Below are 112792 nucleotides of genomic sequence, written 5' to 3'. Positions count from 1 at the left end.
GGCGCGGGTGTACGACTGGTGGCTGGGCGGCAAGGACAACTATCCGGTGGACGAGCAGCTGGCCCGGCGGATCCTCGCCGTGGACGGCACCGTGCTGCGCGGGGCGCGCGCCAACCGCCGGTTCATGCAGCGGGCCGTGCGGACGGTCGCGGAGGCCGGCACCCGGCAGTTCCTGGACATCGGCACGGGCATCCCGACCGAGCCGAACCTGCACCAGGTGGCGCAGGGTGTGGCGCCGGAGTCCAGGGTGGTGTACGCGGACAACGACCCGATCGTGCTGCGCCACGCGGAGGCGCTGCTGCGGGGCACGGACGAGGGCAGCACCGCGTACGTGCACGCCGACGTCCGTGACGTCGACACCCTGCTGGCCCGGGCCGCCGAGACCCTGGACTTCGAGGAGCCCGTCTCGCTGTCGCTGGTGGCGCTGACCCACTACCTCGACGACGACCCGGACGGCGACGACGTGTACGGCCTGCTGCGCGGGTACGTCGACGCGCTGGCGCCGGGCAGCCACCTGATCCTCTCCCAGGTCACCCCGGATCTCAGCCCGGAGGCGATCGCGCGGGCGGCGGAGAACTTCCGGCGCGGCGGGACGCCGTTCCACCCGCGTGCGCTGCCCGAGTTCTCCCGCTTCTTCGACGGCCTCGAGCTGCTCGGACCGGGGGTGATCCCGGTCTCCGGCTGGCGTCCGGAGCCGGTGGACGTGGCCATACAGGCGGAGGGCATCGTGCCGGTGTACGGCGGTGTCGCCCGCAAGGTCTGACCCGTCCGGGCGCCCTGGACAGGTGCGTTCCCGGGCTCGCCCCTAGCGTCGAAGTGACGGGTGAGCCAAGGAGCTGACGTGACGGACACGCGGACACCGCCGAAGGAGCCGGGTGCGGCGCTGCCGAGCGCCGGCCGCTGCTTCCGGCGCTTCCGGTCCTTCCGGTCCGGCGGGCCCGAGCCAGGCCCGCGCAGTGCGGCCCTGGCCGGCGGCCGGGCCCCGGCACGGAGCCGGGTGCGGCGATCTCCTCTGCCGTCGGCGCACGCGGCCGGAGCAGGCCGAGGCCGGGCACCGGCCCCGGCCCCGGCCGCCGGCGGTCGCCGAGTACCAGGACCGGTACCTGCGGCCTCCCCGTCGACGGCGGCCCCGGCGTGGTCGGCGACGGTCCCTTCGGCCAGAACTCGGCGCGGACGCCGCTCCCCGTGGTGCCGGTGGAGAACCTCCACGGTCCGTGCAGACGGCCCACGGCGGACCGCCGGCACTCCCGACGATGCGAAGGAGGACTGATGCCCTCGGACGCGGTGTTCTACCAGGCGGCGGCACTCTGTCTGACCTACCCGGACGACGACTTCATAGCCCGGCTGCCGCTGCTGCGGGAAGCCGCCCCGCAACTGCGGGAGTTCACCGACCACGCGACGGTGACCCCGCCCCCGGAGCTGGCCGCGCACTACGTGCAGGTCTTCGACTCCAAGAACCGGCACAGCCTCCACCTCAGCCGGTGGCGGGACGACGACACCCGGCGCCGCGGCATGTCGCTGGTCCGGCTCCAGGACGTCTACAAGGCGTACGGCATGGAGTTCACGGGCGAGGAGCTGCCGGACTTCCTCCCCGCCGTCCTGGAGTTCACGGCCCGCACCGGCAACACCGGCCTGCTCACCGAGCACCGCGACTGCCTGGCACGGCTCCGGTGCCGGCTCACCGACTTCGGCACCCCGTACGCGTCCGTCCTGGACGCGGTCTGCGCCGCCCTGCCCACGGGGCCCGGCGCCACCGCCACGCCGGATACGCCTGGACCAGCCGCGCCTCCCGGGGCCACGGGTCCCGGCTCCTGAACCGCGGCCGATCTCCTTCCCGGCGCGACGGCGATCAGCCACGACGGCGGAATCCGGCGGTGCCTCACCCGCCCGTGCCCTTCTCGTCGTCCACGATCTCGGCGTCCACCACTCCCTCCTCCTCAGGTGCGGATGCCCGCTCTTCCCCGGCCGGACCGCCGGAGGCCGACGCGTACATCGCCTGCCCCATCTGCTGGCTCACGCTCGCCAGCTTCTCCACGCCCCGCCGCAGCTCGGCGGTGTCGGCGTCCCGTTCCAGCAGCGCCCTGAGCTCGGCGATCGCCGCCTCCACCTCGGTCTTCGTGCCGCCCGGCACCCGCTCCTCGTTCTCCTGGACGAACTTCTCCGTCTGGTAGACGAGCTGCTCGGCCTGGTTCCGGGTCTCCGCCGCCTCGCGGCGCTTGCGGTCCTCCTCGGCGTACTGCTCGGCCTCCCGCATCATGCGGTCGATGTCGTCCTTGGGAAGGGCGGAACCGCCGGTCACGGTCATCTTCTGCTCGCGGCCGGTCGCCAGGTCCTTCGCCGAGACGTGCATGATCCCGTTCGCGTCGATGTCGAAGGCCACCTCGATCTGGGGCACCCCGCGCGGTGCGGGCGGCAGACCGGTGAGGTCGAAGACGCCCAGCTTCTTGTTGTACGCGGCGATCTCCCGCTCGCCCTGGTAGACCTGGATCCCCACCGAGGGCTGGTTGTCGGCGGCGGTCGTGAAGATCTCCGAACGCCGGGTCGGAATCGTGGTGTTGCGCTCGATGAGCTTGGTCATGATGCCGCCCTTGGTCTCGATCCCCAGGGACAGCGGGGTGACGTCGAGCAGCAGCACGTCCTTCACGTCACCGCGGATGACACCCGCCTGGAGGGCGGCGCCCACCGCGACCACCTCGTCGGGGTTGACGCCCTTGTGCGGGTCCTTGCCGGTGAGTTCCCGGACCAGGTCGGTGACGGCGGGCATCCGGGTCGAGCCGCCGACCAGGATGACGTGGTCGATCGCCGCCAGCTTCACGCCCGCGTCCTTGACGGCCTGGTGGAAGGGGTTCTTGCAGCGGTCCAGCAAGTCCGCGGTGAGCTCCTGGAACTGAGCTCGCGTCAGCTTCTCCTCCAGATGCAGCGGACCCTCGGCGGAGGCGGTGATGTACGGCAGGTTGATCGACGTCTCCGTCGACGACGACAGCTCGATCTTCGCCTTCTCGGCGCCCTCGCGCAGCCGCTGCACGGCCATCTTGTCGTTGCCCAGGTCGACGCCGTACTGCCCCTTGAACCGCCGCACGAGATGCTCGACGATCCGCTGGTCCCAGTCGTCGCCGCCCAGGTGCGTGTCGCCGTTGGTGGCCTTGACCTCGATCACGCCGTCGCCGATCTCGAGGAGCGACACGTCGAAGGTTCCGCCCCCGAGGTCGAAGACGAGGACCGTCTGCTCCTCGCCCCGGTCCAGGCCGTAGGCCAGCGCCGCGGCGGTCGGCTCGTTGATGATCCGCAGCACCTTCAGGCCGGCGATCTCCCCGGCCTCCTTGGTCGCCTGCCGCTGCGAGTCGTCGAAGTACGCGGGTACGGTGATCACCGCGTCGGTGACCTCCTCGCCGAGGTAGGCCTCGGTGTCCCGCTTCAGCTTCTGCAGCACCCGTGCCGACAGCTCCTGGGCCCGGAACCGGGTGCCGTCGACGCTCCCGGTCTCCGGGAACCGCCAGGCCGCGTCGCCCATGTGCCGCTTCACCGAGCGTGCGGTGCGCTCCACGTTGGTGACCGCCTGCCGCTTGGCCACCTCGCCGACCAGCACATCGCCGTTCTTCGCGAAGGCCACGACCGACGGGGTGGTGCGCGCCCCCTCGGCGTTGGCGACGACGGTGGGCTCACCGCCCTCCAGCAGGGCCACGACCGAGTTCGTCGTACCGAGGTCGATACCGACCGCGCGTGCCATGTCCGTCCCCTTCCGCCCAGGGCGCTTCCCCGATTTCCAGCACAAAACTCGAGCGAGCCGTTGTCAATGCCGGGTACCCCGGAACGACGATGCCGCGCCCCCGGACAGGGGGCGCGGCATCGCGGCTGGTACGGCGCTCAGGCGAGCTTCGCGTCCAGGGTGATGGTGGTGCCGGCCAGGGCCTGGCTGACCGGGCAGTTCTTCTTGGCGTCCTCGGCGGCGGCGGCGAAGCCCTCGGCGTCCAGGCCGGGGACCGTTCCCTCGACGGTCAGGTGGATGCCGGTGATGCCGGTGCCCGGCTGGAAGGTGACGTCGGCGTTCGTGACCAGCTTGGTGGGCGGGGTGCCGGCACCGGTCAGGGCGTGCGACAGGGCCATGGAGAAGCAGCTGGAGTGGGCGGCGGCGATCAGCTCCTCGGGGCTGGTCCTGCCGTTCGCCTCCTGGGAGCGTGAGGCCCACGTGACGGGCTGCTCGCCGATGCCGGAGGAGTCGAAGGTGATGACACCGTTGCCCTCGGTCAGGCTGCCTTCCCAGACGGTGTGTGCGGTGCGCGTGGTAGCCACGGTTGTTCCTTTCGGCGATGAAGGCGAACGAACCGGTTCGCTGGCCCCCATCCGATCACATCCGCGCTCAGCGCACCCGGAAGACCGGCCCGCCGGGAGTGAACGGCAGGCGCCGGCCGTCCGGGATCAGATACGCGTGCTCACGGCGGACCCGCAGCACGTCGCACCAGCCGTCGGTGATCACCAGCACCGGCGCGGCGGGCGGGAAGTCGTCCGCGCGCTGGAGCAGGTCGATGCCGGGCTGCAGGACCGTACCGCCGCGGCCGTGCACCCGGACCCGGCCGGCGATCTCGGTGGCCGGCAGATAGCCGGCGTCGTACGGGGCCGCGTCGCAGAAGACGACGCGCGCGGCCGGGACGTCACGGGCCTCGGCGTAGGAGGCGATCGCGCCGAGAGCCTTGCCGAGCAGGGTGCGGTCCATGGAGCCGGAGGTGTCCAGGACCACGCCGAAGGTGCAGCGGGCGACCTCCTCGGGCGGGAAGTACCGGCCCGCGCGCGGAATGTCCGGGGTGGACGACTGCCGGCGCGGGGGGCGGGCATAGGACCGTACGGCCTCCGGGCGTGGCACGAACTCGTCGAACCAGCGGGCCAGTCGGGCGTCCCAGGGCAGCGGTGGATGGCTGAGCGCGCGGATCTCCTCGACCAGGCCGCCGGGCAGCAGGCCCCGGTCCTGCGTCTGGTGCAGGTCGAGGCCCTGGCACAGCCCCCGGCGGTAGAACTCGTCGAGGTCGACGTACGCGCCGGGCGGCCCGAGCGGTGCGCCCAGCACGTCACCGCGGCCCTTGCCGCGCAGCGTGGCGAGCCGCCGCATCCGTCTCAGGTCGACGGTGATCCGGTCGTAGACCTCCTCGGCCGAGAGCCCCTTCAACCCGGCGTCGTACAGCAGCCCTTCGGGCATCGTGCCGACGCGCATCTCGACCAGCCAGCCGTTGATGACGTAGTCGCAGGCGATGTTGAAGAGGTAGGCGTCGCGGCTGCCGAGGCGGTCGCCGTGGCGCAGGGCGGCGTGCAGCATCTCGTGGGCGAGGACGAACCGCCACTCCTCGTCGTCCATCGTCCGCAGCGGGTTGACGTAGATCTCGCCGGCCTCGGGGTTGACCGCGGCCACGGCGATGTCGTGGGCGCGGGCCAGTTCGGCGTCGGCGACGAGTCTGATGCCGGCCGCGATGCCGCCGAGCAGCGGGTAGGAGGAGACGAACCAGCTCAGTGCCTGCTCCCAGGGGCGCAGCGGGGTGGGCGGCCCGGTCATGGCGGCGCGGCGGCCGCCGGCCAGGTCCATCGCCCGGGACATGGTGCGGGTCAGCGCGTGCGCGAACCCCACCTGCCAGTCGGGTACCTGTCCGGCCCACCGGTTCCAGGAGAGCAGAAGCTGGTCGGGCTCACCGCCGCTGGTCCCGCCGTGCTCGTAGGGGGCCGGGACGCCGCCGGTCCGGCGCCAGCCGGCGGCGAGCCGCTCCTCGTCGCCCTCCGGGTAGGAGGCGGGCAGGTGGTCGGGGGCCTCGCCGACGGGGAAGGTCTGCAGGAAACGGTTGACGACGGTGCAGCGGGCGGCGAGATCGTAGCGGTCGGGCTGGGTGCGCGGCCCGGTGGCGGCGGGCAGGTGACCGAAGCCGAGGTGGATGGTGCAGTGCGCCAGCGCCCAGGCCCACTCGGCCGGTTCGGCCCGGCGGGTGGCGTGGGCGTGCAGCACTCCGTCCGAGTCGGCGCGCACCAGCCCCTCCTGGGGCCCGAGTTCGCACTTCTCGTGCCGGCAGATGGTGAACTCGACGGCGCGCAGGGCGGGGTTGGCCCGCAGCAGTTCGACGCCGGCCGCGAAGTTCTCGGCGGCCAGGTCGGGCTTCTTGCGGGCGGCGGCCCGGCTCACCGCCGGGCCTCCACCAGCCGGGGCATGTCCCGGGCCGCCTCGATCAGGAACCAGGCGGGCAGGACCGGGTTGCCGTCCGGGTCGGAGGCGATGACGGTCTGGGCGACCTCGACGGAGATCTCGGCCAGCTGCACCAGCAGCGACTTGGCGCGGTACGCGGTCTGCCGGCCGTTCGCCGACATGTGCTCCTTGTCGGCGGGCAGTTCCTTGACCAGCCGCCCCCGGAACGACTCCGCGAGGTAGTACAGCAGGTCGCGGTCCTCGATGCGGGGCGGCCATCCCGCGTCCCCCTTCAGGATCGCCTCGATCCCGAACCGGCTGCGCACGATCTTGACGTATCCGCAGAAGGCGGTGGCGTGCGCGGGCGTCAGCGTGCCGTGCGCCAGGACCTTCAGCGTCGCCTCGTCGAGATCGCGTCCGAAGGAGTGCAGGGCGTCGGAGAGCATGTGCCAGGAGCGCGGGGTGGAGAACGGCTCCTCGGTCTTCGGCGGCCTGGACCACAGGTGGTCGGGCCGGTCGGTGAGGTGGTCCAGGATCCACGGGTGGATGCCGCTCGCCGCGGCCCAGGCGAGCCAGTCGTGCGCGGAGGCCTCCAGGTGGACGTGGGCCAGCCGGTTGACGAGCGCGGAGGCGATGGGCCGGGCGAGGGCGTTGTCGGTGGCCCGGTTGCCGGCCCCGATCACGATCGACCCCTTGGGCAGCTCGTAGTTCCCGATCCGCCGGTCCAGGATCAACGAGTAGAACGCCTTCTGCACATCAGGGGTGGCCGCGTTCAGCTCGTCCAGGAACAGGCAGTACGGCTCGTCCCGGGCGATCGCCTCGGGGGGACAGAAGACGGACCGTCCGTCCCGGATCTGCGGGACGCCGATCAGGTCCTCGGGCGCGAGCTGGGTACCCAGCAGGCTCACGCACTCCAGCCCGAGCGATTCGGCGAACTCCCGCACCAGGGAGGACTTCCCGATGCCGGGCGCGCCCCAGATGAACACCGGCCGGACGGTGGCGAGTCCGAGCAGGAGCTCGGGGATACGGGAGGGAGTGACGGTGACGGCTGCCTGCAAGGCGACGGCTCCTGGGGAGTGTTCGGGAAGGGTCGGTTTCGACCGACTCGAACAGTGTGTGCCGGGAGCCAGGCGAACGCAGCCGATTTTCCTGCCGCCGGGGATGCGGCCCCGTCAAGGGCGTGTGCCGCGAGCCACGCGGACAACTCGGCGAGCAGCCCCGCCGCGCGCGGCGACCCGGGACACGCCGCGACGGCCGCGGCCGATGCCCGGGAACCCGTTGCGGTTTCTGGCGACGGTCGGCGGGGCCGGCACTCGAGCCGAGGTGCGGCTCCGCCGCGTGGGCACGACCGGCCCCCGCCGGCCCGCGGCGGACGGACTACGCGGCCCGCTCCCCCTCCGCGGACAGGGGAACCTGTGGCCCGTCCGCTTCCCGAAGCCACCGCCGCAGCACCTCGTGCACCGCCTCGGCCCCCACGAGTTCCTCCCCCTCCCCCACCGGTTCGGACACACAGACCGGCGACAACAGGAACGGCCGCCCCTGCGCACCCCCCAGCCCCCCGTGCGACCCGATCTGCTCCTCGAACGCCAGCACTTCGCCGGCCTCCGGGTCGTACCACGAGTTCACCATGATGTCGGCGGTGTGCGGAAAGGCGTGTGTGCGCCGTACGGCATCCGCGGCCCCCGGCCCGAACAGGCCGAGCGGCCCCGCGTGGCTGTCGAGCCGGTCGAGGGGTATCTCCGCGCCGTACGCGCCGAGCACCACCCCGCCGTGTTCCTCGCTGCGCACCAGCAGGAACCCGATGCCGGGATGGTTGGCGAGGGTGGTGAGCAGAGCCGGATGGCGGGCGTCCAGCTCCTCCTTGGTCATGCGGTGCGGCACGTCCGGGAAGGAGACCAGGCCGAGGTTGCCGGAGGCGAGCACGATCGGCTCCGAGCGCCGGGTCGGCCGGTACTTCTCGCCGCCCTCCTCGACCGGCCTGCGCAGCGCCGCGCGGACGGCTGCCCGCGCCTCCGTGCCGCTGTGGGTGCTCTCCGCCCGGCGCGGTACGGGCAGTCCGCAGCCGGCCCGGACCAGGTCGCCGAGGGTGAGCCCGTAGCGGGAGTGGAAGGTCTCGCCGGGGCTCTGGCCGTGGTCGGAGAGGACGACGATCCGGTACGGCCGGGGGGCGTGTTCGGCGGCCTTCTCGATGAGGGCGAGGGCACGGTCCAGGCGTCGCAGCACCTTCTCGGCGTCGCGGCTGTGCGGGCCGGAGTGGTGGGCGACCTCGTCGTAGGCGACCAGGTCGGCGTAGACGGCGGTGCGGCCGACGAGCAGGTCGCCCATGACCGCGGCGACGACGACGTCCCGTTCGACGATGGTCGCGAAGGCGCGGACGAAGGGGTAGAGGCCGCCGCGGCTGACCCGCGGGCGCTGCCGGCGGAGCCGGGCCGCGCCGGACTGGCCGATCTCGCGGGCGACCTCGGCGCAGAAGGAGAGCGCGGTGCGGACGGCGTTGGCGGGGTCGGCGAAGTACGCGAAGTAACCGGCGCGGGAACGGTTCTCCCGGCCGCGGCGGCGGGCGGCTATCGACAGGACGAGGGCCTGTTCGTCGGCGCCGCCGCTGAAGAGGTTGCCGCGGCTGGCGCCGTCCAGGGAGAGCAGCCCCGCGTCGGCGGTGCGCTCGACCGCCCGGCGCTGGAGTTCGGCGGCGCTGGTCGGCCGGTTGCAGACCATCACCTCCCGGTGCTCCTTCTCGTACCAGCGGAAGGCGGGGATGTCGAAGGTGGAGCCGTGCAGGATGCCGAGCTGGCTGGCGCCGGTCTGGCTGGACCAGTCGGTGCGCCAGGGGGTGAGCCGGTGGCTGGCGGCGAGCCATTCCGCCACGGTCGGCATCAGGCCCTTGGCGACCGCGGTGGCGAGGACGTCGTGACCGACGCCGTCGAGCTGGAGGAAGACGGTGCCGGGGGTGGCCGGGCAGGGCGGGTGGGATCTGCGGCGGCGGGTGGCGAGGCGGGAGAGCCGGTGGCGGTAGGCGTCGTCGTCGCGGACGGTGAGGGCACCGCCGGTGGCGGAGGCGACCGCGGACATCACGGCGGCCACGATCACGGCGGTCTCCGGCGCGGCCTCGCTCTGCCCGGAGGGGTTGATGCGCAGCGCGACGAGGAGGAGGGAGCCGTTGAGGAAGAAGACCAGCAGGCCGAGGACGAACGCGGGCACGAGCAGCAGGAGCCGTACGAGCAGGGGCCAGACGACGGCCGAGAGCACACCGAAGGCTCCGGCGCCGAGGGCCGCGGTCATGGCGATGCGGGTGGCACTGTCACCGTCGGGGGACTGGAGCTGGAAGTCGGGCAGGATGCCGGCGAGGACCAGCATGGTGACGGTGGAGACCACCCACACCGTGACGCTCCGCCCGACCTGACTGACCACCCGCCGCCACCGCACGCCCCACCGACCTCACGTCCACGCCCCGCGCCGGCCGCGGGTCTGCTCGCGCCAACACTGTCACACGCGGGCGGGCCGGAACGGGGCGGTCACGGTCGGGGTCGACACCGCCGCCCCCGCCGGACACCGCGGCGGGAGTTGTGCGCCGTGGCGGCGGACCGAGGGTGGCCGACGCGCTCAAGGGGCCTGTCCCGGGCCGCTCGACGGCCCCGGCCCTACCGGCCGTCGTACCCCGCCGTCGGCATGGACAGCCTGCGGTGCACCATGGCCTTCATCCGGGCGTCGTAGCGGGGCTCCGCACGTCCCACCGTCTCCACCCGCACCCCGCGTCGCGCGCACTCCGCCATGAAGTCCTCGACCGACGACAGCGCGCTCTCCAGGACCCGTCTGCTCGGGGCGACGAAGACGTCGAGGCCGGACCGGACGCCCGTCCACAGGGCGCTGTGGTCGTGGCGCACCCCGCGGACCAGCAGCTCGCGGGCGATGACGTATCCGTGTTCCACGGCCCAGCGCGCGCACATCGCGTGCTGACTGCGGGAGTCGACCAGGAAGGGGTCGATCTCCAGCTCCTCCAGGGGCGTCAGACTCGCGATCGCGGTCACCCGCACCGGCGCGATCCCGCCGGAGGCACCCCGCACCTGTCCCATGGTGTCCCCCTCACCTCCGGGTTTCGCCGCCGACCCTACTCCTGCACGTAGGCTTCGGGGAGTCGCGCGAAGGAGGCAAAGAGGTGCCGGTGGAGATCACCTGGTGGGGTCACGCCACCTGCACGATCGAGGATTCGGGCATACGCCTGCTCACCGATCCCCTGTTCGCGCGCCGGCTCGCGCACCTGCGGCGGCGGCGCGGCGCCCCGCCGCCGCCCGAGGCCCGCCGCGCGGACCTGGCGCTCGTCTCCCACCTGCACGCGGACCATCTGCACGTGCCCTCGCTGGCGGGGCTCGCGCCGGGCACGCGCCTGCTCGTGCCCCGGGGCGCGCTGCGGGCGCTCCCCGCGCTCCGCCGCCTCCGCCTGCTGCGGATCACGGAGATGGGCGTCGGCGACGAGATATCCGCCGGCCCCCTCGTGGTACGCGCCGTGCCCGCGCTGCACGACGGCCGCCGGCTGCCGGTCGGACCGCACCGCGCTCCCGCCCTCGGATACGTCGTCGAGGGCGCGGCGCGGACGTACTTCGCCGGGGACACCGGGCTGTTCGACGAGATGGCCGAGGCGGTCGGGCCGGTGGACGTCGCCCTGCTGCCGGTCGGCGGGTGGGGGCCGTACCTCGGGGAGGGCCACCTGGACGCCGGGCGGGCGGCGCGGGCGCTGGCCCGGCTGGCGGCGCGCAGCGCGGTGCCGGTGCACTACGGGACGTACTGGCCGATCGGCATGGACGGGGTGCGCCCGCACGAATTCCACGCGCCCGGTGACGAGTTCGTGCGCCTCGCAGCCGAGTACGCGCCGCAGGTGTCGGTGCACAAGCTCGGCCACGGGGAGAGCGTGCGGCTGGAGGTCGCCCGGTGAGGCTGCTGGTGGTCCTGGCCGCCGCCGGCTCCACGGCGGCGACCTCCTCGACGGCGACCGAGTCCACGCAGCAGGCGATCGGGTATCCGACGCTGTTCCTGCTGGTGCTGATCGGGGCGTTGGTGCCGGTGGTGCCGACGGGGGCGCTGGTGAGTTCGGCGGCGGTGGTGGCGTACCACCAGACGGCGCCGTTCGCGCTGGCGCTGGTGTTCGTGACGGCGTCGCTGGCGGCCTTCCTGGGGGACGCGGCGCTGTACTGGCTGGGACGGCGTGGGCTGCGGTCGAAGAACGGGTCGCGGTGGCTGGCGGCGATACGGGCGCGGGCGCCGGAGCAGCGGCTGTCGCAGGCGCAGTCGAAGCTGGCCGGGCACGGGGTCGCCGTGCTGGTGCTGTCCCGGCTGGTGCCGGCCGGCCGGATTCCCGTGATGCTGGCGTGTCTGCTGGCGGAGTGGCCGCTGCGGCGGTTCGCGCGGGGGAACGTGGCGGCGTGTCTGGCCTGGGCGGTGACGTATCAGGTGATCGGGATTCTGGGCGGGTCGCTGTTTCCGGAACCGTGGGAAGGAGTGGTGGCGGCGGTCGGGTTGACGGTGGCCATCAGTGTGGCGCCGAGTGTCTGGCGGCGGGTTCGGTCCGCGGCGTGAGGGTGCGTCGCGAGGGGCGGGGCGTCGCGGTGTGAAGGTGTGTCGGGGCGTGAAGGTATGTCGGGGCGAGGGTGCGTCCTGGTGTGAGGGTGCGTCGCGGCGAGGGTGGATCGCAGGACGCAGGTGCGTCGCGGGGCGCGGGTGTGCCGCGGGGCGCGGGTGTGCCGCGGGGCGCGGGTGTGCCGCGGGGCGCGGGTGCGTCGGGGCTGGTCGCGCCGGCGCGGCGGCAGCCGCATGTCGGGCGGGGGCCCGCGCCCCTGAGCGGCGCTCTAACTGACGGCGCTCTCGGACGAAGCCCGCTCCAGGATCCTCGAACCCCCCACCGGCAGATCCCAGAGGTCCTCGCGGGCCAGCTCCGCCCGCTCCCAGGCCGCCCGCACCCGCGTCAGCGGTTCGAGTACCGGCTCTGCCGAGAGGATGAACGTGCCCCAGTGCATGGGGGCCATCCGCCTCGCCCCCAGGTCCTGCGTCGCACGGACCGCCTCCTCCGGGTCGAGGTGGACGTCGCTGAGCCACCAGCGGGGATCGTAGGCGCCGATGGGCATCAGGGCCAGGTCGATACCGGGATAGCGGCGGCCGATGCGGGAGAACCAGTCGCCGTAGCCCGTGTCGCCGGCGAAGTAGACGCGGCCGCCGTCGGCCGCGGTGAGGACCCAGCCGCCCCAGAGGCTGTGGCAGGTGTCGATGAGGGTGCGCTTGGACCAGTGGTGGGCGGGGACGAAGTCGAAGCGGACCCCGGACAGTTCGGCCGCCTCCCACCAGTCCAGCTCGGTGACGGTGGTGAAACGGCGGCGCCTGAACCAGCGGCCGAGCCCGGCCGGCACGAACACCGGCGCGTCGCGCGGGAGGCGGCGCAGGGTGGGGGCGTCCAGGTGGTCGTAGTGGTTGTGGCTGACGACGACCGCGTCGACGCGCGGCAGGGTCTCCCAGGGGACACCGACCGGGGTGACGCGGGCGGGGGTGCCGAGGATGCGGCGGGACCAGACCGGGTCGGTGAGGACGGTCAGGCCGCCGATCCGGACGATCCAACTGGCGTGTCCCGCCCAGGTGACGGAGACGGTGTCGGCGGCCACGCGGGGCAACGGGCCGGGTTCGTAAGGCAGGCGGGGGACGTCGGCGAGGCCCTCGCGGCCGGGGCGGACCGAGCCCTCGCGGGCGAAGCGGGCCATGGCCTTGAGGCCGGGCAGGGGGGCGGTCAGGCGGTCGTGGAAAGTCCGTGGCCAGACGCGGAGTTCACCCAGCGGGCGGGGGTCGGCGAGCGGCGGGGACGCGGGCGGCCAGGGACCGGCTTCCCTGATCGTCGTGACGGTCGTCGTGGCGGTGGTGGTCGTGGCGGTCGCAGTGGCGGCGGTCTTCGGAGGGGCAGGCGTCGTGGGGGCAGTCGTCGTGGACCCTGGCTCATGCGTCTGCTGCGTCATCGAGGAGGCTCCCATCGCTGAGCGTCGTCGCGGAGATCGCCGAGTACCGACCTCAGGGACATCAACGCGCGTTGCACGTGTGGCAGTTCCAACGGCGCGGGTGACGTGAGGCATTCCAGGCGTTCCGATTCGACGCCGCCCAGCAGTGGCCCGGTGGCCAGCCGGACGCGCAGCGCGCCGAGGTCGTCGCCGAAGCGGTGGCCGCCGGCCGCCGGCATGCCCAGCCGGGCGGTGAGGAAGTCCTCCAACTCCTGTGCGTCGCCGACCCCTTGGGTGTCGAGCGCGGCGCGCAGCGGCTCCAGGTCGGCGTACAGGTGACGGCCGGCCTGCGGGGGCCGGGCCAGGGCACCGCAGGCGACGACCGCGGTGTGCGCGGCGGCGGCCACGCGCGCGTGCAACCGTACGACGGCTTCCCGGCGGGCGGTGACGGGCTCGGGCTCGCCGAGCGCGTAGCCCGCGGCGACCGCGACCGGTCCGGCGAGGCGGGCGCCCAGCGCCGTGAGGATGTCGAGCACGCGCGCGTGCAGGGCCGTACCGGTGGCGCCCGCCGGGAACCGGGCGACGGCGGCGGGCCAGCCGGCCGGCAGCAGGGCACCGGCAAGGTCGGTGACCACGGTGACCCGGTCCGGAAGCATCTCGGCGGGGCTGAGCAGCACGGTGGCGTCCGGGGCGTGCAGGGTGTCACGCCAGGTCTCGTCGCTGACCAGGTGGAGCCCCGCGCCGGTCGCGGCCTCCACGGTCTCGTGCAGCAGTTCGGGCGGGGCGACGGTGGCGGTGGGGTCGTCGGCGACGGAGAGCACCAGCAGCCGGGGGTCACCGCCCTCGTCCCGGACCCGGCGCACGGTCTCCAGCAGCGCGTAGGGGTCGGGCGCGCCTCCGGACTCGGCCGGGGTGGCCACGTGGAAGACAGGCCTGCCGAGGACTCTGGCGTACGGCGCCCACCAGGCGGCGCAGGGGCGCGGCACCAGGACGTCGCCGCCGAGCGCGGCGGTGAGCGCCAGCAGCAGGGCGGGGGCGCCGGGTCCGGCGGCGACCCGGCCGGGCGGGGCGGGCAGTCCGCGGTGTTCCCAGTAGCCGCGGGCCGCGTCCAGCAACGCCGGTCCGCCGCCGACGGGCTCTTCCGCGCCCCGGTTCGCGGCGGCGGCCAGTACGGCGGTGAGCTCGGGCAGGACGGGCAGCCCGTCGTCGGGCAGGGGCGGGCCGTAGCGGACCGGACCGTGGCCTTCGGGCGGCGCCGGCGCGCTCTCCCCCGGGGAGCTGCCGTCCGCCGGTCCGTGGGCCCCGGGATCCGTCCGCCGCATGTCCGCCTCCGCGCAGTCGGTGGTGCCGTGTGCTGTCCGGTCCTGGTCGTGCGTACGGTGCCGGAGAGGTCGCTCCGGGGTACCCGGTGACGGCCCGGTCACCCGTCCGCGCCGGACCTCCCGCCCCACAGCCGCCCGCCCCACAGCCGGTAGGCGGCACCGCAGCAGGCGGCCGCGATCAGCGTCCCGCCCGCGGCCAGCGCGGGGACGGACGTCTCGTAGGCGCCGCCGTCCCCGGCCGCCACCCCGTGCTGCAGGCCCGCGGCGGCGCAGGAGCCGTCGTCACCGCCGTGCGCCCCTTGGCACTCCCGCCCGTCGCCGCCCCCGCACGGCTGCTGGGCCCCGGCACAGGGCCGCTCGCCGGTCCCCCGTCCGGGGTCGGCGCCGTCCTCGCCCCGAGGATCCGCGGCGTCCCCGCCACCGTGAGTCCCGTGAGAGGCCGCACCGTCGCCGGGAGAGACCAAGGCGCCGTCACCGCCGCCGGCGGTGCCTTGCCCGGGGCGAGGCACCGTGCTCCCGTCAGCGCGAGGAGCCGTACCCCCGTCCGCGCCAGGAGCCGTCCGCCCGCCAGCGCCAGGAGACGTACCCCCGTCACCGCCAGGAGCCGTGCCCCCGTCCGCGCCAGGAGCCGTGCGCCCGTCCGCGCCAGGAGGCGTGCCCCCGTCACCGCCAGGAGGCGTGCCCCCGTCACCGCGGCTGAGCATGCCGTCGTCTCCGCCCAAGGCCGTTCCGGCGTCACCGCCGACGACCGCCGGCCCGTCGTCCCCGTGCGGGACCGCATCCGCGCTCCCCGGGGGCAGCTCACCTCCGTTCCCCGGGGGCAACGCGCCGCCGCCGACCTGCGGCAGCGCGCCACCGCCTACCTGCGGCAGCACGCCACCGTCTACCTGTGGCGGCGCGCCGCCGTCACCCTGGAGAACCATGCCGCCGTCCGGCCCGGAACCGGTGCCCGCGCCGTCGCTCCGCGCCAGGGCCAGGCGCGCGCTCCACGGCCGCCCCTGCTGTCCGCCCGCCCCCGGGCACGTCCCGTCGACCGTCCGGGTGCCGGCCGGCCCGGCACCTGCCGTGTCCTCTTCCGTGCCCCTTTCCGTGTCCCCCTCCGTATAAGTCCCCGTGGTGCTCCCGGAGACGACCCGCGCGGTGCCCCGATAGGTCAGGCCGCCGCCCTGTTCGACCCTGGCCAGCCGCACGGTGTGCCCGGCGAACGCCGACGACGTGGCGTCGATGGCCGCGGGCGCCTGCCCGGCGGCCTTCTCGCAGGTCACGGAGACGACGACGGTGGCGCCCGGACGGGCGTTGCCGGGGCTGACCTCGGCGGCGGGATCGGCGGCCGCGATGGCGGCCGTACCGGCGGCGCCGCACGCGGCACCCGCCAGGACGGCGACGGACAGGGCGCGAACGGTGCGGCGCATGGGTGCGGCTCCTTGCACGGATTGCACGGACGACTGCGGAGGCACGGGGTCCGTACCCCCGCAGCCATCACAGCCCGCCGTTCGCGCCGCCGCGCGCGGCCGGACCCCATTCGCGGGACACGCGCCCTCTTTCGGGTGACACCACGACCTGGTTCCGGCGGGGCTGGAACGGCCGGGTGGATCCCCGTGTCGGCCTCCTTTCCCCGGGTACGCGGTCCGCACCCCTGAAGCACTTGGAGGGAGAACATGCAGCGAGGCAGTGCCCGGCTGAACGTGTACCGGGACGACGAGATGAAGCACGAGCTCCAGGGCCTGCTCAGGTCCGGGCATCCGACGCGCACGGAGGACTGGAACGACCCCGAGCCGCCGGCCGAGGACGATCCGGAGGTGTACCGCGGTCCCAGGGTGCCGGGAAAGAGTGAGCGGCAGTCGCCGGAGAGCGTCCGGCTGGAGCTGGCCCGCTCCCTGAACCGGCACGACTTCCCGGCGACGGCGCGGGAGCTGGCCGACGCGCTGCGGCGCGGGAACGCCCACGACGATCTGGTCGAGCGGGTGTCCCGGCTGCCGCGCTCGGCGCGCTACGGCAACCTCCTGGCGCTGGCCGAGGCGGTGACCGGCGGGGAGTGAGCCGGGGGCAGGAGTACGAAACCGCGCGCCGGCGGGCCGCGCCGCCCGTCGGCGTGCCTCGGAAGGGAGTGAACGTCATGCGTATCGCGTTTCTGGCCGCGCCCGAGGGCGTCGAGCAGGTGGAGCTGACCGAGCCGTGGAAGGCGGCCTCCGACGCCGGGCACAAGCCGGTGCTGGTGTCGACGAAGCCGGGGAAGATCCAGGCTTTCGATCACCTCGACAAGGCGGACACGTTTCCGGTGGACGAAGTGGTCGGCGAGACGTCGGTGGAGTCGTTCGGGGCGCTCGTGCTGCCGGGCGGGGTCGCCAATCCGGACTTTCTGCGGATGGACGACAAGGCCGTCGCGTTCGTGAAGGGCTTCTTCGACAGCGGGCGGCCGGTCGCGGCGATCTGCCACGCGCCCTGGACGCTGGTGGAGGCCGACGTCCTGCACGGCCGGACGCTGACGTCCTGGCCGAGCCTGCGGACCGACATCCGCAACGCGGGCGGCACCTGGGTCGACGAGCAGGTCAAGGTGTGCGACGGCGGCCCGGGCAAGCTGGTCACCAGCCGCAAGCCGGATGACCTCAAGGCGTTCTGCGAGGCCTTCCTCGACGTGTTCGCCGAGTAGGCCGGGGCGGCGAGCCGGGACGGGGGCGCCGCGGCCTCAGCCGGCCGAGGCGCCCGGTGTCGCCGTCTCGGCGCAGTTCCGCTCCCGGGCGCCCTCCCGGGTACGGCCGGCGGTGACGAGACGCCGCGGATTGCGCCGCAGGTACTCGCCCTCCAGCTGGGCCATGCGCTCGTTGTGGGCTCGCAGCGCGTCGTTCGAGCCGTACAGAAGGGTGTCGTGGCGGGTCCGGTGGATGGTCTCCAGCTCCTTCATGAGCTGCTGGTCGTCCAGCCGGCTGGGGTCGACTCCGGTCATGGTGGTACCCCGCTCGTCGTGTGGGTCCCGGCGGTCCGGATTCCTGCCTCCACTGTACGAACATCCGGGCGCGCGGGCCTCCCTGCGGAGCTACCGCACCCGCTCCACCCGGCGCTCGTCCCACACCGGCTCCGGGGTCTCGCGGACCCGGCCGTCGCTGCCGAAGACCAGGTAGCGGTCGAAGGAGCGGGCGAACCAGCGGTCGTGGGTGACGGCGAGCACCGTGCCGTCGAAGGACTCAAGACCCTCCTGGAGGGCCTCGGCGGACTCCAGGTCGAGGTTGTCGGTCGGCTCGTCGAGGAGCAGGGCCGTCACTCCCTGCAGCTCCAGCAACAGGATCTGGAAGCGGGCCTGCTGGCCGCCCGACAGCCGTTCGAAGTTCTGTTCCGACTGCTGGGTGAGTTCGTAGCGGCGCAGCCGGGACATCGCCGCGCCGCGGTCCTGGGAGTGTTCCTTCCACAGGATGTCCAGCAGGGTGCGGCCCTCCAGTTCGGGGTGGGCGTGGGTCTGCGCGAAGTGCCCGGGCACCACCCGCGCGCCCAGCTTCCACTGCCCCGTGTGCGTCACGTCCTCGCCGGCCAGCAGCCGCAGGAAGTGCGACTTGCCGGAGCCGTTGGAGCCGAGGACGGCGACCCGTTCGCCGTAGAAGACCTCCAGGTCGAAGGGTTTCATCAGGCCGGTGAGTTCGAGCCCCGCGCAGGTGACGGCCCGTACTCCGGTACGGCCGCCCTTGAGGCGCATCCTGATGTCCTGCTCGCGCGGCGGCTCGGGCGGCGGGCCGGCCTCCTCGAACTTGCGCAGCCGGGTCTGGGCGGCCGCGTACCGGGAGGCCAGCTCGTGGGAGACGGAGGCGGCTTGACGGAGGTTCAGCACCAGCTTCTTCAGCTGCGCGTGCTTCTCGTCCCAGCGGCGGCGCAACTCCTCGAAGCGGGCGAAGCGTTCGCGCCGGGCGTCGTGGTAGGTGGCGAAGCCGCCGCCGTGCACCCAGGCGTCGGCGCCGGCCGGCGAGGGCTCCACGGAGACGATCTTCTCGGCGGCGCGGGCGAGGAGCTCACGGTCGTGGGAGACGAACAGGACCGTCTTACGGGTCTCCTTCAGCTGCTGTTCCAGCCAGCGTTTGCCGGGCACGTCGAGGTAGTTGTCCGGCTCGTCGAGCAGCAGCACCTCGTCGGTGCCGCGGAACAGCGCCTCCAGCACCAGCCGCTTCTGCTCTCCGCCGGAGAGGGTGCGCACCTGCCGCCACTGGGCCTTCTCGTAGGGCACCCCGAGCGCCGCCGTGGTGCACATGTCCCACAGCGTCTCGTGCTCGTAGCCGCGCACCTCGGCCCAGTCGGCGAGGGCCTGCGCGTACCGCAGCTGGGCCGCCTCGTCGTCGACGGTCATGAGGGCGTGCTCGGCCTTGTCGACGGTCTGCGCGGCCTGCCGGATCCGGGGCGGGGCGACGGACACCAGCAGGTCGCGCACGGTCGTCTCGTCCCGTACGGAGCCCACGAACTGGCGCATCACGCCGAGACCGCCGCCCACGGTCACGGTGCCGCCGTGCGGCTTCAGCTCGCCGGAGATCAGCCGCAGGAGCGTGGTCTTGCCGGCGCCGTTGGGTCCGACGAGGGCGACGGCGGCGCCCTCGCCGACCCGGAAGGAGACGTCGCCGAGCAGCGCCCTCCCGTCGGGGAGGTAGTACTCGAGGTGCGCGGCTTCCAGATGTCCCATGGTGAAGGATTCTGCGGGGCACCCGTGGCCGGGGGCAAACCGTTATCGGCCGGGGGCGGGCCGGCGGGGGGCTGGTCGCGCAGTTCACCACGCCCCTTGAGGGGCGCGGGGCTGTATCGATGTGCGGCTCCGCCGCGTGGGCGCGAGAAACCACAACGCACCCTCGGCCGAAAACGCCGGCGTCCCCCTACTCCAGCGGATCCCCCGTCGGCCCGCTCACCCCCGTCGGCTCCACGACCGCGCCCTCCCAGCTCAGGGCCTTCCAGCCGTCCGCCGGGGAGCCCTCCAGGACCACCACGCCCGTGTTCGCCAGGGGACGGGACGCGGCGAAGGGCACGTCCACGTTGTCGGCGCGGGCCGCCGTCCACAGGCGGATCGCGGCGCCGTGGCTGATCATCGCGACCGTTCCGGCGCGGCTCACGGCGGCCTCCGCGATCACCGCGTCGTAGCGGCCCAGGGCCTCGTCCCCCCTCTCCCCGCCGGGCATGCGCAGCGCGGTGTCCCCGGCCGCCCAGGCGAACACGGTGCGCATGTACCTCTCGCCGTGCTCGGAGTGGCCGGGCAGCAGCTCCAGGTCGCCGGCGGACACCTCCCGGATGCCGTCGCGGACGACCGGGTCGAGACCGCGGGCGGCGGCCAGCGGGGCGGCGGTGAGCTGGGTGCGGGTGAGGGTGGAGATGTAGAGGAGCTCGATGTCCTCGCCGGCGAGGGCTCCGGGGAGGGCCGCCGCCTGCCGCTCGCCGAGGGCGGTCAGACCGGGGCCCGGTACGGCGGTGTCGAGGAGGTATTCGACGTTGGTCGGGGTCTGCCCATGACGTATGAGGAGCAGGCGCATCCAGGGTTCCTCTCACTCGACCGCACCGTGTGCCGGCAGGAAAGTGCCGCTTCAGGGTAACCGCACCGGCATGAGCCCAGACGTCGACCTGACCCTCCCGAAGCCCGGCCGGCACGCGCTGCGCGACCGGCTGCTCGCCCTCGACAGCCGGCTGTTCGAGATCGCCGCCGAGCGGAACTGGCCGTTCGCCGAGCCGGTGCTGCCCCGGCTGAGCCGGGGCGCCAACCACGGGGTGCTGTGGTTCGCGACCGCGGCCGCGGTGGCCGCGACCCGCACGCCCCGGGCCCGCCGGGCCGCCGCCCGCGGCCTGGCCTCGCTCGCCCTGGCCTCCCTGACCATCAACACCCTCGGCAAGCGCTCGGTGCGGCGCCCCCGGCCGCGCCTGGACCCGGTGCCCGCGGTACGGCACCTGCGGCGCCAGCCGGTCACCACCTCGTTCCCCTCCGGGCACGCCGCGTCGGCGGCCGCCTTCGCGGCCGGGGTCGCCCTGGAGTCCCCGTCGTGGGGCGCGGTGGTGGCACCGGTGGCGTTCTCCGTCGCGATGTCCCGGGTCTACACGGGCGTGCACTTCCCGAGCGACGTGCTCGCGGGCGCCGCGCTGGGCGTCGGCGCCGCGTTCGTCGTACGGGGCCTGGTGCCGACCCGGGCGCAGACCGGCCCGCCGCCCCAGCCGCGCGCCGAGGCCCCGGCGCTGCCGGACGGGGACGGTCTGGTGGTCGTCGCCAATCGTGCCTCCGGCAGTTCCGACCGGGTCCGGGCGCTGCGCGACGAGCTGCCGAAGGCGGAGCTGGTGGAGTGCGCACCGGGCGAGGTGAAGGAAGAGCTGGCGAAGGCGGCGCTGCGGGCGCGGGCGCTCGGGGTGTGCGGCGGCGACGGCACCGTGAACGCGGCGGCCCACATCGCCCTGCGCCACGGGCTGCCGCTCGCGGTGCTGCCCGGCGGCACCCTCAACCACTTCGCCTACGACCTGAGCGTGGAGGGCGGCCGGGGCCTCGGCCGGGCGGTGCGCGAGGGCGAGGCGGTCCGGGTGGACCTCGGCCGCTTCGTCTGCGGTGACCGCACGGGGATCTTCCTCAACACGCTGAGCCTCGGTGTCTATCCGGAGCTGGTGCGGGACCGGGAGCGCTGGGCGCCCCGCATCGGCGGCTGGCCCGCCCAGGTGCTGGCCGCGCTGCGCGTGCTGCGTACGGACCGGCATCCGCTGCAGGTCGAACTGCGTGGCCGGACCCACCCGTTGTGGCTGCTGTTCGTCGGCAACTGCGTCTACCACCGGATGGGCCTGGCGCCGGGCCGCCGCACCGACCTGGCGGACGGGCAGCTCGACGTACGCGTGGTGCACGGCGGCCGGCACCCGGCGCTCAGCCTGCTCTCCGCCGCCCTCGCGGGCCCGCTGCCCCTCCCCCACTCCCGGCTTCCCGCAAGCGGGAGGTACCCCCACCCGGCCCGCGCCGAGACACGGGTGAGCCGGCTGCGGCTGACCGGGATCGCGCCCGGCACACCGCTCGCTTACGACGGTGAAGTCATCGATGTGGCAGGTGAGATGACCGTGGAGAAGCTGCCGCAGGCGCTGACCGTGTACCGGCCGCTGCCCTGACGCTCACTCCTTGCGGTGACGACCCGTCAGTCCATATCGCGAAACGCGGGTCTCATCATTCGGCATGCGAGCGTAGCGTTGCGCATACCGCGGGACGGGGCCGTCCGGCCCCGTCCGCCGGTGTGACGCGAAGGGGTCGAGCCATGTCGAAGCCGCAGGAGACCGCTGTCTACACGCACGGTCACCACGAGTCGGTGCTGCGTTCCCACACCTCGCGGACGGTCGCCAACTCGGCCGCCTACCTGCGGGGTTCCCTCAAGCCCCACATGAAGATCCTGGACATCGGCTGCGGCCCGGGGACCATCACCGCGGACCTGGCGGCCCTGGTCCCGGACGGCCATGTCACCGGCGTCGACAACGCGCCGGGCATCCTGGACCAGGCCCGCGCGACCGCCGCCGGGCGCGGGCTGACCAACGTGGACTTCGCGGTCGGCGACATCCACGCGCTGGACTACCCGGACGACACCTTCTGCGTGGTCCACGCCCACCAGGTGCTCCAGCACGTGGGCGACCCGGTGCGGGCGCTGCGCGAGATGCGCCGGGTCACCAAGCCGGGCGGGTTCGTCGCCGTACGCGACGCGGACTACGCGGCGATGACCTGGTACCCGGAGGTGCCCGGCCTGGACGACTGGCTGGAGCTGTACCGGCGGGTGGCCCGGGCGAACGGCGGTGAACCCGACGCCGGGCGCCGGCTGCGGTCCTGGGCGCTGGCGGCGGGCCTGACCGACATCACGGCCACCTCCGGCACCTGGACCTACAGCACGGCCGAGGAACGGGCCTGGTGGGGCGGACTGTGGGCGGACCGTACGGTCGCCTCCTCCTACGCCGAGCGGGCCGTACGGGGCGGGCACGCGACCAAGGAGCAGCTCGCGGAGATCGCGGCGGCCTGGCGGGAGTGGGCGGGGCAGGAGGACGGCTGGTTCGCCGTACTGCACGGAGAAGTTCTGTGCCGTAAGTGAGCCTGATCCGCGAATTTCGGGAAACCCGCTTTTGCAGGAGGTTCACATGGTTCCCATCCTGCTGGTACTGCTTCTGGTCCTGATTCTTTTCGGGGCCGGATTCGCGGTGAAACTGCTCTGGTGGATCGCGCTCGCCGTACTCGTGATATGGCTTCTCGGATTCCTGGTGCGCGGCACGACCGGCGCCGGCGGCAGGGGCCGCTGGTACAGGTGGTGATTCCGCCACCGACCGGTGGCGGAATCACTCGCGCGGCAGCAACGGTCCCAGCGGCCCGAGGTCCAGGTTCAGGTCCTCGGGCCGCAGTCCGTAGCGGTCCCGCAGCTCGGCCATGCGGTCCTCCAGCAGCATCAGGGTGAGCCCGATGCGCTCCTCCTGCTGTTCGGTGAGGTCACCGGTGTCGAAGCGGCGCACCGCCTGCCGTTCCATCAGCTGGCGCAGCAGCTCCACGACGGTCAGCACGAGTTTCACCAGGTCGCGCTCGACCGTGTCCGGTTCGAGGTCCAGCCGGTTGCGGTGTTCGCTCACGTCGGCTCCCCCCACGGTGCGGGCACTTGCGCGTTGACCGAGCTGATCAGCGCGTTGAGGTCGATGCGGACGAGGTCGACGTCCGCGATCCGCAGGGTGATGTCACCGGTGATGACCACCCCGCCGGCCAGCAGCCGGTCGAGCAGGTCGACCAGGGCCACCTCACGGCGTTCCACGACGGTCACCGCTGCTCCCCCGCTTCCGCCGGCTGTGCCGGCTCGGTGGCCGGAGCCGGCATCGGCTCCACGGCCGGCTCGGTGAAGGAATAGGCCGCCCAGGGCCCGGTGAGTTCCACCCGCATGTGCGGGGCCTCGTCCTTCGTACGGTCGACCAGTTCCACGAATTCCTCGGAATCCGCGCGCGGCACGAGATAAGCGGCGTTGAGCAGGTTCTGTCCGGAGACTCCGGAAAGCATCGCGTTCTGCGGAGGGTGCAGCCGGGAATCCTCGGCACGCTCGGAAAGCCGCTGATGCAGAATGCGGGCGAATTCCTCGGCGGCCCGCCATTGCTCCTCCTGCGCGTGCGTGCGCATCCGCCGCTGCCGCAGATAGTCCCGCCCGCTGGCGGGCCGGCCGGCCGGCGCGGACGCCTGCTCGGGCGGGTCGACGTAGAGCTTCACGCCCCACTCCACCCGCCCGTCCAGCCGGTCGAGGGCGCGCAGGAAGTCGGCCTCGCGGGCCTCCATCATGGTCCGCACGCCGCTGTCGTCCCGGAAGACCGTGGCCAGCCGGAGCGGCAGCGGCGTGGTGACCGTGGTGAGCGCGTCGATCACCCCCTGATGGGCACGGGCGGTCGCGGCCAGCCAGTCCAGGTCCTCCAGATGACCCCGCAGCGGCTCCGCGGCGAAGTCGCCCTCCGGGACCGTACTGACGACGGCGACCAGGCCGCGGTGCCTGAGCAGCCCCGGCGGGGCGCCGGCCACACCGGTGAGCTGGGCCTGCAGGGCCGCCGCGAACGGACGGCAGACGGCGTACACGTACCGGAGTCCGCCCTGTGCGGTCATCTGTCCTCCTCCTGGCGCTTCTCGCGCTCCCGGAGCTGTCCCCGGCCGCCCTCCAGGGCCTCCAGGGCGGCCAGCCGCTCCCGCAGCTCGCGGTTCTCCCGGGTGAGCTGATTGCTCCGGGCGCGGGTGGAGAGTTCGGGGTCGTGCTCCCACCAGTCGATGCCCATCTCCTTCGCCCGGTCGACGGAGGCGACGACCAGGCGGAGTTTTATGGTGAGCAGTTCGATGTCGAGCAGGTTGATCCTGATGTCACCGGCGATGACGATGCCCTTGTCCAGGACGCGCTCCAGGATGTCGGCGAGGTTGGCGCCCCCGCCGTCCCGTCCGTAGGGCTCGGGCATCCGGCCGGCCATCGTCATCGACGGCTCCGGGAACCGGCGTACTCTTCCTCGTACTCCGGCTCTTCCTCGTCCTCGGTCTCCTCTGTCTCCTCGGAGTCCTCGTACTCGTCCTCGGGCTCCTCCTCGCCCTCGGCCTCGGCCTCGTACTCCTCATCCTCCCCCTGCTCGGCGTCCTCCGCCTCGTCGTAGGGCTCCTCGCCCTCGTACGACTCCTCGTCCGACGCCTCGTTCTCGGCCCCGTTCTCCTCCTCGGCCGCGTTCTCCTCCTCCTCGGCCAGCGCGTCCTCGTGGCTGCGGACGACCTCGCCGTCGCGGATCTCACCGCGCCAGCCGTCGTCCACCTCTCCCTTGAGGGTGATGTGGCGGGCGTAGTGCTTGAGGTCGAGACGGACCCGGCGGCCCGAGGCGCGCCAGACGTTCGCGGTCTTCTCGAAGAAGCCGCTGGGGTAGTACTCGATCACCAGCAGCACCCGGGTGAGGTTGTCGTCGAGCCGGTGGAAGGTGACGACTCCCTTGTGGGTGCCCTTGGCACCCGACGTCGACCACTGGATGCGGTAGTCCGGGACCTGCTCGACGGTGCTGCCCTTCCAGCTGCGACTGGACCACCAGATCTTGCCCTGCCAGTCCGACGAGGTGTCGTCGGAGCGGCTGGCGCTCTTGACGCCCTTGGCGAAGGTGCTGAAGTCCTGGTAGCGGGTCCACTGGTCGTAGGCGGTGCGCACCGGCACGCCGACATCGACCGACTCGATGATGACGGTCGGCTTCTGCCCGCTGCCCTTGCCCTTGCCTTTGCCCTTGCCGCCGCCCAGGTTCTTCACCTTGTCCATCACGGTGTCCTTGGCGTGGGTCAGGCCGAGCTCCAGGGCGGAGCGCACCGGGCCCTTGCCCTCGGCGACCTTGCGGCCCGCGTCGAGGGCGAGCTTGGCGAAGCCCGGGCTGTTGCCCTCGGCGATGTCGTTCAGTTTGCCGGTGGCCTCACCGAGCTTGCGCCCGGCGCCCACCATCATGCGCTCGGTCTGGGCGGAGAGGTATTCCTGCAGCTCCGCCTTCAGGCGATCGGCGGCCTCGGAATGGGCCGCGTCCATGAACGGTCCGCTGTTCATCGGTCACCGCCTCCCTTCGGCCGGGCCCGGCCGGCCGTCTTCTTGGCGGCCGCCCGGCCCTGCGCGGCCTTCTTCGCCGGCGCCTTCCTGACGGGCGGCTTGGCGGACGATTTCTTCGCCGGTGGCTTCTCGGCCGCCTTCTTCGAGGGGGCCTTGCGGGCCGGCGCCTTCCGGTCCGGCCGCTCCTCGCGGTCGCGCCCGGCCCTGTCGCGCCCGGCCCTGTCACTCCCGGCCCGGTGGCTGCCGGCCTTCTCCTCCGGTGCCTCGTTCTCCTCCGGTGCCTCGTCCTCCTCGTATTCCTGGTCCTCGTATTCCTCGTCCTCGTCCCGGCCGCCGCCGAGACCGCCGGTGTCGGGCACGACACCCGCGAGCTGGTCGCGTACCTCTGCGGTACGGCCGTGCAGCCGGTCGGCGAAGGCGTCGAGCCGCCGTTCGACCATGGCACCGGAGGCGGCCTTGCCGACCCCGCGCAGATCGTGGCGCAGTTGCTCCCCGATCTCCTTGAACTGCGGGTTGTCGCGCAGTTGCTGGTTGGCCAGGTCGAGCACCGCCTTCGGGGTCAGGTTCAGCCGTTTGCCGGCCACCAACGACCCGACCGCGACGGCCATTTTGAGCTTCTTGGTCCGGCCCAGCAGGTATCCGGCCCCGATCGCGAGGCCCAGTCCCATGCGGTTCATGTATGCGTCCCATTGCCGGGCCCCACGCCTTTGCGCAGGGCGATCTCCAGCCGGTCGAGAAGCTCGTCCTCGGCCCGGTCGAACTCCTCCTCGTCGATCTCGCCGACTTCCAGCCGCTCTTCCAGCCGGGCCAGTTCGGCCCGGACCGCGGCGGGGTCGTAGTAGATCCGCTCCGCCTCCTGCACCACCTGCGCGATGGCCCAAGCGCTGCCGCGCACGGGCGCGAAGGGCAGTAGCAGCAGCTCCTTGACCAGTCCCATGGGTGCCTGCTCCTTCGGTTTGCTACTTCTCGGCCGCTCCGGCCGCGCTGGCCGCCGGTTCGGCCGGCCCCGGTTCGACGAAGCTGTACGGCGGGAGCGGCCCGTTGACGCTCAGGTCCAGGTGCGGATGGCTCTTGCGCAGCCGCTCGACGCCGGCCAGGAATGTCTCGGCGGAATGCCGGTCCAGGAGGAACGACAGGTTGACGAGCCAGCCGGTGGATTCCGGACCCACGCTGACGGCGGACGCCTCGGGCTCCAGTGCCTGCCGCACCTCGGCCGCGTCCTCGGCCTCCCGGGCCTTGACGGCGCCCGCCACCATCTCACCGAGCTCCAGCCGGCTCTCGTACGACCCGCCGCCCGCCTTCCGGTTGGCCTCGGCCAGGGCGCGCAACTGCGAGTTCTCGGACATCACGCGGTGCAGCACGGCCTCTTCGACATGGCTGGCCTTGACGTTGTACTCGACCTTGCCGTCGAGGGCGCGCAGCCGTTCCAGGTAGTGGTCGGCGCGTTCGGCGAGGACCCCGGTGACGGTGTCGTCGTCCGGGGAGACGCTGCCGAACCGCATGGGCAGCACGCAGCCGCCCGCCCCGGCCTCGGCCAGCACGTTCTGGTGGGCGAGCAGGTCGCGGCGCTTGGGCCGGAGTCCTTCGGGGGCGTCGCTGACGACGGCGGCCAGTTCACCCTCGGTGAGCACCCGCACCGGGCGTGGCGGGTCCCCGACCCCGTCCATACCGTCGGGCAGAGCGGGATGCGCGGCGGCCGTGATGCCGTAGACGTACGTACTCACTCCTGTTCCTCCCTCTCCTTGCGACGCGCCGGGGCGGTCCTACGGGGGCGCCTGGACTCGGGGTCGGAGTGCTCCTCGCGGGCCTGCTTGAAGGCGTCCGAGATCGTCTCGGCGGCTCCGGAGAGCGCGCCCTTCGACTTGCCCCGGGCACCGGACTCGGTGATCTCCCCGACGAGGTCGGGCAGGCCGGGGCTCTTGTGCGGCCCCGCCTCCAGGTCGAGCCGGTTGCAGGCCTCCGCGAAGCGCAGGTAGGTGTCGACGCTGGCGACGACGACCCGTATGTCGATCTTCAGGATCTCGATGCCGACCAGGGAGACACGTACGAACGCGTCAATGACGAGCCCCCGGTCGAGGACGAGTTCGAGCACGTCGTAGAGGCCGCTGCTGCCGCCTCCGCCGGTCTGCTGTGCCGGTACAACGGTCATGCCTGTCCAACCTCCTCCATGTCATGGGCCCGGTCCGTGATCAGTGGTCACGGTCGGGCGGCCTAGCGGCCGCCGGGCCGGCGCGCGTCGGCGCGTCCGCGTTCGTAGCGGCTCACCCGCCGGTAGCCGGTGAGCTCCCCTTGCGGATCGAGTTCGACCTGGTAGCTCGCCATCAGGCTCATGGTGTCGGGCACCCTGGGCAGCTCCAGGACTTCGACCACCAACTCCCAGCCGTCCTCGGTCTGTTCGAAGGACGACACGGACTCGGCGGACATCCCGGTGAGCTCCGCGAGCTGGGCGCGGGCCTGGCGCAGAACCTCCATGGGGCTCGGCCGGTCCGGTGCCGTGTCGGGTCCGTCGTCGCGTTTGCGTTCTTTGCGTGAATCCTGCGTCCGAGACGTGTCGTTTGTGTTCGTCATGGCCACCTCTTGGTTCGAGTGGCCGGAGGTCCCGGAGTCAAACCTTCACAACCGGCCTGTGACGGGGTGCGGTCAGCCGGATCCGGTGCGCAACGCGTCCAGCCGCCGCCGGGCGGGTCCGAGCGCCCGGCCCCGGGCGGGGATGCCGGCCCAGGGCCTGGTACGGGCCTGGTCGACGGCGTCGGCGATGGTCCAGCGGCGGGCGTCCAGGGCCGGATCGGCGAGCTGGTCCCAGCTGATCGGTACGGCGACGGGCGCCCCGGGCCTGGCCCGCACGGTGTAGGGGGCCACCGCGGTCTGGGCGTAGGCGTTGCGGCCCGTGTCCAGGAAGAGCCGGTCGCCGCGGTCGGCCTTGCGGACGGCCGTGGTGAGCCGGTCGGGGTGCTCGGCGGCGAGCAGGTCGGTCAGGTCCCGGGCGAAGGCGCGGACCTCGTCGACCTCGCTGTGGCCGTTCAGCGGTACGACGAGGTGCAGTCCCCGGGATCCGGTGGTCATCGGGGCCGACGGGAGCCCGAGCCGGCCGAGCAGGTCCCCGGCCCAGCCGGCGGCCTCCCGCACCAGGGCGAAGTCCTCGCCGGGCGGGTCCAGGTCGAGGACGAGCCGGTCGGGACGGTCGGGGGCGGTGGTGCGGGAGAGCCAGCGGTGCAGGGTGAGACAGGCCTGGTCGGCGAGGAGGACGAGGGTGGCGGTGTCGCCGCAGACCACATGGGTCACGGTCCCGCCTTCCTTGGCGACCTCGGCCCGCTCGATCCAGTCCGGATAGTGGTCCGGGGTGTTCTTCTGCATGAACCGGGGGCCGTCCAGGCCGTCCGGGTACCGCTCCAGCATCAGCGGGCGTCCGCGCAGGTGCGGCAGCAGGTACGGCGCGACGGACTTGTGGTATTCGACGAGGTCGGCCTTGGTGTACTCCTTCGCGGCGCCGCCCCCGCCCCCGTCCCCGTCGCCGGGGAAGAGCACCTTGCCCGGCCGGTGGATCTCCACCGTCCGGCGGCCGGCCCGCACCGGCCGCACCTCGTCCCGGCTCATCGCACGACCGCCTCCTCGACCATCAGCCGCCCGGCCGCCGCGATCGCGTCGGCGTCGATCCCGGCGGCGTGCAGCTGCTGGTCGGGTGCGGCCGAACCCGGCATGGTCCGCACGGCGAGCCGGACCAGCCGCGGCACGGGCCGGCCGTCGGTGAACGCCTCCGCGACCGCGTCGCCGATCCCGCCCTCCTCGTGGTGGTCCTCGACGGTGAGCAGACAGCCGGTCTCCTCGGCGGCGACGCGCAGCGTCCGCCGGTCCACGGGCTTCACGGAGTACAGGTCGACGACCCGGATCAGGATGCCGTCCTCGGCGAGCGCGTCGGCGGCCTTCAGCGCCTCGTGCACGGTGACCCCGGCGGCGACCACGGTCAGCCGGTCCTCCTCGGAGGACCGCAGCACCTTGCTGCCGCCGACCGGGAACTCCTCGTCCGGGCCGTAGATCACCGGGCCGGCCCCGCGCGAGGTGCGCAGATAGCGGATGCCGTCGAGTCCGGCCATGGTGGCGACGAGCCGGGCGGTCTGGTTGGCGTCGCACGGGTAGAGCACGGTCGAGCCGTACACCGCGCGGAACATCGCCAGGTCCTCCAGGCCCATCTGGGAGGGCCCGTCCTGCCCGATGGCCACGCCCGCGTGCGAGCCGACCAGGTTGATCCCGCTGCCGCTGACGGAGGCCATGCGCACGAAGTCGTAGGCCCGGCTGAGGAAGGCGGCGAAGGTGGCGGCGTACGGCACCCAGCCGCGCACCGCCATGCCGACGGCGCCTGCCACGAGTTGCTGTTCGGCGATGTAGAACTCGAAGTAGCGGTCGGGGTGTTCCTTGCCGAAGAGCTCGGTACGGGTGGAGTCGCCGACCTCGCCGTCCAGTGCGACCACGTCGGCGCGGGCGTGGCCGAGCGCGACGAGCGCCTTGCCGAAGGCGTCCCGGGTGGAGACCTCTTCTCCCCGGTCGTAGCGCGGGAGTTCGAGGGCGCCGGTGGGCACGGAGTGCAGGGCGCGGGCCGCCGGCGGCTCCTGCACGTGGACGCGCAGGTCGCGTACTCCGCCGAGTTCGGCGACCGCCTCCTCGGCGTCGGGCAGCGGCTTGCCGTGCATGCCCTCACGGTCCTCGACGGCGGCGACGCCCCGGCCCTTGCGGGTGCGCGCGAGGATCACCGTGGGCTGTCCGGCGGTGGAGGCGGCCTCGCCGCAGGCGCGGTCGACGGCGTCCACGTCGTGGCCGTCGATCTCCACCGTGTGCCAGCCGAAGGCCTGGAAGCGGCGGGCGTAGGCGTCGAGGTCGTGGCCGTGCCGGGTGGGGCCGCGCTGCCCGAGCCGGTTGACGTCCACGATCGCGGTGAGGTTGTCGAGGTGCTCGTACCCGGCGTGCTCGGCAGCCTCCCACACGGAGCCCTCCGCCAGCTCGCTGTCCCCGCACAGCACCCAGACCCGGTAGCGGCCGTGTTCCAGCCGCTTCCCGGACAGCGCGATCCCGACCCCGACCGGCAGGCCCTGGCCGAGGGAGCCGGTGGCGGTCTCCACCCACGGCAGCCGGCGCGGGGTCGGGTGCCCCTCCAGATGGCTGCCGAGCTTGCGGAAGGTGAGCAGTTCGGCGTCGTCGATGGCGCCGGCCGCCTTGTAGGCGGCGTACAGCAGCGGCGAGGCATGGCCCTTGGAGAGGATGAAGCGGTCGTTGCCGGGGTGCTCGGGCCGCTCGAAGTCGTAGCGCAGATGGTGGGCGAGCAGGACCGCCATCAGATCGGCGGCGGACATCGACGAGGTCGGATGCCCGGACTCGGCGGCGGCTGCCGCCCGCACGCTGTCCACGCGCAACTGCTGAGCGAGCTCGACGAGTTCGGCGGTGTTCATGTGGCTCCTTCCGGGGGATGGTCGGTGACGGATGCGGGGGCCTTCGGCAGCTCGGGCGAGGCCGTGTCCAGGGGCACCGACCAGGACCGGACGAGGCCCAGCTGGACGCCCTGGCGCGGCAGTACGGCGTCCAGCAGCCAGTCGGCGGCGACCCGGACCCGCCCCGCGGGCATCGCCGCGAGGTGGTAGCCGCGGGTCACCAGCCCGGCGGGCGGCCCGGACAGAGGCACCCCCAGCGGGTCGGCGGCGGCCTGCACACCGCCGAGGTCGACGACGAACCCCAGGTCGCGGTGGCGATAGGGGCGCCGCCGGTGTCCGGCGCCGAGCGAGGCGGCCACGTTCTCGGCGGCCACCCGGCCCTGCCGCCAGGCGTGCTGCGCGGTCATCGGCGTGAACCCGCCGGGATTGACGAGGTCGGGCACCGCGGCCGCGTCCCCGCAGGCGAACACGTCGGCGCAGCCGGGCACTTGAAGGTACGGGTCGACGATCAGCCGTCCCTTCTCCAGCGGCTGGCCGGTGGCCTCCACGAGCGGGTCGGGCCGTACGCCCACGCACCACACGAGGGTCCGTGACGCGACGAACTCCCCGTCGGAGAGCAGCACCCCGTCCCGGGTGGCCTCTTTCACGGAGGTTCCCATCCGCACCTCGACCCCCCGTCGGCGCAGCACCCGGTCGGCCGTTCGGGACAGCTTCTCGTCCATCCCGGGCAGCACCCGGGGCGCCACGTCCAGCAGCAGCCAGCGCGGCCGCACCCCCTCCGGGAGGCGGTGGCGGCGGGCCAGCTCGGCGGTGAGCATCCGCATGTGGGCGGCGACCTCGGTCCCGGTGTACCCGGCACCGACGACGACGAAGGTGCACCGGGCCGCGGCCTGCGCGGGGTCGTCGGCCACGGCTGCCAGTTCGATCTGCCGGATCACGTGGTCCCGCAGATAGAGCGCCTCGGGCAGCCCGCGAAAGCCGTGCGCGTGCTCGGCCACACCCGGGACGGGCAGCAGTTTGTTGACACTGCCGACGGACAGCACCAGCCGCTCGTAGCCGAGGCTTCCGCCGCCGCCCTCGGGGTCGGTGTAGTGCACACGGTGCCCGTCGAGATCGACATGATCCGCCTCCCCGAGCACCGTCCGCACCCCGCGAAGGGCACCGGGCAGTGGGAGGGCGATGCGCCGGGGATCGAGGATCCCCGCGGCGACCTGGGGCAGCAGGGGCAGATACAGAAAGTAGTCGGTAGGGTTGAGCAGGGTGATCTCGGCACGGTTCCGAGCCAGCCGCGCGAGCGTACGGGCCGCGCGGTACCCGGCGAACCCGGCGCCGACAATCACGATCCGGGGTCGACGACTCACGGTGCGCCTCCGGCGGTACGAGGTCCAGGGCCTCCCACGTAACCGTAGGCTCGGCCTCGAAACGCCGCGCGTCGGAACACCGCCACCCGCAGCGCGCCCCGAACGGGCGCGGGGCTGTCATGCATGTGCGGCTGCCGCCGCGTGGGCGCGAGCGGGCACCCGCCCCTCGCGGCCGGCCGGCCGCGCCCACTGCAGCGGCGCTCTGCGTCAACCCCGGTGATGGGGCGACTCCGGGTCGGTACCCGGCTCCACCGGCGGAGCCTGCGGCATGGGCGGATAGGGCAGCCCCAGCCCACTGGGCGGCCCGCCGGGCGCCGTCCCCCCGATCACCCGCTGCGGAGCATGCGGCCTCTTCGGCCGCCCCGCCTCCCGCAGCCCGTAGGCGACCGCCCCCAGGATCACCGCGGTGACCAGCGCCGCGGCCCACGCCGGCAGCAGGATCGCCCATGCCAGCCCCATGGCCAGCGCCACCGCGGCCCCCGCGTACAGGGCCACCGCCCCGGAGGCGCCGTAGAGCATGGCGGCCCGCCGCCGCTTGCGGCCCTGCTCGCGCAGTTCCTCGCGCACGGTTTCGCGCGCGACCTGTGCCAGCTCGTCGACAAGGTCCTTGTCCAGATGTTCGAGATGATCCAGGTGTTCCATGCCCCGCGGGTACCCGGACCGGTCGTGCCGTAACAGGAGATCACCGGAGGGGGCGTCCTGGCGGCCCACGGCAACTAGGCTCGTACGTATGGAGATTCTGGGCGCCTCCCTGCGCATCTGCGTCGACGACCTCGATACCGCGATCCCGTTCTACGAACGCCTCTCCGGCGGCAGAGCCGCGCGTTTCGAACGCGGCGGCGTGCAGGTCGCCGCGGTCGGCTCGTTCCTTCTGATGAGCGGTCCGGAGGCGGAACTGGAGGTGCTGCGCAAGGTGACCGCGACCATCGCGGTGAAGGACGTCGAAGCGGCCCACCGGCTCCTCGACGGCCTCGGCGCGCGCATCCTCGCCGGGCCGGTGCCCACCCCCGCCGGCCGCAATCTGCTCGCCATGCACCCGGACGGCTCGGTCTTCGAGTACGTGGACCAGCACCAGGACTGACACAGGCCCTGCGGCCGCATCCGGACGCCGTACCGCGCGGGCAGCGCTCGTCACCGAGCCGCTGCCCGCAGCCGGCCGCCGGTCCCTCCCGCGGACCGACGGCCCCGGACCCGGCGCCGAACGCGGCCACCGTTCGCCGCCCCTGCGCGAGCAGCGGCTCCGGCCGTACCCGGGGGCGGTCAGGATCGCGCGGAGGTCAGCCGGTCGTGCGCATCTCCGCCGTGATCGCCCAGCGTTCGTGGTCCCGCCAGGCCCCGTCGATGTAGATCATGTTCGGTGAGAAGCCCTCCAGCCGGAACCCGGCGCCGCGGGCGAGCGCGATGGACGCGGCGTTGCCGGGCTGCACGTTGATCTCCAGCCGGTGCAGCCGCATCGGCCCGAAGGCGTGGTCCACGACGAGACCCATCGCCTCCCGCATCAGCCCCCGCCCGGCCGCGTGCGCGAACACGCCGTAGCCGAGCGCGCCGCACTGGAAGCCGCCCTCGACGATGTTGTTGATGTTGATGAACCCGGCGATCTCGTCGCCGCGCTCCCCGCCCTCCTTCTCGCACACCAGGAACCCGGCCTTGCTGCGGTCCTCGATCAGCCGTCCCGCGTAGCCGGCGTAGGCCGCGTCCGTGGTGGGCGGGAAGAGCCAGGGCTGGTGGAGGGCCTTGCTCTCCCGGGCACGGGCGATGAACTCGGCGCCGTCCTCGTAGGTGTAGTGGCGGATGCCCACGCGGGGGCCCTCGGCGAGATAACGGGAAGCGGTGTGCGGCATCCCGTCACCCTACGCGGAGCCGGCTCAGGCGTTCCGCGGAATACGCTCCGCGGGTCCCGGGGGCCGTCAGCGCAGCGCCGGCTCCAGGACGGTCAGTGTGCCCGCGTCCGCGTCCAGTTCCGCAGCCACCCCGAGCGGGACGGTCAGGGCCGCCTCGCAGTGCCCGAACCCGAACTCCTCCAGCACCGGCACCCCCAGCCCGCCGAGCCGGTCGAGGAGCATCGGCCGTACCTCCTGGTAGGGCCCGCACCGGTCCCAGGAGCCGAGCAGGATCCCGGCGACGCCGTCGAGCCAGCCGGACCGCAGCAGCTGGGTGATGCTGCGGTCGAGGCTGTACGGCCGCTCGCCGACGTCCTCCAGGACGAGCAGTCCGCCGCGGGCGCCGGTGTGGGTGTGCGGGGTGCCGAGGCCGGCCGCGAGCAGCCGCAGGCAGCCGCCGACGGTGACGCCCCTGGCCCGGCCGCCCACCAGCGCGGCGCCCCGGGCGGGGATGGTGCGGACCGTCTCCGGAGCGAAGAGGGTGGCCCGCAGGTGGTCCTGTGCCTCGGCGCTCTTGACGAAGTCGGCGCCGGCGGCCACCGGCCCGTACAGGGTGGCGAGCCCGAGCCGGGTCGCGAACGCCTCGTGCAGCACGGTCGCGTCGCTGAAGCCGACGAACGCCTTCGGACCGGCCGCCCGCATCGCCTCCCAGTCGAGCAGGTCGACCATGCGCTGTGCGCCGTAGCCGCCGCGCGCGCAGAGCACGGCGGACACGGACGGGTCGCACCACGCCTGCTGGAGGTCGGCCGCGCGGTCCGCGTCCGAGCCCGCGAGGTACCGCAACTCACCGTCCGTGGCGAGCACATGGGGTGCCACGACCGGGTCGAGGTCCCAGCCGCGCAGGATGTCGAGGCCGGCCTGGAGCCGCTCCTCCAGCACCGGCCCGCTCGGCGCCACGACCGCGACCCGCGCCCCGGCGAAGAGCCTCGGCGGCCTCGCCAGTGCGGCCACCGAGGCCACTCCGGTCGCACCGGTCACGCCGGCCGCTCCGGGCGCTCCGGGCGCTCCGTCGGGTCCGGTCGGACCGGTCGCTGCCGTCATCGCGGTCACTTCGCTCACTTCACCAGCTCCAGCTCGGGAATGCCGGGCACGTCCAGCCCGAAAACCTGAGCGTAAAGGGCGAGCTCGGCCTCCAGGGCACGGACCAGGGTGTCGGCACGCCGGAAGCCGTGCCCCTCGCCCTCGAAGGTGAGGTAGGCGTGCGGTACCGGGCGGCCGTCGAGCCCGGCGAGGAAGCGTTCGCACTGGGCGGGCGGGCAGATCACGTCGTCCAGTCCCTGGAGCAGCAGGAACGGCGCGGTGAGCCGGTCGGCCTGCCGGCTGGGCGACCGCTCGACGTACCGCTCGGGCACCTCGGCCAGCGGGCCGATCAGGGATTCCAGGTACTGGGACTCGAAGTCGTGGGTCTCCCCCGTACCCCAGCTGGTGAGGTCGAGGACGGGGTAGGAGATGGCGCCGCAGGCGTAGACGTCGGTGCCGGTCAGGGAGGCGGCGGCGGTCCAGCCGCCGGCGCTGCCGCCGCGGATCGCGAGCCGGGCGCGGTCGGCGGTGCCCTCCTCGGCGAGGGCGAGCGCGACGGCCGCGCAGTCCTCGACGTCGACCACGCCCCACTGCTCGCGCAGCCGCTCCCGGTACTCGCGCCCGAATCCGGTGGAGCCGCCGTAGTTGACCTCGGCGACGCCGATGCCCCGGGTGGTGAAGTAGGCGATGGCGAGGTCGAGGACGAGCGGTGTCCTGCTGGTGGGGCCGCCGTGCGCCCAGACGACGTACGGCGGCAGCTCGCCCTCGGGGGCGGTGTGGCCGGGGTGGTGGGGCGGGTAGATGTGGGCGTGCACCTCGCGGCCGCCGGGCCCGGCGAAGGTGCGGACCTGCGGCTCGGGGTAGTAGGCGGGATCGACCGGGTCCTGGTGCGGGGTGCCGACGACCCGGGTGCGGCCGGAGGCGGTGTCGAGTTCGACGACCTCGTGGGCGGTGCGCGGGCCGGCGCCGACCGCGAGGACGCGGTGGCCGTGCACGGCGAGAGTGGCGGAGAACTCGGTCCACGGTCCGGCGGCGTCGGCGATCTCACCCGTTTCCGGATCGAGTATCCCGAGGGCCATCGCCCCGCGGCCGTGCAGGACGGCGATCAGCCCGTTGCCGAGCGGCGCGAACCAGTTCTGGCCGAGCCGCCACAGCGGGCCCGCGAACTCCTCCTCGCGCGGGCACAGGGGTTCGTCGTCGCGGTACAGGTTCCACCAGCCGCCGCGGTCACTCGTGTACAGCAGCCGGTCGTCCGCGGACCACTCCACCTGCGCGACGGCCTCCGCCGGACCGCCGGCCACGGTGCGGACCTCGTGCAGGACGCCGTCCGCGCCGACCTCGCCGACCAGCAGTTCCGTGCCGTCCCACGGCATCCGCGGATGGTCCCAGGCGAGCCAGGCGGCCCGGCGCCCGTCGTGGGTCAGGCGCGGCCCGGTGACGAACCGGTGCCGGCCGTCGGTGAGTTCGCGAACGGCGGCCCGGTCGTCGGCGGCCGAGCCGTCCAGCGGTACGGCGGCGAGCACCCGCCGTACGTCGGTGGGCGTGTCGCCGGTGAACTCCTCAAGCACGCACCAGACTTCGCCCCGGTCGAGCAGCAACTGCGGGTCCACCCAGCGGGGTCCGGGCGGGGTCAGCGGCCGGGGTGCTTCGCCGGGCTGGTACCGGTACAGCCGCTGGTCGTCGAAGTGGACGAAGACCAGCAGCGGCTGACCGCCGTCGTCGGGGACGGCGCCGGCCCACGGCCGTCCCCCGTACTCGATGACCCGGCTGCGGACGTTCCACGGCGCGGGCAGCACGGACTCGCCGGTGCCGCCGCGTACCAGGGTTCTGCGGCCGCCCTCCGCGGGCCGGGGTTCGGTCCACCAGGGCTCGTCGCCGACGAACCCCACCCACTCGGCGAAGCCGTCGTGGGCCGCGGCCAGGGCCGCGTCGACGGGTGAGGGCCACGAGCCGTACGCCTTCGTCTCCACGTTCTCTCCCAGTTGTCCTAGGGCCTGCAGACGGCACTTTCGCAACAGGCCCTGGTTCTCTGCTGCTCGCCCATGCCGTGCTATGCCGTGCGCAGGAAGCGGTCCAGGACCTGGACGCCGAAGTGCAGGGCCTCGACGGGGACGCGTTCGTCGACGCCGTGGAACAGGGCCTGGTAGTCCAGGTCCTCGGGGAGCTTGAGCGGGGCGAAGCCGTAGCCGGTGATGCCGAGCCGGGAGAACTGCTTGGCGTCGGTGCCGCCCGACATGCAGTACGGCACCACGTGCCCGTCGGGGGCGAACTCCTCGACGGCGGCGCGCATCCGGGCGTACGTCGGTGTGTCCAGCGGTGCCTGGAGGGCGACCTCGCGGTGGTGGAACTCCCAGTCGACGTCGGGGCCGGTCAGGCGGTCGAGGGTGGCGCGGAACTCGTCCTCGGTGCCGAACAGATAGCGTCCGTCGACGAAGGCGACGGCCTCGCCGGGGATGACGTTGACCTTGTAACCGGCGTTCAGCATGGTCGGGTTGGCGCTGTTGCGGACGGTGGCCTCGACCAGTCGGGCGGCCGGGCCGAGCTTGTCGAGGAGCACGTCGACGTCGGTGAGTTCGGGTTCGATGCCGTAGAGGGCGGCGAGTTCGGTGAGGGCGGCGCTGACCGTGGGGGTGAGGCGGAGCGGCCACTGGTGGTCGCCGATGCGGGTGACGGCGGCGGCGAGGCGGGTGACCGCGTTCTCCTTGTTGACCTTGGAGCCGTGTCCGGCCCGGCCGCGCGCGGTGAGTTTGAGCCAGGCCGTGCCGCGCTCGCCGGCGGCGACCGGATAGAGGTGCCGTCCGGTGCCGTCGTGGAAGGTGAAGGCGCCCGACTCGCCGACGCCCTCGGTGCAGCCCTCGAACAGCTCCGGGTGGTGGTCGGCGAGGAACCCGGAGCCGTCCTCGGCGCTGGCCTCCTCGTCGGCGGTGAAGGCGACGACGATGTCCCGGCGCGGCCGCACGCCCTCCCGGGCCCAGCCCCGGACCACCGCCAGGATCATCGCGTCCATGTTCTTCATGTCGACGGCGCCCCGCCCCCACACGACCCCGTCGCGGATCTCCCCGGAGAACGGGTCGACGCTCCAGTCGTCGGCCTGGGCGGGTACGACGTCGAGGTGGCCGTGGACGAGCAGTGCGTCGGCGGCGGGGTCCGTGCCCTCGACGCGGGCGACGACGTTGGTGCGCCCCGCGGTCCGCTCGAGGAGGATCGGCTCCAGGCCCGCTCCCGCGAGCCGCTCGGCCGCGTACTCGGCGGCGGGCCGCTCCCGGCAGTCGCCGCCGCCGAAGTTGCTGGTGTCGATCCGGATCAGCTCGGCGGTGAACCGGACGACCTCGTCCAGTGCCTGCTGGTCAGCCATACTGCTCCTCCACCGCGGCCGAGACGATCGTGGTGACCGCCTTGAAGGTACGGATGCCGTCGTACATGGTGCCCTCGGTGTACGCCACCTTCCGCTCGCCGACCCGGTCCACGCCGGGAACGACGGTGGCGGCCTGGGCGAGGTGCTCGGCGTCGAACTCCAGGGCGATGGTGAACGGCCCGCCGGTCACGGGCTCGTGCCGCACCGCGAGCCGGGCCGCTTCCTTGGCGGCGGCGCGGATGTCGCCGGCGGTCCTGGCGGGCGTCCGGCAGACGGCCGCGTATCTCGACACGTGGTCCTTGACGGCGACCTTGAGCGCCTCGGGCGCGTAGCCGAGGGCGTCCTCGCAGGCCAGGTCGTCCCCGGTGACGAGGACGACGGGGACGCCGTACTCGGCGACGACGTGCGCGTTGAGCAGGCCCTCACTGGCGCGGACGTCGTTCAGCCAGACGCCGGTGATGGAGTTGGCGAGGTAGGTGTGGGCGAGGACGCCCTCCATGCCGGCGCCGGTGTGGTAGCCGACGAAGGCGATGCCGTCGACGTCGCCGTGCTGGACGCCCTCGACCATGGACAGCGACTTGTGGCGGCCGGTCAGCATCTCGGCGCGCTCGTCGAGCTGCTCCAGGAGCAGGTTGCGCATGCTCCAGTGGGCCTCGTTGATGAGGACCTCGTCGGCGCCGCCGTCGTAGAAGCCGAGAACGGCGGCGTTGACGTCGGAGGTGAACATCGGCCGGCACCGCTCCCACTGCGGCGTGCCCGGCAGCACGTCGCCGGGCCAGGTCACCCCGGTGGCGCCCTCCATGTCGGCGCTGATGAGGATCTTCATGCACACCCTTCTGCTCGCGGGTCACAGGCTCGTCATCCGGTTGGTGACAGCAGTCTGCGACACCGTGCACCGATGACCGGGATCTTCACGCTGCCTCACGTTACGCGTCGCCGGGGGAACTTCCTACGGGGCGCCCCACCCGCCGCCGGGCACGGCCGGAGCCCAGGCCGGACGGGCAACTCGGCCGCGCTCCAGGCATCGTGGGCGGATCCTTCGCGCAGCACCGGCCCCGCTCTCCGAGCCCGGGTGGCTCCCCGCTCTCCGGCGGCCTCGCCGCTGCTGCGCCGTACGGGTGCCGTTCACGCACCCACGGCGGGAGGCGGCCCTCGTGCCCGGGCCGCCTTGGGTGACGTGGCCGGGAGCTCTCCGGCTGCGCCGACCGGCGACGCGGGAGAAGATGGCCGCTGGGGGGAGTGACCACGCGGTCGCGGTCCGCAGACCCGGCCCTCGACGCTGTTGAGTGAAGTGGTGTGAACATGACCCAGACATCACAGAACAACCCTGCCTGGCGGCGGATACCCGAGGACGTGGCCGACGCGGCAGTCACGGTGGCACGGGCCGCCGGGCGGGCGGTCCTCCACCCGAAGTCCACGGTGGAGCGCGCCCGCCATCTGCCGGACATCGTGCCCATGCTGGGTCAGGCGGTGAAGCCGCTCCTGACCGGGCGCGTGGACGACTGGCGCGGCGAGTACGCCTACACGCTGGGTCAGCAGGCGTTCGTCTACGGGTTCCCGTACATCTACAACGCCAGACTGAGGCACGACTGGGTGACACAGCCACGGAACCCCTCGACGGTTCCGTACGCGCCCGTCAACCATTTCTGGCACGCCGAGCGGTTGCTGGACGCGACCTACCGCGACGGCGGCTGCCCCAACAACGACACCCTGTACTCGGCGGCCTGGGTGAACCTCGGCAGCGAGCCGGTCGTCCTCTCCCATCCCGACATGGGTGACCGGTACTTCACCTTCGAACTGGTGGGGATCACCTCCGACAACTTCGACTACGTCGGTCAGCGCACCACCGGCTCGGGCGCGGGCAGCTTCGCCCTGGTCGGTCCGGAATGGCAGGGAGAGCTGCCCGCCGAGGTGCGGCGCCTGAAGAAGGCCCTGAGCCCCTGGGTCCTCATCCTCGGCCGCACCCTCGTCAGCGGCCCCGGCGACGTGCCACGCGTCCGGGAACTCCAGAAGCAGTACCGGCTCACCCCGCTCAGCCTGTTCGGCAGACCGGACGCGAAGGTCCCCGAAAGCCGTGACGTCCTGACGCCGGTCCTGGCGGAGGAGGATCCCCTGGGGCCGTGGAAGACGCTGAACGCGATGCTGGCCGAGAACCCCCCGCCCTCCCATCACCACGTGCTTCTCCAGCAGTTCGCCCAGATCGGCGTGGGCCCCGGCCTCGACGTCGAGGCGCAGCCCGACGCGGTGAAACGAAGCCTGATCCGGGCCGCTGCCCTCGGCGTGCCCCTGCTCAGGCAGCAGATCCTGAGCGGCGACTGGGCCCACCTCGTCAACGGCTGGCGCTACCCTCCCCCGCAGATGGGACGCTTCGGCGACGACTTCCTCAAACGCGCGGCCGACCAGTCGCTGATCGGTGTCGCCGCCAACGACCCCGCCGAGGCGGTCTACCTCTTCAACTTCGATGACGCGGAAGGCAACAAGCTGGCCCCCGAGGGCCGGTACGAACTGCGCTTCCCCGCCGGCTCCCTGCCCCCGGTCGACGCGTTCTGGTCGCTGACCGCCTACGGGGAGGACATGAACCTCATCCCCAACCCGGCCGACCGCTACTCGGTCGGTGACCGCAGCACCGGTCTGCGGTGGGACGAGGACGGCGGACTGACCATCCACCTGCAGAGCGAGGCGCCCGACGAGGAAAGGGAGGCCAACTGGCTGCCCACCGCGAAGAAGGGCGCCTGGTTCGTGGCCCTGCGCATGTACCGGCCCCGCCCGGAGGTGATCGACGCGACCTGGGAGTGCCCTGCGCTGACCCGCGTCGCCTGACGTCCCGGCACAGCGGCAGGGCCGGGCTGGCGACCCCGCCGGGAAACCACAGGCCAGAGTGGTAGCGCAGGGTGCCGCGGCGGGATCCGGACCCGCCGCGGCGGCCTCGGGGATGCGCGGGGCCGTTCCCCCGGTGCGGAAGAGGCCGGCCGGACGGATGATCGGAGGAGGCCCGGAGAAAGGAGGGGCCGCATGCGAGGCGAGACCATCCGGAAGACCACCCCGCCTCGGGTAGCCCCGAATCTGCGTGACTACGCCGAGGAATGCGCGGGCTTCTCCTGGTCGCGGGCGCGGGAGGCGTTGCGGGGACTGCCCGGCTCACGAGGACTGAACATCGCGTACGAGGCCGTGGACCGGCACGCGGCGTCGGCTCGCGCGGCGGCGGTCGCCCTGCGCTGCGTCGGGCGGGACGACTCCGTGACCTGCGTGACCTACGGGGATCTGGCGGCGTCCACCGCGCGGTTCGCGAACGTGCTCGGCAGGCTCGGCGTCGGCCGGGGCGAGCGGGTGGTCACGCTGCTGGGACGGTGCCCCGAGCTGTACACCGTGGTCCTGGGGACGCTGAAGAACACCAGCGTCCTGTGCCCGCTGTTCTCCGCCTTCGGCCCCGACCCGGTGGCCCAGCGGCTGCGGCTGAGCGACGCCCGGGTGCTGGTCACCACGGCGGAGCTGTACCGCAGGAAGGTCGCCGGACAGCGCGACGGGCTGCCCGGTCTGCGGCATGTGCTGATCGTCGGCGGCGGCGCGGACGCTGCGCCGGCGGGCACGCTCTCCTTCGACGCGCTCATGGCCGACGCGGACGACACGTTCACCATTGCGCCCACCGCGCCGGACGACATGGCCCTGCTCCACTTCACCAGCGGGACGACGGGCACCCCCAAGGGAGCGGTGCACGTGCACGAGGCCGCCGTGGCCCACTACGTGACCGCGTGGTACGCCCTCGACCTGCACCCGGACGACGTGTACTGGTGCACCGCCGATCCCGGCTGGGTGACGGGCATGTCCTACGGGATCGTCGCCCCGCTCATGCACGGGCTGACGGTCGTCGTGGACGAGGGCGACTACGACGCCCGCCGCTGGTACCGGATCCTCGCCGAGCAGCGGGTGAGCGTCTGGTACACGGCTCCGACGGCACTGCGCATGCTGATGCGGACGACGCCCCGGACCGGGCCGTACGACCTGCCCCGCTCGTTCGACCTGGGCGCGCTGCGGTTCATCGCCTCGGTCGGCGAGCCGCTCAACCCGGAGGCCGTGCTGTGGGGGCGGGACGTGCTCGGGCTGCCGGTGCACGACAACTGGTGGCAGACCGAGACCGGTTCCATCATGATCGCCAACCTCGCCGCCTGCGACATCCGCCCCGGCTCGATGGGACGTCCGCTGCCGGGCGTGGCAGCGGCCGTGCTGCGGCGTGGCGAGGACGGCCGGGCCGAGGTGACCGACGGGCACGTCACCGTGGTGGAGGAGCCCGGCGTGGAGGGCGAGCTGGCGCTGCGGCCCGGCTGGCCGTCCATGTTCCGGGGCTATCTGCACGACGAGCGGCGCACCGCGGCGGCCTTCGCGGACGGCTGGTACCTCACCGGCGACCTGGTGCGGCGCGACGCGGACGGCTGGTACTGGTTCGTCGGCCGCGCCGACGACGTCATCAAGTCGGCGGGACACCTCATCGGACCGTTCGAGGTGGAGAGCGCCCTGATGGAGCATCCGGCGGTCGCCGAGGCCGGGGTCATCGGCCGGCCCGACCCCGTCGCCGGGAACATCGTCAAGGCGTTCGTCGCGCTGCGGCCCGGCTTCGACCCGACCGCGGCCATGCGGCAGGACCTGCTGGCCTTCTCCCGCCGCCGGCTGGGCCCGGCCGTGGCGCCCCGCGAGATCGCCTTCGACCAGCACCTGCCGCACACCCGCAGCGGCAAGGTCATGCGCCGCCTGCTGCGGGCCCGCGAACTCGGCCTGCCCGAGGGCGACATCTCCACCCTGGAGGACTCCGCCCACGGCGCCTGCGCCTCCCCGCGGGGAGCCCCGCAGAGGACGGAGCGGTCCGCATGAGCACCACCCGTACCCGGCCGAACCGGCAGGCCGCGCACCGGCTGGCACTGCTGGAGTCGATGCTGCGCGTCCGCCGGTTCGAGGAACGCTGCGTGGAGCTGTACAGCGCGGCGCGCATCCGGGGCTTCATGCACCTGTACATCGGTGAGGAGGCCGTCGCCGTCGGCGTCAACGAGGCACTCACCGACGACGACGCCGTCGTGTCGACGTACCGCGAACACGGCCACGCCCTCGCCCGCGGGGTGCCGGCCGAGGCGATCATGGCGGAGATGTTCGGCAAGGCGACCGGCTGCAGCCACGGCCGTGGCGGCTCCATGCACCTCTTCGACGCCGAGCGCCGCTTCTACGGCGGCAACGCCATCGTCGCCGGCGGGCTGCCGCTCGCGGCCGGCCTCGCCCTCGCCGACCGGATGACCGGCCGGGCCCGGATCACCTGCTGTTTCTTCGGCGACGGGGCCTTCGCCGAGGGCGAGTTCCACGAGACCGCCAACCTCGCCGCGCTCTGGCAGCTGCCGGTGCTGCTGGTCTGTGAGAACAACCTGTACGCCATGGGCACCGCGCTGGTCCGCCACCAGGCCCAGACGGACCTCGCGCTGCGTGCCGCCGGGTACGGCATGGCCTCCTGGGCCGTCGACGGCATGGACGTCCTCGCCGTCGAGGACGCCGCCCGGCGGGCCGCCGAGGGGGTCCGTGCGGGAAACGGGCCGCACTTCCTGGAGATGCGCACGTACCGGTTCCGCGCCCACTCCATGTACGACTCCGACCGCTACCGCGACAAGGCCGAGATCGAGCGCTGGAAGGAACGCGACCCGGTCGAGGGGCTCGCCCGGCGGCTGCGGGAGGCGAAGGAACTGTCCGACAAGGCCCGGGGCGCCCTGGAGGACCGGCTGGCCGCCGAGATCGACCGTGCCGTGGCGGCGGCGGAGTCGGCGCCCGAGGAGCCCGTCGAGGATCTGCTGAAGTACGTCACCAGCCCGGTGGAGGCGAGCCCGCCATGACCGCGACCCACACCCCTGACGCGACGCCGGCCGCCGCCTCCGACCGGAAGACGACCTACCGGGAGGCGATGCGCGAGGCCCTCCGCGAGGCGCTGCGCGCCGACGACCGGGTCTTCCTGATGGGCGAGGACGTGGGCCGGTACGGCGGCTGCTTCGGCGTCAGCCTCGGCCTGCTGGAGGAGTTCGGGCCCGACCGGATCCGGGACGCCCCGCTGTCGGAGTCCGCGTTCGTCGGCGCCGGCATCGGCGCGGCCCTGGCCGGCATGCGGCCGGTCGTCGAGATCATGACGGTCAACTTCAGCCTGCTCGCCCTGGACCAGATCCTCAACAACGCGGCGACCCTGCTGCACATGTCGGGCGGCCAGCTGCCGGTCCCGATCGTCATCCGGATGACCACCGGTGCGGGCCGCCAGCTGGCGGCCCAGCACTCGCACAGCCTGGAAGGCTGGTACGCGCACATCCCCGGCCTGCGGGTCCTGGCCCCGGCGACCCTCACCGACGCCCGCCACATGCTGGCCCCCGCGCTCGCCGACCCCGACCCCGTGCTGATCTTCGAGCACGGCAGCCTGTACAACGTCTCCGGCGACCTGCCCGCCGACGCCGGCCCCGTCGACCTCGACCACGCGGCCGTCCGCCGGCCCGGCACGGACGTCTCCCTGATCACCTACGGCGGCTCCCTGCCCAAGGCACTGGCCGCCGCCGACGACCTCGCGAACGGCGGTATCAGCGCGGAGGTCGTCGACCTGCGCACCCTGCGCCCCCTGGACGACGCCACGATCGGCGACTCGGTCGCCCGCACCCACCGGGCCGTCGTCGTCGACGAGGGCTGGCGCACCGGAAGCCTCGCCGCCGAGATCTCCGCCCGCCTCGCCGAGCAGCACTTCTACGACCTCGACGCCCCCGTCGAGCGGGTGTGCAGCGCCGAGGTGCCCGTGCCGTACGCGCGCCGGCTCGAGGAGGCCGCGCTCCCCCAGACCGACGGCATCGTCGCGGCCGCCCGCCGCACGGTCGGCGAGCCCGCGCCGGCCACCGGAAGGCCGGGCTGATGGCCGAGTTCACCATGCCCTCACTCGGCGCGGACATGGACGAGGGGCTGCTCCAGGAGTGGCTCGTGGCCCCCGGCGACCAGGTGCGCAAGGGCGATGTCGTGGCGGTCGTGGAGACCGACAAGGCGGCCATCGAGGTCGAGTGCTTCGAGTCGGGGACCGTGGGACGGCTCCTCGTCCCGGCGGGAACCCGGGTGCCGGTGGGGACCCCGCTCGCGCTGATCGAGGCCGGGGCCGCGGCGGGGGCGCGGGCGGGCTCCCGGGCACCGGCCGCCGCACCGCACGAACGCCCGGAACCCCGGCGGGAGCCGGCCCGGGAGGCCCCCCGCGCCCGCGAGAGGGAGCCGGCCGGGCGGCCCGTACGGACGGCAGCCGGACCCGCGCAGCCGCAGCCCCCACCGCCCACACCCTCACCCACACCCACGCCCACCGAGGCCACCGCGGCTCTCGGAGCCGGACCGCTGGTGCGGCACCTGGCAGAGCTGCGGGGCGTCGACCTGACCACGCTGCACGGCACCGGCGCCGGCGGACGTGTCACCCGCGCCGACGTCGAACACGCCCCGTCGCCCCACGTGTCCAGGGTGCGGTCGACCCCGTACGCACGACGTCTCGCCCACGACCTCGACGTCGACCTGACGGAGGTGCGGGGTACCGGGGACGGCGGGGCCGTACGGGCGGCCGATGTGCGCGCCCACGCCGGGAAGGCCGCCGGGGAGGGCGAGCGGGAGCGGCCCCGGAACGGCGCACGCCGCACGGCCGCGGCCGTACCGGCCGCCGACCGCCCGGAACAGCGCACGGACGCGATGCGCCGGGCCATCGCCGAGCTCATGAGCCGCTCCAAGCGGGAGATCCCGCACTACTACCTGTCCACGACCATCGATCTCACGGCCGCCGTGGACTGGCTGCGCCGGGTCAACCGCGGCCGTCCGCCCGCCGGCCGGCTCGTGCCGGCGGCCCTGCTGCTGAGGGCCGCCGCGCTGGCCGCCCGCGAGGTGCCGAGCCTCAACGGCCACTGGCGCGACGACGGGTTCGCCGCCGCGTCCGAGGTGAATCTGGGCATCGCGGTCTCGCTCCGGCAGGGCGGGCTGCTGGCGCCGGTGATCCACGACGCCGACACCCTGCCGCCCGACGCCCTCATGAACCGTCTCAAGGACCTCGTCGAGCGCACCCGCCGGGGACGGCTGCGCGGCAGCGAGACGTCCGGCGCCACCCTGACCGTCACCAGCCTGGGCGACCAGGGCGTGGAGAGCGTGTACGGCGTCATCCATCCGCCCCAGGTGGCCCTGGTCGGCTTCGGCGCGGTCGTCGAACGGCCCTGGGCGGCCGGCGGCATGCTCGGCGTGCGCCCGGTGGTGACCGCGACCCTGGCCGCCGACCACCGGGCCACGGACGGGGCCGTGGGAGCGCGCTACCTCACCGCGGTCGACCGACTGCTGCGCAGACCGGAGGAGCTGTGAGCACTGTGAAACCCCTGACCGACGCGGAGGCCACGGCGGTGATCAAGGAGTCGATCACCCGGATCGTGCCCGACGCGGACTTCAGCCTGGTCCGGCCGGACGACCGGTTCCGTGACGTGCTCGAACTCGACTCGCTCGATTTCCTCAGCCTGGTGGAACTGCTGTCCGAGCGCACGGGAGTCCGCATCGACGAGGAGGACTACCCGGAACTGACCACCCTGGCGGATGCCACGAGGTTCCTGGTCGGCAGGTCCATGGGCGCGGCCGGCTCCGCGCCCTGAGGCCCCCGGGCACGAGGCCGGCGTACCGCGTGCCCGGAGGCCTCAGGAACCGGACGGAGCGGGCCGGGCGTCGTCCCTGCGCCAGGCCAGGTTCCCGGTGACCGAGACCACGCCGTCCACGCCCCGGCACAGCTGTTCCACGACGGGGATCAGGCTGCGGTACTCCACGGTGCCGCTGAGTTCGACCCGCCCGGCACGCACCTCGACGGTCACGTCCGCCGGTTCGAGCCCGAGCGTGCGGTGCAGCAGGTCCCTGGTGATCTCCTCACGGATGGCGTCGTCGCCGCGCAGGAAGACCCGCAGCAGGTCACGACGGCTGACGATGCCCAGCAGCCGGTCCGCCTCGTCGACCACGGGCAGCCGCTTGACGTGCTGGGTCTCCATGAGACGGGCCGCCTCCACCACGCTCCACTCCGGCCGGGCGCACACCGCGGGGGCCGACATCAGCTCCTCGGCCCGGGCCCCCTCGGCCTTCGCCCGTTCCCAGGCCTCCAGGTGCGGGACGGCGGTCCGGCCCGACGGGTCGGTCTGATCGGCGCTCTTGCGCAGCAGGTCGGCTTCGGACACCACCCCCATGGGGCGCCCCAGATCGTCCACCACGGGCACGGCGGTGACGTCGTTCTCCGCCAGCAGCCTGACCAGTTCCTTGAACGGGGTGTCCCGGCGGGCCCGGACGACGGGCCGGGTCATGAGCTCCTCGACCGTTCGGTGGTGCATGGTGCCTCCCGGATACGAGCCGCCTGCCTCGCGGTCGCGGCACTCTCGCCCTGTGCGGCGCCGGGTCCCGCGTGGCGGGTCGGATACAGCACCATTCTGCGGAGAGTTCAGCGATCATGCGAGCTCACGTAGGCGGCCGACTCGTCTGACGGCCCCCTGACGCCGGTCACGCGACGGTGCCGGGCCGAAGACCGGCGGCACCGAGAACCGGCACGCCGGTTCTCGGTGCGGGCTCGTTTCACACCCTCGCTTCTCCCAGGTCGCCCGGCTCCGTGCGGGGCCGGCGGAAGACCGGGGCCTGGCCGGTCCGCCACGGGCGTACGGCGGCCAGCGCCTGTTCGACCGCGGACTCCAGCGCGCCGCTGGTGTCGACCGCCACTGCTGCGGGCCACGGCGGTTCCCTGACGGCCATGGCGCGGGCGATGCCGGGACCGGCGTCGGACGCACCGGGGGCGCGCGTGCCCAGGCGGGCCTCCGACACCTCCACCGGCACCTGGCAGTGCAACGCCGTCAGGTCGGCGCTGACGCGTTCGGCCATCCGCACGGCCGCGTCCCGTTGCCCCGCGTCGGACCAGGTGGCGTCCAGCACGACCGACTCGCCCAGGGACATCAGGGCGGCCGCGCGGTCAAGCAGGGCGGCGTAGGTTCTGGCCGTCCACTCGGGCGTGTACAGCCCCTCGCCGTAGCCGGCGGCCGCGGACTGCCCGGCGGGGATGCCGGCCAGTTCCTTGCGGATCCGGTCGCTGCTGAGCAGCGTGACGCCCAGCCGGTCGGCCAGTGCTCCGGAGAGGGTGGACTTCCCGCTGCCGGGCAGTCCGCCGACGAGGACGAGGCAGACGGCCGAGGCGCGCAGATGCCGCAGTGCGATGGCGGCGAGCAGGCGCGAGGCCGTGTCCGCGCCGGGCGCGCCCTGGCGGGCCTGGATCACCGAGACCTTGGCGCGGACGAAAGCGCGGTAGGCGACGTAGTGGTGCCACAGCGAAGGGGGCGCGGGGTCACCGGAGTACTCGCAGAACCGGGCGAGGAAGTGCGCCGCGGCCTCCGGAGCGCCGAGCCGTTCGAGGTCCATGGCGAGGCAGGCGGCGTCGTCCAGGCCGTCGAGACTGCGCAGCCGGTCGTCGAACTCCAGGCAGTCCAGGACACGGGGTCCGTCGTCGAGGCAGAAGATGTCCTCGGTGAGCAGGTCTCCGTGGCCGTCGACCACTCGCCGCTGCTGGATACGGGCGTCGAACAGCCGCCGGCGACCGGCGAGATAGCGGCGCACCAGCCGCTCGGCCTGCGTGCCGCGGTCGGCCCCGGACGCGTCCGCGTCCACGTCCGCGGTCAGCGTGCGGACCTGCGCGAAATTGGCTTCCCACCGCGCGGACAGCGCGTCCCGCGTGCCCTGTGCGTCCACGTCGGGTCCGCGGGGTGCGGCCGCGTGCCAGGCGGCCAGGTGGCGGGCGACGGTCCGAAGGACGTCGTCCACGGCGGCCCCGTCCCGTACGAGGCCGGAGAGACGGCGGTCCTCCGGCATGCGGCGCATCACCACGACCGGTTCGGGCGATTGCGCGTCGGGGCCGCGGAACTCGCCCAGGCCCACGTAGACGTCGGGTGCGAACCGGCGGTTGAGGGCGACTTCGCGCTCGCAGGCGGTTCGGCGCGCCGCGACCGTGGTGTAGTCCAGGAACCCGAGATCGACCGGCTTCTTGATCTTGTAGACCCGGTCACCGACGAAGAACAGCGTCGCGGTGTGGGTCTCGCACACCGCGGCGCGCGGCGGCCGCCCGCCGTCGGGTCCGGCGGCGGCGTGCGACGGCGGCGGGTCGGCCCGTGGCACCGGCCGCGCCGGTGTCCCGCGCAGGCCGGGCTCAGTCATGGGGGACGACGGCGACGGGGCAGCGCCCGTGATGGATGGCGGCCTGGGCCACGGGACCGAGGTGGGGCGCCAGACCGGGACGATGCCGGCGCCGGCCCACGACCAGCACCGAGGCCTGCTCGGCAGCCTGTACGACAGCCTTGGCCGGACTCTCCAGCCGGACGCTGTCGGCCACGTCCACCCGGGGGTACTTCTCCCGCCACGGGTGCAGAGCCCTGCCCAGCTGCTCGTGCGTCTCCCGCGTCATCCGCTCCCCGACCTCGTGGTCCACGCCCCAGGGCAGCCGTGCGTGCAGCGGGACGCTGCGACCGTGGACGGCCAGCAGCGGGACCCCTCTGGCCGCAGCCGTGTGGAAGGCGAAGTCGAGAAGGTCGTCCGAGGAGCCGTGCAGTTTCAGGGCCACGACCACCCGGCCCGGCCCGGCCGCGGGCGGTTCCTCCTGCCGGGGCTGGGCCCGGACCAGCACCACGGGCCGCTCGGCCCGTGCGACGACAGGCATACTGACATCACCCAGGAAATAGCTCTGCACGGCCTCCAGACCCCGCGAACCGAGCACCGTCATCTCCGACTCCGACGCCGCCCGCACGAGGGCGTCCTGGGCGTCGTCGGCGACCAGGCTTCCGACGACGGACAGCCCTGGATGGCGCGCCTGCAGCTCCGCCTGCGCGGTGTGGACGAGACGCTTCGCCCAGTAGTTCTGGTCGACCTCCGCGGGCAGGCGGGCCGGTTCCGGTGCCAGCAGCGGCCATGCGTGCAGCAGGCGCAGGGTGAGCCTGCGTTTCTCGGCCTCGTCGGCGGCCCAGCGGGCGGCGGCGAGGCTCTCGGGCGAGCCGTCGAGGCCCACGGTGACGACTGGTTGCACGGCGGCGGCCTCCGTCCCGTAAGAAGTGCCGGATCGCTCTCCCATTCGAGGATCCCCCGATCCGCTTTTCGCCGCACACGGAGACCCTCAAGGCTCGCACGGACGGGGCCGGACGCACCGGGGCCGGTCGGCCCCTGTCGAGGGGACCAACGGCACACGTCCTGCGACGGGCCGGCCGGTCACCATGAAGGCCGGAGCCGCAGGGAGGTGGGTCCCGTGGCGATCGCCGGCCGGCACGCAGCGGGCCATGACCCGCCAGGCGGAGGCCGAGATCGCCGCGGAGAAACACTCCGCCGTCGTCTTGCCCGCCCGGTCCCCCGAAAGCGCCCGGGCCCCGACCCGGCCCGTCGAACAGGAAAGCGGCAGCTCCGTCCCGGTCTGAGCCGGGTGGGCCGCGGAGTACCAGGAAGCGGGCTGCCGGAAGCAAGAGACCTCCGCATGCACGAACGCATTCACGAGCGCATTCACGAAGAAAGGCCGAGGGCGTCATGGTCCAGACATCATGGACGACGACAGGTGTGTTCACAGGCCAGGGGGGCGCGCGTACCGACGAGGCGGGCGTCGTGACCGGGGAACTGACCGTGCACACCACGTGGGACGGCAGGCAGGCCGCCGTCAGGGTCCAGTACAGCGGCACCTCCCGGTGGTTCACGCTGGCCGGAAGCCCGGTGCCCTGTCCCTCTCGGCAGAGCAGCCGAGATCTGCACCAGTCTGTGGTGGAAGCGGTGCGGGCCGGCGGCGGCACGACCGTTCCACGCCACGACACACAGTGGGTACGGCCCTGAGCACCGGGCCGGGGGCCCGGCAACCCACAGTTCCTGCTCGGGCACCACGACCGGTTCGGCCCTGGTACCGACGAGGACCGGGGCCGGGGGGCGGACGAGGGTCCTGCCACCGGCACGCCGGCGAATGACGGATTCCGGACCGGTTGGGAATGCGGGACGGCCGGAGTGAGGATGGAGGTACGGGCACATCACGCTGCTCGCCCTGCCCTCGTGTTCCGCCGTGTTCCGCCGCGGAAGGAGGCCGCATCATGTATTTCCTCGATCGCCGAGACGCCGGCCGGCAGTTGGCTGCCCGGCTGAAGCACATCAAGGGTCCCGAGGTCGTGGTGCTGGGACTCCCCCGCGGAGGGGTCCCCGTCGCCGCAGAGGTCGCCCAGGCCCTCGGCGCACCGATGGATGTCTGCCTCGTCCGCAAACTCGGCGTGCCCGTCCAGCCGGAACTGGGCATGGGCGCCATCGGCGAGGGCGGCGTCCGAGTGATCAACGACGAGGTGGTGCGCAGCGCCCGTGTCACCCCGGACGAGCTGGCCGCGGTCGAGGCGCGCGAGCGGGACGTGCTGGAGAGCCGCGCCCGGCGCTACCGGGGCGGGCGGGAACCCCTGCGGCTCGACGGCCGCACGGTGCTGGTCGTCGATGACGGGGTGGCCACGGGTTCGACCGCGCGAGCGGCCTGCCGGATCGCCCGCGCTCGCGGGGCCGCACGGGTCGTGCTCGCGGTTCCCGTGGCACCGCATGACTGGACCGCACGGCTGGGCGCGGACGCCGACGAACTGGTGTGCCCGCACACGCCGTGGAACTTCTACGCCATCGGTCAGTTCTACGCCGACTTCTCCCAGACCGACGACGACGAGGTCGTCGCCTGCCTGGAGGACGCCTTCGCCCGCCCGGTGAGCACCCGCCGGGTTCCGCCGGGGCATGCCCTGCCCGAGGACCGGGAAGCCGATGTGCGAGCCGGCCCGCTGGTACTGCGGGGCCGGCTCACGGTCCCCGAGGGCGCGCCGGGGATCGTGGTGTTCGCGCACGGCAGCGGCAGCAGCCGCCACAGCCCGCGCAACCGGTTCGTCGCGGCCGGCCTGAACCGGGCCGGGCTGGGCACCCTGCTGTTCGACCTTCTCACCGAGGCGGAGGAGACCGACCGCGCCAACGTCTTCGACACGGACCTGCTCGCCCGTCGGCTCACGGACGCCACCGGCTGGCTGCGCGAGCAGCCCGAGGCCGGGGCGCTGGCCATCGGATACTTCGGCGCGAGCACCGGTGCGGCCGCCGCGCTCTGGGCCGCCGCCGAGCCGGGATCGGGGATCGCCGCGGTCGTCTCCCGCGGCGGCAGGCCCGATCTCGCCGGACCGCGGCTGCCGGCGGTGACGGCGCCCACGCTGCTGATCGTCGGGGGCCACGACCAACTGGTCCTCGGTCTCAACCGCGAGGCGCAGGCCAGGCTGCGCTGCGAGAACCAGCTCGCGGTCGTCCCCGGCGCCACCCATCTCTTCGAGGAACCGGGGACCTTGGAGAGGGTCACCGACCTGGCCCGTGACTGGTTCACCGACCACATGGCCCCGGCCGCTCACGCGGCGGGCAGATTCTGACGGCGCGGCGCGGCCCGGCAGCGGCGCCTTCCCTCGCCCGGCCGTCCCGTACGGCCACAGCCGTGCGGCGAGCCCATCGGCCGACGGCTCCGGATCGCGCCCGCACCGCGGTGCGGCGAGGGCCGCGCAACGTAGTCCCGTGTCCGGGCGCCCTCGGCTGTCATGGCGGCCGGCCGAGTCGTACGCGAGCTCGTGCCGCCTTCTGGAGGACGACGACCTTCCTTCTCCGAAACGTCGAGGCGGCGAGCCCGGGCGGGCTCCGGCCGGACGGCCCCCTGTCAGGGCCTTTCGACCCCTGCCGCCCAGGAACGGCGGGGTTGAGGCTGGGGGGCGGGGTCAATGCCGAGCGAAGGGCGTGGAACCGGTGATCACACGAGTGCGGATGCCGCACCGGCATCTGACGCCGCCCGCCAAGCCGGGGCCGCCGCACGAGCCGCCCAAGCCTCCGTCCCGGCAGCCGCAGCCGCTCGGCGGACGGTGGATGTTCTGGTGGATCCTGATGACCCTCCTCGTGGTCCTGGTGCTCTCGCGCGCCCGTTCCGGGCCACATGCGACGTCACTGTCCTACAGCGACTTCGTGACCAAGGTCGGGGCCAGCCAGGTGCAGACGGTCGACATCAACGACAAGGGCGCGGTCAGCGGCAGCCTGAAGGACGGCACGAAGTTCACCACCCAGATCCCCACCGCGCTGGGCACCGGCGCCCAGCTCCAGCAGCAGCTGACCTCCCACCACGTACAGATCAAGGCCAGTCAGAGCAGCGGCGGGGGCGGCTCGGCGTGGTTGTCCGTGCTCTTCTCGTTCCTGCCGTTCCTGCTGCTGATCGGCTTCTTCGTGTGGATGGGGCGCCGGGCCGCGGGGTCGGTGACCGGCGGCCTGAGCGCCATCGGACGCTCGCGCGCGAAGATCATCGAGGCGGAGCGGCCCACCACGGGGTTCGGCGACATCGCCGGCTACGACGGGGTCAAACAGGAGATCAGCGAGGTCGTCGACTTCCTGCGCAACCCCGCCCGGTACACCGCCGCGGGAGCCAAGGGACCCCGTGGCGTGATCATGGTGGGACCGCCCGGTACCGGCAAGACACTCTTCGCGCGGGCGGTCGCCGGCGAGGCGGACGTACCGTTCCTGTCGGTGACCGGCTCCGCGTTCGTGGAGATGTTCGTCGGGGTCGGTGCCTCCCGGGTCCGCGACCTGTTCGGCGACGCCCGCAAGCGCGCTCCGTCGATCATCTTCATCGACGAGATCGACGCGCTCGGATCGCGTCGCGCCGGCGGGGCCCGGCTGGGCGGCAACGACGAGCGCGAGCAGACCCTGAACCAGCTGCTGTCCGAGATGGACGGCTTCGACCAGGCCAGCGGCATCGTCGTCCTGGCCGCCACCAACCGGCCCGACGCGCTCGACCCCGCCCTGCTGCGCCCCGGGCGCTTCGACCGCCAGGTCACCGTGCCGCTGCCCAACCAGGCCGAGCGGGCCGCGATCCTCGCCGTCCACGCCCGCGACAAGACCCTGGCCCCGGACGTCGACCTGGATGCGGTGGCGCGCGCCACGCCCGGGTTCTCCGGCGCGGACCTCGCCAACCTGGTCAACGAGGGCGCCATCAACGCCGTACGCGGCGACCGCACCCGCATCGAACCGCACGACCTGGACGCCGCCCGCGACCGTGTGCTGCTCGGACGACGGGAGTCCTCCAACGCGCTGCTGCCCGAGGAACGCCGCTCGGTGGCCGTCCACGAATCCGGGCACGCCCTGGTCGCGGCGCTGTGCGAGCACGCCGACCCGGTGGCGAAGGTCACCATCCTGCCCGCCGGCGTCACCCTCGGCGTCACCGAACAACTCCCCGAAGCGGAAAGGCACCTGTACAGCGAGAACTATCTGACCGACCTGCTGACGGTGCGCCTGGGCGGGCGCGCGGCCGAACTCGTGGTCTTCGGCGAGGGATCGACAGGAGCCGCCAACGACCTGGCCGGAGCCACCCAGATCGCCACCCGCATGGTCCGCGAGTTCGGCCTCTCCCGCGAACTCGGCCCGGTCGGCTACGCCTCCACCCAACCGCACTACCTGGGTGAGACCACCGAGGAGCCCGGCCGGCCGGCGTACTCGGAGCAGACCCAGCGCATCGTCGACGAGGAGGTCGCCCGCCTGCTGCGCCAGGCCGAACAGCGCGCGATCACGCTGCTGCGCGGCCACCGGCCCGCCCTGGAACGCCTGGCCGCAGAACTGGTCGCCCACGAGACCGTCGACGGCTCCGTCGTCCTCGCCGCCCTGCGCCAGGAACGCCGCCAGGACGACGGACCAGACGATGTCCCCACCGTCGACGCGTCGTCGCCCCCCGGGCATCCGCGGCCGGGGGCGCACACGCCGCGTCGTTGACCGCCGGCGCGTGCCCGGCGCCATCCGATGAACCGGGTCGGCGCCGCCACCGACCACGACGGGCCGGTCACAGGGTGCGGGAACGGTCATGGTGCTCGCCTCCTCCCCGCGGTGGCGCGGGAAGTGCCCGCGACCTCGTGCACGTGTGCACGTGCGGGCTCGCACGCGAGCTGTCAGTGGCCACGGTCGCGGGGCCTCGACCGGTCGGCCCGGCAGCCGGGGTCAGACGGAGGGGGCGGCTCGTGAGGGGAGCCGGGACTCGATCTGCGCGCGCACCCTCGCGGTGAGTTCCTCCAGTGCCGGGGACCGGACGGGCCGCACCGGTTCGGGGTCCTCGATTCTCAGTGCCGGCTCCGGCAGCTCCGCGAGGTCCGCGCGCAGGCGCTCGTGGGCGTCCTGCCAGCGGTCCGGCGGCCCGGTGCGCCGCCCGCCGCGCATCACCGTGTGCAGAAGCGGCCGCGCCGGCTCCGGTGGCGCCTCGACCGCGAGGGCGATGACGTCGGGGTGCCCGGCGCGGCGGTGGACCTGCTTGCGGCCCGGGGCGGTGACCTTCGCCGAGGACAGCTTCATCACCGGGCGGCCGTCGTACTCGACGAGCTTGTACGCGCAGTCCAGGTACGGGGCGTCCGCGGCGACACCGACCCGGGTGCCCACCGCGTACACGTCGATCGGGGCACCGGCGCGTACCAGCCGGGCCACGCCGTACTCGTCGAGACCGCCGCTGGCCACGATCCGCACCTCGGGCAGCCCGGCGGCGTCGAGGACCGCGCGCGCCCTGTGGGCGAGGGCGCCGAGGTCACCGCTGTCCAGGCGGATCGCGCAGCCGGGGCCGCGCCGTAGGTCTTTCAGCACCCGCGCCGCGATCCGCACGCCCGCCTCGGTGTCGTAGGTGTCCACGAGGAACGTGACCGGGCCGGGATGGCAGCGCGCGAAGGCCCGGAAGGCCTCTTCCTCGCCGGGGAACGCCTCGATGTAGGAGTGCGCCATGGTGCCGGAGGCCGGGAGGCCGAGGGCGGTCGCCGCGGCGACGTTGCTGGTGCCCGCGAAGCCCGCGACGGCTCCCAGACGGGCCGCCTGGAATCCCGCCCCGGGGCCGTGCGTGCGGCGCAGCGAGAAGTCCACCACCGGATGCCCCGCGGCGGCCAGCACACAGCGGGCCGCTTTGGACGCCACCGCCGTCTGGTGGCAGACCTGGTTCAGGAGGTACGTCTCGACGAGCTGTGCCTGCGGCAGCGGCGCGGTCACCTCAAGCAGCGGCTCGTCCGCGAACACCGCGTGCCCCTCGGGCACCGCCCGTACCTCGCCCTCGAAGGACAGACCGAGCAGCGGCTCCAGGTCCTCCACCGGTCGCCTCAGGGCGGCCGCGAAGTCCTCGACGTCCGCGCGCTCCACCCGGAAGCCGGCCAGGAAGTCCAGAGCGGGCTCCAGCCCGGCCGCGACCAGGAATCCCCGGCCGGGGGGCAGGTCCCGGACGAAGAGGCCGAAGGTGGCCGGGGCCCGCATGCCCTCCCGGAGGTAGGACAGCGCCATGGTCACTTCGTAGAGGTCGGTGGTGGTGACGTCGGACATGGTGATCACCGCCGGTCGTGGTGGTCCCCCGCCCTCCAGTCTGACCGCGAACGGCCGACGGGAAAGGGGCCTTCAGGGACCTGGACCCGGGCTGTTCGGCCCCCCGCCGGGGTGGGCCCCGCGAGTCGGCCTGGGGGTGCCGGCACGGAAGACGCGCGCGGCGGACCGGCGGGAGGCCGGCCCCCGAGGGCCGTCTCGCCGGTCCGGCAGGGCCGTTCGGCTCTGGACGGCCGACGGCGGAACGGAAGACTGGAACGGTGGGACATCTGCTCACCACCGTCTGATGCACAACCCGAAAGGCGGACACCGTGACCCGCACCATCACCGTAGGCGTGGACGGCTCGCCGGAAAGCCGTGCCGCCACCGACTGGGCGGCCCGTGAGGCGAGGCTGCGGGCCCTGCCGCTGAAGCTCCTCCATGTGTGCGAGCCGGCGCCCGGGACGGGGGCACAGGGGTCCGGTCCGGAGACGGAGTACGACCGGGCGGAACGGGTGCTCGCCGAGGCAGTGGCTGAACTCCGGGTGCGCCATCCCGCCGTGGAGGTGATCACCGATCGGGTCACCGGGGCCCCGGTCCCCGCCTTGGCCGAGGCGGCGGACGCGGCGGAGCTGCTGGTGCTGGGCTCACGCGGGCTCGGCGGCCTCAGCGGGTTCATCCTCGGCTCGGTCAGCCTGAACGTCATCGCGTACACCGCCCGGCCCCTGGTGCTGGTCAGGGCGGGAGAGGACGCCGCCGGTGCCCCGTCCGCCACCCCGCCCGTCAGGCCCGTCGTCGTCGGCCTGGACATCGGCGCCGCAGAGGACACCGTCCTGGAGTTCGCCTTCGAAGCCGCCGCGCGCGGCGGCACGGCCCTGCGGGTGGTCCACGGCTGGACCCAGCCGGCCGGCGAGTTCCGCCGCTTCCACGGCGTCGAGCTCCACGCCTCGCTCGCGCGGCGGCAGGCCACCGCTCTCACCGACGCGCTGCGTCCCTGGCGGCTGAAGTTCCCGGACGTGAAGGTGATCGAGGCAAGCCGTTGCGGCGGTGCGGCGCAGGTCCTCGTCAATGCCTCCCGTGACGCCGCCCTGACCGTCGTGGGCCGCCGGATCCGCACCGGCACCCTCGGTGCGCACATCGGCCACGTCACCCACGCCGTCCTGCATCACGTGCTCGCGCCTGTCGCCGTGGTCGCGCACGACCGCTGAGGCACTTCGGTCACGCGGCGGGGCCTCGCTGTCGAGGTGACACTCCCCGTGGACCACCGGCCGGTCGCCGCCGGGTCCGGCGACCCGCCCGGGCCTCGGCCTCAAGCCGGGAGGCCACCGCGTCGACCAGGCCGGACAGCGGCAGCGGCAGCGGCAGCGGCAGCGGCAGCGGCAGCGGCAGCGGCAGCGGCAGCGGCAGGAGAACGAAGCGCCGGGCCCGCCGGCACCGCGGACTCCGCGTGGCCGGGGCGGGACGAACCACCGCTGCCGGCGCATGCCGCGCGCGGTCGGCGTGGGACAACCTCCCCGTCGCGAGGAGTGTTCGCCCATCGCACGCGACGGCCTTAGCGTGGAAGGGTGCGCGAAGGCGTGGTCACCCTGTTCCTCGGCGGGGACGTGATGCTCGGCCGGGGGGTGGATCAGATTCTCCCCCGTCCCGGTCATCCGGCGCTGCGAGAGACGTACGTCCGCGACGCCCGGGCCTACGTGGACATGGCCGAGGCGGCGAACGGGCCGATTCCCCGGCCGGTCGGTTTCCGCTGGCCGTGGGGCGAGGCACTGGCGGTCCTGGACGCCGTCGCCCCCGATGTCCGGGTGGTCAACCTGGAGACCGCTGTCACCGGTGACGGGGACTTCGCACCCGGCAAGGGCGTCCACTACCGGATGAACCCGGCCAATCTGCCGTGCCTGGCCGCGGCCCGTCCGGACGTCTGCGCCCTGGCCAACAACCACGTGCTGGACTTCGGCCCCCCTGGCCTCCACGAGACGCTCGACGCCCTGGGCGGGGCGGGACTGCGGTTCGCGGGGGCCGGGCGGAACGCGGTGCAGGCGAGGCGGCCGGCGATCGTGCCCCTGGCCACGGACGGGCGCGTGCTGGTCTTTTCGTTCGGATTGCCGTCCAGCGGCATTCCGGCGGCCTGGGCCGCCACGGGGCGGCGGGGCGGCGTCGACGTCGTCATGGAGCCTTCGGTGGCCGCCGCGGCCGCGTTCGCCGAGCGTCTGCGACAGGTCCGGCGGCCGGGGGACATCGCGGTCGCCTCGGTCCACTGGGGCCCCAACTGGGGTTATCACGTCTCCCGTGCCGAGATCGGCTTCGCCCATGCGCTCGTCGACTCGGGCGTGGACATCGTGCACGGACATTCCTCGCATCACCCGCGCCCGCTCGAGGTGTACGGAGACAGGCTCGTCCTCTACGGCTGCGGCGACCTCGTGGACGACTACGAGGGCATCTCCGGACACGACAGCTACCGGGACGACCTCAGGGTGCTGTACCTGGTGTCGGTGGAGGCCGGCAGCGGCCGGCTGGTCGACGTGCGCATGGTGCCCCTGCAAGCGCGCAGGATGCGGCTGGAGCGCGTCTCGCCCGAGGACGCCGCGTGGCTGCGCGCCACCCTCGACAGACACAGCCGTGAGTTCGGCACCCGCCTCGACGGCTCGTCCGACGGCACGCTCACGCTGCGGTCCCTGCGCGCCGGCCGACGCGCCTGACGTCGGCAGGGAGCCGGGAGGGTGGGCCGGCGCCCCAGAGCGTCTTGCTTCCGGCGGCCGGCGGACCGGCGCGTCCCGCTCCGCGCCGGAGGGTGAACGGCCCACCGAGCGCCCGGTGGGCCGGCCGCCGGCCGGTGGGCCGGCGCCCGCCCGCCGGGGTCCCGCCCCTCAGCTGTCGCGTCCCGCCAGAACCCACTTCGACGGCAGGACGATCCGTTCGCCGTCCGGGGTGGCTTCCGTGGTCGTCAGCGGGAGTTCGCCCCTCGCGAGGACGGCGAGACCGGCGTTGTGCAGGTACTCCGGGACCGCCGCGTCGGCGACCTCGCCGGGGGCGATGCCGTGCCGGAAGACCGGGGCGAGCTTGGGCGGCGGTCCCGACGGGCTCTGGGCGAGGCCGCCGAGGACGGGACGGGCGGCCTCGGCGAGCTCGACGAGGAAGGCGCGGCCTCGGCTGCCGACGAGCGTGGCGATGGCGTCGATCACCGGCTGCCGGTCGTCGGGTTCGCACTGGTGCAGAACGCCCCGCATGTAGACGTTGGCGTCGCCGAGCTCCGCGTGCAGCGCCTCGGCCTCGCTCTTCTCGGCCGCGTCGAGGAGCCGGTAGCCGGCCTGTCCGGCGGGGTCGGCGTGCCGGGCGTGGTCGAGGGCGGCCTCGGCTATGTCGGTGCCGAGGACGCGCGGGAAGCGTTCGGCGAGGTAGCGGGTCTGGGTGCCGTTGCCGCAGCCGAGGTCGACCAGGGGCAGACCGGGGTCCGCGAGGTGCGGTTCGAAGAGGGGGACGTGCACGGCGGCGGTCACCGCCGGGTCGGCGTCCCAGAACACCGCCCCGGGCTCGTCGGGCACCTCACGCCAGAAGCCCTCCCAGGCACCGCAGTATCGACTCGTCACGCTCATGGCCCAACTCCCCAGGGATCAGCGGCATATGACTTGCCGTCGGTGACAGGCCAGTACGGTTTACCCTGCGCCTGTTTCGGCCACAAGCGCCGGCGCGTTCCTTCACCCCACGTTCGACGGACGTGCGCCCCCTTGACCGGCGTCCTGAACCGGCCCCTGGGTCAGCGGCGACGGGCGGTGAGTTCGAACCAGACGGTCTTCCCGGCGGTCGTACGGCTGGTACCCCACTCCCGGGCCAGCGTGGAGACCACCCGCAGCCCGCGTCCCGCCTCGTCGCCGGGTTCGGCGCTGAGCAGGGTCGGCAGGGTGTGGTCGTCGTCATCGACCTCGCAGAGCAGGGTCTCGCCGCGGATCAGCCGGAGTTGGAGCGGGCGGCCGTGGGAGTGCCGTACGGCGTTGGTGACGAGTTCGCTGACCATCAGTCCGGTGGGGTCGGCGAGGTGGGCCAGGCCCCAGTCGTGGAGTTGCTCGCGGACCACGGCGCGGGCGCGGCGGACCTCGGCCGGCTCCGGGGCGAGCCGCCATTCGGCGACGTCCTTCGGCTCGATGCCGTTGAGGCGGGCCATCAGCAGGGCGACGTCGTCCTTGCGGCCGCCGCGGGTGTTGAGGGCGCGGACGATGGTGTCGCAGGCGTCGTCCATGGACGCCGCCGGGTGGGCGGCGGACTCGCAGAGGGTGGCGAGGCCGACGCCGATGTCCTCGCCGCGCATCTCGACCAGTCCGTCGGTGCACATGACCAGCCGGTCGCCGGGGTCGACACGCACCCGCAGCGACTGGAAGGCGACTCCGCCGACGCCGATGGGCGCCCCGGTGGGCAGGTCGAGGAGTTCACTGCGTCCGTCGGCCGCCCGCACCAGCACCGGGGGAATGTGCCCGGCGTTGGCGAGGTGCAGTTCGCTCTCGATCGGGTCGTAGACGGCGTAGAGGCAGGTGGCGAGATAGCTGTCGCCGAGGCGCTGGGCCAGGTCGTCGAGGTTGCGCAGGAGCTGGGCGGGCGGCAGGTCCATGGCCGCCATCGTCTGGACGGCGGTCCGCAACTGGCCCATCATCGCCGCCGAGTTGAGACCGTGGCCCATCACGTCGCCGACGACCAGGGCGGTGCGGGCGCCGGGGAGTTTCACCGAGTCGAACCAGTCGCCGCCGACGCGGCCGAGCAGGGTGCCCGGCAGGTACCGGGTGGCGATGTCGCAGCCCGCCATGCGCGGCGGGATGTGCGGCAGCATGCTGTCCTGGAGGGTCTCGGCGACGCTCTCCTGGAAGGTGTACATGCGCGCGTTGTCGAGCACCAGCCCGGCGCGGGCGGCGAGTTCGGCACCGGTGACCCGGTCCATGTCGTTGAACATCTCACGCTCGGGGTGACGCAGCAGGACCATGAAGCCGAGCACGACCGTGCGTGCCTTGAGCGGGACGACCAGCATCGAGCGGCCGGTGATCAGCGGCCGGATGTCCCGCTTCTCGAACTGGGAGGCGATGGCGTGGCCCAGCTCCTCACTGATCCGCGGCACCAGGACCGGTTCGCCGGTGGTCATGCACTGGAAGAACGGGGTGTGCGCCGGGAACGGCATGGCCTCGCCGACCGGGACGACGTCGTCCCAGCGGCCGGGTTCGTCGGTGTGCTCGACGGCGACGCGGTGCCACATGGTGGTGGTGTCCGGGACACCGTCGGGGAACCCCTCGCCGGCGACGACCTGTTCCCGCAGGTAGGTGCCGGCGACATCGGTGAAGCGGGGTACGACGGCTCTGCTGACCTCGATGATGGTGCGGGACAGGTCGAGCGAGGTGCCGATCCTCCCGCTGACCTCGTTGAGGAATTCCAGGCGTTCGCGGACGGCCGCGTACTCCAGGTCCTCGCCCTCGTCGTCGGCGAGTTCGGCGGGCACCGGCAGGCCTTGGGCCGCCGCCCGGGCGGCGCACTCGCGGCGGGCCAGCCGCTCCGCGCGCCGGGCGACGCCCCAGTCGGGGGTGACGGGCACCCGGTCGTTCTGGCTGAACTCCAGGATGGGGTAGCCGAGTTCGAGGACCTGGGCGACGATCCGGGCGCTTTCGTCGACGCTCATGCTGGGCAGGATCTCGGGCAGCCGGCGGGCGAGTTCCTCGGCGCCGGGGAAGTCGGTGTGCAGGGCGAAGCCGGGCGCGATGCGCTCGAAGGCGACGCGCTCGTCCCGCTCGGCCCGGCGCAGCCGCTCGGCGTCGGCGGCGAGCACCAGCAGCCGCTCGTTCCCCGGTCCGACCAGCGGGTAGGCCCACCAGAGCACATCGACGCGGTCGCGGTCGGGCACGGTGAGCCGGGCGCGGCCGGCGGCCGGGAAGTTCAGCCGTCCGTCGAGGGAGGACTCCAGGTCGGGGCCGAGTCCGTCGTACGCCGCGTAGGCGCCGTACGGGGTGATCTCGTCGTCGGGGAGCGCGCCGGAGACGGGCAGCAGGTCGAGGACGGAGCGGCCGATCGCGTCCTCCTTGGCGGCGCCGAACAGCCGCCGGGCGCCGGTGCTCCAGTGCGAGACCCGGCTCTCGCGGTCGACGACGACCACGGCCAGGGGAACGCGGCCCGCCGTGCCGTCCCCGGCACCGAGGCCGGGATGGGTGTCCCGCTCGCTGCCATGGTCCATGGCCAAGGCCCTCTCTCCCCACGGCTCCGCAAAAGATCTGTGCCGCCCGCCACTACCGTACGGTCGCTGCCGGTTGCGATGTGTGGCAATCCTGGAATTGGTTTCACCGGGTCGCGCCGGCGCGCAGGTCCGCGCCCCGGTGCGGTGCGCGCCCGGTCCTGGTCCGGTCTTCCTCAGTCCTCGTGGCCGAGCTGGAGATCGCGTTCGGTGCGGCCGCCGCCCGCGACCTGGAGGACCGTGGCGACCGGCGGGTAACCGGCGGCGATGACGGTGTACTCGCCGGAGGACAGGTCCACGAACCGGAACGTTCCGTCGGTGCCGGTGGTGAGGGTGTCCACGACGTTCCCGGCGGCGTCGAGCAGCGTCACCCGGGCGTCGTCCACGGGCCGGCCGCCCCCGGCCCGGACGGTGCCCTTCAGCACGGCGCCGCCGGCGAGTTCGACGTTCTGCCGGGTCTCCCGGGAGGCCTGGACGGTGACCGGGAGGGCGGCCGGGCGGAAGGCGGGGGCGCTGGCGGCGAGGGTGTACTCGCCGGCCACCAGCTCGGTGATCACATAGCCGCCCTCGCGGCCGCTGCGGACACTGGCGACGACCTCGCCGTGCACGTTGGTGAGGGTGACGGTGGCGTCCCGTACCGGTGTGCCGTCGGCGGTGAGCACGCTGCCCGCGAGCCGCCCGGCGCCGCCGAGGACGACGTCCAGCTCGACGGGCCGCTCGCCGACCGTCACGGTGACGGCCTGCGGCTGGTGCCCGCCGGCGGCGGCGATCAGGACGTACGATCCGGAGCCGGGCGTGGCCAGGGCGTACCGGCCGTCCTCGCCGCTGGCACCCCGCCCGATCTGCCGGCCGACGGCGTCGATGAGGGTGAGCGCGGCGCGCGGCACCGCGGTCCCGTCGGCATGCTGCACCGTGCCGCAGACGGGGATCCCGGCGCCGGTGTGCGACGACCGGGCCTGCGGGATCGAGGCGTTCACGGCTTCGGACTCCGTTTCGGCGGTGGGATGGGACACCAGTGGTCTCTCCTTGAGGAAGCAGGCGATGAGCAGGCCGAGGACGAGCACCGGGACCAGGTAGAGGAAGATCCGGGGCATCGCGTCGGCGTAGGCGCGGATGTAGGCGTCACGCAGGGCCGGGGGCAGCGCGTGGACGAGCTGCGGGGTGAGGGACTCGGGGTCGGGCAGGCGGGCGCCGGCCCGCGCGGGCAGACGTCTGTGCAGGGCGTCGGTGAGCCGGTCGGCGAAGAGGGTGCCGAAGACGGCGGCGCCGACGCTGCCGCCGATCTGCCGGAAGTAGTTGTTGGCGCTGGTGGCGGTGCCGAGGTCGGCGGGCCGTACGGAGTTCTGCACGGCGAGGATCAGCACCGGCATCACCAGGCCGATCCCGGCGCCGAGGACGGCCATCCAGATGCTGTACTGCCAGCGCGGGGTGCCGGCTTCGAGGCGGGAGAGCAGCCACATGCCGACGACGGACAGCCCGCCGCCGAGCACGGGGTAGATCCGGTAGCGCCCGGTGTGGCTGATGAGCTGACCCGCGACGATCGAGGCGCCGACGATGCCGCCCATCATGGGCAGCATCAGCAGCCCGGACTCGGTCGCCGAGGCGTCGTCGACCATCTGCAGGAAGGTCGGCAGGTAGCTGGCGGCGCCGAACAGGGCCACGCCGACGACCAGCCCGACCAGGCCGGTGACGTTGAAGACGGAGTCCCTGAACAGCCGCAGCGGGATGAGGGGTTCGACCGCGTGGTGCTCGACGACGAGGAACAGCCCGGTGGCCGCCACCGCCCCCGCGCCGAGCCCCAGGATGACGCGCGAGCCCCACTCGTACTCCGTCCCGCCCCAACTGGTCAGCAGCACGAGGCAGGTGGAGACCGCGGCGAGCAACAGGGCGCCCAGCACGTCGAACCGGGCCCGGGGCCGGGGCTTCGGCAGTTTCAGCACGACGGTGATGACGGCCAGGGTGACCAGCCCGAAGGGGACGTTGACGTAGAAGCACCAGCGCCAGGAGAGGTGGTCGGTGAAGTAGCCCCCGAGCAGCGGCCCGGCGACCGAGGCGAGGCCGAAGGCGGCGCCGATCAGGCCCATGAAGCGGCCGCGCTGCCGGGGCGGCACGATGTCGGCGATGATCGCCTGCACCCCGATCATCAGCCCGCCGGCGCCGACGCCCTGGACGGCGCGGAAGGCGATCAGCTGGTCCATGCTCTGGGCCCGTCCGGCCAGCGCGGAGCCGACGGCGAAGACGAGGATCGCGAACTGGAAGACACCCTTGCGGCCGATGAGGTCGCCGAGCTTGCCGTAGACGGGGAGACCGACGGTGGCGGTGAGCAGATAGGCGGTGATCGCCCAGGACATCCGGTCCAGGCCGTGCAGCTCGCCGACGATCCTCGGCAGCGCGGTGGCCACGATCATCTGGTCCAGCGCGGCGAGGAGCAGGGCGAGCATCAGCCCGCCGAACACCAACCAGGTGCGGCGCGGCCCGAGTCCGGGCGCCGGCGCGGGTTCCGGCACGGGGGTCTCCCACAGCGCCACGGCCGGTTCCTCGTACTGCACCAGCGTCGTTCCGCCCACGTACCGCTCCCCTCGTCGCGCCTGCGCACCATTGCCGCCCTGTTTCCCGTAGGGCGACAACTGCGGCCAGGCACGACGAGTTACGGCACGAACGCGACCGGCCCGGAGATCCACCCGAACCGGTGAGGAGCCAACAGGCCCCGGTTTTCCGGGAGGTTACTTCTCGACCTCGGCGGCGAGCTTGTCGAGCACCACGCCGTAGATCCGGCCGAGGCCCTTGGGCGCGAAGGTCTTCTCGAAGAAGCCGCCGATGCCGCCGGCGCCCTGCCAGGTGGTGTGCACGACGACCCTGGCCTTGCCCTCGCCTGCCGGGGTGACCCGCCACGTGGTGACCATGGAGGAGTTGCGGTCCTTCTCGACCAGCTCACCGTCGGTGGGCTCACTGACCTCCAGGAGGCAGTCCCGGACCCGCTTGCTGGTGGCCTGGAGCTTCCAGTGGACGAGGGTGCCCTCGCCGTCGCCGCCCTCGCGCACCTCGTACTCGCTGAAGTGCTCGGGCAGCAGCTTCGCGCGCGTGCCGCTGTAGTCCGCGAGCGCGTCGAACACCGTCTCCGCATCCGCGCCGACGACCCGCTCCGTTGTGGCCTCGACCTGCGCCATCGCTTTCCTCCAGCACCTGAGTTCTCGGGGTTGCGCCAAGCCAACCACCCCGGCGCCCGGCCACCCAAATCGGGGTGCCGGAAGCGATCGGATTCGGTGTCCGCGCGGTCTCCACGGATCGTCCGCACGATCATGGGAACAGATGTTCTATTCTGTGGGCAGTGCTACCGAGGAGGCGTCATGCGCTGGGAGAACCTCACCGAGGAGGCCGAACACGGCCGGGCCGACACCGCGCTGTTCGGCGCGGACGCGGTCACGACCCGGACCTTCGACACGCCTGAGTTCCGGGGAATGACGTTCCACGAGGCGCGGGCCCGTTCGATCATCAACCGGGTGCCGGGCGCCTCGCGGATGCCGTTCGAACGGACGGTGAACCCGTACCGGGTCTGCACGCACGCGTGCGTGCACTTCACTGCATGACCCTAGTGAGCCCGGGAGGGCCGATGCTCAACACTCCGAACGCGGACAAGGCCTGGAAAGGCATGACGAGGTCATTCCCGGCCCCGGAGGCGCCAGGCCAGTATGCCGCCCCGGGCAAGGCGGAGAGGACGGCTTACGCCGTGCTGCTGCACGGACCGGCTGAGCGCTCAGACGGCGCCGACGCGAGTCAGTGGCTGCTGCTGCGCGACCACACAGCGAAGCGCCTGTAACCGACGCACCAGCAGCAGCCACACTTCAGGAACGCGTCAGTCGCCCAGGACGGCGTCGAGGCAGTCCCGCACCGGCCCGTACAGGCCGCGTGGCACCGGCCCCACCCGCCAGGGCGGGCAGCGGGACCCTGAGCTGCGCGGACAGTGCACACACTGTCTCGCCTGGGCGAACGATCGCCGGGTCCTGTGCGCGCCGTGCACCAACTGGTGCCACCAGATGCGCAAGCGCGGCGGCAGCGAAGCCAAGTGCGGCCGCTGCCACCGCACGCTGATGCTCAGCGCCGGGATGTGCCGCAGGTGCCGGATCGTCGTCGCCGAAACCGAGGTCGACACCGCCCAGATCGCGATGAAGAACGGCGATCAGCTGTGGTTCGCCGGCCCCCATGCCGCCCGACAGGCGGTCGGACGCCTCCTGCCCGGCGCCGCCGGGCTCCAAGGCCGCCTCGCCCTCAAACGACGCCGCGCCCTCGTCCGGGCCAAGTCCGAACGCCAACTACCAGAGCACCTTCTGGACCCCGACCAGCCGGAACTCTTCCCGCCCCCGCCCCCGCCCCCGCCCCCGGGACTGGACCCGTCTGGACACCAGCACGCCGCCCGCCCTCACCGCTGCAGCGGACAGCCTGGTCACCGACTTCACCGCCTACCTGCGGGGCCGCGGATGGAACACCAGGAGTTGTTGTTCCCACCGGCCGGTTCGTGGCGGACGAGGGTTACTTCTGCCGGTCGTTCTGCATGGTTTGCGTCCGCATGCCCGTGATCGACTCGTCGTGGCGCCGGGGACGCCTGTCCTCTCCCTTCCCCGACTCGACCACGCCCCTCGGCAAAGGAACATGCACATGCGCAGATTCAGGAGTGCCCTCACGGCAGTCGCGGCCCTGGCCGCTTTCGCAGGGGTGGGTGTCGCGGCGGCGCCGGCACAGGCGGCGACCACCTGCACGGACAAGGGCCACAAGTACCTCTGTCAGTACCGCGTCACGACCACTGAACTCGACAATGGGACGACACAGGAATTCGTCGTCGGTACCGATCACGCGGTGTGGACGAACTGGAGCTACCCCGACGGCAACTGGAACGGATGGGTGTCCATGGCCGGATGGGCCCAGAGCCGGGTCTCCATCGGCCATTTCCCAGGGAGCCTCAATTCCTTCACCATCGCCGCCGTCGGCAGCGACGGCAACTACTGGTTCCGACTGCGCTACACCAACGGCCAGTGGAGCCCCTGGCAGGTGAGCTGCAACGTCTCGGACACCGGCCCGCTGTGCCCGTGACCGTGGTGACAGAGCGGTAGCGGCCCTGACGGCACGCGGCCACCTGTCGTCACCGGTCCGGCGAGCGGCTGAGCCGCACTGCGGGTGAGGCCCGGTCGGCGTCCCCTCGGGGGCCCGGCCGGGCCTCACCCGGTCGTGGTGGTGCGGTCCAGCGCGGCGAGTGCGGTGGCGGCTTCGTCCTGTCGTGGGCTTCTCAGCGCGGCGAGGGCGTCGTGGGCGGCGACCAGTGTCTGACGGGCCTCCGGGTGGCCCATGGCGCCGAGCACCTGGCCCAGATCGAGCCGAGCCTGTTCGGCCCAGGCCGGCATCTGCGCGGTCTCGAAGGAGGCGAGGGCCTGCCGCAGCGGCGGCTCGGCTTCGTGCCAGCGCTCCAGGGCCGCCAGGTCGTTGCCGATCTGCTGTCGGGCGACCGCGTGGTACAGCGCGATCAGTTCGTCCGCACGGCCCGGGACACCCGCCCGGCAGATCTGTTCGCTGCGGCGGTGGATGTCCAGGGCTTCCGCCGGTCGGCCGATCCGGCGCAGCAGGGTGCCGAGGCTGTTGAGGATGGTCAGCTCGGCCAGCCTGGCCTGCGGGGAGACCTGCGAGGCGAGGCAACGGGCCGCCTCACGCAGCCGCGTGTGGGCCTCTTCCGTACGGCCCAGTCGATTCAGTGCCCCCGCGCCGTAGCCGAATGCCCAGCCCTCCTGGAGTCCGTCCCCGCTGTCGCGGGCGGCCACGAGCGCGGCGTCGGCGGACGCCAGGGCTGCCCGGGGGTCGTGGACGCAGAGGTTGTGGGCCCAGGCGAGGTAATTGAGGTGGACCGCTTCCTCCCGCCTGCTGCCGAGTGCGCGGGCGGAGCCGGAGGAGCGCTGGAACACCTCCACCCACTGCTCCCAGTGCTGAGTGCGGTCGGAGAACCAGTGCATCGCCTTCGCGGTGTCCAGGACCTGCCGGTGCCGGCCCGTGTCGTGGGCCCGGCGCAGCGCGGCGAGCCACTGGGCTCGCTCGGCCTCCAGCCAGGCCCGCGCCTCCTCCCGGCCGACGGGTGCTGTGTCCGGGTCCGGGTCGCCGGACGGCGCCGTCCGGTCGTGGTCGACGTCGAAGTGCGACGCGGCGGCGGTGGCCCGGCACAGCATCCACTGCGTGGTCCGGTCGAGGGCCGCGTCACGCACCGCGGGGCCGTCCTCGGCCTCGACCTGCTCGGCCGCGTAGAGCCTGAGCAGGTCGTGGAACCGGTTGCGCTCGGCGGTGGGATCGCTCTGGAGCAGCCCGGCGTCGGTCAGCTCCTCGGCACAGGCGACCGCCTCGTCGTAGGACAGCCCGGCCAAAAGCGCGCCGGTCTCCGGGCTGAAGTCCGCCCCGGCAGCCAGTGCGGCGCGCCGCAGGAAGGTCCGTGAGTCCGCGGACAGTTGACGGTACGAGAGCGCGAAGGCGGCGCGCACCCGCAGGCTTCCGGCCTGGAGGCCGTCCAGCCGTCGGCCCTCGGCGGCGAGACGGGCGACGAGCTTGCCCAGGCGCTCGTGCGGCCGGCTGAGGAGGCGTTGTCCGGCGATCCGGACCGCGAGGGGCAGATGCCCGCACAGATCGGCCAGGTCGCGCGCGGCCTGCGCTTCTGCTCGAACCCGTTCGGGGCCGATGATACGGGTCAGCAGTTCCACCGCTTCCTCGCGCCGCAGCAGAGCCAGATCACAGCGGTGAACGGACGTCAGGCCTGCCAGAGCCTGGCGGCTGGTGACGATGGTCAGCGACGGGCCGGTGCCGGGCAGCAGCAGGCCGACCTGGGACTCGTCGATGGCGTTGTCCAGCAGCAGGAGCAGCCGTCGGCCGGCGGCCAGGGAGCGCCACAGGCTCGCCCGGTCGTCGGTGCCGGCCGGTATCGCGGCGTCGGCGATTCCCATGGCGCCCAGCAGCCGGGCCAGCGCGTCACGGGGAGTGGTCGGCTCGGCATCCATGCCGTGCAGGTCCAGAGCAAGCTGCCCGTCAGGAAAGTGCGGGGCGAGACGGTGCGCGGCATGCACCGCGAACGCGGTCTTGCCCAGTCCTGGCTGTCCGGTGACCACGCTGACCACCGGACGGTTCGGACCGGCGTCCCGCGCCAGGTCCAGCAGCCGGGCAAGTGCCGCGTCGCGGGCGGTGAAGTCCTGGATGTCGCGCGGCAGGGCCAACGGGACGGTCACGGCCGGGCCTTCGGCCGGGCGAGGGCGGGGGCGCCCCAGCACGGCGGAGGCCTCCAAGCCCGATGCCTCGTCGCGGTCCAGTCCCAGAGCTTCGGCCAGGGCCTCGACCGTACGGCGCTGCGGCCCTCGGGTACGCCCGCGTTCCATGTCGGCCAGCGCCCTGACGCTCACCCCGGCGGCGTGCGACAGCGCCTCCTGGCTCAGTCCTGCGCGAGCCCGCAGGAAGCGCAGCCGCTGCCCGAAGTCCTCCGTGGAAGGCGTGCCACCGCGCACGTCGGCGTCCCCCGATCATCCGGCTCGTCCGGACGCGAGCACCCCGGCAGAAGTATGACGGACGGTAGTTCTGCCGGGCGAACCGCCTGGGACGCGACGGCCGTTGCTGATCAACTGAGGTCAGGCGGCAGGACGCCTCCTCCCCGGCGGACGGAGTCCGGGCGGCCGATCCTCGACGGACGGAGCCGCCGGACCACGGACCCTGTGCGGACTGGGGACGGGCACCGACCACCCGCCGCCGAACCGCCACCGAAGACACGCGACAGACACGCGACGAGCACGAAACGGGGACACCTCTCATGAACAGCAGCCAGGAGCAGACCACCGGGATCTCCAGGCGGAGCGTCCTGGCGGCGGGTACGCCGACCGCCGCCGTGGCCTACCAGAGCGTCACCGAACTGCTGGAGTCCGCGCACGCCGGTCCCCGCGCATTCGTGTACGCCCTGCCGTCCGGCCGCACCGGCCGGGCAAGGGCGAACTGAGCAACCGCACCACTCCACCGGAACGTCCCCGGCCGACGGCACCAACCGCGGCCCCGAATCACTCACGGAACTCTCCATGAACCTTCTGCGTCACCACTCCATGCTGCTCGCCACCGCGGGCACGGCCCTTGCCCTGTCCCTCACCGCCTGTCAGAGCGACGCGCACACCAAGTCCACTTCCGGCGCCGCCTCTTCGGCGACCGGGAAGACGGCGGACGGCGGGCAGACCGATGCCGCCGGCGCGACGGGCTCGACCGGTCCGGCGCACTCGGCAGCGTCGAAGAGCCCGACGGACCGCACTGCCGGCGACAGCTCCGCGGGCTCGACCGGCGAGCAGGCGTCCGCCGGCACCCGGGTCTGCACCGCGCGGGACGTCACCGTCACCGCCGCCCCACAGGATGGCCCTCCCTACACCCACATCGTCCTCACGGCGAAGAACACCTCCGGACACTCCTGCCGGCTGGCCGGTGCGCCGCACATCCAGTTCCTGGAGAGCCACAAGCAGGACGTCCCGGCCGTCGCCAAGAGCAAGCCGGCCACGCCGGTCGTCCTCACGGCGGGAGCGCCCGCCTATGCCCTGGTGAAGCTGTCGGACGGCGGGGTCGACGAGGACAACGAACCCGTGTCGGCGTTCTCCGTCACGCTGGAGGGTGACTCCACGGTCATCGCCGTCACCGCGCCGGGCAGCAGCGGCGTCGCCGTCGACCCGGCGAAGGCCCTCACCGGCTACTGGACCCCCGAACTCCGCAACGGCGCGGACGACTTCTGAGTCACGCCGCGAACTCGACCCCAGCAGACCGGAGATGACCGTTGATCGTGCTGACGGTTTTCTGCTGGAGGTGCTCATCAAGGAGGACGTCCGCTGACGCCAGGCCCTCCAGGAAGCGGGCGAGCCTGGCGTCCCCGGCCTCGAACGCCACGAGGTTGTCGAAAGGTCTTCCGCAGACCAGTCCCCGGGATTACGGAAGACGTACCGCTCGATGCGGTCTCTCAGCGTCACCGGACGCATCCCGTTCAACAGCAGGCGCTCCAGTTGTGCCGGCCCGTGGGCCGACGACGGTGGTGAGCTGGAGTTTGGTCTCGTCCTCGCTGCCCGGCGCGGCGGTCATGATGACGATCTTGAGCTCGGTGTCGCCGTCGGTCAGGACATCGCAGTCCACCGTGACCGGGCCCACCGACGGGTGATCGACCGTCTTGCGGACCTCGCGGTTCGCGGTCACCTCTCCCTTCGCCCACAACTCGGCGAACCTCTCGTTGCCTGCGTTCAGGTCACGGACCAGCGCGGCCAGGCGACTGTCCCGGGGGAAGCGGCCGGTGGCGCGGCGCAGGTCGGAGACGAGGGCGGCGTCGGTGGTGTCGGGGTCCGTATCGGTGACCGGCCACAGCACGAGGGGGGGTGTGACCGGTGCCCACCGGGAACCTGTCGCGGGCGAAGTTGCGCATCCGCGGCGGCGAGGCCAAGGGGTCGCCCAGCAGGGCGGCCCACCCGTGGTTCCACCACACCAGTTGCCAGTCCGCCGCGAACACGGCAACCGGTACGTCTCCGAGGCGGACGAGCGCTCGTTGCATGCCGGGCGGGAGATGGTCGCAGATCGTGCCGTCCGCCGGCGGCACGATCTGGGCCAGCCGGTAGAGGTGGTCCCGCTCGGCGGTGGACAGCTGGAGGGCACGTGCCAGGGACGCCACCACCGACGCCGAGGGTGTCGTGGCCCGCCCCTGCTCCAGACGCACGACGTAGTCGACGGACACTCCGGCCAGGTCGGCGAGTTCCTCGCGCCGCAGCCCGACAGCCCGGCGCTTGCGGACGACCGGCAGCCCGGCGGCCGACGGGGGAAGCCGGTTCCGCCATGTGCGGATCGCCGCGCCCAGTCCGGCCCCGGGGGGTGTCCTCGTCATGCTCTTCATCCTCCTGCATCCCCGATCACATGCGGGGGCGCGAGGGTGGTACTGGTCTTCCCACCGTCGAAGCGTCCCTGGCCCGGCTCCGTCGTCCAGGCAACCATCGAAGGCATGACGATCACTTTCATCACCGGAGCCAACAAGGGCATCGGCCGCGAGACCGCCCGCCGCCTCGTCGCGTGCGGTCACACCGTTCTCCTGGGAGCCCGCGACCGTGAGCGGGGTGAAGAGGCAGCCGCCGCGCTGGGCGCACGCTTCGTCCCCGTCGACGTGACCGACGACGCGTCCGTGGCCGCCGCCGCCGCGGATGTCGCCGAGCACGAGGGCAGGATCGACGTCCTGATCAACAACGCGGGGGTACAGGGACCCTTCGGTGATCCCGGCGACCTCACCGCCGCGGACGCCCGCGCCGTCCTCGACGTCAACGTCATCGGCGTCGTCCGCACCACCACCGCGTTCCTGCCGCTGCTGCGCCGCTCGGACGACCCCGTGATCATCAACGTCAGCAGCGGCATGGGCTCTCTCGCCTTCACGCACGACCCCGGCCGGTCCGAGTCGCACGTCGTCGCGCCGCTGTACGCCTCCTCGAAGGCGGCGCTGACGATGTTGACCACGCAGTACGCCAAGGGGCTCAAGGGCATTCGCGTCAACGCCGCCGACCCCGGCTACACCGCGACCGACATCAACGGTCACAGCGGCTCCCAGACCCTCACCGAGGGCACGGACGCGATCGTCGCCCTCGCCACCGAGGAGCCCGGCGCCGGCACCGGACGCTTCATCGACCGCCATGGCGAGATCGCCTGGTCCTGACACCGGCGATGCCGGGTCACCGGCCCTGGAGAACAGAACGGGAAGAACATCGAGACCGGTTGGGCGGGAGAACCGCCGCTGCTACTGGCGTCGGCGGAATCTCCGGCAGAAAGGATCCTACGGCCGCGCTTCGCGGCCGGCCTGGGCGCCATTCGGTCGGCGGTTCCCGCGGCCAGCTGCCGGAGAGGTGCGCGGCCGTAGGCGCTCGCCCTGGGGCCCGAACATAATCAGGTACTCAACAGGCCCGCCGGAGCCGGCGTTCACCACCCCATGCGGGGTGCGGGTGTCGAACTCGGCAACGTCCCCGGCAGTCAGGACGAGGTCCTGGTCTCCGAGCGCGAGCCACAGCCGCCCGTACAGGACGCACAGCCACTCGTAGCCCTCGTGGGAGACCTGCCGCGGCCGCGCGGGCGGACCCTCGACAGCGGGCAGGACGTGCTTGTGGGCGTGCAGGCCGCCGACGTACCGGGTCAACGGCAGCACCGCCTTGTCATCCCCGAAGCTCAGCGGCGCCGTAGCGCGCGGCTCGGCCGCGGGGGCGGGCGCGGTGCCGGCCAGTTCGTCCAGGGAGACGCCGTACTCCTTCGACAGCTGCAGCAGCACCTCCAGAGTGGGCTTGCGCCGGCCGGTCTCGATCCGGGACAGCGTGCTGGTCGAGATGCCGGTCGCGCAGCTGACACCGGCGAGCGTCGCGCTGTGGTGCTCGCGCACGGCCCGCAACCGGGGCCCCATCGCTGCCAGCGTGCCGTCCACGTCGTCGACTGCCACCTTTCCCGCTCCTTCCTGCCGTGCCGCTCCACCGCTCTGTCCTGCGAGTTTGCCAGAAGGGCAAGGCTGATCGCGTCGGGCGGGCGCCTCGCCGCATGATCGATGGGTAGCCGCGTCCGCCCGTGAACGGAGGAGAAGCCCATGCAGCCCGAGCCGACCGCCGAGCTCCGCCACCGCACCGTCGAGGCCCCTGCCGGGCGCCTGCACCTGGTCGAGCAGGGCACCGGCCCGCTGGTCCTGCTCGTCCACGGCTTCCCCGAGTCCTGGTACTCCTGGCGCCGCCAGCTCCCGGCCCTCGCCGCGGCCGGCTACCGGGCGGTGGCGATCGATGTGCGCGGCTACGGCCGCTCCTCCAAGCCGGAGACGACCGACGCCTACCGGATGCTCGACCTGGTGGAGGACAACGTTGCCGTCGTGCGTGCCCTCGGCGAGGACAGCGCGGTGGTGGTCGGCCATGACTGGGGCGCCAACATTGCCTCCGCCTCGGCCCTGCTCCGTCCCGAGGTCTTCCGTGCCGTCGGCCTGCTGAGCGTCCCCTACGCGCCGCCCGGCGGCCCGCGCCCGACCGACATCTTCAGCCAGATCGGCAGCCCCGAGCAGGAGTTCTACGTCTCCTACTTTCAGAAGCCCGGCCGCGCCGAGGCGGAGATCGAGCCCGACGTCCGGGGCTGGCTCGCGGGCTTCTACGCGGCCCTGTCCGCCGACACCATGCCCGCCCAGGGCGAGCCCGACCCCCACTTCGTCGCCCGCGCCGGCGGCCGGCTGCGCGACCGCTTCCCCACAGGGGTCCTCCCGGCCTGGCTGAGCAAGGACGACCTCGACGTCTACGCCGGGGAGTTCGAGCGCACCGGCCTGACCGGCGCCCTCAACCGTTACCGCAATATGGACCGCGACTGGGAAGAACTCGCCCCGCACCGCGGAGCCCCGATCAAGCAGCCGTCCCTGTTCATCGGCGGCGCCCTGGACGCCTCCACCACCTGGATGTCCGACGCCATCGACGCCTACCCCACCACCCTCCCCGGCCTGTCGGCCTCCCACCTCTTGGACGCCTGCGGCCACTGGATCCAGCAGGAGCGCCCTGACGAGATCAACCGCCTGCTGACCGACTGGCTCGCCACCCTCCAGGGCTGAACCAGGCGGGCCACCTGGGCAGCTTGGCGGTTCGTTCGGGGTGGGCGGCGGTGACGTAGCGCATGGCGGTCTGCCCGGTGATGCCAGAGAGACGCATCAGCCTGAGCGGGTCGGCGCTTTCGGCCGCTTCGTTGAGGATGCGGTCTTGTCCCGGTGCGTGGTGGCAAAGGGAGCCCCTGTTCGATGAGCAGGGGCTTCTTCGTGTGCGGGGCATGACCGCGACGGCGTAGGGGCGGGCAGCGGACGGCTTGTTGTGGATCGAGGAGGGTGCGATGCCGTCCGTGCTGGGGTTGATGGAGCAGCGTGAGGCGCGGGCGAGACAGGATCTGGAGTCCCGGTGGACGGACGTGGCCAGAACGACGCCGTCGGCTGCCACCACGCGGGCCCGGAGCTCACGTCCGGCCGGGTGCGGGTGTTCACCGCCGGCGTCATAGGCGACGGTGTCAGTTGATCATCGCCAGTGCTCGGCGCGTGCCCACGCCTGCTGCGAAAGCTTGGCCGCTCGCTAACGCATTGCTGAAGAACTGCTGCGGCTGCCCTTAAACAGGCCCCCCTAAGGTTTTCGGTGTCTCCCGGCTCCGGCCTCCGCGGACTCCCCTGCCGCGGAGAGCGTCCGCCCACGACGCGGACAACCACCGCCGGGAGCATCGATCCCTGTGCTCCGGTGCGTGTCCGCGCACGGCATGTCGACGCATGTCGACGGGAGCCAGGAAGGCGCCACCGCGCCAGGAAGGAGGGGAGGAACAACAACCGACTGCTGTCGCCGGGTCGTAGCTCCCCCGTTTGCACCCGGCGACAGCGCCGGACCGCGCCCGGCGACGGCGATGTCCGCGCCGCGATCCGGATGATCCGAACAGGAAGATCCATGCATCCAACGAGCATCCTCCCTGCAGACCACGGCCCTTCGGTCCCCGGCAGACCCGTGCCCGCTCGTCCTCCCGAGCGCCGACGGCACCGTGCGGCGCCGAGAAGGAACCGCCTGTGGCCGGGCCGCCGGTTCAGGCCGGCCGCCCCCACGTACCGGCAGACCGTCCCGTATCCGCACGGCGCGGCGGGTCGGGCACCCGTCGTCGAGCACGCCGGCGGTTCCGGCGCCGCGTACGCCGCGGAGCCGGCTCTCGGCCACCATGCCGAGGGCAACCGGCAGTTCGTGGTGACCGGGTTCTGGTTGCTGCTGGTCGCGAGCGTGGCGTTGTGGTGGTTCGACACCCCCGCCGGGTCGATCACCGGCGAGGCCGCCGTATTCACCGCCGTCGGCCGGATCACCGGCATGGTCTCCGGCTTCCTCCTGCTCGCCCAGGTGCTGGTGGTGAGCCGGGTCGGCTGGCTGGAGGAGTGGGCGGGCGCGGATCACCTGATGGCCTGGCACCGGTGGCTCGGCCCCCTGGTACTGGTCACGGTGCTGGCACACACCGTGTTCGTCGTCTACGGCTACGCCCTGGCCGCCCGGACGTCCGTCGCCGCGCAGACCTGGTCGCTGCTGAACACCTCCGAGGACATGGCCGACGCGTTCGCCGCGACCGGCATTCTGGTGGCGGTCTCCTTCATGGCCGTCCGGGCCGTACGGCGGCGCATGCGCTACGAGACGTGGTACGTCCTGCACCTGACCACTTACGGGTCCCTCCTGCTCGGTTACGGGCACCAGTTCGCCTTCGGCGCGGACCTGCAGTCCCCGGTGGCCGGCGGTTACTGGAACGCGCTGTACGCCCTCGTGGTCGTCTGCCTGGTCTGGGGACGGGTCGTGGAACCGCTGTCACTGAACCTGCGGCACCAACTGCGCGTCGCCGCCGTGGTGCCGGAGGCGGACGGCATGTTCTCGGTCTACCTGCGGGGCCGGAAGCTGCACAAGCTGAAGGCCCGGCCGGGACAGTTCTTCCGCTGGCGCTTCCTCACCGGCGCGGACTGGTGGCAGTCCCATCCGTACTCCCTGTCCAGCGCTCCCAACCCCGAGTGGCTGAGGCTGACCGTCAATCCGGTCGGGGATCACACCTCCCGTCTGCGCTCCCTGAAGGTCGGCACCCGGGTCGTCGCGGCGGGACCCTTCGGCGCGTTCACCGCCGACCGGCGCCTGCGCAACCGGGTCCTGCTGATCGCAGGCGGCAGCGGAATCGCCCCTGTCCGTGCCGTCCTGGAGCGCATGCCGCCGTCCACCGTCCTGGTCTACCGGGCCGGCTCCCCTGAGGAGATCGTCTTCCGCGATGAACTGGACATTCTCGCCACGGAACGCGACTGCACGGTCCATTACGTCGTCGGCTCCCGCCACGACCCCGGGCCGGCCCGCCTGTTCAGCCCCGAGGGCCTGGTCGAGCTGGTGCCGGACGTGACGCTCCGGGACGTGTACCTGTGCGGGCCTCCGGGGCTGATCGCCGCCGCGCTGGGCGCCTTGGCGGAACTGCGGGTACCGCGCGGCCGCATCCACCTCGACCCGTTCGAGTTCTGATCCTTCCTGCTTCGAATCCCCCACTGTCACACCCCCCTTTCTTCGCCCTCTGGAGGAACACCATGCGCAAGTCCATCGCCGCGATCACGGGCACCATCGCCGGAACCGCACTGCTGACCGCGCTGAAGCTGGGCATCGCCCCGGTGGGAGCCGGCACCACCGTCACCAGCGAGCCGCCGGCGGCCGGCGGAGCAGTCGTGGGCGGCGCAGCCGCCCCCGCCCCCGCGAGCCCCCCGGCACCGACCTGCTCCGCGACGTTCAGGAACGCAGCGGCCGATGTGGCATCCACCGCACCTGCCAACTGGCGCACTGAGGAGGACGGCGGTGACGGCGAACGCACCGGTACCAGGGACGACGGCGAACGCACCGGTACCGGGGACGACGGCGAACGCAGCGGCACCGGGGACGACGGCCGCGAGAGCGAGCGAAAGGACGGAGACGACGCTCAGCGAGGGGGTGGGCAGGGGCCTGGTGCCTCCAACGGCGGTGCGGGCGGCACTTCCACCGGTCCGGCGTCCCCGGCCGCGCCCCCCTGCCCCTCCCCGTCCACGCCCCCCTGCTCCTGCTCTTCCCCTTCCGCGTCGGCGCCCGCGCCGTCCGCACCCGCGCCGTCCGCGCCGGCGCCGTCCAAGCCCGGCAGCCCCGCCACGCCGTCCAAGCCCGGCAGCGGACTGCGCGACGGCACCTTCAGGGGTGCGGCGTCGACGAACCAGTACGGCACGGTCCAGACCACGGTCAGCATCTCCGGCGGCCGCATCACCCAGGTCACCGCGACGTATCCCACCTCACCCGGGACGACAGCACAGATCAACGCGCGGGCCATACCGGCCCTGCGCAAGGAGGCGCTGGCGGCGCAGAGCGCGACCATCGACAGTGTGTCCGGGGCGACCTACACCAGCGGCTCCTACAAGAAGTCACTGCAGTCCGCCATCGACGCAGCGAGGGCATAGGACGGCCGCCGTGGGGCCACGGGCGGGGCAGCCCCACGGCGCCCACCGATGCCTCAACAAAAGGTACTTAATGCCATTCCTCAGTTGTCCGGCACCAGCAGCCTCTAGAGTTGTCGCCATTTCCGGCCCACGGGTACGCCACGGACCGGCTGTTGCGAGGCCGCCGGACAACCGCCGCGCGGTCAGGGAAACGGTCACTCACCTGGTCACCGAGGAGGAGTCCCGTGGTGCTCAAGCAGGCGCGCAACACGCTTCACACCTCCCCTTCGCCCGCCGAACTCGACGAGGCGACACAGTTGCGGCCGCACCGCCGCCCGAGGCCGGCACCGCCGTCCCACGGCCCTCGTGCCGGCGCCGCGGCGCCGGACATCCGGACCGCGCCGCGGCGGGGCCATGCGGCCGTGCGGCTCGGGCTGCGGGACAAGCCGAAGGCGGTCGCGAGCGCAGTGGTCGCACTGCTCGCGGTGGGCGGTTTCCTGTTCGCCATGTCGCTGTTCGACAGCAGCCTTTCGCTCTCGTCCGGGGATCCCCAGGGACCGGGAACCGTGCCGATCAATCTGCCGCCCGGTTTCACCAGGCCGCCGCTCACGCCGTCGGCCACCGCGGGGCCGCCCGCGGAACCCCCGAAGGGGTCCGGCGGTTCCCCTTCGGCGGCGGCCCAGGGGGTGCTCCGGGAAGGTGACAGCGGGCAGCTGGTGCGCGAACTCCAGTCACTCCTGCACCAGATATCCGGCCTGTACGGGGCAGGCAGCGGCGAGACCGACGGCCGCTACGACGCCGGCGTCGCCCAGGCCGTCGCCCGCTTCCAGAGTGCGGTCGGGATCAGCGGCGAGACCCCCGGGGTGTACGGCCCCGTGACCCAGTACGCCTTGGAGACCCGTGTCCGGCAACAAGCCGTCAGCCCCGCCCCGAGTCAGCCCGAAACCCGAGATCATGAACACGAAGAGGGAGAAGAGCACGCGTAACCGCATCGGACTCCCCGAGGCAGGAGGCATGTTCCGTGACTGCTGTGAAACTCCCGACCGCCGATACGGACTTGTGCCAGCCTAACGCCATGCGGCTACTACTCGTCGAGGACGACGACCGGATAGCGGGTCCGCTGACCGAAGGGCTGGCCCGCTACGGATTCACCGTGGAGCTGGCCCGAACCGCGGCCGCCGCCCTCGCTGCGGCCCCGGTCGATCTCGTCCTGCTGGACCTCGGCCTGCCCGACATGGACGGCATCGACGTCTGCAAGGCCCTGCGCTCGCGCTCCGACGTCCCCATCATCATGATCACGGCGCGGACCGACGAGGCCGACCGTGTCGTCGGCCTCGAACTCGGCGCGGACGACTACCTCTCCAAGCCGTTCGGCACACGGGAGTTGGTCGCCCGGGTCCGTGCCGTCACCCGGCGGACCCAGGCCGCAGGCAGACAGGGCGGTCCCGCCGCCGACCGAGTGGCCGGGACGGCGGGCGCACCCGCCTCCTGGGCAGGACAGGCCGACTCCGCCCAGCGCGTCGGCCCCATGACCATCGACCGCAGGACCCACCGGGTCGAGCTGTACGGCAGGCAGATCGCCCTGGCTCCCAAGGAGTTCGACGTCCTCGAGTACCTCGCGCAGGACCCCGGAGCGCTCTGTTCGCGGCAGCAGATCATGGACACCGTGTGGGACCCGCACTACTTCGGCCCGACCAGGACCCTGGACGTGCACGTGTCCGCGCTCCGTCGCAAGCTCGGCGACCCGGCGTGGATCGAGACCGTACGCGGCGTCGGATTCCGCCTGATCGACCCGACAGGCGGCGCCACGTGACCCGCCGCTTGTTGGTCAGCCACCTCAGCCTGGTGCTGATGGCCCTGCTCGCCCTGGAACTTCCACTCGGATACGTGTACGCGAGGGGGGAGCTGAACCGTTTCTCCGCCGCCGTCGACCGTGACTCGGTGATACTCGCGGAACTCGCCGAGGAGATCATCGATGCGCGCAAGACCGACATGCTCCCGGCCCTGGCCGCCGACTACGCGGTCCGCTCCGGCGGCCGCGTCGTCATCGTCGACGCGAAGGGCACCGTACTCGCCGACTCCGGCGCGGCCGCCGGCCTGGGCCGCAACCTGGCCCAGGAGCCCGACATCGCCGCCGCCCTGCGCGACCGGTCCGACACCGGCACTCGTCGCGACGCCGCCACCGGCGCCGAGCAGTTCTACGCCACGATGCCCGCCTGGTCGGGCACCGCGGTCCGCGGCGCGGTGCGCCTCAGCCATCCGACCGGGGTCCTGCGCGGGCACATCCACGAGGTCTGGCTCGCTCTCGCCATCGGCGGGGCCTGCATCCTGGCCGCCACGGCGCTGACGGCGCTCGCCCTCACCCGCTGGATCACCCGCCCCCTGCACGCCCTGGAACGTGCGGCCGCACAGTTCGCCGACGGCCACTTCACGCAGCCACCGGTCACCGACGACGGTCCTCCCGAACTACGCAGGCTCGCTGCCACGTTCACCCGTACCGCCACCCGGCTCCACCATCTGCTGCACACCCAGAAGTCCTTCGCCTCCGAAGCCTCGCACCAGCTCAAGACCCCGCTCACGGCGCTGCGCCTACGGCTGGAGAACTTCGAGCCGTACCTCGATCCGCGCGCCCACGACAGCCTGGACGAGGCCATCGGCGAGGTCGAACGCCTGAGCCGCATGATCCACGGCCTGCTGGCCCTCGCCCGTCTGGAGAACAGCGCCACCACACCGGAACTGGTCGAACTCGATGCCGTCATCGCCGACCGCGCTGCCACCTGGGCCCCGTTCGCCGCCGAGCAGCAGGTCTGCATCGCCGTGGTCGGGCACCCCGTCGGCCCGGTCGTGGCCATCTCCGGCGCACTCGAGCAGATCATCGACAACCTGCTCGCCAACGCTCTGCGTGTCGCGCCGCCCGGGACGTCCCTCACCCTTGCGCGGCTCCGTACCGAGGGCGGTATCGAACTGCACGTCATCGATCAGGGCCCCGGCATGACCGCGACCGAGCGTGAACGCGCCTTCGACCGGTTCTGGCGGGCTCCCGGCACCCACAGCGACGGCTCCGGCCTGGGCCTGCCCATCGTGCGCGGGCTCGCCCGGGCGGGCGGCGGCGACGTCACCCTTCACGAGGCGCCGGGCGGCGGCGTCGACGCCGTCGTCCGGCTGCAGCCGGCGGCAACGGCCAGAGGCCGGTTTCATACTCCCCGCCCCCGGACGGTTCCGCGGTTCCCACCGAGTCCCGTACGCCCGCCGGAGGCGGCCGTGAACATCGCCGAGGCACGAGTGCCCGGCGGCAGTGACGTGTGGATGTAGGTGCCACCGAACCCCCCACATGGCTGGCGAGCATGAGGATCGCTGAGGTCCTTGCGGCGACGTGGGTCTTCACGGTGGACTCGCCGAGGGTGAGAACCTCGGCGGGTTCAGCCGTCGGCCACAAGGTCACCATGCTGGTCACAGCCCTCTACGAGTGGCTGTGACCAGCATTTTCGCGGCTTTCCTCAGTCGTCGCGGCCGGCGTCGTCGTCGGCGTGGTGGTGGCGGTCGTCGGAGTCGTGGCGATCGGCGCCGGGCGCGCGACTGTCGTCCCGACCGTCCGAGCCGTTGGAGCGGTCGTCGGAGTCGTCACGGCCGGCGCCGGGCGCGCGACTGTCGTCCCGACCGTCCGAGCCGTTGGAGCGGTCGTCGGAGTCGTCACGGCCGGCGCCAGGCGCGCGACTGTCGTCCCGACCGCCGCTGTCGGTGGCCGAGACGTGAACGCTCGACTGCTTGAGCGGGGCCTTGTCGCCACCGCCCGACAGTGCGATCGCGGTGGCGGTGCTTCCGCCGACCAGGGTTGCCGCGGCGATCGCGATGACGACGATGTTCGGCTTCATGGTTTCCCTCCGGTAATAGGGCTCGTTGCGAGGGCTCCACTGTGCTGCCGGGCACCTGAACCCCACCTGAAGTCACCTGAAGCGTCCTTCAGCTTCGTTCTGCCACCCTGTGCGCATGCGTCTGTTGATAGTGGAGGACGAGAAGCGGCTCGCGCTCTCTCTCGCCAAGGGCCTGACCGCGGAGGGCCTCGCCGTGGACGTGGTGCACAACGGCCTCGCGGGTCTGCACCGGGCCTCCGAGGGCTCCTACGACCTCGTGGTCCTCGACATCATGCTGCCCGGCATGAACGGCTACCGGGTCTGCGACGCCCTGCGGGCCGCCGGCAACGACGTGCCGATTCTGATGCTGACCGCCAAGGACGGCGAGTACGACGAAGCCGAGGGGCTGGACACGGGGGCAGACGACTATCTGACCAAGCCGTTCTCCTACGTCGTGCTGCTGGCCAGAATCAGGGCGCTGCTCCGGCGGCGCGGTGCGGCCGGCGGGTCGCCGGTGATAGTGGCGGGCGGGCTCAGAGTGGACACCGCCGCCCGCCGGGTACAGCTCGACGGCAACGAGATCTCCCTGACCGCCAAGGAGTTCAGCGTCCTGGAGCAGCTGGCGCTGCGAGTGGGTGAGATCGTCGGCAAGGGAGAGATCCTGGAGCACGTGTGGGATTTCGCCTTCGAAGGCGATCCGAACATCGTCGAGGTCTACATCAGCAACCTGCGGCGGAAACTGGGTGCCGGCCGTATCGTCACCGTGCGGGGCGCCGGATACCGGTTGGAGGGGAGATGACGGGGCTCTTCCGTCTCGTCGGCTCGGTACGCGCCCGAGCCACCCTCGGCGCGACCCTGGTCGTCGCGGTCGCGCTGATCGCGGCAGGCGCCGCGGTGCTCGGCTCGCTGCGGTCGAGCCTGACGTCGCAGGCGGATTCCTCGGCGCAGTCCGCCGCGCGCGAGGTCGCCGTCAACCTGGGGCTGGGCCATCGGCTCGAGCAGCTCGAGCTCGGGGACGGCAGCGAGCACCCGATCCAGGTCGTCGACGCGGACGGTCGGCTGCGAGCGGCCAGCGAGGCGCTGCAGAGGATCACCGGTACCGGTGTCACCGCGGTCAGGGCGGACCTTCCGAAGACGACCCCCTCGCCCGCGCCCGGTGACGGCAAGGGTGAGGGGCGGGAGGAAGACGAGCCCCAGGAGGACAAGGCCGAGTACGGGACGGCCGCGCCCGGACGGGTCAGGGACGGCCACTCCTTCGCGACGGGCACCGCGACCGTCCTCGGGCGGACCTCCGGCTACCGTTTCGCCACGGCCCAGGTGGACACGAAGGCCTACGGCACCCTCACCATCCACGCCGGCGCCCTGCGCGACGCCGAGCAGCGGGCAGTGTCCACCGCGACGGCCGTGATGCTGGTCGGCCTTCCCGTGCTCCTCCTCGTGGTCGGGGCCGTGACGTGGCTGGTCACCCGTCGGGCCTTGCGTCCGGTCGAGTCGATCCGTGCCGAGATGGCGGCGATCACCGCCTCCGAGGACCTGAGCCGCCGGGTGCCCGAGTCCCGCTCGGGCGACGAGGTGGCCCGGCTCGCATGGACGACGAACGAGACCCTGGCCGCGCTGGAGGCCTCGGTCGGACGTCAGCGGCAGTTCGTCGCCGACGCCTCGCACGAACTGCGCAGTCCGATCGCATCCCTGCGCACCCAGCTGGAAGTCGGCTCGGCCCACCCCGGCCTGCTGGACCTCGACGGCGCGGTGGCGGACACCGTACGGCTCCAGCGGCTCGCCACCGATCTGCTGCTGCTGGCCCGGCTGGACGCGGGTGGGCCGAGCACGGACAGGCGGGTGAAGCTGGACTCGCTGGTGCGCGAGGAACTCCGGCAGCGGGCGGCGCGGGACACCATCGCGGTCCACGCCACCGTGGCGGAAGGCGTCGACGTGGTGGGATCGGGCGGGCAGTTGGCGCGGGTCCTGGCCAACCTGGTCGACAACGCCCAGCGCCATGCCCGCACGCGGATCGACGTCACCCTCGCGAGGGAGGCGACGACGGCCGTGTTGCGGGTCGCGGACGACGGCGACGGCGTGCCGGACAACCAACGTGAGCGGATCTTCGAACGCTTTGTCCGCCTCGACGACGCACGCAGCCGGGATGACGGCGGCGCGGGGCTCGGACTCGCCATCGCCCGTGATGTCGCCGAGCGGCACGGCGGAACGCTGACGGTGTGCACGTCCGCACTCGGCGGCGCCCTGTTCGAGCTGCGACTGCCCGGTCTCAGGGCCGTACAGGGCTCATGAAGGCCTGGACGGGCGGCGCCTCTGCGGCCGTTTTCGCGGGCCAGGAAGTCTAGGGCCTTTATCGAAAGCGGCTCGCGGGACTTGGTGCCTCGATACGGGTCAGGTGGCTTGGTCGTGTCGTCGGGCGCCCGCGGCGAGAAGCATGGCGATCGTTTCGGGGTAGGGCCCGGTCATCGCCCATTCGAGCGGGGACCGGCCCGTGCCGTGGTCTTCGCGGAGATCGGGGTCGGCGCCGTGGGCGAGGAGTGCACGCACCGTCTCGGTATGGCCCCAGCATGCGGCCGCGCACAGGCGCGTGCCTTTCGCGCCACGTCCGCTCTCGGTGCCGGGCAAGGCTCCGGCTGCCAGCAGACGCTTCGGCCCCGCCCACGAACTCGGCGTGCGCACCGGGGGCGAGACGGTGCTCGAGGACCTGCCGGCCGACCTCGCGCCCCGAGACGAGCGGTGCGGCGCGGGCGATCCCTGCTCCGTGCCGGGGGCGGCCCCCACGTCTTCCCCGCCGGACGCGGCTGGTCCGGTCGGGCGGCTGCCTGCTGAACCATGCGGGCTCGGTGTTGCGGAGGGAGCGCGAGCAGGTCAGTCGGGCTCCTCGAGTCGTGTCGCTCGCAGGTGCCGCTGCCCCGACGGACCGGCCGGTGCCGGCCTCGGTCCGGCCGTCGGCGGGTGCAGCGGCAGCACCATCCGGAGCAACGAGCCGCCTGGCCGCTCGGACACCACGGTGAGGCCACCGCCATGACCCTCGACGACGGCGCGCACGATCGCCAGGCCGAGCCCGGTGCCGGGGCGCCCCGACGACTGCGGTGGGCCGCTCCCGTCGTCGGCCCGCGACCGGGCGAAGCCGATGCCCGTGTCCTCCACCTCGACCACGGCGCCGCTGTGGGTCGCGCGACAGCGCAGCACTATGGCGTCGCCCTCCACGGTGAATTTCACGGCGTTCTCCACCAAGGCGTCGAGGGCGGCCTCGAGCCGGGCCTCGTCGCCTTCCATGAGGACGGAGGGCGCGTCCAGGATCCAGTCACGGTCCGAGGCCGGCCGCCACCGCTGGGCGGTCCGCTGCAGGAGAGAGCCGAGGTCGACGGGGGACCGCTCGAATTCGGCGGACTCGTAGGCGTCGGCCAGGACGAGGAGCCGCCCGGCGAGGCCGCCGAGCTTGTCCAACTCGTCGACCACGACATCGAGGTCCTCCTTGCTCTCCGGAGTCGGCAGCTCGTTCCGGACCATCTCCGCGTAGCAGCGGGCCACCGTGATCGGCGTACGCATCTCGTGCGAGCAGTTGCGGACGAACAACTCCTTGACCTCCTGCGCGCGACGCTCGCGCTCGACAAGGCTCTGTGTCTCCGCGAGGGCAGCGGCCCGTCGGCGTACGTGCCAGACCATGGCGAGGAACACCAGCGCCATCAGCGGCACCTCGGCGAGTTCGTCCCACGCGGCGTGGCCCTGCGCCACGAACCCGCCCAGCACGGTACCCGTGACCAGGATGACCGCGGTCAGCACCACGGCCATGCGGCGGGCCGACCAGTTCTGGACGCCGTAGACGATGGACATGCTGATCCACACCAGGTGGAATGCCACGGTCTCGAGGCCGGGCACGACGAGCAGCAGCAGCTGGCTGCACGCGACGAACAGCACCCAGCCGGCGAAGACCAGACGCGGGTGCTCAGCCGGCACTGAACGCGTACCCGACATTGCGCACCGTCTCGATGACCGACCGGGGCACCTTGCCCCGGATCCTGCGGACCGTCGCGTCGACCACGTTGCTCCCGGGACCGTCGGCATAGCCCCAGACGCTCGCGAGGAGCTCACGTCGGCTGCACACCTCCCCCGCTCGCCGCATGAGGTGGCCGAGCAACATGAACTCGCGGTGCGACAGGGGCACGTTCTCGCCATTGAGCCTGAGCGCCTGCCGCTCGAGATCGAGGGTGACCTCCCCGACGCGGAGCCACCGCTGGGAAATGCTGGTGGCGGGCGCACGGAGCCGGGTGCGGACACGCTCCACCAGCTCCGCGGTCGCGAAGGGCTTGCCGAGGACGTCGACGGCCCCGATCTGCAGGCAGCGGACCCGGGTGGCGACGTCCATCACGGCGGACAGGACGAGGACCCGCTGCTCGGGTCGCCGGTCGAAGGCGCGCTGCATCACCTCGAAGCCGTCGAACCCCGGCAGCATGAGGTCGAGCACGATCAGGTCGAACTCGTCGTCTCGCAGGTGGCGTACGGCCTCCGGGCCGGACCCTGTGCTGTCGACGACGTGACTGTCCGCTTCGAGTGTGCGTGTGAGGTAGGCGCGGAGCCGCGCCTCGTCCTCGACGACCAACAGCCGAGCCATGGTGGCTACTACCTCCCCGACCGCGCACCCGACAGCGCCCCCTCTGGGCTGTCATCTGCGCCTTTCACGGGATCTTTATAAATCCCACACCTGAACTTCCATAGGAGATCTCGGAAAGATGTCTGGATCGACTCGATCCGGCGCCCGCCGAAGGCCGCCGAGACGATGTTCCGTGAGCAGTGCGCCGGGCAACGATGCGGCCGCGCCGGTGCCCCGCGCAGTCCGGCCGCGCGACGCCTCGTCATGACAGCTTGATGAGAGGCTCGTCATCTTTGCCCATGTCGTCGGCGGTCGGCCGGAGACTCGTCGCGCGGCCCCGCGGGCCGCGCCACCGATCGGTGGCAAGGGCTGGTGCCCACGTTCTCGTCGCCTCTCCGTGGGCCAGGCAGGTCAGACCCAAGCTCGCAGGCGGCGGGTCACCAAGGGGAGGGAGAAGGCATGTTCACCCGACAGGCGATGAGACCGTTGGGGAAACTGGGACGCCGCGCCGTCGCGTTGATCGGCGCCGGGGCGGTGATGGCGGGGTTGGCGGTCGTCTCGGGTCTGCCGCCGTCGCCGGTCCAGCAGGCGCAGGCGGCCGCCGCAACCGGGCCGAGCAGCCCGACGGACGAGACGAAGGTCCCGCACTACTTCGGCCCGTGGCCGAACTGGGCCAACAGCCCGCTGACCCTGTCGAAGGCCCGTGTGACCATCACGCCCACCGCGATGCCGGTGGGAAACGCCTTGGCCGAGCGGTTATACGCGACCGACTATGCGACGCCGCCGGGCGAACTCGGGCCGGTGTTCGTCGTGCTGACCGGATCTCCGCTTCCCGACGGAACTCTCAAGAGCTTCCAGACCTGGAACCAGGTCAAGCCGGGAGGGAGCCCCTCGGCATCCGAGGGAGGCCTCTTCCACGCCTACGTCCTGCGGCCGGCGGGCGCACCGGACACGTACACCGTCGTGGCCGACAGCGGGCTGCAGACGGTGCCCAAGCCGACCGCCACGGCCGGAGAGGTCGCGACGTACAACGTCCCCGATGTCGCCGTGCGGGCCGGCGACGTCATCGGTTTCTACGGTCAGGGCATCCCGCTCGACACCGGTCTCGCCTCCCACACCGACACCTTCATGTACCCGGCCGGCGTCGACAGCTCCACCTCTCCGCCGGCCAACGTGGCCCCGAAGCAGGGCGGCACGGTCGCGTTGGGCTCGACCGACTACCCGCTCTACCCGACCCAGGACCGGCAGTACTCCTTCGGGGCACAGGTGACCCCCGCCGGGACCGGCGCCGAGGCGACGGCCACGGTGGACCCGCAGACCGGCGGCATCGCCGGCATCGACGTGACCGCCCCGGGGCACGGCTACGTCGCCGGCGCGACGTCGGTCACCGTCGACGGTGGCACCACGGCGGCGACCGCGGAGGCCACCGTCAAATCGACCGGGGCCGTGGTCGACCTCAAGGTCGGCGCGAACGGCAGCGGCTACGGCGGCTTCGCGGTCGACATCACCGGCGGTGGCGGCAGCGGTGCCGCCGCCACGGCCTCCGGCGGGGTGGACGCCGTGACGATCGCTGACGGCGGGTCGGGCTACACCATGCCCACGGTGGACTTCGACCTCCCCGACGACCCGAACGGCACCGTGGCCAAGGGACACGTCGACCCGGCCGACCTCACGGCCGACGGCAGTGTCACGAAGGTGATCGTCGACGATCCGGGCAGCGGCTACGGCAGCGCGCCCGGCGTCGCGATCCACAACGGGACGCTGGCCGACCCGATCCCCGGCGCGACGGAGTCGAAGGCCTCCAGCAGCCTGAAACTCGTGGGCCTCACGGTGGACAGGATCGGCTCCGGCTACACCGGAACGCCCGATGTCACCATCAGCGACCCGACAGGCAAGGGAGGCACCGGGGCGGCGGCGAAGGCCGTGACGGACACCGGCGCGATCAGTGCGGTCAAGGTCACCGACCCGGGGGCCGGCTACCTCTCGGCCGGGATGAAGAAGTTCCAGGACGAGCTGCCGGTCACCTGCGACCCCAAGGCGGACGGCACGGGCTGCCCCGACGTGGCACAGCTGCAGGCGCCGTCGACGAAGCCGTCGGAGAAGTTCATCCCCTTGGCGGTGCCGGAGACCCTCACCACCAGCGGCAAGCCGGCCGACGAATACGTCATCGGTCTCGTGCAGTACCTCACCCGGTTCTCCTCGGACCTGCCGCCGACCCTGGTGCGGGGCTACGTCCAGCTGTCGACGGACGCCGTGCCCGGACGGAAGGTCCCGCTCTACAACGAGCTGATGGACGGCACCAGGCAACCGCTGCCGTACACGGGCGTGACCTCACCGCAGTGGATGGGCCCACTCATCGCCGCGACCAAGGACCGGCCGGTGCGGATCGTGTTCCGCAACCTGCTCCCGAAGGGCGCCGACGGCGATCTGTTCCTGCCGGTCGACAGCACCGGCATGGGCTCCGGCATGGGCCCGATGGCGATGCCCGCACCGAAGAACGACGGCACCGTCACGGACGAGGTGCGCAATCCGGGGTGCACGAACGACAAGGCCGGCTGCTTCCCGGACAACCGGGCCACGTTGCACCTGCACGGCGGCATCACGCCGTGGATCAGCGACGGCACCCCGCACCAGTGGATCACCCCGGCCGGCGAGACCACGGACTGGCCGCAGGGCGTCAGCGTGCAGAACGTGCCGGACATGGTGGACGGCACCGGGGCGACGCTCTGCGCCGCGAAGGACGACGGCTGCTCGACGTTCTACTACACCAACCAGCAGAGCGCCCGGCTGATGTTCTACCACGACCACTCCTACGGCATCACCCGGCTCAACGTGTACGCAGGCGAGGCCGCGGGCTACACCATCACCGACGACACGGAGAAGTCGCTGATCCGCGGCGGCACGATCCCCGACGCGGGTGACACCGTCCCGCTGCTCGTCCAGGACCGCACGTTCGTGCCGGACGACGCCCAGCTCAAGGACCGGAAGGACGCCGACGGCAAGACCACCTCCTATGGCCAGGACCCCACCTGGAACACGAAGCGCTGGGGCACCAAGGGCAGCTTCTGGTACCACCACGTCTACATGCCCGCGCAGAACCCGGGCGACCCGTCGGGCATGAGCGCGTACGGACGCTGGATGTACGGGCCGTGGTTCTGGCCGCCGTCCGGCACCGCCAAGTACGGGCCGATCGCCAACCCGTACTACGACCCGAAGTGCAAGCTGGACGTCCCGTCGACCTGGCAGTACCAGACCGACCCGTTCTGCGAGCCGGAGCAGATCCCCGGTACGCCGAACATCTCGATGGGCATGGAACAGTTCAACGACACACCCATCGTCAACGGGGTCGCCTATCCGAAGGTGACGCTCCAGCCGAAGACCTACCGGATGCGGCTGCTCAACGCCGCGAACGACCGGTTCTTCAACTTCCAGTGGTACACCGCCGATCCGAAGCAGGGCGACGGCACGACCGAGGTGGCGCTGAAGCCGGGCGAGCTGGCGGCGGCGCAGACCGACCCGACCGTCTCGCCCACCCCGGTGGATGCGAACAACGACCTCGCCGGGCCGGACTGGATCCAGATCGCCAACGAGGGCGGCTTCCTGCCCGCACCGGCGGTCATCGACGGCCAGCAGCCGACGACCTGGATCACCGACCCGACGCGCTTCGACGTCGGCAACGTGGACAAGCACTCGCTGGCGCTCGCACCGGCCGAGCGGGCCGACGTGCTGGTGGACTTCTCGAAGTTCGCCGGCAAGACGCTCATCCTGTACAACGACGCACCCGCGGCCTACCCGGCACGCATCCCGTCGTACGACTACTACACGGGCGCACCCGACCTCAGCCCGGCCGGCGCACCGAAGATCCTGCCGGGGTACGGGCCCAACACCCGCACCGTGATGCAGGTGACCATCGCGGACACGGCGCCGGCTCCGGCGTTCGACCTGGCAAAGCTGCGGGCCGCCTTCCGGCACCATGCGGACGGCTCGGGCGTCTTCGAGTCCGGGCAGAACCCGGCGATCGTCGGGCAGGCGGCCTACAACTCGGCGTACGGCACGACCTTCGCCGCCAGCAGCAACTGCAATGTCGCCAACACGTCCGTGAACACCTGTGACGGCCTGGTCCGGGTGAACGACACGTCGGCGTTCGGCTTCAACACGCTCAAGGCACCGAACACCAAGATGTCGATGCCCCTGCAGCCGAAGGCCATCCACGACGAGATGAACGCGACCGCGTTCGACGACTTCGGCCGGATGCAGGCCAACCTCGGCGTCGAGGCGCAGCCACCGACACCGGGCGCGCAGAACGTGACGTTGTACCCGTACATCAACCCGCAGACCGAACTGATCGACGGCACCGACCTGCCCAAGGGAGATGTGAAGGTCACGCCCATCAGTACCAACGCGGACGGGACCCAGATCTGGCGGTTCACCCACAACGGGGTGGACACCCACCCGATCCACTTCCACCTGTACGACGTCCAGGTGCTCAATCGGGTGACCTGGGACAACATCGTCATCCGACCGGACGCCAACGAACTCGGGTGGAAGGACACGGTGCGGATGAGCCCGCTGGAGGACACGATCGTCGCGCTGCGGCCGGTCGTGCCGACGGTGCCCTTCGAAGTGCCGAACTCCATCCGGCCTCTCGACCCGGCGATGCCACTCGGTGACACCTCGATGTTCAACAACATCGATCCGCAGGGCAACCCGACGGCAGCCATCACCAACAAGCTGGTGAACTTCGGCTGGGAGTACGTCATCCACTGTCACATCCTCAGCCACGAGGAGATGGACATGATGCGTCCCGCGTCGCTGGCGCTGCCCCCGTTGAAGGCGAGCGGGCTCTCGTCGGATGTCGTGGGCACGGGCACGAGCGCTCGGATCCGGCTGACGTGGCAGGACAACTCGGTCAACGAGACCTCCTTCGTCGTCCAGCGGTCGAGCGACGGCACCACGTGGGCCGACGTCGGCACGGTGGCCTCGCCACTGGACCAGCCGAACATCCACGAGGCCCGCTCCTTCGTCGACCCGACGGCATCGACGGCCACGCCGTACCTCTACCGGGTCGTCGCGCTCAACACGGTCGGATACGGCAGCGAGTTCCCGAGCATGACGGTGAAGTCGGTGTCGGACCCGCTCGGCCTCAACGGTCCGCTGCCTCCGACGGGCCTGAGCGCCGCGCTGCGGTCCGGGAAGAGGGTCGGCCTCACCTGGCGGGACAACTCGACCAACGAGTCCGGGTTCGTCATCGAGCGGTCCACGGACAACGGTGTGACGTTCAAGCAGGTCGGCAAGGTCCCGGCCCGCGCCAAGACCGGAAAGGTCACGTTCGTGGACGGCACCGTCGGACCGGGGTCGGCCTACCAGTACCGGGTCTCGGCAACGAACGTCGCCGGGCGCAGAACGACGCGTCCCCTCACGGTTCAGGTGTCGGTGCGCTCACCACGGTGACCACGGGGGGAAGGAGCCGGGCAGCGGCTGAGTGACCACGCACGACAGGAGGGCGGGCCCCGGCCCGCCCTCCACCGCACGCCGTCAAGGACGTGTCTGTTCCGCCTGCCAGGTGAGCCAGCCGCCGTCGGGGTTGCGCACGTTGCGTCCGTGTCGGGTCAGGATGCGGGCGGCCGTCAGACCGCAGTCCGGCGTGGCAGTAGACGACTGCGGGACGGCCGATGGGAATCTCGTCGAGGCGGGCGCGCAACTCGTCGACGGGGACGTGCAGGGAGCCGGGGATGCCTCCCGCCTCGTGCTCGGTACAGGTGCGGACGTCGACGCGCACGGCCCCGTCGCGTACCGCCCGGTCGAGTTCGTGCCACTGGACGATGGCGGTCGTTCCGCTGGACTGGTCGTCGGTGACGCATCCGAGCATGTTGACGGGGTCACCGCACCACCGTGACCCGGCTGGTCGGCGCGGTCCTGGCCGAGCAGAACGACGAGTGGACCGCGGCGCCTGCCACCTCACTCCCGACGGCAGCGAACCGATCCTGCTCTTCCAGGGCGACATCGCCCTCCTGCCCTCCGGCATCGGACACGCCGTCTCCGATGCCGGAGAGCGCCCGGTGCGGCCGTTCGGGGAGATCTTCGGCGGGACACTGGAGGGAATGTCCCCCGCCGGTCTGATCGTCGAGGGGGGAGGGCCCGCTCAAGGCCCTGCTGTGCGCGGTGGCGGATGACGGCCGCCGCCCGGCTGGCGCGCGAGGGCCGGGTGCCGCTGCGCCGCACCGCTCATGAGGTGGGATACGACTCGGAGTTCGCCTTCGCCCGCGCGTTCAAGCGCGTCGTCGGCCGGGCCCCGGCCGCTACCGTACCGAACATCGGAAGAAGGGCTGATGCCGTCGAATGTCAGGTCGCTTGAAGCACACCCTGGCATGCGCACCCGCCTCGGCACCGCATCCCTCGGAACTGGCGGCCCACGCCGGGTGGTGGGTCGCCGGGCTCCGCCCGCACGGCGGACTACCGGCCGGCCCGCTGCCGCGGCACCGGGCCTTCGGCGGTGGCCTGGTCCGGCGGAACCCGGGCGCCGCTGCGCAGCAGGGGCAGCTCGCTGCGGGCGCTGACGACGTGGACGCGCCCAAGTGGTACCAGCGCCGGATCACCCGTCAGGTGCGCGAGCCGGCCGGGGAGTACGGCATCGGGCCGAACCGCGCGGGCACCCCGCGCCGGATCCCGGTACCGGCGCCGGAGGAGGAACCGGCGCCGCCGGAGCCGACCCAGCTCACCCTGCTCTGAGCGCGTTCACGGCTGGGGGCGTTCGGGCGCAAGCCTCGACCCAATTGGGTCATTAATCGTCAGAATGCGTTCTCTGGGGGTCCGTTCCCGGGACGATGCGGCGAGGACCGTGACACGTGCGGTCCACGACCCTCCGTCCTGGGAGGACCCATGCGAACACGCGCAGCCGTGCTGTGCGCCGCCGCCGTCGTGGCCGGTTCGTTCACCGCCCTGCCCGCGACCGCCGCCCCCCGAGCCCCCCTCCGGGTGTCCCCGGTGACCTGGCGGAAATGCGGCACCGCCGACTACCCGACGCTCCAGTGCGGCTCGGTCAGGGCACCCCTCGACCACCGGAACCCGCGCGGAAAACAGATCACCCTCGCCCTCACCCGTGTCCCGCACACCGCGGCGGCCTCTCAGGGGCCGCTGCTGGTCAACCCCGGCGGCCCCGGCGGCAGCGGGCTGAGTCTCGCGGGCTTCGTCGCGTCCACCCTGCCCAAGAAGGTGGCGGCCCGGTACGACGTCATCGGCTTCGACCCGCGCGGAGTCGGCAAATCCAGCCCGGCGGTCGACTGCGCGCCCCGCTACTTCGAGCCGGTGCGCCCCGACCCGGTCCCGGCCACCCCCGCCCTCGAACAGGCGAACCTCAAGCGGGTGCGGTCGTTCGCGGCGGCGTGCGGCGAGAAGTACGCGAACCTGCTGCCCTACCTCGACACGGTCAGCGCCGCACAGGACCTCGACTCGATCCGCCAGTCCCTCGGGGCGCGCCGGATCAGCTACCTCGGCTACTCCTACGGCACCTACCTGGGCGCGGTCTACGCGAAACTGCACCCGGACCGGATCCACCGCCTGGTCCTGGACTCGGTCGTCGACCCCACGGGCGTCTGGTACGACGACAACCTGAGCCAGGACCACGCGTTCAACGACCGTCAGCGCGCGCTGATGGCGTGGATCGCGAAGTACGACTCGACCTACCGGCTCGGCACCGACCCGGAGAAGGTCGAGGCCAGGTGGTACGCCATGCGGGCCGCGCTGGCGAGGAAACCGGCGGGGGGCGAGGTGGGCGCCGCCGAGCTGGAGGACACCTTCGTCCCGGGCGGCTACTACAACGGCTACTGGCCCTACCTGGCCGAGGCGTTCTCCGCCTACGTCAACGGCGGGAAGACGACCGCGCTGGTCGCGGCCTACCAGAAGTTCGCCGCCGTCGACGCCGCCGGCGACAACGGCTACAGCGTCTACTCGGCCGTCCAGTGCCGGGACTCCTCCTGGCCACGGGACTGGAACCAGTGGCGCAAGGACAACTGGGCGGCGTACGAGAAGGCGCCGTTCATGGCCTGGAACAACGCCTGGTACAACGCGGTGTGCGCGTACTGGCCGACGAAGACGCTCCGGCCGGTGGACATCACCAACGGCAAGCTCCCGCCGGTCCTCCTGTTCCAGGCGACGGACGACGCGGCCACCCCCTACCAGGGCGGCGTCACGGTCCACCGGCTGCTGGCCGGCTCCAGCCTGGTCGTGGAGCAGGGCGGCGGCAACCACGGCGTCACGCTCAGCGGCAACACCTGCCTGGACACCCACCTCGCCGCCTACCTGACGAACGGCACGGTCCCGCGCGGCCACGGCACGGCCGACGCGGTCTGCCGGAAGACCCCGGACCCGAAGCCCCTGACCACCAAGGCCGCCTCGACGTCGTCCCGCGGCTCGGCCCTGCACGGCCTGCTGGGCTTCCGCGGCTGAGCCGCTCCCGACGGTGTCGCCCCGAGGTGCCGCCATGAACGACGCCTCGCTCCCCCGGCGGTGCCGGAGCGGTGCGCCGGGCAGCCGCGCGGCTTTCTGTGGGTGCTGAAGGGGAACGCGCGCGCCCGGCGGTTCTACGAGATCGCGGGTTTCGCCGCCGACGGCGCCGAGGAGGCGTACGAGGTCGACGGGGTGCCGGTGCCCGAGGTGCGGTACGTCAGGGAGTCCGGCGTCACCTCTGACCAGGGATGCGGGTGAGGGCCTGGACCGCCGCCTCGGCGAGGGCGGGGTGGGCCAGTGCCTCGGTCAGGACGCGGCGGGCGCGGGTGTCGCCGAGGGCGCCGAGGCCGTCCACGCAGGCGAGGGCGACCCTGCGGTAGGGATCGTGCGGGCGCAGCCGGCGTTCCAGGGTGGTGATCAGGGCGGGGACGGACTCCGGGGCACGCAGTTCGACCAGCAGGCGGACGGAGTGCAGGGCGTAGCCGACGCGGAGCTCGTTGGTGGCGAGGGCGGCGGCCGCGCGGGCGGTGCGCGGGTCCCCGAGGCGGGCGAGGGCGTGGGCGGCACAGGCGCAGCGGGGTGGGTCGCGGTGGTTGAGGAGCAGGACCAGGGTCTCGAAGGCCCGCCGGTCGCCGGCCGTACCCAGCCGGAACGCCGCCAGCTCCCTGGCCCACAGGGGCTGTCCGGCGGCGGTGAGCACCTCCGCCAGTTCGTCGTGGTCCTCGGTGGCCAGAAGCCGGTCGTAGGCAGCCGTTCCCTGCGACTCCTGCCGTAAACGCTCCGTGAGGGATCGCAACTCTTCGTCCACGAAGTCCAGCGTAGAGGGGTCGCGCGGACGGGGGGACGTACATCACAAAGTCGGGGGGCTGGCGCGCTCGTTACCCGCCGGTTAAGCTCAATCGAGCGAGTCACCCACTCGCCATCGCTCACGCCGGTTTGGTGACGCAGCCGCGTGAGTGTCAGGTCGGTTCGGTACCTCGGTACCGCAGTACGACCCGGCTCCGGGACAGGGCCGGTCGGAATCCGCCGCTCCCGGGCGTGTGCGCGCCCGCGGCAGCAGCACCGGGCGTGTGCGCCAGTCAGCCCGGCTACACCCGCATTCACGCAGCGCTCTCCGCACCCGGTGCGCCCCTCGGCGCACCCGGGCGCGTTTCCAGTCGTCACCCTCATTCCTGGAGTCCCGCGATGGCCGCTCCCCAGCCCGACCCTTCCCTGTCCTCCCCGTCCTCCCCGTCTCCGCTCAAGACGATCGCCGTCGTCGGCCTCGGCACCATGGGCACCGGTATCACCGAGGTCCTCGCGAGGGCCGGCCGCGAGGTGATCGGCATCGACGTCAGCGAGGCCCAGGCCGCCAGGTCCCTCGCCGCCCTGCAGGCCTCCACGGCCCGGGCCGTGGCGCGCGGCAAGCTCACCGAGCAGGAGCGCGCCGGCCTGCTGGCCCGGGTCCGCACCGGCACCGACCTGACGGCCGCGGCCGACGCCGGCCTCGTCATCGAGGTGGTCCCGGAGTCGTACGACATCAAGCACCAGGTCTTCCGCGAACTGGACGGCATCGTCGGCCCCGAGACCATCCTCGCGACCGGCACCAACGCGCTCTCCGTGACCCGGCTGGCCGCCGCCTCGGCCCGCCCCGAGCGCGTCCTCGGCCTGCACTTCTTCAACCCGGCCCCGGCGATGAAGCTGATCGAGGTCGTCTCGTCGGTCCTCACCGCGCCGAGCGCCGTCGCCACCGTCACCGACCTGGCGATCGAACTGGGCAAGGAGCCGGTCGCGGTCGGCGACCGCCCCGGGTTCGTCGCGGACGGCCTGCTGTTCGGCTACCTCAACCAGGCCGCCGCGATGTACGAGGCGAAGTACGCCTCCCGCGAGGACATCGACGCGGCCATGCGGCTCGGCTGCGGCCTGCCGATGGGCCCCCTCGCCCTGCTCGACCTGATCGGCGTCGACACCGCCCGTACGGTCCTGGACGCCATGTACGCCGAGTCCCGCGACCGGCTGCACGCCCCGGCCCCGATCCTCAAGCAGCTCAGCGAGGCGGGCCTGACGGGCCGCAAGTCGGGTCGCGGCTTCTACACCTACGAGGCCCCCGGCAGCGCCACCGTCGTCCGTGACGCGCTCACCCCGCTGGAGGGCGCCGCGCCCGCCCCGGGCCGCACGGTCCGCTCGGTCGGCGTCGCCGGCTCCGGCACCATGGCCTCCGGAATCGCCGAGGTCTTCGCCAAGGCCGGCTACGAGGTCGTCCTCGCCGCCCGCAGCGCGGAGAAGGCGCAGGCGGCCAAGGCCCGCATCGGCAAGTCCCTGGACCGCTCCGTCGGAAAGGGCCGGATGACCGCCGAGGCGGCCGCGCGGACCCTGGACCTGATCACCCCGGCCGGTTCGTACGACGCCTTCGCGGACGTCGACCTGGCCGTCGAGGCGGTCGCCGAGGACCTGGAGGTCAAGCGGCAGCTGTTCGCGACGCTGGACAAGGTCTGCAAGCCGGGCGCGGTCCTCGCCACCACCACCTCCTCGCTGCCGGTCGTCGCCTGCGCCCGCGCCACCTCGCGTCCGCAGGACGTGATCGGCATGCACTTCTTCAACCCGGCGCCGGCCATGAAGCTGGTCGAGGTCGTCCGTACCGTGCTGACCGCCGAGGACGTCCACGCCACCGTCCGCGAGGTCTGCGGCCGCGTCGGAAAGCACGCGGTCGACTGCGGCGACCGGGCCGGATTCATCGTCAACGCCCTGCTGTTCCCGTACCTCAACAACGCGATCAAGATGGTCGAGGAGCACTACGCGTCCCTCGACGACATCGACGCCGCGATGAAGCTGGGCGGCGGCTACCCGATGGGCCCCTTCGAACTGCTCGACGTGGTCGGCCTGGACGTCTCGCTCGCCATCGAGAAGGTACTGCACCGGGAGTTCCGCGACCCGGGCCTCGCGCCCGCGCCGCTCCTGGAGCACCTGGTGGCCGCGGGCTGCCTCGGCCGCAAGACCGGCCGCGGCTTCCGCGAATATGCCCGCCGCTGACGGCGTCGGCGACTGGTTCCGGGACGACCTGGACGGCAAGGACTGGGGCGGACTGCTCGACCCCGCGGACGGTCCCCCGCCCTTTGCGGGCGGGGGAAACCCCGGACATGCGCAGCAAGCTGCGCACATGCAGTACGTTCGGGTCATGCCCCAGCCCGCCAAGTCCTCACGTACCCCCGCCACGCCCGACGCGCCGGAGAGTGCCGCGGGCACCCGCGCGGCGGCCCAGCGGCTCAAGATGCGCCGAGAACTGGCGGCCGCCGCGATGGAGCTCTTCGCGACGAAAGGGTACGAGGCGACCACCGTCGACGAGATCGCGGCGGCGGCCGGGGTCGCCCGCCGCACCTTCTTCCGGCACTTCCGTTCCAAGGAAGAGGCGATCTTCCCCGACCACGACGACACGCTGATCCGCGCCGAGGCCGTGCTGAAGGCGGCCCCGGCCCACGAGCACCCGCTGGACACGGTGTGCCGCGGCATCAAGGAAGTCATGAAGATGTACGCGGCCCGGCCCGAGATCTCGGTCGCCCGCTACAAGCTCACCCGCGAGGTGCCCACCCTCCGCGAGGCCGAGATCGCGTCGGTGGCCCGTTACGAGCGTCTCTTCACCCGCTACCTCCTCGGCCACTTCGACGAGCACGCCCACGCGGACGACGCGAACGACGACCCCCTGCTGGCCGAGGTCGCGGCGTCGGCGGTGGTCACCGCCCACAACCACGTCCTGCGCCGCTGGCTGCGGGCGGACGGCCGGGGAGACGTCGAGACCCAGCTGGACCACGCCTTCGCGATCGTGCGCAAGACGTTCGGCACCGGGATCGGGGCCGGCCGGGACGCCGCCCCCCGGTCCACCGCGCCGGCTTCGGTCGGTTCGCGGGGTGAGGTGCTGGTGACGGTGGCGCGGACGGACGCGCCGCTGGACGAGGTGATGCGCACGATCGAGCAGGCGCTGAAGGAGCGGTCGTAGGGCGACGGTCGTGGCGGGCCGCGGTCACCGGACCGCGGCTGAGCCGCTCGTCCGCACCCGCCGGACGGGCTGAGTCGGTGGCCGCGGCCCGGGCCGGGAAGTACCGCCGGGCCGCCGTCCGCTTCCGCGCGGCGGCGGACCGGAACCGCGACAGCCGATGCCGGCCTCCGCGGCCCACCGCCCCGCCGACGCCGCCATCGGCATGCTCTCTGACCTGAGGCGTGCGTCACGCCGCCCGTGTGATCCACGCCTCGCGGCCCGTCCCCGGCATCCGGACCTCTTCCGCGAGACGGGGCATTTTCACCTACTCGGCAGTAGGTTTGATCGATCATCGCTCATTTGTTACGTAAAGATTTCATCTGAGAGCGATTTCTGGCACTCAGTGCCTTGCCGCCTGACACGCGGTGTCATACGTTGATGGTGTCCGGCCTGTCCCGGCGAGCCCATCGGCCCGCCCGTCGGACGCCTGCGTCACAGGCAACCTCCCGCGCCACAAAGCGCCGCCGAAGCACCACCCCGCCGAACCGACGGCACCAGGGCACCTTCCCGAAACCCTCAGCAGCACCGACGTAACCCTCAGCGCCCCTTCCCTCGGGGGCGCACACCGCCGGAGGCAACACCGTGACCACTCAGGCCATTCTGGACGCGATCCAGTCGCCGGAATCGACGCCGGCCGACTTCGCCGCCCTGCCGCTTCCCGAGTCCTACCGCGCGATCACCGTGCACAAGGACGAGACGGACATGTTCGCGGGCCTGGAGACCCGTGACAAGGACCCGCGCAAGTCGATCCACCTCGACGAGGTCGCCCTGCCCGAGCTCGGCCCGGGCGAGGCCCTGGTCGCCGTCATGGCATCGAGTGTCAACTACAACTCGGTGTGGACCTCGATCTTCGAGCCGCTGTCGACCTTCGGTTTCCTGGAGCGCTACGGGCGCCTCAGCGAGCTGACCAAGCGGCACGACCTCCCGTACCACATCATCGGCTCCGACCTCGCGGGCGTCGTCCTGCGCACCGGCCCCGGCGTCAACGCCTGGAAGCCCGGTGACGAGGTCGTCGCGCACTGCCTCTCCGTGGAGCTGGAGTCGTCCGACGGTCACAACGACACCATGCTCGACCCCGAGCAGCGCATCTGGGGCTTCGAGACCAACTTCGGCGGTCTCGCCGAGATCGCGCTGGTCAAGTCCAACCAGCTGATGCCCAAGCCGGGCCACCTCAGCTGGGAGGAGGCCGCCGCTCCGGGGCTGGTCAACTCCACCGCCTACCGGCAGCTGGTCTCCCGCAACGGCGCCGGCATGAAGCAGGGCGACAACGTGCTGATCTGGGGCGCGAGCGGTGGACTCGGCTCGTACGCCACGCAGTTCGCGCTGGCCGGCGGCGCCAACCCCATCTGTGTCGTCTCCTCGCCGCAGAAGGCGGAGATCTGCCGGGCGATGGGCGCCGAGGCGATCATCGACCGCAACGCCGAGGGCTACAAGTTCTGGAAGAACGAGCAGGAGCAGGACCCGCGCGAGTGGAAGCGCTTCGGCAAGCGCATCCGTGAACTCACCGGCGGCGAGGACGTCGACATCGTCTTCGAACACCCGGGCCGCGAGACCTTCGGTGCCTCCGTGTACGTCACCCGCAAGGGCGGCACGATCGTCACCTGCGCCTCCACCTCGGGCTACAACCACGAGTACGACAACCGCTACCTGTGGATGTCCCTGAAGCGGATCATCGGCTCGCACTTCGCCAACTACCGCGAGGCCTGGGAGGCCAACCGGCTGATCGCGAAGGGCAAGATCCACCCGACCCTGTCGAAGGTCTACTCCCTGGAGGAGACCGGCCAGGCCGCCTACGACGTGCACCGCAACCTGCACCAGGGCAAGGTCGGCGTCCTCTGCCTCGCTCCCGAGGAAGGCCTCGGCGTGCGCGACGAGGAGATGCGGGCCAAGCACCTCGACGCCATCAACCGCTTCCGCAACGTCTGAGACACCCGAGGTCATAAATGACTGAGCGTCAGATCGCCGCAGACAGGCGGGAGAAGGACCGGCCGTGGCTCATGCGCACGTATGCCGGGCACTCCACCGCCGAGGCGTCCAACGAGCTGTACCGGCGTAACCTCGCCAAGGGCCAGACGGGCCTGTCGGTGGCGTTCGACCTGCCGACGCAGACCGGATACGACCCCGACCACATCCTCGCCCGCGGCGAGGTCGGCCGGGTGGGCGTGCCCGTCTCGCACCTCGGCGACATGCGCCGGCTGTTCCAGGACATCCCCCTGGAGCAGATGAACACCTCGATGACGATCAACGCCACCGCCATGTGGCTGCTGGCGCTCTACCAGGTCGTCGCGGAGGAGCAGGGCGCGGACGTCACCAAGCTCCAGGGCACCACCCAGAACGACATCGTCAAGGAGTACCTGTCCCGGGGGACGCACGTCTTCCCGCCGGGGCCGAGCCTCCGGCTGACGACGGACATGATCGCGTACACGGTCTCCCACCTGCCGAAGTGGAACCCGATCAACATCTGCAGCTACCACCTGCAGGAGGCGGGCGCCACACCGGTCCAGGAGATCGCCTACGCGATGTCCACCGCCGTCGCCGTCCTGGACGCGGTGCGCGACAGCGGCCAGGTGCCGCAGGAGCGGATGGGTGACGTCGTCGCCCGCATCTCCTTCTTCGTGAACGCGGGCGTCCGGTTCGTCGAGGAGATGTGCAAGATGCGGGCGTTCGGCCGCATCTGGGACAAGGTCACCCGTGAGCGGTACGGCATCGAGGACCCCAAGCAGCGCCGCTTCCGGTACGGCGTCCAGGTCAACTCCCTCGGCCTGACCGAGGCGCAGCCGGAGAACAACGTCCAGCGGATCGTGCTGGAGATGCTGGCCGTGACGCTCTCGAAGGACGCACGCGCGCGTGCCGTGCAGCTCCCGGCGTGGAACGAGGCCCTGGGCCTGCCCCGGCCCTGGGACCAGCAGTGGTCGCTGCGCATCCAGCAGGTGCTCGCCCATGAGAGCGACCTGCTGGAGTACGACGACATCTTCGAGGGCTCGCACGTCATCGAGGCGAAGGTCGCCCAGCTGGTCGAGGACTCCCTCGCGGAGATGGACCGGATCCAGGAGATGGGCGGCGCGATGGCCGCCGTCGAGTCCGGCTACCTGAAGTCGCAGCTGGTGGCGTCGCACGCCGAGCGCCGGGGCCGGATCGAGTCCGGTCAGGACAAGATCGTCGGCGTCAACATCTTCGAGACCACCGAGCCGAATCCGCTCACCGCCGACCTGGACACGGCCATCCAGACGGTCGACCCGGCGGTCGAGGCGAGGGTGGTGGCCGCGATCGGGCGGTGGCGCGACACGCGCTACCAGCCGCCGTTCAACCACCCGCGGCCCTGCAAGGCCCTGGAGCGGCTGAAGGAGGCCGCCAAGGGCACCGACAACCTCATGGAGGCCACCCTGGAGTGCGCCCGCGCGGGTGTGACGACCGGTGAGTGGGCCGGGGCCCTGCGCGAGGTGTTCGGCGAGTTCCGGGCGCCGACCGGGGTCTCCTCGGCTCCCGTCGCGGTCCCCGTCGAGGCGGGCTCGGCGCTCGCCGAGGTGCGGGCCAGGGTGGACGCCACCGCCCGTGAGCTGGGCAGCGGCAAGCTGCGGTTCCTGGTCGGCAAGCCCGGTCTGGACGGGCACTCCAACGGCGCCGAGCAGATCGCGGTGCGGGCCAGGGACGCCGGCTTCGAGGTGGTCTACCAGGGCATCCGGCTCACTCCCGAGCAGATCGTGGACGCGGCGCTCGCCGAGGACGTGCACGCGGTGGGCCTGTCGATCCTCTCCGGGTCGCACGCCCAGCTGGTCCCCGACGTCCTGGAACGACTCCGTGTGGCCGGTGCCACAGATATACCGGTGATCGCCGGTGGCATCATCCCGAACGGAGACGCCGAGCAGCTCAGGGCAGCCGGAGTGGCCGCGGTCTTCACCCCGAAGGACTTCGACATCACCGGAATCATCGGCCGCATCGTCGACGAGATCCGGAAAGCGAACAAGCTCGACCCTCTGGAGGTCCCCGCATGACGACGACCGTCAACCGTCTCCGCCCGCGGCGCTCGTGCCTGGCCGTACCCGGTTCGAACCCGCGCTTCCTGGAGAAGGCGCAGGGTCTCCCGGCGGATCAGGTCTTCCTCGACCTGGAGGACGCGTGCGCGCCGCTCGCCAAGCCCGAGGCGCGGCACACCATCGTCAAGTTCCTCAACGAGGGCGACTGGACCGGCAAGACGCGCGTGGTCCGCGTCAACGACTGGACGACCGAGTGGACGTACCGTGACGTCGTGACCGTGGTCGAGGGCGCCGGGCAGAACCTCGACTGCATCATGCTGCCGAAGGTCCAGACGGCCCAGCAGGTCGTCGCCCTCGACCTGCTGCTGACCCAGATCGAGAAGACCATGGGCTTCGAGGTCGGCAAGATCGGCATCGAGGCGCAGATCGAGAACGCGCAGGGCCTGAACAACGTCAACGAGATCGCCACCGCGTCCCAGCGCGTCGAGACGATCATCTTCGGCCCGGCCGACTTCATGGCGTCCATCAACATGAAGTCGCTGGTCGTGGGCGAGCAGCCGCCCGGCTACCCGGCGGACGCCTACCACTACATCCTGATGAAGATCCTGATGGCCGCCCGCGCCAACAACCTCCAGGCGATCGACGGCCCCTACCTCCAGATCCGCAACGTCGAGGGCTACCGCGAGGTCGCCCAGCGCGCCGCGGCCCTCGGCTTCGACGGCAAGTGGGTGCTGCACCCCGGCCAGGTCGAGGCGTCCAACGAGATCTTCTCGCCGTCGCAGGAGGACTACGACCACGCCGAGCTGATCCTGGACGCGTACGACTACTACACGTCCGAGGCGGGCGGCAAGAAGGGCTCCGCGATGCTCGGCGACGAGATGATCGACGAGGCCAGCCGCAAGATGGCCCTGGTCATCTCCGGCAAGGGCCGGGCGGCCGGCATGCAGCGCACGTCGAAGTTCGAGATCCCGGAGGCGTGAGCGCGATGCAGTTCGGACGCACGTACGAGGAGTTCGAGGTCGGGGCGACGTACAAGCACTGGCCGGGCAAGACGGTCACGGAGTACGACGACCACCTGTTCTGTCTCCTCACCATGAACCACCACCCGCTCCACATGGACACCAACTACGCCGAGAAGACGACGGACTTCGGCAAGAACGTGGTGGTCGGGAACTACATCTACTCGCTGCTGCTCGGCATGTCAGTTCCTGACATCTCGGGCAAGGCGATCGCCAACCTGGAGATCGAGTCGCTCAAGCACGTGGCTCCCACGTTCCACGGCGACACGATCTACGGCCAGACGACCGTGCTCGACAAGTGGCCGTCCAAGTCGAAGAACGACCGCGGGATCGTCTACGTCGAGACCAAGGGCTACAAGCAGGACGGCACGCTGGTGTGTGTGTTCCGCCGCAAGGTGATGGTGCCGACCGAGACGTACATCAAGGAGCGCGGCGGCGAGCAGCCGGGCCGCCCCGAGCTCAAGGAACAGGGGAAGTAAGCGATGGCCCGTCTCGCCCAGACCGCCGGTCTGACCGACGTCCAGCAGGAGATCCTCTCCACCGTCCGCGACTTCGTGGACAAGGAGATCATCCCGGTCGCCACCGAGCTGGAGCACCGCGACGAGTACCCGCAAGCGATCGTGGACGGCCTCAGGGAGCTCGGCCTCTTCGGCCTGATGATCCCCGAGGAGTACGGCGGCCTGGGCGAGTCCCTCCTGACGTACGCGCTGTGCGTCGAGGAGATCGCCCGGGGCTGGATGTCCGTCTCCGGGATCATCAACACGCACTTCATCGTCGCGTACATGCTCAAGCAGCACGGGACGCAGGAGCAGAAGGAGCACTTCCTGCCGCGGATGGCGGCCGGCGACATCCGGGGCGCCTTCTCGATGTCGGAGCCGGGCCTCGGCTCGGACGTGTCGGCGATCACCTCGAAGGCGGTGAAGGACGGCGAGGAGTACGTCCTGAACGGCCAGAAGATGTGGCTGACGAACGGCGGCACGTCGTCCCTCGTGGCCGTCCTCGTGCGAAGTGACGAGGGACACCCCGAGGGCACGGCCCCCCACAAGTCGATGACGACCTTCCTGGTGGAGAAGGAGCCCGGCTTCGGAGAGGTCCGCCCCGGCCTCACCATTCCCGGCAAGATCGACAAAATGGGCTACAAGGGCGTCGACACCACCGAGCTGATCATGGACGGGCTGCGGATTCCGGCCGATCGGGTGCTCGGCGGGGTCACCGGCCGAGGTTTTTACCAAATGATGGACGGAGTCGAGGTCGGCCGCGTCAACGTGGCGGCGCGCGGCTGCGGCGTCGCCCAGCGCGCGTTCGAGCTGGGCGTCCAGTACGCCCAGCAGCGTCATACTTTCGGCAAGGCGATCGCCCAGCACCAGGCCATCCAGTTCAAGCTCGCGGAGATGGCCACCAAAGTCGAGGCCGCGCATGCCATGATGGTCAACGCCGCACGCAAAAAGGATTCCGGGGAACGAAACGACCTTGAGGCAGGGATGGCGAAGTATCTCGCCTCCGAGTACTGCAAGGAGGTCGTGGAGGACGCCTTCCGGATCCACGGCGGCTACGGCTTCTCCAAGGAGTACGAGATCGAACGCCTCTACCGCGAGGCGCCCATGCTGCTGATCGGCGAAGGCACCGCCGAGATCCAGAAAATGATCATCGGGCGACGACTGCTCGAAGAGTATCGATTCCAGGGTTGATTGTCCGGGTACGGGGTGTTTTCTTCGAGAAGAAGATCACACCCCGTCAACGGTCTTCGGCCGCCGACTCGGCTTCCTGGCTTGCCCAGTTGTAGGCCGCGACCGGTACGATCCCGGAAAGCCGCCGTCCCCTTTTCCCGCGCGGCATCATCCGCTACGAAGGTCATCCATGCCCCACAGCCAAACCTCTGCACATCGAGACAGCCTGGCCGGCGTACGCCTCGCGCGCGGAGCATCGCCGTGGCTTCTCCCGACCGTCGCCACCGCAGCCGTCAGCCTGCTCCGCGCCCGCCGCTCCGGCGCCGCCAAGGCCGTCGCCGTGCCCGCCACCGCGCTCGCGGCGGGCATGCTGTGGTTCTTCCGCGACCCCGAGCGTGAGATCGCCCAGGGCCGTGTCATCTCCCCCGCCGACGGTGTGGTGCAGAGCATCATGCCGTGGAAGGACGGCCGCACCCGCGTCGCGATCTTCATGAGCCCGCTCAACGTCCACGTCAACCGCGCCCCCCTCGCGGGCCAGGTGACGTCGGTGGAGCACATCCCCGGCGGCTTCGTTCCCGCCTTCAACAAGGAGAGCGAGAACAACGAGCGCGTAGTCTGGCACTTCGACACCGAACTCGGCGACATCGAGATGATCCAGATCGCAGGCGCAGTGGCCCGCCGTATCGTGCCTTACGTCCCGCAGGGCACGAAGGTCGAGCAGGGCGACCGCATCGGGCTGATCCGTTTCGGCTCGCGCGTCGACATCTACCTGCCGGAGGGCGTGGAGGTCGCGGTCGAGGTCGGCCAGAAGACCGTGGCTGGGGTGACTCGCATTGACCGTGATTGATCCTGAGACGCAGGCGGGCTGGGTGCCCGAGGCCGACGAGATCGGCGACGACGAGGAGGAGATGCCGCTCTCTCTCCGCCTCTCGATAGCGGACACCCTCACGCTCGGCAACGCGACGTGCGGCTTCATGGCCGTGTACTTCACCACCACGGGCATCCTGATCCCGCACCTGACCGGGGACGACCAGTCGGCGGGCATGGCACGCCACAGCGCCGCCACCGCCGTCATCCTCATGCTCTGCGCGGCCGTCTTCGACCTGTTCGACGGCCTGGTCGCCAGGAAGCTGCGCTCCTCCCCCATGGGCGCGGAGCTGGACAACCTCTCCGACCTGATCAGCTTCGGCCTCGCGCCGGCGTACTTCGTGCTCGTCTACGGCATGGTGGCCGACGACGCGTACCAGAAGGTGGCCGCGGTCGGAGCGGTCATGGTGCTCCTGGCCGTGGTCCTGAGACTGGCGCGCTTCTCGTGCGTGACACCGACGAACGGCATGTTCCAGGGCATGCCGAGCCCCTTCGGGGCACTGACGGTCGTCTCGATCGTCCTTCTGGAGCTGCCGTTCTTCGCGACGCTCCTGGCGATCCTCGGCACGGCATGGCTGATGGTGAGCCGGGTCGAGTACCCGAAGCCGCGCGGCCGCCTCGCCGGGGCGATGCTCGGCTGGATCGTCCTGTCGATGGGCCTCCTGGCGTCCTGGGCCTTCGACGCCCCCGGCGGCCAGCTGCTCCTCCAGACCGGCTGTGCGCTGCAACTGGTGATGGGCGCGGTGATCCCGCTGTTCGCCACCGCCCGCCGCGTGAACAACTTCCGCGACAACCGGCGCGAGGCACGGGCGGCGCAGCTGCCGTAGCCGAAGCCGTCGAGGGCCCCGGACCGCCACCTGGTCCGGGGCCCTCCGCTTTTTCCCTGCCCGCCCACCCCTGCCCGACCCGGCGGGCCGAGAGGTGGGGGCAGGAGGCCGGTGCGCCGAGCGGTGAACCGACGCGGGAGGCGGCGGGGGCGAAGCCCCCGGGAGGGCCTCAGGTCAGGAAGTCGCGCGCGATCTGTTCGGCGACCCGCTCCAGGATCGGCCCGGCCTCCGCGATGCACTTCACCACGTCCGGTTCGAGCTCGGTGAGCGGGTAGGCACGGCGGATCCCGGCCCGTCCGATCGACTCGGGCGGCAGGGCGAGGCGGCCGCACACCGCGACGACCTCCTTGCCGGCGGCGCGGGCCGCGGCCGCCACCCCGGCCGGGGCCTTCCCGTGCAGGGTCTGCTCGTCCAGCGAGCCCTCGCCGGTGATGACGAGCGACGCCCGCTCCAGCGCCGGCGCGAAGCCCAGGACGTCGAGCATGACCTCGATACCGGGCCGGAAGCGGGCGCCGAGCAGCAGCGCGCCGTACCCGATGCCCCCGGCGGCGCCCGCACCCGGCGCCGCCGCGTACTCCACGGCGCGCGGGCCGACCTCGGCCTCCAGGATCTTCGCGAAGTGGCCCAGCGCCTCGTCCAGGGCGGCCACGTCGTCCGGCGCGGCCCCCTTCTGCGGGCCGTACACCGCGGGCGCGCCCTTCGGGCCGGTGAGCGGATTGTCGACGTCGCTGGCGAGGATCAGGTCGACGGAGGCCAGACGGGGGTCCAGCCCGGACAGGTCCGCGCGGGCCAGGTCCGCGAGGCCGCCGCCGCCCGGCGGCACCGGTTCGCCGTCCTCGTCCAGGAACCGCGCCCCGAGGGCCGACAGCATCCCGGCGCCGCCGTCGGTGGTGGCGCTCCCCCCGACGCCGAAGACGATCGTGCGCGCACCCGCGTCGAGGGCGGCCCGCAACAGCTCTCCGGAGCCGTAGGTGGAGGCCGTCAGCGGGGCGAAGACCCCGCGGGGCAGCCGCTGCAGCCCGCTCGCCTCGGCCATCTCCACGACCGCGGCGTCGCCGCGCAGCGCGAAGGCGGCGGTGACCTCCTGGCCCAGCGGCCCGGCGACCTGCCGCTCGTGCCGTTCGAACCCGGCCGCGACCGCGGCGGCCACCGTGCCGTCCCCGCCGTCCGCGACGGGCAGCGCCTCGACGTCGAGTCCGGGCACGACCCGCCTGAGCCCCGCCGTGACCCGCTCGGCGACCTGTACGGCCGTCAGCGAGCCCTTGAACTTGTCCGCGGCGATGAGCACGCGCTGTGTCACCTGTATCCCCTTGCTCTCCGGGCCTCGCGCACGTCAAGGCCAGTCGCGCCGCTGTGACCCTAACCGGAGGACACCCTCCCCGTCATGCCCCGCCCGGAGCTGGGAGGAGGCTGGGAACCACCTGCGAAAAGGTGGACCACAGCCATGAGCAGTCTGGGGTCCGAGTTCGCCGACCGGGTGCTCGGCGGCCGGCTCGGCCGGATCGCGGGCCACATGCTCGGCAAACCGGTCGAGCGGGGCGACCTGTGGACCCGGGAGCGCATCGACGGCCATCTGCGGCGGGCCGCCGCCCTGCCGCTCACCGGCTACCTGCCCGAGCCCGCCGACGAGAGCGACGCGCTCGCGCTGCGCCCCGAGTGGCGGCAGTGCGTGCGCGGGCGGATCCACGGCAGCTGCCGTGACGACGACGTCGACTACACGATCCTCGGCCTGCACCTCCTGGAGACCCACGGCTTCGGCTTCAGCAGTGAGCAGGTCGGCGAGCTGTGGCTGCAACGGCTGCCGTACCTCCAGACCTTCACGGCGGAACGGGCCGCCTACCGCAACCTCGCCCTCGGGCTGAAACCGCCCCTCACCGCCACCCACGACAACCCGTACCAGGAATGGATCGGCGCGCTGATCCGCGCCGACGTCTTCGGCTGGACCTGCCCCGGCGCCCCGCGCCAGGCCGCCGCCCTGGCCCGCCGCGACGCGGTGCTGTCGCACTCCGGGAACGGCGTACTGGCCCGCAGGTGGGTGGTAGAGCCAACGCTGAGCTGGCTCTCCCGCTCACGCGCCTCAACCGCGACCACGAACGCCGCCCCGACCACCACGCCCAGATGGTGTGGCGGGCCGCCGTGATCAGGCTGTCCCGGCACCTGACCGGGGACGCTCCGCACTGGCCGGAGAAGCGTCCCAGCCGACTGCCCGCGTCAGCTCGACCCCGTTCACCGGCGCCGCAGCAGCCACCACTGCGGCGAACACCTCCGCATACAGGCCGATGAGCACCTCCTCCCCCATGGCCGGCCGCCACCCCCGGCGGCCTCTCGCCATGCCCCGCGCCAAAGCCGCCCGATCCCACGGCAGCAGCCATCTCGCCACCAGACGGCACAGAAACCGGCGTATTCACCGGGCTCTCCCCGGCCAGCACCGACACGAGCTCCTCACGCCCCTTTGCCACAACGCACTCAGTCGTCCAAGACGCCGTCGAGCAGTCCTGCACCGGCCCGTACAGGCCGCGCGAATCAGACTGCCGACAATCGCCCTGCGAGGCCCAGACGACCCCTGTGACTTCCCTGACGCTCACCGGGGCGCTTCCGTGTGTGCGCTCAGGTCAGCGCAGGCCGTCTGTGTCGTCGTGCTCTTCGCCGACTGGGAGTGGCCGACGGTCGCCCCCCGGGTCCTTGCTGCAGATGACTGCGGAGACCGCGCCGTCGTAGGCATGGTTGAGGCCGTTGCCGCTTGTGCCGAGCATGTTCTCCCGGAGCTGTCGGGAAATGAGTGAGATGCGTGTCGGGTCAAGTTCCCGTTGACGCTGCGGCCATGACATAGCGGGCGAGTCCACAAGGGTCGACGGGGCGGACGGGGAGCGGCTCGCTGTGGTGGCCATGCCGGTCGAGAGAAGTGCCGGAGGATGGAGCAGACAAGAATGGAAGGGCTTCCACGTACGCGGTGACATGATGGGGCAAGTGATGAATGAGGTCTCGCGGTCGGGACGGCCGACGCTCGACGAGGTGGCCGCGCTCGCCCAGGTCTCCCGCTCCGTCGCGTCCCGGGCACTCAACAACGCTCCGCATGTCAGCCGCGCCAAACGCGAGGCAGTAGAGCGGGCCGTACGGGAACTTGGATACGTGCCGAACCCCAAGGCCCGGGCGCTGGCCACGCGCCAGGCGGGAGCAGCGGCACTCGTCATCTCGCAGCACGATCCCTCAGTGCTCGCGGACCCCTTCTTCGGACAGGTCATCGCCGGAGTCTCCAGTGTCCTCGAAGAGGCCGACCTGCATCTCATGCTCTGCCTGGCCGCCTCCGACCGGGCCCGAAAGCGGGTCGGGGACCTGCTGCGGTCCCGCGGCGTGGACGGCGTGATGATGATGGCGCTGCACGCCGACGACCCCCTGGCACACCTGGCAGCGGAGACGGATCTGCCGGTCGTCTTCGGCGGACGCCCCGGAGGCGCCGACCCGCGCTGGTACGTGGACATAGACAACGTCGCCGGCGCACGGCGCGCCACCGAGCATCTGCTCGCCGGCGGGCGCACCGACATCGCCACCATCTGCGGGCCTCTGGACACGGAGGTGGGCCGTGCACGCTACCAGGGGTACCGGGAAGCGCTGCTGCTCGCCGGGAGGAGACCGCACGCCCCCGAGACCGGGGACTTCAACGAGCCCAGCGGGGCCTTGGCCATGGCCAGGCTGCTCGAGAATCATCCCGCCGTGGACGGAGTGTTCGCAGCGAACGACAACATGGCGGCGGGGGCCCTGCGTGCACTGCGCGCAGGCGGCCGCTCGGTTCCGGACGACGTCGCCGTCGTGGGCTTCGACGATCTCCCCGTGGCGCAGATCGCACACCCACCGCTGACCACCGTTCACCAGCCGGTCCGTGCCCTGGGACGGGAGATGGCCCGCATGCTGGTCGGTGTCATCGAGGGCGCAGACCCCACTCCCCTGCTGCTGCCGTCTCATCTGGTGGTGCGTTCCAGCGCCTGACCGTGCGGACCACCCTCGCGGGATCCCGCACGGGCGGCGGCCATCCCGGAGGATGGCCGCCGGTCAGGTCACGGGTAGTACGGCGTGTACGTGATCGAGGAGACCTTCAGGTAGCGGGCGCCGTCCGCCGTTGCCCAGGTCGAGTTGTCCGGATTGCCCGGCCAGTCGCCTCCCACCGCCGTGTCGACGATGAAGTGCATGCCGGTGCCGGCCGGCGTGGTGTAGGGCTTCGAGCCCGTGATGGTGCCGTCCACCGCGAAGTCGACGTGGTCGGGCCACCACGTGAACGAATACGTATGGAACGCGTTCGTCCACCCCGAGGAGTTGTTCTTCGAGTACTGAGTCTGCCCGTTGTTCTGGTCGTGAAGTGTCTGGTACACGGTGTGGTTGTTCTGGCCGACGATCTCGGCGGCGTCGAACTCGGGCAGCCACGGGTTCAGGTAGGCCGCCCATACCGCCGGGAGCAGCCCGCGTCCGTCGGGCATGTTCGCGGTGAAGCTGTAGGTGCCGTAGCCGTAGAGCGCCTTCGACTCCACG

98 protein-coding genes and 7 pseudogenes (2 of these 105 only partly in view) are annotated in these 112792 nt (G+C 72.3%); 52 read left to right on the top strand and 53 right to left on the bottom strand.

What is annotated here, in order from left to right:
• Positions 1–763, top strand: the 3' portion of a protein-coding gene (locus LQ326_RS17280; protein WP_234537621.1) for an SAM-dependent methyltransferase. 65 nt of this gene lie to the left of the window's left edge; only the last 763 of its 828 coding nucleotides appear in the window; its start codon lies beyond the left edge, outside the window; the stop codon is at positions 761–763.
• 506 nt (positions 764–1269) lie between these two features.
• A complete protein-coding gene (narJ, locus tag LQ326_RS17275; RefSeq protein ID WP_234537618.1) occupies positions 1270–1815 on the top strand; it encodes a nitrate reductase molybdenum cofactor assembly chaperone in 546 nt (181 codons plus the stop codon).
• A 64-nt stretch (positions 1816–1879) separates the two neighbouring features.
• Here narJ and dnaK read toward each other — a convergent pair whose 3' ends face one another.
• The 6 genes from dnaK to LQ326_RS17245 form a co-directional block, all read right to left on the bottom strand.
• On the bottom strand, positions 1880–3727 hold the full coding sequence (dnaK, locus tag LQ326_RS17270; RefSeq protein ID WP_234537615.1) for a molecular chaperone DnaK: 1848 nt from the start codon (positions 3725–3727) through the stop codon (positions 1880–1882).
• A 137-nt stretch (positions 3728–3864) separates the two neighbouring features.
• Positions 3865–4290, bottom strand: a complete 426-nt coding sequence (locus LQ326_RS17265; protein ID WP_234537613.1) for an OsmC family protein — start codon at positions 4288–4290, stop codon at positions 3865–3867.
• A 67-nt stretch (positions 4291–4357) separates the two neighbouring features.
• Complete coding sequence (locus LQ326_RS17260) at positions 4358–6154, bottom strand: vWA domain-containing protein (protein WP_234537611.1); 1797 nt, start codon at positions 6152–6154, stop codon at positions 4358–4360.
• Positions 6151–7212, bottom strand: a complete 1062-nt coding sequence (locus LQ326_RS17255) for an ATP-binding protein (RefSeq protein WP_181805677.1) — start codon at positions 7210–7212, stop codon at positions 6151–6153. The genes LQ326_RS17260 and LQ326_RS17255 overlap by 4 nt, the downstream gene beginning before the upstream one ends.
• 319 nt (positions 7213–7531) lie before the next feature.
• Positions 7532–9532: an alkaline phosphatase family protein gene (locus LQ326_RS17250; protein WP_234537740.1), complete on the bottom strand. Its 2001-nt coding sequence runs from the start codon at positions 9530–9532 to the stop codon at positions 7532–7534.
• Between the two features lie 260 nt (positions 9533–9792).
• The gene (locus tag LQ326_RS17245; protein WP_234537609.1) at positions 9793–10224 is read right to left on the bottom strand and encodes a hypothetical protein; all 432 of its coding nucleotides are present in this window, start codon (positions 10222–10224) and stop codon (positions 9793–9795) included.
• 83 nt (positions 10225–10307) lie between these two features.
• Between LQ326_RS17245 and LQ326_RS17240 the strand changes: the two genes are divergently transcribed.
• Both LQ326_RS17240 and LQ326_RS17235 read left to right on the top strand, forming a co-directional pair.
• Positions 10308–11081: an MBL fold metallo-hydrolase gene (locus LQ326_RS17240; protein WP_234537606.1), complete on the top strand. Its 774-nt coding sequence runs from the start codon at positions 10308–10310 to the stop codon at positions 11079–11081.
• A gap of 5 nt (positions 11082–11086) precedes the next feature.
• The gene (locus tag LQ326_RS17235; RefSeq protein ID WP_372496886.1) at positions 11087–11722 is read left to right on the top strand and encodes a DedA family protein; all 636 of its coding nucleotides are present in this window, start codon (positions 11087–11089) and stop codon (positions 11720–11722) included.
• Positions 11723–11991: 269 nt separating this feature from the next.
• Here LQ326_RS17235 and LQ326_RS17230 read toward each other — a convergent pair whose 3' ends face one another.
• The 3 genes from LQ326_RS17230 to LQ326_RS17220 all read right to left on the bottom strand — a co-directional run bounded on the left by LQ326_RS17230 (position 11992) and on the right by LQ326_RS17220 (position 15853).
• Complete coding sequence (locus LQ326_RS17230) at positions 11992–13140, bottom strand: MBL fold metallo-hydrolase (protein WP_234537604.1); 1149 nt, start codon at positions 13138–13140, stop codon at positions 11992–11994.
• Positions 13137–14441, bottom strand: a complete 1305-nt coding sequence (locus tag LQ326_RS17225) for an aminotransferase class I/II-fold pyridoxal phosphate-dependent enzyme (RefSeq protein ID WP_234537602.1) — start codon at positions 14439–14441, stop codon at positions 13137–13139. Before LQ326_RS17225 ends, LQ326_RS17230 begins: the two co-directional genes overlap by 4 nt.
• A gap of 98 nt (positions 14442–14539) precedes the next feature.
• Positions 14540–15853 carry a hypothetical protein gene (locus tag LQ326_RS17220; RefSeq protein WP_234537600.1) on the bottom strand — a complete coding sequence of 438 codons (1314 nt, stop codon included), beginning with the start codon at positions 15851–15853 and terminating at the stop codon, positions 14540–14542.
• Between the two features lie 246 nt (positions 15854–16099).
• Here LQ326_RS17220 and LQ326_RS17215 point away from each other — a divergent pair, with 246 nt between their 5' ends.
• Positions 16100–16480 (top strand): DUF2795 domain-containing protein, encoded by a 381-nt coding sequence (locus LQ326_RS17215; protein WP_234537599.1) that lies wholly within the window; start codon positions 16100–16102, stop codon positions 16478–16480.
• Positions 16481–16557: 77 nt separating this feature from the next.
• Positions 16558–17091 carry a type 1 glutamine amidotransferase domain-containing protein gene (locus LQ326_RS17210; protein WP_234537597.1) on the top strand — a complete coding sequence of 178 codons (534 nt, stop codon included), beginning with the start codon at positions 16558–16560 and terminating at the stop codon, positions 17089–17091.
• Between the two features lie 36 nt (positions 17092–17127).
• On the opposite strand, the gene LQ326_RS17205 is transcribed toward LQ326_RS17210, so the two are convergent.
• The 3 genes from LQ326_RS17205 to LQ326_RS17195 all read right to left on the bottom strand — a co-directional run bounded on the left by LQ326_RS17205 (position 17128) and on the right by LQ326_RS17195 (position 19930).
• On the bottom strand, positions 17128–17385 hold the full coding sequence (locus tag LQ326_RS17205) for a DUF6158 family protein (protein WP_181808091.1): 258 nt from the start codon (positions 17383–17385) through the stop codon (positions 17128–17130).
• Between the two features lie 90 nt (positions 17386–17475).
• The gene (locus tag LQ326_RS17200) at positions 17476–19095 is read right to left on the bottom strand and encodes an ATP-binding cassette domain-containing protein (RefSeq protein WP_234537593.1); all 1620 of its coding nucleotides are present in this window, start codon (positions 19093–19095) and stop codon (positions 17476–17478) included.
• A gap of 187 nt (positions 19096–19282) precedes the next feature.
• Positions 19283–19930, bottom strand: coding sequence for a histidine phosphatase family protein (locus tag LQ326_RS17195; RefSeq protein ID WP_234537591.1), 648 nt, complete (start codon positions 19928–19930; stop codon positions 19283–19285).
• 70 nt (positions 19931–20000) lie between these two features.
• Between LQ326_RS17195 and LQ326_RS17190 the strand changes: the two genes are divergently transcribed.
• The 3 genes from LQ326_RS17190 to LQ326_RS17180 all read left to right on the top strand — a co-directional run bounded on the left by LQ326_RS17190 (position 20001) and on the right by LQ326_RS17180 (position 22700).
• On the top strand, positions 20001–21524 hold the full coding sequence (locus LQ326_RS17190; protein WP_234537588.1) for a bifunctional phosphatase PAP2/diacylglycerol kinase family protein: 1524 nt from the start codon (positions 20001–20003) through the stop codon (positions 21522–21524).
• Positions 21525–21667: 143 nt separating this feature from the next.
• The gene (locus tag LQ326_RS17185; protein ID WP_234537586.1) at positions 21668–22483 is read left to right on the top strand and encodes a class I SAM-dependent methyltransferase; all 816 of its coding nucleotides are present in this window, start codon (positions 21668–21670) and stop codon (positions 22481–22483) included.
• A gap of 46 nt (positions 22484–22529) precedes the next feature.
• Positions 22530–22700 (top strand): hydrophobic protein, encoded by a 171-nt coding sequence (locus LQ326_RS17180; RefSeq protein WP_234537583.1) that lies wholly within the window; start codon positions 22530–22532, stop codon positions 22698–22700.
• Positions 22701–22724: 24 nt separating this feature from the next.
• On the opposite strand, the gene LQ326_RS17175 is transcribed toward LQ326_RS17180, so the two are convergent.
• The 14 genes from LQ326_RS17175 to LQ326_RS17110 all read right to left on the bottom strand — a co-directional run bounded on the left by LQ326_RS17175 (position 22725) and on the right by LQ326_RS17110 (position 32876).
• Positions 22725–23009, bottom strand: coding sequence for a gas vesicle protein K (locus tag LQ326_RS17175; RefSeq protein WP_234537581.1), 285 nt, complete (start codon positions 23007–23009; stop codon positions 22725–22727).
• Positions 23006–23194: a gas vesicle protein gene (locus LQ326_RS17170; RefSeq protein ID WP_046730146.1), complete on the bottom strand. Its 189-nt coding sequence runs from the start codon at positions 23192–23194 to the stop codon at positions 23006–23008. The genes LQ326_RS17175 and LQ326_RS17170 overlap by 4 nt, the downstream gene beginning before the upstream one ends.
• The gene (locus LQ326_RS17165) at positions 23191–24012 is read right to left on the bottom strand and encodes a GvpL/GvpF family gas vesicle protein (protein ID WP_234537578.1); all 822 of its coding nucleotides are present in this window, start codon (positions 24010–24012) and stop codon (positions 23191–23193) included. The genes LQ326_RS17170 and LQ326_RS17165 overlap by 4 nt, the downstream gene beginning before the upstream one ends.
• Positions 24009–24371 (bottom strand): gas vesicle protein, encoded by a 363-nt coding sequence (locus LQ326_RS17160; protein ID WP_234537575.1) that lies wholly within the window; start codon positions 24369–24371, stop codon positions 24009–24011. The genes LQ326_RS17165 and LQ326_RS17160 overlap by 4 nt, the downstream gene beginning before the upstream one ends.
• Positions 24368–25456, bottom strand: coding sequence for an SRPBCC family protein (locus LQ326_RS17155; protein ID WP_234537574.1), 1089 nt, complete (start codon positions 25454–25456; stop codon positions 24368–24370). The genes LQ326_RS17160 and LQ326_RS17155 overlap by 4 nt, the downstream gene beginning before the upstream one ends.
• The gene (locus LQ326_RS17150) at positions 25453–26133 is read right to left on the bottom strand and encodes a DNA primase (protein WP_234537571.1); all 681 of its coding nucleotides are present in this window, start codon (positions 26131–26133) and stop codon (positions 25453–25455) included. The genes LQ326_RS17155 and LQ326_RS17150 overlap by 4 nt, the downstream gene beginning before the upstream one ends.
• Entirely contained in the window at positions 26130–26393 is a 264-nt protein-coding gene (locus LQ326_RS17145; protein WP_234537568.1) for a gas vesicle protein GvpG, read from the bottom strand. The genes LQ326_RS17150 and LQ326_RS17145 overlap by 4 nt, the downstream gene beginning before the upstream one ends.
• Positions 26394–26415: 22 nt before the next feature.
• Positions 26416–27180, bottom strand: a complete 765-nt coding sequence (locus LQ326_RS17140; protein ID WP_234537566.1) for a GvpL/GvpF family gas vesicle protein — start codon at positions 27178–27180, stop codon at positions 26416–26418.
• A complete protein-coding gene (locus tag LQ326_RS17135; protein ID WP_234537563.1) occupies positions 27177–27605 on the bottom strand; it encodes a gas vesicle structural protein GvpA in 429 nt (142 codons plus the stop codon). The genes LQ326_RS17140 and LQ326_RS17135 overlap by 4 nt, the downstream gene beginning before the upstream one ends.
• Positions 27606–27667: 62 nt before the next feature.
• Positions 27668–28024 (bottom strand): gas vesicle protein GvpO, encoded by a 357-nt coding sequence (locus LQ326_RS17130; protein WP_234537561.1) that lies wholly within the window; start codon positions 28022–28024, stop codon positions 27668–27670.
• 72 nt (positions 28025–28096) lie between these two features.
• The gene (gene ligD / locus LQ326_RS17125; RefSeq protein ID WP_234537559.1) at positions 28097–29050 is read right to left on the bottom strand and encodes a non-homologous end-joining DNA ligase; all 954 of its coding nucleotides are present in this window, start codon (positions 29048–29050) and stop codon (positions 28097–28099) included.
• Entirely contained in the window at positions 29047–30894 is a 1848-nt protein-coding gene (locus tag LQ326_RS17120; protein ID WP_234537557.1) for a transketolase, read from the bottom strand. Before LQ326_RS17120 ends, ligD begins: the two co-directional genes overlap by 4 nt.
• On the bottom strand, positions 30891–32234 hold the full coding sequence (locus LQ326_RS17115) for an NAD(P)/FAD-dependent oxidoreductase (RefSeq protein ID WP_234537556.1): 1344 nt from the start codon (positions 32232–32234) through the stop codon (positions 30891–30893). The genes LQ326_RS17120 and LQ326_RS17115 overlap by 4 nt, the downstream gene beginning before the upstream one ends.
• A 207-nt stretch (positions 32235–32441) precedes the next feature.
• Positions 32442–32876, bottom strand: coding sequence for a phage holin family protein (locus LQ326_RS17110; RefSeq protein WP_234537554.1), 435 nt, complete (start codon positions 32874–32876; stop codon positions 32442–32444).
• Between the two features lie 88 nt (positions 32877–32964).
• Here LQ326_RS17110 and LQ326_RS17105 point away from each other — a divergent pair, with 88 nt between their 5' ends.
• Positions 32965–33315 (top strand): VOC family protein, encoded by a 351-nt coding sequence (locus tag LQ326_RS17105; RefSeq protein WP_234537552.1) that lies wholly within the window; start codon positions 32965–32967, stop codon positions 33313–33315.
• A 196-nt stretch (positions 33316–33511) separates the two neighbouring features.
• On the opposite strand, the gene LQ326_RS17100 is transcribed toward LQ326_RS17105, so the two are convergent.
• From LQ326_RS17100 to LQ326_RS17080, 5 genes are all read right to left on the bottom strand, one after another.
• On the bottom strand, positions 33512–34075 hold the full coding sequence (locus LQ326_RS17100) for a GNAT family N-acetyltransferase (protein ID WP_234537550.1): 564 nt from the start codon (positions 34073–34075) through the stop codon (positions 33512–33514).
• Positions 34076–34141: 66 nt separating this feature from the next.
• The gene (locus LQ326_RS17095) at positions 34142–35065 is read right to left on the bottom strand and encodes a S66 peptidase family protein (protein ID WP_234537733.1); all 924 of its coding nucleotides are present in this window, start codon (positions 35063–35065) and stop codon (positions 34142–34144) included.
• Positions 35066–35169: 104 nt separating this feature from the next.
• Complete coding sequence (locus LQ326_RS17090) at positions 35170–37104, bottom strand: prolyl oligopeptidase family serine peptidase (RefSeq protein WP_372496880.1); 1935 nt, start codon at positions 37102–37104, stop codon at positions 35170–35172.
• An 80-nt stretch (positions 37105–37184) separates the two neighbouring features.
• Positions 37185–38489 carry a M20/M25/M40 family metallo-hydrolase gene (locus LQ326_RS17085; RefSeq protein WP_234537547.1) on the bottom strand — a complete coding sequence of 435 codons (1305 nt, stop codon included), beginning with the start codon at positions 38487–38489 and terminating at the stop codon, positions 37185–37187.
• Complete coding sequence (locus tag LQ326_RS17080) at positions 38482–39315, bottom strand: M55 family metallopeptidase (protein ID WP_234537544.1); 834 nt, start codon at positions 39313–39315, stop codon at positions 38482–38484. Before LQ326_RS17080 ends, LQ326_RS17085 begins: the two co-directional genes overlap by 8 nt.
• Positions 39316–39791: 476 nt before the next feature.
• Between LQ326_RS17080 and LQ326_RS17075 the strand changes: the two genes are divergently transcribed.
• The 6 genes from LQ326_RS17075 (at position 39792) to LQ326_RS17050 (ending at position 47134) form a co-directional block, all read left to right on the top strand.
• Positions 39792–41309 carry a DUF1254 domain-containing protein gene (locus LQ326_RS17075; protein WP_234537543.1) on the top strand — a complete coding sequence of 506 codons (1518 nt, stop codon included), beginning with the start codon at positions 39792–39794 and terminating at the stop codon, positions 41307–41309.
• A 192-nt stretch (positions 41310–41501) separates the two neighbouring features.
• Positions 41502–43352 (top strand): acetate--CoA ligase, encoded by a 1851-nt coding sequence (gene acsA, locus LQ326_RS17070; RefSeq protein ID WP_234537541.1) that lies wholly within the window; start codon positions 41502–41504, stop codon positions 43350–43352.
• Positions 43349–44350, top strand: coding sequence for a pyruvate dehydrogenase (acetyl-transferring) E1 component subunit alpha (gene pdhA / locus LQ326_RS17065; protein WP_234537539.1), 1002 nt, complete (start codon positions 43349–43351; stop codon positions 44348–44350). The genes acsA and pdhA overlap by 4 nt, the downstream gene beginning before the upstream one ends.
• The gene (locus tag LQ326_RS17060) at positions 44347–45396 is read left to right on the top strand and encodes an alpha-ketoacid dehydrogenase subunit beta (RefSeq protein ID WP_234537537.1); all 1050 of its coding nucleotides are present in this window, start codon (positions 44347–44349) and stop codon (positions 45394–45396) included. The genes pdhA and LQ326_RS17060 overlap by 4 nt, the downstream gene beginning before the upstream one ends.
• The gene (locus tag LQ326_RS17055) at positions 45396–46853 is read left to right on the top strand and encodes a dihydrolipoamide acetyltransferase family protein (protein WP_234537535.1); all 1458 of its coding nucleotides are present in this window, start codon (positions 45396–45398) and stop codon (positions 46851–46853) included. The genes LQ326_RS17060 and LQ326_RS17055 overlap by 1 nt, the downstream gene beginning before the upstream one ends.
• Complete coding sequence (locus LQ326_RS17050; RefSeq protein ID WP_234537533.1) at positions 46850–47134, top strand: acyl carrier protein; 285 nt, start codon at positions 46850–46852, stop codon at positions 47132–47134. Before LQ326_RS17055 ends, LQ326_RS17050 begins: the two co-directional genes overlap by 4 nt.
• Before the next feature lie 42 nt (positions 47135–47176).
• Here the strand turns inward: LQ326_RS17050 and LQ326_RS17045 are convergent, their stop codons facing one another.
• The 3 genes from LQ326_RS17045 to LQ326_RS17035 form a co-directional block, all read right to left on the bottom strand.
• Entirely contained in the window at positions 47177–47851 is a 675-nt protein-coding gene (locus LQ326_RS17045; protein ID WP_234537531.1) for a CBS domain-containing protein, read from the bottom strand.
• Between the two features lie 238 nt (positions 47852–48089).
• On the bottom strand, positions 48090–49598 hold the full coding sequence (locus tag LQ326_RS17040; RefSeq protein ID WP_234537729.1) for a bifunctional aminoglycoside phosphotransferase/ATP-binding protein: 1509 nt from the start codon (positions 49596–49598) through the stop codon (positions 48090–48092).
• Positions 49599–49701: 103 nt separating this feature from the next.
• Positions 49702–50571: a universal stress protein gene (locus tag LQ326_RS17035; RefSeq protein ID WP_234537529.1), complete on the bottom strand. Its 870-nt coding sequence runs from the start codon at positions 50569–50571 to the stop codon at positions 49702–49704.
• Between the two features lie 488 nt (positions 50572–51059).
• Here LQ326_RS17035 and LQ326_RS17030 point away from each other — a divergent pair, with 488 nt between their 5' ends.
• The 3 genes from LQ326_RS17030 to ftsH all read left to right on the top strand — a co-directional run bounded on the left by LQ326_RS17030 (position 51060) and on the right by ftsH (position 55307).
• Complete coding sequence (locus LQ326_RS17030) at positions 51060–51356, top strand: hypothetical protein (protein WP_234537527.1); 297 nt, start codon at positions 51060–51062, stop codon at positions 51354–51356.
• A gap of 248 nt (positions 51357–51604) precedes the next feature.
• A complete protein-coding gene (locus LQ326_RS17025; RefSeq protein ID WP_234537524.1) occupies positions 51605–52939 on the top strand; it encodes a phosphoribosyltransferase family protein in 1335 nt (444 codons plus the stop codon).
• Positions 52940–53303: 364 nt separating this feature from the next.
• Positions 53304–55307 carry an ATP-dependent zinc metalloprotease FtsH gene (gene ftsH / locus LQ326_RS17020; protein ID WP_234537522.1) on the top strand — a complete coding sequence of 668 codons (2004 nt, stop codon included), beginning with the start codon at positions 53304–53306 and terminating at the stop codon, positions 55305–55307.
• Between the two features lie 222 nt (positions 55308–55529).
• Here ftsH and LQ326_RS17015 read toward each other — a convergent pair whose 3' ends face one another.
• Positions 55530–56876 carry a nicotinate phosphoribosyltransferase gene (locus LQ326_RS17015; RefSeq protein WP_234537520.1) on the bottom strand — a complete coding sequence of 449 codons (1347 nt, stop codon included), beginning with the start codon at positions 56874–56876 and terminating at the stop codon, positions 55530–55532.
• A gap of 308 nt (positions 56877–57184) precedes the next feature.
• On the opposite strand from LQ326_RS17015, the gene LQ326_RS17010 reads away from it, so the two are divergent.
• Complete coding sequence (locus LQ326_RS17010) at positions 57185–58060, top strand: universal stress protein (RefSeq protein WP_234537518.1); 876 nt, start codon at positions 57185–57187, stop codon at positions 58058–58060.
• 357 nt (positions 58061–58417) lie between these two features.
• On the top strand, positions 58418–59548 hold the full coding sequence (locus tag LQ326_RS17005; protein WP_234537516.1) for a CapA family protein: 1131 nt from the start codon (positions 58418–58420) through the stop codon (positions 59546–59548).
• A 168-nt stretch (positions 59549–59716) separates the two neighbouring features.
• Here the strand turns inward: LQ326_RS17005 and LQ326_RS17000 are convergent, their stop codons facing one another.
• The 4 genes from LQ326_RS17000 to LQ326_RS16985 all read right to left on the bottom strand — a co-directional run bounded on the left by LQ326_RS17000 (position 59717) and on the right by LQ326_RS16985 (position 66212).
• A complete protein-coding gene (locus LQ326_RS17000; protein WP_234537515.1) occupies positions 59717–60442 on the bottom strand; it encodes a class I SAM-dependent methyltransferase in 726 nt (241 codons plus the stop codon).
• 161 nt (positions 60443–60603) lie between these two features.
• Positions 60604–63048, bottom strand: a complete 2445-nt coding sequence (locus LQ326_RS16995) for an ATP-binding SpoIIE family protein phosphatase (RefSeq protein WP_234537513.1) — start codon at positions 63046–63048, stop codon at positions 60604–60606.
• 173 nt (positions 63049–63221) lie between these two features.
• Positions 63222–65612 carry an MFS transporter gene (locus LQ326_RS16990; protein ID WP_234537509.1) on the bottom strand — a complete coding sequence of 797 codons (2391 nt, stop codon included), beginning with the start codon at positions 65610–65612 and terminating at the stop codon, positions 63222–63224.
• Positions 65613–65768: 156 nt separating this feature from the next.
• Positions 65769–66212, bottom strand: coding sequence for an SRPBCC family protein (locus LQ326_RS16985; protein ID WP_234537506.1), 444 nt, complete (start codon positions 66210–66212; stop codon positions 65769–65771).
• Positions 66213–66392: 180 nt separating this feature from the next.
• Here LQ326_RS16985 and LQ326_RS16980 point away from each other — a divergent pair.
• Positions 66393–66620, top strand: a pseudogene (locus LQ326_RS16980) (Rv2578c family radical SAM protein); the annotation flags it as partial.
• A gap of 267 nt (positions 66621–66887) precedes the next feature.
• On the opposite strand, the gene LQ326_RS16975 reads toward LQ326_RS16980, so the two are convergent.
• The gene (locus tag LQ326_RS16975; RefSeq protein WP_234537504.1) at positions 66888–67355 is read right to left on the bottom strand and encodes a hypothetical protein; all 468 of its coding nucleotides are present in this window, start codon (positions 67353–67355) and stop codon (positions 66888–66890) included.
• A 343-nt stretch (positions 67356–67698) separates the two neighbouring features.
• Here LQ326_RS16975 and LQ326_RS16970 point away from each other — a divergent pair, with 343 nt between their 5' ends.
• Positions 67699–68130 (top strand): PLL family lectin, encoded by a 432-nt coding sequence (locus LQ326_RS16970; RefSeq protein WP_234537502.1) that lies wholly within the window; start codon positions 67699–67701, stop codon positions 68128–68130.
• A gap of 125 nt (positions 68131–68255) precedes the next feature.
• On the opposite strand, the gene LQ326_RS16965 is transcribed toward LQ326_RS16970, so the two are convergent.
• On the bottom strand, positions 68256–70562 hold the full coding sequence (locus LQ326_RS16965) for a helix-turn-helix domain-containing protein (RefSeq protein ID WP_234537500.1): 2307 nt from the start codon (positions 70560–70562) through the stop codon (positions 68256–68258).
• 299 nt (positions 70563–70861) lie between these two features.
• Here LQ326_RS16965 and LQ326_RS16960 point away from each other — a divergent pair, with 299 nt between their 5' ends.
• Entirely contained in the window at positions 70862–71044 is a 183-nt protein-coding gene (locus LQ326_RS16960) for a hypothetical protein (RefSeq protein ID WP_234537496.1), read from the top strand.
• 76 nt (positions 71045–71120) lie between these two features.
• Positions 71121–71813, top strand: coding sequence for a DUF4232 domain-containing protein (locus tag LQ326_RS16955; RefSeq protein ID WP_234537494.1), 693 nt, complete (start codon positions 71121–71123; stop codon positions 71811–71813).
• A 1-nt stretch (position 71814) separates the two neighbouring features.
• Here the strand turns inward: LQ326_RS16955 and LQ326_RS16950 are convergent, their stop codons facing one another.
• Positions 71815–71964 (bottom strand): AbiJ-related protein, encoded by a 150-nt coding sequence (locus LQ326_RS16950; RefSeq protein ID WP_234537491.1) that lies wholly within the window; start codon positions 71962–71964, stop codon positions 71815–71817.
• Positions 71965–72003: 39 nt separating this feature from the next.
• A pseudogene (locus LQ326_RS48695) lies at positions 72004–72949 on the bottom strand (helix-turn-helix transcriptional regulator).
• A gap of 105 nt (positions 72950–73054) precedes the next feature.
• On the opposite strand from LQ326_RS48695, the gene LQ326_RS16940 reads away from it, so the two are divergent.
• On the top strand, positions 73055–73753 hold the full coding sequence (locus LQ326_RS16940; protein ID WP_234537489.1) for an SDR family NAD(P)-dependent oxidoreductase: 699 nt from the start codon (positions 73055–73057) through the stop codon (positions 73751–73753).
• 117 nt (positions 73754–73870) lie between these two features.
• Here the strand turns inward: LQ326_RS16940 and LQ326_RS16935 are convergent, their stop codons facing one another.
• Positions 73871–74521: a helix-turn-helix domain-containing protein gene (locus LQ326_RS16935; protein WP_234537486.1), complete on the bottom strand. Its 651-nt coding sequence runs from the start codon at positions 74519–74521 to the stop codon at positions 73871–73873.
• Between the two features lie 141 nt (positions 74522–74662).
• Here LQ326_RS16935 and LQ326_RS16930 point away from each other — a divergent pair, with 141 nt between their 5' ends.
• On the top strand, positions 74663–75652 hold the full coding sequence (locus tag LQ326_RS16930) for an alpha/beta fold hydrolase (RefSeq protein WP_234537483.1): 990 nt from the start codon (positions 74663–74665) through the stop codon (positions 75650–75652).
• Here LQ326_RS16930 and LQ326_RS48690 read toward each other — a convergent pair.
• A pseudogene (locus tag LQ326_RS48690) lies at positions 75609–75800 on the bottom strand (hypothetical protein); the annotation flags it as partial. The gene LQ326_RS16930 and the pseudogene LQ326_RS48690 overlap by 44 nt on opposite strands.
• 774 nt (positions 75801–76574) lie before the next feature.
• On the opposite strand from LQ326_RS48690, the gene LQ326_RS16925 reads away from it, so the two are divergent.
• The 6 genes from LQ326_RS16925 to LQ326_RS47905 all read left to right on the top strand — a co-directional run bounded on the left by LQ326_RS16925 (position 76575) and on the right by LQ326_RS47905 (position 82497).
• Positions 76575–78092 carry a ferredoxin reductase family protein gene (locus tag LQ326_RS16925; RefSeq protein WP_234537480.1) on the top strand — a complete coding sequence of 506 codons (1518 nt, stop codon included), beginning with the start codon at positions 76575–76577 and terminating at the stop codon, positions 78090–78092.
• Positions 78093–78154: 62 nt separating this feature from the next.
• A complete protein-coding gene (locus LQ326_RS16920) occupies positions 78155–79042 on the top strand; it encodes an FMN-binding protein (protein WP_234537478.1) in 888 nt (295 codons plus the stop codon).
• Positions 79043–79266: 224 nt separating this feature from the next.
• Positions 79267–80007 (top strand): peptidoglycan-binding domain-containing protein, encoded by a 741-nt coding sequence (locus LQ326_RS48320; protein ID WP_234537477.1) that lies wholly within the window; start codon positions 79267–79269, stop codon positions 80005–80007.
• 89 nt (positions 80008–80096) lie between these two features.
• Positions 80097–80834: a response regulator transcription factor gene (locus LQ326_RS16910; protein ID WP_234537475.1), complete on the top strand. Its 738-nt coding sequence runs from the start codon at positions 80097–80099 to the stop codon at positions 80832–80834.
• Positions 80831–82333 carry a sensor histidine kinase gene (locus LQ326_RS16905; RefSeq protein WP_234537474.1) on the top strand — a complete coding sequence of 501 codons (1503 nt, stop codon included), beginning with the start codon at positions 80831–80833 and terminating at the stop codon, positions 82331–82333. Before LQ326_RS16910 ends, LQ326_RS16905 begins: the two co-directional genes overlap by 4 nt.
• Before the next feature lie 32 nt (positions 82334–82365).
• Positions 82366–82497, top strand: coding sequence for a hypothetical protein (locus tag LQ326_RS47905; protein ID WP_268207181.1), 132 nt, complete (start codon positions 82366–82368; stop codon positions 82495–82497).
• Positions 82498–82518: 21 nt separating this feature from the next.
• Here the strand turns inward: LQ326_RS47905 and LQ326_RS16900 are convergent, their stop codons facing one another.
• Positions 82519–82893 carry a hypothetical protein gene (locus LQ326_RS16900; protein WP_234537473.1) on the bottom strand — a complete coding sequence of 125 codons (375 nt, stop codon included), beginning with the start codon at positions 82891–82893 and terminating at the stop codon, positions 82519–82521.
• Between the two features lie 115 nt (positions 82894–83008).
• Between LQ326_RS16900 and LQ326_RS16895 the strand changes: the two genes are divergently transcribed.
• Together LQ326_RS16895 and LQ326_RS16890 are read left to right on the top strand one after the other, a co-directional pair.
• Positions 83009–83671: a response regulator transcription factor gene (locus LQ326_RS16895; protein ID WP_234537471.1), complete on the top strand. Its 663-nt coding sequence runs from the start codon at positions 83009–83011 to the stop codon at positions 83669–83671.
• Positions 83668–85161 carry a sensor histidine kinase gene (locus LQ326_RS16890; RefSeq protein WP_234537469.1) on the top strand — a complete coding sequence of 498 codons (1494 nt, stop codon included), beginning with the start codon at positions 83668–83670 and terminating at the stop codon, positions 85159–85161. The genes LQ326_RS16895 and LQ326_RS16890 overlap by 4 nt, the downstream gene beginning before the upstream one ends.
• A gap of 99 nt (positions 85162–85260) precedes the next feature.
• Here the strand turns inward: LQ326_RS16890 and LQ326_RS16885 are convergent, their stop codons facing one another.
• From LQ326_RS16885 to LQ326_RS16875, 3 genes are all read right to left on the bottom strand, one after another.
• Positions 85261–85650: an ankyrin repeat domain-containing protein gene (locus tag LQ326_RS16885; protein ID WP_372496876.1), complete on the bottom strand. Its 390-nt coding sequence runs from the start codon at positions 85648–85650 to the stop codon at positions 85261–85263.
• An 87-nt stretch (positions 85651–85737) separates the two neighbouring features.
• Positions 85738–86829, bottom strand: coding sequence for a sensor histidine kinase (locus tag LQ326_RS16880; protein ID WP_234537466.1), 1092 nt, complete (start codon positions 86827–86829; stop codon positions 85738–85740).
• Positions 86819–87484 (bottom strand): response regulator transcription factor, encoded by a 666-nt coding sequence (locus tag LQ326_RS16875; RefSeq protein ID WP_234537464.1) that lies wholly within the window; start codon positions 87482–87484, stop codon positions 86819–86821. Before LQ326_RS16875 ends, LQ326_RS16880 begins: the two co-directional genes overlap by 11 nt.
• A 438-nt stretch (positions 87485–87922) precedes the next feature.
• Between LQ326_RS16875 and LQ326_RS16870 the strand changes: the two genes are divergently transcribed.
• Positions 87923–92914 carry a multicopper oxidase domain-containing protein gene (locus tag LQ326_RS16870; RefSeq protein WP_234537462.1) on the top strand — a complete coding sequence of 1664 codons (4992 nt, stop codon included), beginning with the start codon at positions 87923–87925 and terminating at the stop codon, positions 92912–92914.
• Here the strand turns inward: LQ326_RS16870 and LQ326_RS48685 are convergent.
• Positions 92880–93332, bottom strand: coding sequence for a rhodanese-like domain-containing protein (locus LQ326_RS48685; RefSeq protein WP_372496874.1), 453 nt, complete (start codon positions 93330–93332; stop codon positions 92880–92882). The genes LQ326_RS16870 and LQ326_RS48685 overlap by 35 nt on opposite strands.
• Between LQ326_RS48685 and LQ326_RS16860 the strand changes: the two genes are divergently transcribed.
• The 5 genes and pseudogenes from LQ326_RS16860 to LQ326_RS16840 form a co-directional block, all read left to right on the top strand.
• The gene (locus LQ326_RS16860) at positions 93286–93636 is read left to right on the top strand and encodes a cupin domain-containing protein (protein WP_434056950.1); all 351 of its coding nucleotides are present in this window, start codon (positions 93286–93288) and stop codon (positions 93634–93636) included. The two genes, LQ326_RS48685 and LQ326_RS16860, sit on opposite strands and share 47 nt — an antisense overlap.
• Positions 93627–93818, top strand: a pseudogene (locus LQ326_RS49140) (helix-turn-helix domain-containing protein); the annotation flags it as partial. The gene LQ326_RS16860 and the pseudogene LQ326_RS49140, both read left to right, overlap by 10 nt.
• Positions 93819–94015: 197 nt before the next feature.
• Positions 94016–94192 (top strand): annotated as a pseudogene (locus LQ326_RS16850) (Rv2578c family radical SAM protein); the annotation flags it as partial.
• 150 nt (positions 94193–94342) lie between these two features.
• Positions 94343–95908: an alpha/beta hydrolase gene (locus tag LQ326_RS16845; protein WP_234537460.1), complete on the top strand. Its 1566-nt coding sequence runs from the start codon at positions 94343–94345 to the stop codon at positions 95906–95908.
• A gap of 69 nt (positions 95909–95977) precedes the next feature.
• A pseudogene (locus tag LQ326_RS16840) lies at positions 95978–96166 on the top strand (N-acetyltransferase); the annotation flags it as partial.
• On the opposite strand, the gene LQ326_RS16835 reads toward LQ326_RS16840, so the two are convergent.
• Entirely contained in the window at positions 96141–96716 is a 576-nt protein-coding gene (locus LQ326_RS16835; protein ID WP_234537458.1) for an adenylosuccinate lyase, read from the bottom strand. The pseudogene LQ326_RS16840 and the gene LQ326_RS16835 overlap by 26 nt on opposite strands.
• Before the next feature lie 377 nt (positions 96717–97093).
• On the opposite strand from LQ326_RS16835, the gene LQ326_RS16830 reads away from it, so the two are divergent.
• From LQ326_RS16830 to pssA, 9 genes are all read left to right on the top strand, one after another.
• Positions 97094–98917 (top strand): 3-hydroxyacyl-CoA dehydrogenase family protein, encoded by a 1824-nt coding sequence (locus LQ326_RS16830; RefSeq protein WP_234537456.1) that lies wholly within the window; start codon positions 97094–97096, stop codon positions 98915–98917.
• Positions 98918–99062: 145 nt separating this feature from the next.
• Positions 99063–99878, top strand: coding sequence for a TetR family transcriptional regulator (locus LQ326_RS16825; protein ID WP_234537725.1), 816 nt, complete (start codon positions 99063–99065; stop codon positions 99876–99878).
• A 621-nt stretch (positions 99879–100499) separates the two neighbouring features.
• On the top strand, positions 100500–101843 hold the full coding sequence (ccrA, locus tag LQ326_RS16820) for a crotonyl-CoA carboxylase/reductase (RefSeq protein WP_234537453.1): 1344 nt from the start codon (positions 100500–100502) through the stop codon (positions 101841–101843).
• Positions 101844–101860: 17 nt separating this feature from the next.
• Positions 101861–103909 carry a protein meaA gene (locus LQ326_RS16815; RefSeq protein ID WP_234537451.1) on the top strand — a complete coding sequence of 683 codons (2049 nt, stop codon included), beginning with the start codon at positions 101861–101863 and terminating at the stop codon, positions 103907–103909.
• Positions 103906–104871 (top strand): HpcH/HpaI aldolase/citrate lyase family protein, encoded by a 966-nt coding sequence (locus tag LQ326_RS16810; RefSeq protein ID WP_234537449.1) that lies wholly within the window; start codon positions 103906–103908, stop codon positions 104869–104871. The genes LQ326_RS16815 and LQ326_RS16810 overlap by 4 nt, the downstream gene beginning before the upstream one ends.
• Before the next feature lie 5 nt (positions 104872–104876).
• Entirely contained in the window at positions 104877–105389 is a 513-nt protein-coding gene (locus LQ326_RS16805; protein ID WP_062667068.1) for a MaoC family dehydratase, read from the top strand.
• Positions 105390–105392: 3 nt separating this feature from the next.
• Positions 105393–106598, top strand: coding sequence for an acyl-CoA dehydrogenase family protein (locus tag LQ326_RS16800; RefSeq protein WP_234537446.1), 1206 nt, complete (start codon positions 105393–105395; stop codon positions 106596–106598).
• Positions 106599–106767: 169 nt separating this feature from the next.
• Entirely contained in the window at positions 106768–107424 is a 657-nt protein-coding gene (locus tag LQ326_RS16795; RefSeq protein ID WP_181803088.1) for a phosphatidylserine decarboxylase, read from the top strand.
• Between the two features lie 22 nt (positions 107425–107446).
• The gene (gene pssA, locus LQ326_RS16790; RefSeq protein WP_234537723.1) at positions 107447–108271 is read left to right on the top strand and encodes a CDP-diacylglycerol--serine O-phosphatidyltransferase; all 825 of its coding nucleotides are present in this window, start codon (positions 107447–107449) and stop codon (positions 108269–108271) included.
• Between the two features lie 169 nt (positions 108272–108440).
• Here the strand turns inward: pssA and LQ326_RS16785 are convergent, their stop codons facing one another.
• Entirely contained in the window at positions 108441–109559 is a 1119-nt protein-coding gene (locus LQ326_RS16785) for a glycerate kinase (protein ID WP_234537721.1), read from the bottom strand.
• Positions 109560–109715: 156 nt separating this feature from the next.
• On the opposite strand from LQ326_RS16785, the pseudogene LQ326_RS16780 reads away from it, so the two are divergent.
• A pseudogene (locus LQ326_RS16780) lies at positions 109716–110306 on the top strand (ADP-ribosylglycohydrolase family protein); the annotation flags it as partial.
• A gap of 935 nt (positions 110307–111241) precedes the next feature.
• Positions 111242–112255 (top strand): LacI family DNA-binding transcriptional regulator, encoded by a 1014-nt coding sequence (locus LQ326_RS16775; protein WP_372496885.1) that lies wholly within the window; start codon positions 111242–111244, stop codon positions 112253–112255.
• 68 nt (positions 112256–112323) lie between these two features.
• Here LQ326_RS16775 and LQ326_RS16770 read toward each other — a convergent pair whose 3' ends face one another.
• Positions 112324–112792: the 3' portion of a glycoside hydrolase family 16 protein gene (locus LQ326_RS16770; protein WP_234537445.1), read on the bottom strand. 260 nt of this gene lie beyond the right edge of the window; 469 of the gene's 729 nt are visible here — the last part of the coding sequence; its start codon lies beyond the right edge, outside the window; it ends in the stop codon at positions 112324–112326.

Origin of the sequence: Streptomyces shenzhenensis (assembly GCF_021462265.1) — a bacterium.
Classification (GTDB): Bacteria; Actinomycetota; Actinomycetes; order Streptomycetales; family Streptomycetaceae; genus Streptomyces; species Streptomyces shenzhenensis.
This window is presented reverse-complemented; position numbering and strand designations above follow the sequence as displayed.

What these genes read in the sequence shown, in the direction of transcription:
- LQ326_RS17000 (WP_234537515.1), bottom strand. Translation starts at nt 60,442, where the DNA reads ATGAGCGTGACGAGTCGATACTGCGGTGCCTGGGAGGGCTTCTGGCGT.
- LQ326_RS17190 (WP_234537588.1), top strand. Translation starts at nt 20,001, where the DNA reads ATGAGCCCAGACGTCGACCTGACCCTCCCGAAGCCCGGCCGGCACGCG.
- LQ326_RS17205 (WP_181808091.1), bottom strand. Translation starts at nt 17,385, where the DNA reads ATGACCGGAGTCGACCCCAGCCGGCTGGACGACCAGCAGCTCATGAAG.
- LQ326_RS16940 (WP_234537489.1), top strand. Translation starts at nt 73,055, where the DNA reads ATGACGATCACTTTCATCACCGGAGCCAACAAGGGCATCGGCCGCGAG.
- LQ326_RS17245 (WP_234537609.1), bottom strand. Translation starts at nt 10,224, where the DNA reads ATGGGACAGGTGCGGGGTGCCTCCGGCGGGATCGCGCCGGTGCGGGTG.
- LQ326_RS17110 (WP_234537554.1), bottom strand. Translation starts at nt 32,876, where the DNA reads ATGGAACACCTGGATCATCTCGAACATCTGGACAAGGACCTTGTCGAC.
- LQ326_RS17055 (WP_234537535.1), top strand. Translation starts at nt 45,396, where the DNA reads ATGGCCGAGTTCACCATGCCCTCACTCGGCGCGGACATGGACGAGGGG.
- LQ326_RS16815 (WP_234537451.1), top strand. Translation starts at nt 101,861, where the DNA reads ATGACTGAGCGTCAGATCGCCGCAGACAGGCGGGAGAAGGACCGGCCG.
- LQ326_RS16870 (WP_234537462.1), top strand. Translation starts at nt 87,923, where the DNA reads ATGTTCACCCGACAGGCGATGAGACCGTTGGGGAAACTGGGACGCCGC.
- LQ326_RS48685 (WP_372496874.1), bottom strand. Translation starts at nt 93,332, where the DNA reads ATGCTCGGATGCGTCACCGACGACCAGTCCAGCGGAACGACCGCCATC.
- ligD (WP_234537559.1), bottom strand. Translation starts at nt 29,050, where the DNA reads ATGAGCCGGGACGAGGTGCGGCCGGTGCGGGCCGGCCGCCGGACGGTG.
- LQ326_RS17105 (WP_234537552.1), top strand. Translation starts at nt 32,965, where the DNA reads ATGGAGATTCTGGGCGCCTCCCTGCGCATCTGCGTCGACGACCTCGAT.
- LQ326_RS17210 (WP_234537597.1), top strand. Translation starts at nt 16,558, where the DNA reads ATGCGTATCGCGTTTCTGGCCGCGCCCGAGGGCGTCGAGCAGGTGGAG.
- LQ326_RS16955 (WP_234537494.1), top strand. Translation starts at nt 71,121, where the DNA reads ATGAACCTTCTGCGTCACCACTCCATGCTGCTCGCCACCGCGGGCACG.
- LQ326_RS17185 (WP_234537586.1), top strand. Translation starts at nt 21,668, where the DNA reads ATGTCGAAGCCGCAGGAGACCGCTGTCTACACGCACGGTCACCACGAG.
- narJ (WP_234537618.1), top strand. Translation starts at nt 1,270, where the DNA reads ATGCCCTCGGACGCGGTGTTCTACCAGGCGGCGGCACTCTGTCTGACC.
- LQ326_RS16805 (WP_062667068.1), top strand. Translation starts at nt 104,877, where the DNA reads ATGCAGTTCGGACGCACGTACGAGGAGTTCGAGGTCGGGGCGACGTAC.
- LQ326_RS17150 (WP_234537571.1), bottom strand. Translation starts at nt 26,133, where the DNA reads ATGAACCGCATGGGACTGGGCCTCGCGATCGGGGCCGGATACCTGCTG.
- LQ326_RS16890 (WP_234537469.1), top strand. Translation starts at nt 83,668, where the DNA reads ATGACGGGGCTCTTCCGTCTCGTCGGCTCGGTACGCGCCCGAGCCACC.
- LQ326_RS17130 (WP_234537561.1), bottom strand. Translation starts at nt 28,024, where the DNA reads ATGACGAACACAAACGACACGTCTCGGACGCAGGATTCACGCAAAGAA.
- LQ326_RS17100 (WP_234537550.1), bottom strand. Translation starts at nt 34,075, where the DNA reads ATGCCGCACACCGCTTCCCGTTATCTCGCCGAGGGCCCCCGCGTGGGC.
- LQ326_RS16775 (WP_372496885.1), top strand. Translation starts at nt 111,242, where the DNA reads ATGAATGAGGTCTCGCGGTCGGGACGGCCGACGCTCGACGAGGTGGCC.
- acsA (WP_234537541.1), top strand. Translation starts at nt 41,502, where the DNA reads ATGCGAGGCGAGACCATCCGGAAGACCACCCCGCCTCGGGTAGCCCCG.
- LQ326_RS17225 (WP_234537602.1), bottom strand. Translation starts at nt 14,441, where the DNA reads ATGCGGCGGACGGATCCCGGGGCCCACGGACCGGCGGACGGCAGCTCC.
- LQ326_RS47905 (WP_268207181.1), top strand. Translation starts at nt 82,366, where the DNA reads ATGAGGATCGCTGAGGTCCTTGCGGCGACGTGGGTCTTCACGGTGGAC.
- LQ326_RS16995 (WP_234537513.1), bottom strand. Translation starts at nt 63,048, where the DNA reads ATGGACCATGGCAGCGAGCGGGACACCCATCCCGGCCTCGGTGCCGGG.
- LQ326_RS17135 (WP_234537563.1), bottom strand. Translation starts at nt 27,605, where the DNA reads ATGACCGTTGTACCGGCACAGCAGACCGGCGGAGGCGGCAGCAGCGGC.
- LQ326_RS17075 (WP_234537543.1), top strand. Translation starts at nt 39,792, where the DNA reads ATGACCCAGACATCACAGAACAACCCTGCCTGGCGGCGGATACCCGAG.
- LQ326_RS16960 (WP_234537496.1), top strand. Translation starts at nt 70,862, where the DNA reads ATGAACAGCAGCCAGGAGCAGACCACCGGGATCTCCAGGCGGAGCGTC.
- LQ326_RS17215 (WP_234537599.1), top strand. Translation starts at nt 16,100, where the DNA reads ATGCAGCGAGGCAGTGCCCGGCTGAACGTGTACCGGGACGACGAGATG.
- LQ326_RS17120 (WP_234537557.1), bottom strand. Translation starts at nt 30,894, where the DNA reads ATGAACACCGCCGAACTCGTCGAGCTCGCTCAGCAGTTGCGCGTGGAC.
- LQ326_RS17230 (WP_234537604.1), bottom strand. Translation starts at nt 13,140, where the DNA reads ATGACGCAGCAGACGCATGAGCCAGGGTCCACGACGACTGCCCCCACG.
- LQ326_RS17085 (WP_234537547.1), bottom strand. Translation starts at nt 38,489, where the DNA reads ATGGCTGACCAGCAGGCACTGGACGAGGTCGTCCGGTTCACCGCCGAG.
- LQ326_RS16920 (WP_234537478.1), top strand. Translation starts at nt 78,155, where the DNA reads ATGCGCAAGTCCATCGCCGCGATCACGGGCACCATCGCCGGAACCGCA.
- LQ326_RS16830 (WP_234537456.1), top strand. Translation starts at nt 97,094, where the DNA reads ATGGCCGCTCCCCAGCCCGACCCTTCCCTGTCCTCCCCGTCCTCCCCG.
- dnaK (WP_234537615.1), bottom strand. Translation starts at nt 3,727, where the DNA reads ATGGCACGCGCGGTCGGTATCGACCTCGGTACGACGAACTCGGTCGTG.
- LQ326_RS16930 (WP_234537483.1), top strand. Translation starts at nt 74,663, where the DNA reads ATGCAGCCCGAGCCGACCGCCGAGCTCCGCCACCGCACCGTCGAGGCC.
- LQ326_RS17030 (WP_234537527.1), top strand. Translation starts at nt 51,060, where the DNA reads ATGGTCCAGACATCATGGACGACGACAGGTGTGTTCACAGGCCAGGGG.
- pdhA (WP_234537539.1), top strand. Translation starts at nt 43,349, where the DNA reads ATGAGCACCACCCGTACCCGGCCGAACCGGCAGGCCGCGCACCGGCTG.
- LQ326_RS16825 (WP_234537725.1), top strand. Translation starts at nt 99,063, where the DNA reads ATGCCCCAGCCCGCCAAGTCCTCACGTACCCCCGCCACGCCCGACGCG.
- LQ326_RS16895 (WP_234537471.1), top strand. Translation starts at nt 83,009, where the DNA reads ATGCGTCTGTTGATAGTGGAGGACGAGAAGCGGCTCGCGCTCTCTCTC.
- LQ326_RS16810 (WP_234537449.1), top strand. Translation starts at nt 103,906, where the DNA reads ATGACGACGACCGTCAACCGTCTCCGCCCGCGGCGCTCGTGCCTGGCC.
- LQ326_RS16860 (WP_434056950.1), top strand. Translation starts at nt 93,286, where the DNA reads ATGGCGGTCGTTCCGCTGGACTGGTCGTCGGTGACGCATCCGAGCATG.
- LQ326_RS17015 (WP_234537520.1), bottom strand. Translation starts at nt 56,876, where the DNA reads ATGTCCGACGTCACCACCACCGACCTCTACGAAGTGACCATGGCGCTG.
- LQ326_RS16985 (WP_234537506.1), bottom strand. Translation starts at nt 66,212, where the DNA reads ATGGCGCAGGTCGAGGCCACAACGGAGCGGGTCGTCGGCGCGGATGCG.
- LQ326_RS17155 (WP_234537574.1), bottom strand. Translation starts at nt 25,456, where the DNA reads ATGAACAGCGGACCGTTCATGGACGCGGCCCATTCCGAGGCCGCCGAT.
- LQ326_RS17160 (WP_234537575.1), bottom strand. Translation starts at nt 24,371, where the DNA reads ATGACGATGGCCGGCCGGATGCCCGAGCCCTACGGACGGGACGGCGGG.
- LQ326_RS17220 (WP_234537600.1), bottom strand. Translation starts at nt 15,853, where the DNA reads ATGCGCCGCACCGTTCGCGCCCTGTCCGTCGCCGTCCTGGCGGGTGCC.
- LQ326_RS17165 (WP_234537578.1), bottom strand. Translation starts at nt 24,012, where the DNA reads ATGACCGCACAGGGCGGACTCCGGTACGTGTACGCCGTCTGCCGTCCG.
- LQ326_RS16875 (WP_234537464.1), bottom strand. Translation starts at nt 87,484, where the DNA reads ATGGCTCGGCTGTTGGTCGTCGAGGACGAGGCGCGGCTCCGCGCCTAC.
- LQ326_RS16900 (WP_234537473.1), bottom strand. Translation starts at nt 82,893, where the DNA reads ATGAAGCCGAACATCGTCGTCATCGCGATCGCCGCGGCAACCCTGGTC.
- LQ326_RS16910 (WP_234537475.1), top strand. Translation starts at nt 80,097, where the DNA reads ATGCGGCTACTACTCGTCGAGGACGACGACCGGATAGCGGGTCCGCTG.
- LQ326_RS16845 (WP_234537460.1), top strand. Translation starts at nt 94,343, where the DNA reads ATGCGAACACGCGCAGCCGTGCTGTGCGCCGCCGCCGTCGTGGCCGGT.
- LQ326_RS16800 (WP_234537446.1), top strand. Translation starts at nt 105,393, where the DNA reads ATGGCCCGTCTCGCCCAGACCGCCGGTCTGACCGACGTCCAGCAGGAG.
- LQ326_RS17145 (WP_234537568.1), bottom strand. Translation starts at nt 26,393, where the DNA reads ATGGGACTGGTCAAGGAGCTGCTGCTACTGCCCTTCGCGCCCGTGCGC.
- LQ326_RS17200 (WP_234537593.1), bottom strand. Translation starts at nt 19,095, where the DNA reads ATGGGACATCTGGAAGCCGCGCACCTCGAGTACTACCTCCCCGACGGG.
- LQ326_RS17025 (WP_234537524.1), top strand. Translation starts at nt 51,605, where the DNA reads ATGTATTTCCTCGATCGCCGAGACGCCGGCCGGCAGTTGGCTGCCCGG.
- LQ326_RS17060 (WP_234537537.1), top strand. Translation starts at nt 44,347, where the DNA reads ATGACCGCGACCCACACCCCTGACGCGACGCCGGCCGCCGCCTCCGAC.
- LQ326_RS16795 (WP_181803088.1), top strand. Translation starts at nt 106,768, where the DNA reads ATGCCCCACAGCCAAACCTCTGCACATCGAGACAGCCTGGCCGGCGTA.
- LQ326_RS17180 (WP_234537583.1), top strand. Translation starts at nt 22,530, where the DNA reads ATGGTTCCCATCCTGCTGGTACTGCTTCTGGTCCTGATTCTTTTCGGG.
- LQ326_RS17045 (WP_234537531.1), bottom strand. Translation starts at nt 47,851, where the DNA reads ATGCACCACCGAACGGTCGAGGAGCTCATGACCCGGCCCGTCGTCCGG.
- LQ326_RS16970 (WP_234537502.1), top strand. Translation starts at nt 67,699, where the DNA reads ATGCGCAGATTCAGGAGTGCCCTCACGGCAGTCGCGGCCCTGGCCGCT.
- LQ326_RS17080 (WP_234537544.1), bottom strand. Translation starts at nt 39,315, where the DNA reads ATGAAGATCCTCATCAGCGCCGACATGGAGGGCGCCACCGGGGTGACC.
- LQ326_RS17195 (WP_234537591.1), bottom strand. Translation starts at nt 19,930, where the DNA reads ATGCGCCTGCTCCTCATACGTCATGGGCAGACCCCGACCAACGTCGAA.